This window comes from Alkalimonas cellulosilytica (genome assembly GCF_036325985.1).
GTDB lineage: Bacteria > Pseudomonadota > Gammaproteobacteria > Enterobacterales > Alteromonadaceae > Alkalimonas > Alkalimonas cellulosilytica.
The window spans coordinates 1-115343 of sequence record NZ_JAUHLI010000009.1 but is presented as its reverse complement, the minus strand read 5'-3'; the positions used below and the strand labels follow the sequence as shown (position 1 = coordinate 115343).

Genomic DNA, 115343 nt, shown 5'->3' with positions numbered 1-115343 from the left:
ACTGGTTTTTTAGAGCAATTGAGGACGATGCGATGAACTATTTACCAGCAAGCTTTCTAGTAGCCAGCATGCTATTGCTCGGTTGTGCCGAGCCCGATGTGTCTTTAAGTGCTGACAATGGTGCCACAGCTGCGGTGGCTGACGCGGCCCACAATAGCCGCAATGCACTGGACTGGGATGGTCGCTATGAGGGCGTATTGCCCTGCGCCGATTGCGAAGGCATCAAAACCAAATTAACCTTGCAACAAGATGGCCGTTATCAACTGGAAAGCCAGTATCTGGGCAAATCCAATCAAGTATTTCGTGAGCAAGGCACTTTTGAATGGGATAGCAGCGGTCAAATCATCCAGCTGCAACGGCCACAGCCGGGAGGCGATCAATTCTTTGTCGGTGAAAACAGACTGTGGCAACTGGATATGGCGGGTCAACGCATCACCGGTGAACTGGCTGAGCAGTACCAGTTGCACAAAGCGCCTCCGGCAGAGCTTGCCTCTGCTCCATTGGCAGGGACACGCTGGCAACTGACCGAGTTGATGGGTCAGCCACTGTCAGCCAATAACCCGGCCTACATCGTTTTTAGCAGCACAGAGCCACGGGTTTATGGCAATGCCGGCTGCAACCGCTTTTTTGGCAGCTATGAGCTAAATACCGGGCAAATGCGGCTTCGTTTATCCGGTATTGGCATGACTCAGATGGCTTGTATGCAGGATACCATCGAGCCGGAGTTTTCCGAAGTCCTGCAAAGCTTTGATAACTTTAACCTGACCGACGATAGTCTGACGTTAAACCGGGCTCGCATGGCTCCGCTGGCTCGTTTTACCGCAGCAGGTCCTGCCGAGAAATAAACGCTTCTGCCTCGGAAAGGCCATATGACAACGTTGTCATATGGCCTGGTTTCTGCTATGTTAGCCGCATAAAAATCAGCCAGTGGTTAACAGCTGGCTTTGCTGCCAACCACACAGGAAGCCGTTATGCAGATTGTGATCCAGCCCAATGCCGATGCCGTTGCTGAGTACGGTGCCGATCAGTTCAGTCGGTTGCTGAATAAAAAGCCCGACGCTGTATTGGGCCTGGCCACTGGCTCAACTCCGGTTGCGCTCTATCAAAAGCTGATTGCCCGCTACCAGGCGGGCGAGCTGAGCTTTGCCAAAGCAACCAGTTTTAATCTGGACGAATACCTGGGCCTGTCGCCCGAGCATCCGCAAAGCTACCGCTATTTTATGCAGCAGCAATTGTTTGGTTTAATTGATATTGCTCCGGAGCGCACTCATGTACCGCCGGGCGATGCCCCCGACCCCATCGCTGCCTGCCACGACTACGAGGCAGCTATTGAAGCCGCCGGTGGTATTGATTTGCAATTGCTTGGCATTGGCCGCAATGGTCATATTGGCTTTAATGAACCCTCATCTGGCCTGCGCTCGCGCACCAGGGTCAAAACCCTGACCCAGGCCACCATCGACGACAATGCCCGCTTTTTTACCGAAGGTGAGTACCAACCGCACTTATCCATTACCATGGGGATCGGCACCATCTTAGATGCCCGCAAAGTACTGCTACTGGCAACCGGTGAAACCAAAGCCGATGCAGTCAAAGCTATGGTGGAAGGGCCGCTAAGCGCCGCCTGCCCGGCCTCGGCCCTGCAGCTGCATCAGCATGCGGTGGTGGTGCTGGATGAAGCGGCTGCCAGCAAGCTGGCTGATCTGGCCTTTTACCGCCATATCGAGCGGGAAAATCAGTTATTGCTGGAGCGTTTGGGGAAAAGCTAAGCCGCTAATCGGCGGCTTTAGTGCCCTGCCTGGTGCTCTCTTGCCGCATCCCTTCCAGGTAGGCATACAACTGCTCAGTGAAAAAGCCATGCATTAAAAAGCGCTGGCTTAAATTCCAGGGCCCTACCAGATAATGCGGGTGTTTGTTGTAGGCCATCTCGGCCAGCTTGGAATTGCCCACCAGATCACCAATGCGTAAAGCAATGGACTGATCCAGATTGAAGCCATTGATGGCGTCCCGGTATTCTTCCCGCGTTAGCAACAGGCAAAACAAACACATAAAAAGCGCGTGGGCACTTTCAAAGTCCAGCCATTGGGTGCGCTTTTCGACAAAGTGAAAATCTGCCATCTTTACTGGCTGCCAGTGCTGCCAGCTCAACTCATCGACCGGCAGGGGCTTGGCCGGATGGTGCCAGGCGCCAAGCTCCCCGAACAAACGAAACAACTGCTGGTCATGCTCAACAAAGCTGGCGTCCAGCATGTCATCAATGCTTTTGGGGTACAGCTGCACCGGCTGATAATGGTCCACCGCACTATTGGCAGCCAGAAAATTCAGTACATTGGATTCGGTGGCATAATGACGCAGGATCAACAGATTGGCTTCTTTACTGACAAAGTGGCGGCAAAACCAACAAATCAGCCGTTGCAAGCTCTGATGCGCACTGAACTGAGGCAGCGGTAAGCGCTTAAAAAACCAAATAAAGTGCAGCAGGATGGCAAAGACAAACTGCAGCAAGGGCCGGATGCCCCAGCGCAGCGGATTTTGCAAATCCTTCAACCATAAATCCAGCGCACTTTGCTCTATGGGCAGTGAGTTGTCACGCGCAATGGCTTGCAAATAGGCGCTGGGTTTACTGGCCATGTTCCACCTCCTCCAATTGCAGACAGTACAACCTGGCAACAACTTTGGCAGTCCGGACAATGGCGGCCAATTGCTCTGGCGTGCTGCATACCCTGTCCAGCAACTGATACAGTTCCTGCATATGGTGTTCATCCTGCGAGCCATGGTAACGCATAAAGCGGGTGCAGTTGCTGTCACAGCCAGTGGCCTGTTCGATTTGCCCGGCCCAACTTGAGGCCATTTTCTGCCCCAAGCCTTCGATAATCCACATGGCACCGACTAAATCGACCGGGTTGGGCTGACTGGCCCGATACATAATAAAGCCATGCAGGGCTTCCGAGCCAATGTTATCCGCTCTGGCGGCTGCATGAATGGCCGCCAGTTTCCCACCGGCGGCGACAAAGTCCTGCTCCAGCATTTCATAATCCCGATGCTCGTCACGGGCATGGCCAATAATGGCAGAGCGCACATCGCTGTAATTGCGATCAAAGCTCGAGGCGCAGCGGCTGATCCAACGCGAGCCTTCAATCACCTGCTGACGCCAATGTAGCAGCAGTGTTTGGTAATCGTCCAGCGAAAACTGGCCGCGCTGCAGGCGCTGCAACAAAGGGATACGTCCAAGCTGACGCTCGAAATCAAACCAAACCCGCATCAGGGCCTGCAAACCTTGTTGGGCAACCTCACTCTTGATGACTTCCGACATCCGGCTCTCCTTGTTCAATCCATCACGGTTAACTGCATATAGACCGTATTAAAGCGACCGCTTTCCGGTACCATGCATAAGATGGTGTCGCCCGGCCGATAGCGCTGGGTCCGTCTGAATTCATCCAGCATAATAAAGATCGAAGCACAGCCAGTATTGCCGCGTTGATACAGGTTGCTGTACCACTTGTGCTCAGCCAGTCCGACACCAGCCCGCTGCATCATGTCGAAAATCTTGCCTTTGAAGTAGTGCGATGAATAGTGGCACAGCACATGATCAATGGCCGCTGGTTGGATCAGGCCCTGTGCGATTAAGCGCAAATAGCCATCGACCCCCAGTTTGACAATGGCATCCAGTACTCGCACATCTTGCCTCAGTAACAAAGCCCCGGCGGCTTCTGCTTCGGCATAACTCGGATAGTCTTGCCAGCTTCGGCTCTCATTCGGTGCCTGGCCGACACTCATGCACACCGGATAGGCATCGGCATGGGAAAAGCCGCGGATCCAATCGATCCGAAAACTTCCTGCCCTGGGGCTACTTTCCAGCAACAAAGCTCCGGCACCATCGGACAGCATCCAACGCAGAAACTCGGCATTAAAATCCAGCTCGGCTGCGGCCATTTCGTAACGGCGCGCTTTAAAGAGCCGCGATGTCAACTCACTCGCCACCACCATAGCCGTGCGATGCTCTCCCGCCAGAATACCGGTATAGGCCGCTTTGAGCGCCATCATGCTGCTGGAGCAAATACCATGGCAACTATGCAGCTCCACATCAGCCAGTTGCAACTCGGCCTGCACCATGGAGCCAAAACCAGGCAGCACCAGATCGCCCTGACTTGTGGCGGCGCTCAGCATAGTCAATTGTGGTTTGCCGATAAAGCTGTTTGCTAAGCAGTCCTCTACCGCTTTCGCAGCCATTTCACTGTTGGAAAACAAGGTGCGATGCTGTGCATCGATCGCATAGTGGCGTTTCAGAATGCCATTGGATTGCAAAATACGTCGCCGTAACCGGCTGGGTTTGCCATGCACCAAACCAAGGATCGGCTCCATCTCCTCATTGCTAATGGCCGGGCCTGGCAGGAAGTGTCCTGTACTGGTGATAAATACACTCATGCCGCCGCCCTTTGTTGCAGATAAACCCGCAAGCATCGCAGGTTCTCTTCCAGATAGGGCAGTACGCACACCAGCAGCATAAATCCAAGGTAATACAGCAAGTAACTATCACCACCATGAGCATATGGCATACGTTGAAACTGAAACTGTCCTTGCCAGTCCAGAGTGACCAGTTGGACAAATACCGGGAAGTTAATCACGATAATCAGCAGCAGCATAAACAGCGGTAAGGTAGCCAGATAGTTGTGGGCATGCATTTCCCAGATACTGATGTGTCGTCTGGGCGCAGCATAATGCACATCGTAATGTGCCACCAGCTCATGTGCCAGCCAGGCCAGCAGACAAATCAACATAATCAGCACATTCACCTGAAACAACAGGCACAGCAAAATAGGAATCGCCATTTGGATCCCCATCAATGAGTGCACCAGAGACTCCTTCAAGCCGGAGGTGTGTTCAATGCGGGTGGCCCGGTGGCAGCACCAATCAACAAAGCCGGCAATCCCCCAAAGAGGCAGGAACACATAAAGCATCAATTGAATTAATAAATCACTGGTTTGCAAAGCGGCTTCATCCTTTGAATACCTTTTTCTTTATACTAAATGAAAGGTGACAGCTTGCCCAGCACCGCTTGTCAGTCCGGCTTAGGCACGGCTATCCGACCACCGCCAGATTGATGCAGCCAATAGGCTGTTCCAGCCATAAAAAAACGGCCAATGAGTGGCCGTTTTGGTGAAGGCAGTAACGCAGCTTAGCTCCAGTTCAGGATCACTTTGCCGGATTGGCCTGAACACATAATGTCAAAGCCTTCCTGGTAATTATCGACCGGCATTTCATGGGTAATCATCGGACTGAGATCCAAGCCAGATTGAATGAGGCTGGCCATTTTGTACCAGGTTTCAAACATCTCCCGGCCATAGATGCCTTTAATGATCAAGCCTTTGAAGATCACCTGATTCCAGTCCACCGCCATATCCGATGGTGGAATACCCAGCATGGCAATCTTGCCGCCGTGGTTCATGGTGCTGAGCATGCTGTTAAAGGCGGAAGGTACGCCAGACATTTCCAGGCCGACATCAAAGCCCTCGGTCATGCCGAGCTCTTTCATCACATCGGTCAGCTTTTCTTTGCTGACATCCACCGCCCGGGTCGCGCCCATATCAAGCGCCAGCTGCAAGCGGTACGGGTTCACATCAGTAATCACCACATGACGGGCACCGACATGGCGCGCTACCGCTGCTGCCATAATGCCAATCGGGCCAGCGCCGGTGATCAGCACATCTTCACCAACCAAATCAAACGACAGCGCGGTATGGACGGCATTACCAAAGGGGTCGAAAATCGAGGCGATGTTGTCCGGGATATTGTCCGGAATTTTAAAGGCGTTAAAGGCCGGGATCACCAGGTACTCAGCAAAAGCACCCGGGCGGTTCACCCCTACCCCAGTAGTGTTGCGACACAGATGCACCCTACCAGCACGGCAGTTGCGGCAATGGCCACAGGTGATATGACCTTCGCCGGAGACACGGTCACCTATCTGGAAGCCACGAACTTCCGAGCCCATGCCTTCCACCACACCGACGTACTCATGACCGACCACCATACCATGCGGGATGGTGTTCTGCGCCCACTCGTCCCATTTGTAAATATGCACATCGGTGCCACAAATGGCGGTTTTTTTGATGCGAATCAGCACATCGTTCGGGCCGACTTCCGGCTTCTCGGTTTCGGTTAACCAGATGCCAGGTTCAGCTTTTAATTTGGCTAAGGCTTTCATTGGATCACTCCCATGTCTTTACCAATGCGGATAAAGGCGTCAATGGCCTGGTCCAGTTGCTCACGGCTGTGGGCCGCGGAGATCTGGGTACGGATACGGGCCTGACCCTTTGGCACCACCGGGAAGGAAAAACCAACCACATAGATGCCTTCGGCCAGCATGCGCTGCGCCATTTCGGCCGCGACTTTGGCATCCCCCAGCATCACCGGAATAATGGCGTGATCTTTGCCGGCCAGAGTAAAGCCCGCAGCTTGCATCCGCTCGCGGAAATAGCTGGCGTTTTGCCATAGTTTGGCCCGGAGGGCATCGCCTTCGGCCAGCAAATCCAGCACCCGGATCGATGCCGTGACAATGGCCGGTGCGACTGAATTGGAGAACAAATACGGCCGTGAGCGCTGCCGCAACCACTCAACGATTTCTTTGCGAGCCGAGGTGTAGCCACCGGAAGCACCGCCCAGCGCTTTCCCCAGCGTGCCGGTAATAATATCGACTCTGTCCATCACGTCGCAGTATTCATGGGTACCGCGGCCCTTGGCACCGACAAAACCCACGGCATGGCTGTCGTCCACCATCACCATGGCATCGTACTTGTCGGCCAGATCGCAGATGGATTTCAGATCAGCAATCACGCCATCCATCGAGAACACCCCGTCGGTGGCGATCAGTTTAAAACGGGCGCCATCGGCCACCGCCTGCTGCAGTTGCTGTTCCAGTTCGGCCATGTTGTTGTTGGCATAGCGGTAGCGCTTGGCTTTGCACAGCCGCACGCCATCGATGATGGAAGCATGGTTCAGCGCATCCGAGATAATGGCATCATCCGGACCAAGCAGGGTTTCAAACAAACCGGCATTGGCATCAAAACAAGAGGAGTACAAAATGGTATCTTCCATGCCAAGGAAGTGGCTGATTTTCTGCTCCAGCTGCTTGTGAATGTCCTGAGTACCGCAGATAAAGCGCACCGAAGCCACCCCAAAACCATGGCTGTTCAGCCCCTGCTGCGCCGCTTTGATCAGTTCCGGATGATTGGCCAGCCCCAGGTAATTGTTAGCGCAAAAGTTCAGCACCTCGCGCTCACCTACCTGAATGGCAGCACTTTGCTGCGAACTGATCAGGCGCTCAGCCTTGTACAGGCCTTCGCTTTTAACGTCATCGATTTGCTGTTGTAAATGCTGCAAAAACGCAGTGGCTGGCATAGAGGTCTCCTGAGAAAAACGGCATGACTAGTCATCAATAGTGCATATTGTACTGACTCGGCCGAACTTCTGCAGTGTTTTTCACAGCAGACCTGTTGGCAAAACGAGAAGATGTAAAGCTGGCTATACGATGGCGCTGGCGGACTGCCCGGCCAGTCGCTGGTAATGCTGCTGCAGCTGCAAAATACGCGGCATGGCAGCCTGGCTGGCGTAAGGCTTGAACAGCAACAAGACTTTCAACACGCCCTGATAGACGCTGGCCTGATCTATGGTCTGCTCCGGCGCCTGGGTTTTCAGGTAGCTGATCCAAAAGGTCACCACCAGTTTGATGGTATGGGCAAACTCAGCAGTTTCCTGCTCCGGCATCTCGACCACACCAGCCTGACGCAAGGCATTCAATACCCGCACCACCCTGGCCAACACCTGCTCCTGCACCGCCTGATACTCTTTATGCAGCGCCGGATCTCGCGCCAGAATGTCCGGCAGGTTGGCGTAGAAAAAATGAAAACGCCACATCAATTCAAACACCACATCCAGATAATTGGCCAGTGCATCCAGTGCCTCGGCATTATCGCCCGGCGGCTGAATTCGACTTTCCAGCAAGCGGGTATATTCTTTAAAAATATGCCGCAAAATGTCTTCTTTATTACGGAAATGGTAGTACAGATTGCCCGGGCTAATACCCAGATGGGCAGCAATGTGATTGGTGGTGACCTGACGCTCACCCTGTGCATTGAACAGCTCGATGCTGGCCTGCACGATTTTGTCTTTGGTGCGAAGTTTCTTTTCCATCCCGGCCTGTCTTTGTTGTTTTTGTTTGGACTGTTTTTTTATAGTTGGATATAGGTACTTCTTTTCCAGCTATAGTAACGCTAAACTGACTAAAAACTCTAGTCGCTATTTTTCCAGCTCAGGATACCCGTTCGCTGATGAATATTACCGCCATTTACCCCGGAACTTTCGACCCGCTGACCAATGGCCACGCCGATCTGGTACTGCGCGCTGCCCGCTTGTTTAGCACCGTACTGGTGGCCGTGGCAGCCAACCCCAGTAAGAAGCCGCTGTTTACGCTGGGTGAGCGGGTAGAGCTGGCCCGCGAGCTGTTCGCCGGCCACAGCAATGTGCGGGTGATAGGTTTTTCCGGTTTGCTGGCAGATTTAGCCCGCGAGCAGGACGCTCAGGTGCTGATCCGCGGTGTGCGGGCCGTGGCCGACTTCGAATACGAATTTCAACTGGCCAGTATGAACCGCACGCTGAATCCAAAACTCGACAGTATTTTTATGACCCCTTCAGAGAAGAACACCTTTATCTCCTCTACCCTGGTCAAAGAAGTGTGCCGCCATGGCGGCGATGTCAGCGGCTTTGTCTCACCTGCAGTTGAAAAAGCTTTAAAAGCCAAGTTTGGCAAATAGTCTTACGGATGATGAAGGGCTATTCAGCTTCCGCAGCACTATCATTAGGTCGTAATTGCCGCTGCAGCCCCATGAGAAAGTTACGCAAAATCTGATTTTGGCACTCGCGATAGTTCTTGTGATCTGGCTTGCGGAAAAAGGCGCTGAGCTCATGCTTGCTAAGCCGAAAATCAACCAGCTGCATAATCACCAGAATATCCTCCGCCTGCAGGTTCAACGCAATGCGCAGCTTTTGAAACACCATATTGTTGGTGAGTTTGCTTTCCGCTTTCGGCTGCTCGCCCTCACGCTTGCCGCGCTTTAACGCAATGAAGCCATTTAAAAAGGCAGCCAGCTCGTGATCGGCCAGCGTTACAAAGCCTGACTCATCTTCTTTTTTTAGCCAGGCGGTGACCTGCTGCTGACTCACGCTGACTTCAGCTAAAGCGAATACCTCAATCAGGGCGCTGTTTTTTAAATCAAATACATAGCGGATACGGCGTAAAATATCGTTGTTGGTCAAAATAGATCCTAGTCTTAGGTAGGCCAGCAGCATCACCACGATGGCTGGCAAACCGGGATTTTAGCAGACATAGTGCCGAAGCCCTATCATTGGCTTGCTATTAAGGTCGGATCTCAACCGCTTAAAGCTTGATAAAAATCCGCCGCTGATACAGCCAGTAGGATAGCCCCCAGAACAGCAGCACATGCAGCAGGGCAAAGGTCAGTGAAGCCAGCTTGGCTGGCAGCAGCGCATTCAGGCTATCAAAACCAAACTGATAGAGACTGATGGGCTGTCCGTTGAAGGAAAAACGAATCAACTGGCTAGCGGCACTGGCCCAGAGCCAGGACAGCATGTAAATAAACAATGGGTTACTGCCATACACCACTAAGGGTTGCAGCGTCTTCTTTTGCCGCACATCCATTAACCAGACCATGGCGGCCAATAACAGCAAAATCAAACCGCTGGAAAATGCCACATAGCTGCCGCTCCACAGCGGCTTGTTGATGGGCCACAGCAGATGCCACAGCAAGCCCACTACCGTAAATGCCAGGCCCCACAACGCCAACAGATAAACACTGCTGGCTTTGTCTGTACGCTTTAACTCACCGGCAGCCAGGTAACCAATCAATACAGAGCTAATGGCAGGCAGGGTACTAAGCAGCCCTTCCGGATCAAAGGCCGCGCCAAAGCCCTGATACAGATGAGCGCTGCCAAGCAGCCAGAGATCGAAACGCTGCACCGCATTGCCGCTAAGCTCATACGGGTGCTGCAGCGAAAACTGCCACAGCAGCGCCCAATACAGCAGCGGCAGCAACACGGTCACCACCAGCAAAAGCCGGGGTTTCAGGTAAAGCAGCAACAAAGCCGCCAGGCCATAGCAAAGCGCGATGCGTTGCAGCACGCCAGGAATGCGCAGCTCCGTCAGGCTTTGAGAAAAAGGAAACCAATGCAGAAATAAGCCGCAGCCAAACAGCAATAAGGTGCGTTTGGCTATTTTGCCAAACACAGCCGCGGTTGGGGTGGCCCTGGCCATGGAAAAGGCCATCGCGGCCCCTACCGCAAATAAGAACATCGGAAAAACAAGATCGGCAAAGGTAAAACCATGCCATGGCGCATGCAACAAAGGAGCATAGACATGGCTCCAGGAGCCTGGCGTATTGACCAGAATCATCAGGGCAATGGCCAGGCCTCGCAGCGCATCCAGAGCAATAAAACGCCCGGATGCCGTATCCGGGCGGGGTACCGCAGGGGTGTTCATGCTATTTCCAGCTTTTCAGCTTATGGCCTTTAACGGCATAGAACAAAATAAAGGCGTAGCATGGCAGCATCACAAAGTAAGCCCCCTGCTGGCCTAAACCGGTGTCACTGAACAAGCCCCACAGCAGCGGACCAAAAGCACCACCGGCGATGCCCATAATCAATAATGCCGAACCAATGCTGGTCAGATGGCCAAGGCCAGACAGTGCCAACGGCCAAACCGCCGGCCAGACGATGGCATTGGCCAGCCCCAGCAGCGCAATAAACATCAGGGTATCCGGTAGTGCTACACCCCCAAAAGGCACCAGCAGCGTATTGGCGATGGCGTACGACTCGTTATTGCCAAAAACCACCGCCAAAGTCAGTACCACCCCAAGCACCGCTGAGATCGCCAGCGCGGTTTGTTGCGACAGTACCCGTGGGATCAGCGCAATACCCAAACAATAACCGACCACCATACACACCATGGTGTAGGAGGTCATCACACTGTAGCGCTCGACACCAAGCGACAACGCATACATGCCGATGGTATCGCCGGCAATCACTTCCACCGCCACATAGACAAAGAGTGCCACCACCCCCAACACCAAGGCTGGCTTAGCCAACACCGCTTTTAGCTGGCTTTGACTGGCACTGGCTGCATCAGGCTGCGCCTCTTCTACCAGTTCCGGCAAAGGCGAAAAACGAACCGCCAGTGCCAGTAAGCCAAGAAAAATGGCTAAGCCAAGATAAGGCAATACCATGCGATCGGCCATGGTATCGATTTGGCCCTGGGTCAGCTCAGTGCCAGCCGGGGCGCTCAAGCTACCAATCACCAGGGCGGTAAACACCAGAGGAGCGACCACACCGGCGCCTTTGTTTAAAATACCCATAATGCTGACCCGCACTGCCGCCGTTTCTTCCGGCCCAAGCCGCACCACATAGGGGTTGACTGCGGTTTGCAACAAGGTTTGGCCGGCACCAATCACCAGTTGAGCAAACAAAAACACCGCAAAAATCTGGGTTTTCGCCGCTGGTATGTACAGCAAGCCCGCCAGCATCATCACAGCAATACCCAGTGCCATGCCATTTTTATAACCGACTTTACGGATCAGCCAGGCCGATGGCAGCGCGGTGAAGGTCACCGCGATGTAGAAAGAGAACAGAATAAGCGCGGCCTGCGTGGTATTCAGTTGCAGCATCTGGGTCAGATACGGCATTAAAGAACCATTCAGCCAGGTGGCAAAACCCAGCACAAAAAATAAGATGGCGACTATCACCATCGGCATCAGTTGTGTGCGCCTGACGTTTTGCGTTGCTGCAGCTTCCATAGTTACCCCTTGTTGATGTATGTCCGGTTGCAACCGGATCTGACTTAAGCTGCTGTTTGCAGCCTGAATGTTTTAATGTCCCTGCCAAAGCGGCTGGCCTTGCCACCAGCTTTGCTGGCACTGCCAATCATCTGTCAGCAGCACCATATCGGCCAGGTAACCCGGCTGTAACTTGCCGCGTTCACCGGCACAACCTATTGCTTCTGCCGGATACAAAGCCGCCATCCGCAAGGCTTCACCAGGCTCCACGCCAAGCACCTGCACCGCATACTGTACCGCAGCTGCCATATCCAGCACCGAGCCTGCCAGTGAGCCGGCTTCATTGGTCAGTTTATTGCCCTGCCGTATCACCTTGCCATCAAAAAAGGCAAACTCAGTATCGCTGGTACCCACCGGCGACATTGCATCGGTCACTAACAGCAGTTTGCCACTTGGCTTGGCTGCTAAGGCAACTTTCGCCGCAATAGGATCCATATGGTACCCATCCAGAATGATGCCACACCAGCTTTCACGGTCGGCCAGAGCCACCCCGACCATGCCCGGCTCACGCGACGTTAGTGGCGACATGGCATTGTATAAATGGGTAAAGCCAGTCGCTCCGGCAGCAAGTGCCATCTGCACAGTCGCCGCATCAGCATTGGAGTGACCTAAAAAGACAATGACACCGGCATCAGCCAACTGACGGATTTGCTCAGGGGGTATGGTTTCCGGTGCCACAGTGACCATACGGATGCCTAAGTCCTGGCGCTGATAGATCGCCAGCTCCTTTGCAGACAATGGCCGGATCTGACTTGCCGGATGCACTCCCCGTTTGGGTACCGACAAATGCGGCCCCTCAAAGTGAATACCAATAATACCGGGTTGGCCGGCAGCAATGGCAGCAGCAACCGCATCTGCAGCCTGCTGCATGGTAGCCAGGCTATCGGTAATGACTGTTGGCAACATAGCCGTGGTGCCGAAACGGGCATGTGCCTGCAGCATGGTGTGCAAAGTGGCAGTGCCAGGCTCAGCATTCAACAAAGCGCCACCACCCCCATTGACCTGAATATCAATAAAGCCAGGGACCAAAGTGCCCATCATGACAGCGCTGGCATCGCACGGTTCAATGGTCGTGATCCGATCCTGTGCAATCGAGACAGCCACATTGCTGTGCCAGTGCTCACCATCAAAAAGGCGGGCGACCCTGAGTTCAAAGCTGTTCATAACGCGGTTTGCTCCTGCTGTTGTGCCAGTTGTTGAGCATACCACACAGCGCCCCACTCCGGGCTCGCATCCGCTGCGACAAGACGGTCACGCACCGTCGCATCCAGGTAAGGTTCAACCTTGTAAGCCAAACCGCCTATCAGCGCCAATTTTGGTGGAGCAATGCTCAACAAACGATGCGCAATGGCATTAATATGGGCCGCTCCCTGCCGCACAATAGCCAGTGCAGCAGTATCTCCCTGCTCAGCGCAGGCAAAGACCAGAGGCGCATAGCTGGCATACAGGGTTGGACTGGCGTGCATAAAGTGCTGCACCAGTCCCAGCTGATCATGGCAATGAGTTGCTTTGAGCAAGGCTGCTGTCATGGCTGTAGGAGCCGTCAGCCCATCCAGACAGAGCAATACCTGATGCACCATTTGCAGCCCAAACCAGGCTCCGCTGCCATTATCCCCGTAAGGGAAACCGTGGCCTCCAACCTCCAGTACCTGCTGGCCAGCCTGTGCCAGACCGCAGGAGCCGGTACCAATAATAATCACAGCCCCATCCTGGCCATGATGCGCCCCCATGCAGGCAATGTGCAAATCACTGGTCAGATGAAAAGCGGCAAAAGGATGCTGCCAATCGCGAAACAGAGCATGGTATTGCGGCACATTGACCCCAGCCAGGCCAGCACCGACGGTTAGAGCAGCCATGGCCCGCTCCGGCAAGCCTGCACAGAGCAGCGCCTGCCGGGTCGCATCCATAATAGAAGCGGTAGCAATTTCCATCCCCCGCAGCGGATTGCCTGGCCCTGAGATCCCTTCTCCTAGGATCTCAGAGTCCTGCGATACCAGGATAGCGCGGCATTTGCTGCCGCCACCATCAATGCCCAGGTACAGCTGCTGTGGCTCTGCTGTTGTGCTCATTCCCCTACCTCGATACAAGCGGTTACTTAGCGCTGTCGATAAATTGTGCAAAAAACCCGATTGACAGCGTTGTCATTTTTATCAAACAGCATATAATAAATCTGAAAAATGACAAGAGCCATGACGATTATTTGAGCTTATTATTTTCAGCAGTATGGTATAAGCTTATGAAAATACGGGGAATAGCAGATGATAAAAAAGGTACTTTTACTCAGTCTTGGCTGGCTGAGCTGGCTGGCACTGGCTGGACCATTTCATAATCAGCAGCAATTGGATGAGTTTACTGCCGGGACTGAGTGGTTTTTTGCTGTCGAAAGCAATCTGCTGCCTGAGGCCGGGCGCTTTCGTGGCAGCATTGAGCTGCATAATGCCTCTGGTACCGTCCTGCCTGCTGGTATGTCGGATTGGGGCTGGTACTTTCATTCCATCCGCAAAATCGAAACAACCCAAAGTCAGGGATTGCAACTGGAACATATCCAAGGCGATCTGCACCGGATAACGCCCACTGAGGAGTTTGCTGGTTTATCTGTTGGACAGTCGCTGCAGCTTAGTTTCACGTCTGCCCCTTGGGTAATCAGCTACTCCGACTGGATGCCCCGGGCCTTTATGGTTGCCGGTTCACTGCAACCTGCTGTTTTTGGCAATACCGATACCGAAGATTTCAGCCGCTTCGTACGACCCATGACCCGGCCAGAGCAACGACTACGCAACATCGGTGATGGTGATAAATTTGCGACGGTCACCGCCGAAAGGCGTTTTGCCAATAATGCCCAAGCCGTCCATGCCAGCTTAAATTCGGTCCAGCTGCAACAACGCATTATTCCGCAACCAGTCCAGTTGCACCATCGCAGAGGCCAGACGGTACTTAGTACGAACTGGCAGTTGCAGGCACAAGGTGCTTTGGCCAATGAAGCGGCTTACCTTGCAGAGCAATTAAACCGCCACTTTGGCCAGCCGTTGAGTGGCCAGGCGAACAGCCCAACCATCGAGCTGCAGTTGGATGCAAGCCAGCCCGGTTTAAAGCCTGAAGGCTATCAGCTGACTATAGAGCGCCAGCGTATTGGTGTCACCGGTTTTGACGAAGCGGGTGTTTTTTATGGTATTCAAAGCTTACTGGCGTTACTGCCGGTGCAGGGGAGCACCGAAGTTCAGCTGCCGCAACTGACCATACTGGATTACCCACGCTTTTCCTGGCGTGGCATGCACTACGATATGGCGCGTAACTTTCATGGCTTGGATGTTACCCTGCGTTTAATTGAGCAGATGGGCCGCTACAAACTCAATAAGCTGCATTTGCACCTGACCGAAGATGAAGGCTGGCGGCTGGAAATTCCCGGCTTGCCGGAGCTGACCGACATCGGTGCCAATCGTTGCTTTGATCTGACCGAACAACAGTGCTTACTGACCCAGCTTGGCACAGGCCCCCACAGCTCAGGCTCTGGCAACGGTTATTACAGCCGGGCCGATTTTATCAAGCTGCTGCGCCATGCCAAAGCACACCATATTGAAGTGATCCCGGAAATTGATATGCCGGGCCATGCCCGCGCAGCCATTAAGGCCATGGAAGCACGTTACCAGCGCCTGCAGGCAGCCGGTGAGCCGGAGCTGGCCCGACGTTATTTGCTGTCGGAAGCAAACGATACCTCCAGCTACCTGACGGTGCAAAACTACAACGATAACTCCATCAATGTCTGTCTCGACTCCACCTACGCTTTTGTTGATAAAGTAATGTATGAGTTGCAACAAATGTATCGTGAAGCAGGTTTGCAACTGCGGGTGTTTCATATGGGGGGTGATGAAGTCGGTGCTGGCTCCTGGCAGGGAGCTCCAGCCTGTGAACAGCTGTTTGCCGAACCGCTCAATGGCGTAGCCGGTGTGGCGGATTTAAAGCCCTACTTTATTAACCGGGTAGCTCAGCTCGCTAATCAACGCGGCCTGGCGATGGCCGCCTGGGAAGATGGCCTGATGGCCGACAGCACAAGACCATTCCGGCGTGAGCAATTCGACAACAATGACGTCATTGTCAACGCCTGGGACAATATCTGGGAATGGGGTTACGGCGACAGGGCCTATCGCTTTGCCAATGCCGGTTATCAGGTGGTGCAATCGGCTGGGACGAACCTGTATTTTGATCATCCGCAGGAAGCCCACCCCAAAGAGCGTGGCTATTACTGGGCAGCGCGCTACACCGACACCGAAAAAGTATTTTTCTACCGGCCGGATCATCTGTACAGCAATGCCGAATTCACCAGAGATGGCACGCCAATCACTGATCTGGAGGCCCTGCTTGGCCGTGCTCTGCCGAAACTTGAACAGCCCGACAATATGCTGGGCATCCAGGGACAGGTGTGGGGAGAAACCATTCGCACGGCGGATCAGTTGGAACACATGATCTATCCACGGCTCATTGCCCTGGCAGAACGCGCCTGGCACAGAGCCGATTGGGAACCCAATAAAGACTCCGCCAAAGCCAGGCAAAGCTGGCAGCAGTTTATCCAGCGGCTTACCAGCATTGAATTCCCGCGCCTGACAGAGGCCGGAGCACAGCATTATCTGCCGCCGCCGGGCGCAATCAGGCAACAAGGCCTGGTCACCGCCAATCATGCCTGGCCTGCTGTCAGCATTGAATACAGTTTGGATCAGGGACAAAACTGGCAAGGCTATCAGCAGCCACTGCAACAGCAAGGTGAGGTGTGGCTGCGAAGCCGCAGCCTATCCGGGCAGCGAAGCCGCATCATCCGGCTCCAGTAACGCGCTCTGAAGACAGCCCCGCAGCAGCGGGGCTTTTTTACGGACAAAAAAAGCCAGCAAAGCTAGCTTTGCTGGCAAGGTACCCTTGGATAAAGGATAGATAATCCACTCAACATCCATGTCTGCCGTTGATGCCCATCACCAACTACCAATAACGAACATCTGGGACTTCCCCCTGATCCGGCACCATCAGGGCCCTGGGAGCGGGTGCGGTGAGACACCCCAACGCTGCCAACCAGGTGATGACAGCGCTGTCAATTTGACTATATGCTGTTTTTTCAAGCAATGCAAGCCAGGGATCAAAAAAAGGGCCTGCCGGCCCTTTTTTAAAAGTACAGCGTGTTAGTTATTGGCCGCAGGCGCTTCCCGCTCGCTCTGCCAGCGCGTCAAACGCTGCACCTGCTGGACCGACAACATATGTGCATAGATCGGCGCCAGATAGCCTTGCTTACGCAGTTCCATAAACTGTTCATCGCTCAGCTCATTCAGCTTTTTCTCATCAACCAAAAACAGGCCGTTGATTTCCCGCTTCTGGCCATTGACCTGCACTGTTAAGGTTTTAGCTTCCAGCAGGTTCAACTCGGTCAGTTTCTCTACGAAAGTACGGGTCACCCGGCTGGTATCAAAGAAATCGGCCAGCTGCTGCTTGGCACGCTGCAGCATTTCTGTTTCCTCGCCCTGCTCCGTGTACAAAGCTTCGCCATCGTCTTTGCTGACACGCGGGCTGTTCTCATCGATGCCGATGGTCAGCTGCTTATCATTTTCCGGATCCGGCGTCAGGAAAAACGGGTAGTTGCGGGCAGAAACCGGAACATAGCTAGCCTGCATTTGCTCATCCTGCAGATACAGGTTCTTACCTGGCTCAAGACCCAACAGCACGACTGGTTGAAAACCACCTGAATCATTATTTTTCACAAATACAATCGGGTATACGGCCGCGGCCGGGCCAAACTCATGCACGACCACCGGCAATAAGTGCTCTTCGGCAATATGGGCAAAAGGTTGTTTGAAATGCACACGCAGCGCCTGGTGCTGCTCTTTGGAAAGTGGAACAATCTTAGCTGTCATAGTAAATCCATACGTCATGTTATGTACAAAAAAATCGCCCGCCTACCTTACTGCAGTTTGCCTTATTCAGCCAGCCCCAGATGCGGAAAACTTTAGCGCTTAGATTTGAGCGCCTCACACCTTTGCTGCAATTGTTGCATCAGCCAGCGGTTGATAGCCTGCTCGCTCGGGCAATCATCGCTGCCCAACACGCCTAATTTATCCGCCGGCAGATAGTTAAAATCATTCATTTCTGCAGACAGATAATGGCTAAAGACTGATTGCCAGGCTGTTCTTTGAGCCGCCGGTAACTGGCGCAGCTGCAGCATCGTAAACAGCAATGCCTCAAAGGGGCTCGCCCGTGAGTCCGCCGTACCGATAGAGCCATTCCACCAGTAGTTACAAAGCACACTAAGATCAGCGCAGGACTCCACTTGATGCCACCACATTGCAGGAATAAAAAGCACATCCCCGGGGTCTAATTCAGCAACCTGCGCGACTTCCCAGGCGGCTTCTGCTTTTGGAAAGCGCTGCCAATCAGGATTGGTGAAATCCACTAAACTAATTGGCGTTCCAGTCGGAGCATAGTCCAGAGGGCCTATGTATAAGTTACCGACTTGTTCTGGTGGAAATAACGTGAAACGGCGCTTACCAGCCACCACACAGGCCAGGTTATCGGCATCATCAAAATGTGCCGGAACCGTCACCTGATTACCAAGCCAGATACGGGCTTGCACACTTGCAGGAAGCAGTGGGTTGCCATTCTCACTGGCAAATCCAGGCAAACAATCATCCACCAAAGCACTCTGTGCAGCGATACGAACTGCACTCTCCTGACCAGCACTTCGCATGAGTTGCGCGAGGATAGCCGACACCGGATACTGCCGCCGCTCATAATTAAAACCATTGAACTGTGGCTGATAAAAGATACGGCCATTGGTTTGCGCTGCCAGCAACAGCGTGGTAACCAGCTGCCCATTGTCGAAAGCTTGCAGGTAGTGGGCAAACTCACCAGTTGAATGCTTTGCTGCCTGCACTGCAGGCCAGTCCCCCACTAAACCTTTCAGCACCGCAGGCTGATTCAGAGGCTGAATGTCAGCAAAAAACTGCTGCGGTGTTATCTGTTCCCAATAAGGGATAGTTACAGGCATCAAAACTCCTGAAAGCAAAAGGGGCTAAACCCTAGGATAGCCCCTTACACTATTGCAACCAAGTGGACGTTAGAAAGCCACCCGGATACCCGCCACATAACGACGGCCATTTTCATAAATGGAGAAAGTACGTGCTTTGTTGGTGTTGTACTCCACTACCTGCTCATTGGTCAGGTTGATGGCTTCAAACGCCAGACTGATGTTGTCCGATACATTGTAAGTGAAGCTGGCATCCAGTTGGCCATAACTATCATTCCACAGCTCAGAGCCATTAAAGTGCAAGCCTTTGTACCACTCGGTCCGGTAGTTATACATGAGTCGGGCGCTGAACAGATCGGTTTCATAGTAAGCCGTCAGGTTGACCATATGATCCGAGGTGCCTTCCACTAGCCCAGAACCCGGCAAGCTCACGTTACGTGCTTCGCTGCGCTTGGCATCGGTGTAAGTGTAGTTGGCAATAACACCAAAGTGTTCCCCGAAAGCCTGCTGATAGCTTAGCTCCAAGCCTTTGGTGGAGCCACCAGGGCCATTTTCAGGACGAGTGAAGGTGACATCAACCATCTGGTCACCTTCTTCCCAGTAACGCTGATCGACAAAGGTACTGAAGCTGCGGTAGCTTTTTATACGCTTGTAGAATAGTGTCGCGGCCAATACCGACTGTGGGTTAAAGTACCACTCATAGGCCAGATCGAATTGGTCGGCAATCATTGGCTTTAAATTCGGGTTGCTGGCGTTACCAGTCGGCTGAGCTACATTCAAGGAGCCATAGGTGATGGATGTTGAAATATCATTCCAGTTTTGCCGTGCCATTACACGAGCAGCACCAAAACGCAAGATGGTATCATCGGCTAAATCATAGGCCAGGTTAAAACTAGGCAGGATTTCCTGATAGTTATTTTTTTGCTCCACCCAAGCCAGCTCGGCTGGTGTCAGCCAATCTCGGTCAATGGTCAGAAAACCCCAGCTATCACCGGAAAACTCATAACCACCGGAGGTTTGGCGGGTATCGACATAACGCAACCCAATATTACCGCGATAATTCTCGCCATCAAAATCACCCTGAATATACAAAGCGGTAATATCCTCTTCCACTGCCCAGTTTTCATCCAGAATCAGCGAGCGAGCATAATCCGCCGGTACACCATTGAGCCCTACAAAGGCAATCTCTTCCATCCGGGCACGGTTATGGGCGATTTGCTGGGTCATATTGCCACTGACCACGGCGTCAATACTATGGGTGCCCTGTGTCAAACCGCAAGCTGCCATGGTAGGACAGGTATCAAAAATATACTGCAGATAGACTGGCCAATCAGGCGCCAAACTCTCATCGCTCAATGTATTCGGACCATGCCAACTATAAGCGATCCGATCCTGAGTTCGCTTTGCAGACCGGTATTTCACACCGGTATGGATTTCAGTAAAGGCACCTGCTTGCACTGGGAAAGTGAGATCAAACTGAGCATAATTTTCACGATCGGTAGTGGGCTTCTCACCACCCCAAATCCAACCCGCATTAAACTGGCTGGCATCAGTCGCATCCACATTGGTGCTGGCCGATGGTGTTGAGCCGCGCAAATCAAAGTCGTAACCGGTCGATGCACCGTATTCCCAGGAAGTTTCCCGCAAAGTCCCCCCCTTGGCGCGGGTACTGCCAACCTGAGCATGGACTTCAAAATTTTCACCACTGTAATTGATGTCCAGATCCAACGAGCGGGTTTCAGTAGAAGCCACCCGATTAATAAAGTTAAATGCAGAGGTGCCCCCATCAACAACAGAGCCCGCGACAATACTATTGTCAATGCTGGTTATACCACCTAAGCTGGCAGCGTCATTATTGACAAAGATGAGCCAGTTCGAGTTTTGGTTATCGGCATCCACTTTCGAGTTCAATGCATTAAAGGTGATATCCCACTCGTGACTTGGAGCAAACTGAATGGAAGCAAACACAGTTTCACGCTCACGCTTTTGTTGAAAGCGCGCTACACCAATGTGACTGGGTACTTTTTGTTGCAAGTCCGGGTTATCCGGCCAGCCCAGCACTTCAAAGCCCTGACGCACAAAATCGCGATCCTGCCGCATGGCGGAAATCAATACACCAAAGGTTTCATCGTCGTTTTTCCAGGAGTAAAGACCTGACAATTGCGGATCCCAGTTCTTGGACGTTTCGGTATACTGCATTTCTACGCCCAGATTCAGGGTATTAGCCTCCAGATTAAGCGGTCGGCGGGTACGTAGAATGACAGTGCCACCAATGGAACCTTCATCGATTCGCGCCATGGGCGACTTATACACTTCCAAATCAGAAACCAGAGCCGATGGCAGCATGGTGTAGTTAAAACTACGGCCCGGTGCATCCAGAATAAACCAGTCAGCCGTAGCAATGGTTTGGCCATTGAGTAAAGTACGGTTAGTCGCTGAACTAGCACCACGAATGGTAATTTTTTCACCCTCGCCAAATTCACGGCTGACACCCACCCCAGTAATACGGGATAACGACTCTGCCACGTTCTTATCCGGAAATTTGCCAACATCCTCGGCCGTTACTACATCGACCACCGCATTGGCAAATCGCTTTGCATTCAGGTTCGCTTCTTGCGATGCACGAATACCCCGCACCTGAATCACTTCGACATTGTCTTCTGTGGCGCCATCATTGGCCATAGCTGGCATGCTGAGGCCAAAGGCCCCTACCATCAATCCCAGTTTTACTGCCAGGGCGCATTTATTTAGTTTATTGCTGGACATAAGCCTCTCCCGTTCCTCTTATTGGTCTTGTGCTGTCTTTTTTTTCTGATCCTGAATGACAACGCTGTCATTGAAATTAAACTTACACAAAAAAAATCGCTATTGCAAACCAAAATCGATGAAAATTTCAACTATTTTGCCAGAGTCTGCGTCATCCAAAGCGTTGAAGCATGACAGCGAAGGCTGTCCATCAGGCTTTTAGCTGACCCAGGCGACTTTTTTAAAGCCCCGTTTTCAGCACAAAAATAACGGTTGGATGGCCAGATTGCTTGCGATTTTGCCAGAAAAAGCGTATCACTATCACATGAATGCTAATATTTTGACCAGCGCTGTCATCTTGTAATGCCCGCAGCCGTTCAAACTGCCAGGCACCGATACTGCGAGCCGTCAACGCAACCAAATCAAGGAAGCTGCATGAAAGTCACTATCAATGATGTGGCCAAGCACGCTGGGGTGTCGATCAAAACGGTCTCCCGGGTGATGAACAATGAACCTTCAGTACGCAAAGACACCTTTGATAAGGTAATGGCCGCCATCAATGAGCTGCATTACCAGCCGAATGCTGCCGCCCGTAACCTGGCCAGTACCCGCTCTTACAGCATTGGCTACATCTACGACAACCCTAATGCCTATTACATTATTGATATGCAAAAAGGTTTGCTGGACAGCTGTAAGAAGCATGGTTATGAGCTGCTGATCCATCCAACCAATGCCAAGTCTCCTGGCATTGTTGATGAGGTCAAGGAGCTGGTCAGTAAATCGCGGCTGGCTGGGTTGATCTTAACGCCACCTTTTTCTGAAATGCCACACATTGCCGAGGCACTGGAAGCCATGAAGGTGGATTTTGTGCGGATTGTTTCAGGCTCCACTCCTTCGCCGGGCGTGCACAACTGCGTCCTGATTGATGACTTTACCGCTGCCTTTAAAATCACCAACCATTTGCTGGAACTGGGTCATACCGACATTGCCTTTTTGTGTGGTGATGAAGAACACAGCTCCAGTGGCGAGCGCTTGGCTGGCTTTAAAGCCGCTCTGACCAAACGCGGTTTAACGGTGAACCCCAAGTACATCGTACCTGGCCATTACTCCTTTGAATCCGGTGTGGAAGGAGCCAAAAAACTGATGGCATTGCCGAAGAAGCCAAGCGCGATTTTTGCCTGTAACGATGAAATTGCCGCCGGTGCCCTGTTCAGTGCCCGCCTGATGAATATCCGTATTCCGGAAGATTTATCCATCGCCGGTTTTGAGAACAGTCCATTTTCCCGCCAGACCTGGCCACCGCTGACCACCGCCCACCAGCCGAACAGTACCATCGCTGCTCAGGCTGCGGAATTGCTGTTTAAACACACCAGGCCCAATGCCAACAAAGCGCAGATCAACGCTCAACCGGTGTTTATTCCGGAATTGCTGGTGCGGGATTCGACCTGCCCGGCCAACAGCAAGCAAGGGTAAACTAGCCGTAATAACAAGGGCAGCCTAAGCTGCCCCTGGTGTTAACCTTCGAAGCTGTAATAGGTCGGCGAGCCCGGACCAACCGGCAAGCCCAGCACAAAGACCCACAGACAAAACAGCGTAACCCAGCCAATAAAAAACACCATGGTGTAAGGCAGCATGGTAGCAATCAAGGTACCAATGCCCATGTCTTTTTTGTAGCGTGCTGCCACCGCCAGAATCAAACCAAAATAGCTCATCATCGGGGTAATCAGGTTGGTCACCGAGTCGCCAATGCGGTAGGCCGCCTGCACCACCTCTGGTGAATAGCCAATAATCATCAGCATCGGCACAAAGATAGGCGCGGTAATAGCCCACTGCGCCGACGCCGATCCCAGCATTAAATTGACGAAGCCGCACATGGCAATAAACAGAATAAACAGCAAGGGCCCGGTCAAGCCCATCTCCTGCAGGAAAGTCGCCCCCTTCACCGCAAAGATAGTGCCCAGATTGGTCCAGCCAAAGAAAGCAACAAATTGGGCGGCAAAGAATACCAGCACAATATAAAGCCCCATCGAGCCGATACTCTTTGACATGGCATTGATGACGTCTTTGTCATTTTTCATGGTGCCGGCAATTTTGCCGTAGACAAAACCAGGGATAGCAAAGGTGATGAAAATATAGACCACAATGCCGCGCAGGAATGGTGAGCCCAATACCCCACCAGTCTCCGGATTACGCAACACACCACTTTCCGGCACCACGGTTAATGCCAGCAAACCCAGCAAGCTGGCCAGCGCCAGGCCAGCGCCGATCAGGCCACGCTTTTCTTCCGGACGCAGTGGCTCCAGCCCCTGGCTCTCCAGATCAATGGATGCTTCCGAACGATCGTATTTGCCCAGCTTTGGCTCAACAATTTTTTCAGTAACAATGGCACCTAAAATGGCGATGACAAAGGTGCTGACCACCATAAAGAAGTAATTGGCTTCCGGGCCCACCGTGTACTCAGGATCAATCAAATGAGCCGCAGCTTCGGTAAAACCAGCCAACAAGGGATCAATGGTACCAATCAACAGGTTAGCACTGTAACCGCCGGATACGCCGGCAAAGGCCGCCGCCAGGCCAGCCAATGGATGACGCCCTAACGAGTAAAAAATGGCAGCCGCCATCGGGATCAGCACCACATAGCCAAGCTCAGACGCTGTATTGGAGACAATGCCGGCGAAAACGATGGTCACCGTTACCATGCGCGGCGATGCATTCATCACCATGCCCCGCATCGCGGCTGAAATAAGACCGGAGTGCTCTGCCACGCTCACACCCAGCAACGCCACCAGCACCACACCAAGCGGCGGGAAGTTGGTAAAATTAGTCACCAGGTTGGAGACGATGCGCTGCAAGCCATCGACACTGAGTAAACTGACAACGTGAATAACGCCATCCGGCGCACGACCGGCAGCGCCTTCCGGCCTCGGATCGATAGCACTTAACTCAAAAAATGCCGCCACACCACTGCCCAGAATGACCGCCAGGGCAAACAGGGCGAATAAAGTGACCGGGTGGGGCAAAAGATTACCAAGCCACTCAACCGTATCTAAAAAGCGGGTAAACCAGCCACGCTTTTCGGTAGGGGTATAAGATTGCTGAGAACCAGCCATAAAAGCCTCTTCTTTTCTTTATTGGTCGCCCGGATGCAGCCTTGCGAAAGCCTGAACAAGTAAAAGCGGTACTTTTAACACCTTATCGCTAAAAACAGGTAAAACAGCGCAAATTCAGTATTAAAATCAGCAAGAAGCAAGCAGAAACGACACTTTAATCGTGATAAACCGACAGACTGTACCATAAATTACCTAAGCCAGAAAAGCCAACCAGCTGAATTCGGCCAAAACAGAGCTCCAGACGGCCGCCAGGCCCTGAATGATACATTCAACTAGCTCTCAACTAGCACTAAAGTACCGTTGTCGAACCGGACTATTCTGCCTAGCATGGGTGGTGAGAAACGATCAGAGGAGCCGCCGCTATGCGCGTTGTGATTACCGGAGCCACCGGTGGGATTGGTTTTGCCGTTGCCGAGCATTTTGCCCGTCAGTCCCATCAAGTCGTCCTGGCCGATTTGTTACCAGAACGCATTGAGCAATGCGTAGCGCAGCTACGCCAGCAAGGCCTGGCTGCCGAAGGTTTTGTGCTGGATGTCACCGATGCCGATGCCATTGCCCGCTGCGCCGCCGACTTTCCCGCTGATGTGCTGGTGAATAATGCCGGCATTCAGCATGTGGCCCGCTTAGAGGATTTCCCGGCCGACAAATGGCGTCTGCTATTGGAAGTGATGCTGACCGGTCCGGCGATGCTGAGCAAAGCCATGCTACCCGGCATGCAGCAGCGTAATTTTGGCCGCATTATCAATATCGGCTCCATTCATGCGTTAGTCGCCTCACCTTTCAAGTCGGCTTATGTCGCTGCTAAGCATGGTTTGATTGGCTTTAGCAAGGTGGTGGCACTGGAAAACGCCAGCCACAACATTACCATCAACACCATTTGCCCGGCTTATGTCAAAACCCCTTTGGTGGAGCAGCAAATTGCCGCCCAGGCCAAAGAGCATGGCATCAGCGAACAACAGGTGATCGATACCATTATGCTGGCGCCAATGCCACAAAAGGCTTTTATTGATGTGGAGGAAATCGCCGCCAGCGCGGCCTTTCTGTGCTCGGATGCAGCCCGCCATATCACCGCCCAAACCCTGGTACTGGACGGTGGCTGGACCGCAAGGTAAGCTCAATAGCATCAGAAACTTGCATCTCACTGCGTCGCCGATGGAGCCTGCATGAAAGAACCTGCCGAATTGATTGCGGAGCAAGGCCATATTGGTCTTGGTACCATCGCCGCAATTTCGGTGCTCTATCTGGTGGTGTTGTTCAGCGTCGGCTACTTTGGCCGGCGCATTGATGGCAAGCACCCGCTGGCACCCTGGGTGTTCAGCTTTGCCTTATCGATTTACTGCACCTCCTGGGCTTTCTATGGCGTCACGGCCCAGGCGGCCGTGAATGGCTGGTGGATCCCCCCCACTTACATCGGCTCCTTTATTTTGTTCTGGTTTGGCTTTCAGTTGATGGCGCGCATTGCCATTGCCTGCCGCCGTTACCGCATTACGTCCATTGCCGACTTTATAGCTACCCGCTTTGGTCATTCCCGTTTACTCGCCGTTAGTATCACCCTGATTTTATTTATGGCGGTGATCCCCTACATCGCGCTGCAGCTGCATGCAGTATCCACCAGCATCAATGTGCTGGTGGCCTCGGAACAAGCCAGCGACTGGTTTCGTGATACCGGCCTCTATGTCAGCTTGTGGATGGCGGTGTTTGCACTGCTGTTTGTCAGCAAAAGCGCCAAGGCGCACCAGCCTAACCCCGGCCTGATGACCGCCATCGCCTTTGAGTCGCTGGTCAAGCTTTTGGCCTTACTGGCTATCGGCGCCTTTGTCTGCTTTGGTATTTACGATGGCATTCAGTCCATTTTTGCAGCAGCCCGCGAGCACTCTGGCCTTATCGAGCTGCAGCGTCAGGCGCTGCCGACCCACAGCTACTGGGTGCATGTGCTGCTGGGTTTTACAGCCACCCTGTGTTTGCCGCGTATGTTTCATGTTTCTTTTGTCGAAAATCAGCGCCTGGGGCATCTACGAAGCGCCCGCTGGATTTTCCCGCTTTATTTGCTGCTGATGAGCATCTTTACCCTGCCACTGGCACTGGCCGGCGTGATGCTGCTTGGGCATGAGGTAAATATTGATCTGGTGGTGTTGCAACTGCCGCTGGCGGCCAATCGCACCGATATTGCCTTGCTGGCGTATTTGGGCGGCTTCTCTGCCGCTACCAGTATGGTGGTGGTAGCCACAGTGGTTTTGGGCATTATGATCACCAACGAACTACTAACCCCATTACTATTTCGCGCCCGCCAGACCGAGCTAAGCCCGCCCAGTTTACTGAAGATTGCCAATTTGCGCCGGGGCTCCATGCTGCTGGTGCTGATGCTGGGTTTTGTCTATTACCGCTGGATTGGTACCGACACCGGCCTGGCTCAACTTGGATTGATGGCGTTCACGCTGGTGGCACAGCTGGCTCCTGCCTTGATCCTTGGGCTGCTGTCACGCCGGGTTAACCAGCAAGGCGCGCTGGCTGGTTTGCTGAGCGGCGCTTTGGTCTGGGCCTACATCTTGCTGTTGCCAGAGCTGAGCCGGGCCGGCTGGCTCGGAACCCAATGGCTGACAGAGGGGCCATTTGGCATTGGCTGGCTGGCACCACACCAGCTGTTTGGCTGGCAAGTCGATGCAATTACTATGGGCGTGTTGCTCAGCCTGAGCTGCAACTTGCTGATGGTGCTGCTGGTCAGCCAGCTGACCCAGACCCGGGTGGGCGAATGGCTGGAAAGTGGTCGCTTTTTGCAAAAGCAGCAAAGCAACCCCGCCCCCAATCGTCAGGCCCGTCTGTCGGTTCAGGACTGTTATCTGCTGCTACGCCGCTTTGCTGGTGAATCCGAAGCCAAACGGGTGCTGCAACGCACCGTGCGCAGCACCCAGCTGGAACAATATGCCCCGGCACCGGCCAATCTGGTGCAAGCGTCCGAGCGGGCCTTATCGGCGGTGATCGGCGGCGCTTCAATGCGACTGGTGATGGATGCCGCCAGCCGGCACAGTCAATTGCCTCTGGAAACCGTGGCTCGCTTTGTTGATGAAGCCAGCCAGGTGTTTCAATTTAATCAGGCACTGTTGCAGGCCACCATTGATAACATCAGCCAGGGCATCAGTGTGGTGGATGCTGATTTACGGCTAATTGCCTGGAACCAGCGCTATCTGAATATGTTCGATTATCCACCGGGACTGGTGGAGGTGGGCCGGCCGGTGGCCGATTTAATTCGCTTTAATGCTGAGCGAGGCCTTATTCACAGTGCTGATGTCGATAGCGAGGTCGAAAAGCGCCTAAGCTACCTGCGCCAGGGCAGCAGCTATAAGTTCCAGCGTTCACAAAAAGATGGCCGGGTGTTTGAAATGCAGGGTAACCCGCTGCCAGGCGGCGGTTTTGTCACCACCTTTACCGATGTCAGCTCCTTTATTGAAGTGCAGCAGGCGCTGGAGCAGAGCAATCTGACCCTGGAGCAACGGGTGGCGGATCGCACCCGCAAGCTGGAGGCTTTGAACCAGCAACTGCAGCAGGCACAGCAAAAAATTGAAGCCAGCACCCAGGCCAAAACCCGCTTTTTTGCCGCCGCCGGCCATGATTTGATGCAACCCTTTAATGCGGCCGCTCTCTTTGCCGGTCTGCTACGGGAAAAAGCTGATTCGGTGGAACAAAAACAACTGAGCGAACATCTGATCAGCTCGCTGGACTCGGCCGAGGAGCTGCTCACCTCCATTTTAGAGCTGACCAAGCTGGATGCCGGCGTGATCAAAGCCCATCACCAGCCGGTTGCACTTGGTGAGTTGCTGGATGACAGTGCCCGCGATGCCGCAGTGCTGGCCGCCGAGAAGGGGCTGGAGTTTCATTACCTGCCGAGCAAGCTGGCGGTCTTCACCGATCGTAAATTGCTCAAGCGGGTGATACAAAACCTGCTGGCCAATGCCATCCGTTACACCGATCATGGCCGCATCGTGCTCGGCTGCAAGCGCTATGGTAAAACGCTGGAAATTCGGGTGATCGACACCGGTATCGGCATCGCACCGGAGGATCAACAACGGATCTTTGAAGAATTCCAGCAAGGGGAAAGCCAGCATCACAAAGGTCTGGGTCTTGGGCTGGCGATAGCGCACCGCATCACCGGCATGTTGCAGCATCCACTGACCGTGCGCTCCGCCCCTGAGCGAGGCAGCTGCTTTAGTATCCGTTTACCGCTGTGCCAGTTGCCGGTAGCAGCCATCAAACCGGCCAGCAGCCCTGATATTAAAGCCAACTTTGCCGGCAAAATCGTATTGCTGCTCGATAACGATGAGCAATTATTACAAGCCGTAACCGAATTGCTGCGCAGCTGGGACTGCACGGTGCATCCGATTAGCCGGCCAGAGCAGGCGCTGCAGGCTATCCGCGATGGTGTAAAACCCGATGTGCTGCTGTTTGATTACCATCTGGACAATGGCGCCACCGGGGTGATGGTGGCAGAACAACTGAGCAATCATTTCTCACTGCAATTACCGGTCATTATTCACTCGGCCGATCACAACGAGCAAATCCGCGAGCATGCGCTAAACGCCGGCTTTCACTTTTTGCTCAAACCACTGAAGCCCATGGCGCTGAAGCGTTTGTTCCAGCGGCTGTTGCGTTAACACAACCAAGACCACACGTCCCCCGCTAAGACCCCACAAAAGTAATATTTTCATTGCTTAGTTTTTACTTTTTAAGATAATGACTGCTTTGATGACAGTATTTAGCCACTTTCAACCACGAAGAAAGTATCGTTCACACCAAGGAAGGGATCCTATGTTTACTGCTATTCTGCAATCAACCCTGAGTAAAATTGCACATAACAAAAATCAATTAATCCGGGCTTTGGCCATTCCCATGCTTCTGCTCATTCTGATTGAATACTTCTGGGAACTGGGATATGGCACAGTGTTTGACATCGCTTTGCACATCGGTTGGTTTTTAATGTACAGCATCATCGCCATCCTGACCCACCGGAGCATGTTGCTTGGTCAGGGTACTGCGTCCATGATGGCTTTACCCAGCTGGGGTAAACGTGAAACTGCTTATCTCCTGCGCCTGATTGGTTACGCTTTGATTATTGCCTGCGCAGCCATACTGATGCTGATCCCTATGTTGGGTGGCCTGTTGTTTGTGGTGGCGCTGTTAATACTATTAGGCCGCTTTGCTCTGGTGTTCCCGGCTATTGCCGTTGATTACCCCATCAGTTTCCGTGACTCCTGGCACATCACCTCTGGCCACACCCTACTGATGGTATTGATTGTTGCTATTTTGCCGGTAGGTTTAGCACTACCGATGTTGGTGATCGAGTACCTACCCTATGGCTTTTTGCTGTTGCCCATCGTGTCCGTCGCCATGACTGTCCTCACCATAGCAGCTCTTTCTGAAACCTTCAGATACCTGGTACCGGATTTTCAACATCAACCAGCAGACGATAAATACTCGTTTTCGTAAAAAGTTCGCAGCCAGTGCGGCCGGTACAGCGCCATCAGGGTCACCGCCATGCCATTGAGCAACGCTTCGGGAAAGCTGATCAGCAGCGCCAGCACTAAGTAGTTATCCTGAATAATGTGCCAGGGGTAGCGACCGTCCAGGTAAAACCAGGCAGAGGTCAGCCCCATATGCAGCAGCATGGTCAGGGCACTGGCGAAAAACGCCGCCACAAAGATGTAAATAAACAAATGGCGCGGTAAAAAGTAGTAACTAAACCAGAACATGCCAGCACTAAACAATGCTGGCAGCACAAAAGTGCACAGGGCATAGAGGCCACCATCGACCGGTGACACCTGACCCAGCGCCAGCATCACCAGCAGCGGCAATAAACAGATCCAAACCGCAATGCGCCAGCCATGACAAAGCGTGACCAGGGTAATACCGAGAAAATGCACCGCCAGCCCATCGTAAATTCGGGCCTGCAATAACCAAAGCAGCAGCAACACTGCCGCCGAGCCAAACACCAGATGCTGGTACTCTGGCTCTGCTTTGAGTTTTGGCCAGAATTCACGTGGAAAGCTTAGCCAAAGCACCGCCAACAAAGCTCCCCAGCCTAACCCGCTTAGTATCATGACCGCCACCTCTTCACATCGCTCTGCCCTGCTATGGTAGCATCTTGTTCAGCAACTTGCTGTGAGCATGCCAGCGATCTGGCAAATGCGCTGAACATCTGCTGCGATAAACAGCAAGATTCAGCCCATGCAATCACTGGCATCCGGTTAGCCGCTGGATTATGCTGCTGTTTTAACCACCGAAAGAGAGCTGTATGAAGTCCTTCCTTGCCCTCATGTTAAGCTGTGGCCTGCCTTTACATGCAGCCATCAACCCTGCCTGGCTGGATGCCAAAAGCGCCCAACAGGCCTTGCAGGATGGCAGCCTGAGTAGTGAACAATTGGTGCTGCATTACCTGCATCAAATAGCGCTGCATAATACCCAGGGCCATCAGCTGGCGGCAATCACCGATATCAACCCCGATGCGCTGACCATTGCGCGCGAACGCGACGCACAGCGAGCACGGGGGGAGCTGTTGTCTCCGTTGCATGGCCTGCCGGTGGTGTTAAAAGCCAATATTGCCACCGCCGATAGCATGCCCACCACAGCGGGCGCACTGGCACTAAAAGGCTTTGTCACAGCGCAGGATGCCGAGCTGGTCGCGCAATTGCGGGCGGCCGGGGCGGTAATTCTGGCCAAAACCAATTTATCGGAATGGGCCAATTTTCGCGGTACCGGTTCGGCCAGCGGCTGGTCGGCGCTGGGCGGTCAAACCCGTAACCCGCATGTGCTCAGTCATACCCCCTGTGGTTCCAGTTCAGGTTCCGGGGTGGCGGTAGCCGCCGACTTTGCCTTGCTGGCGGTAGGCACTGAAACCGATGGCTCTATCATCTGCCCTGCCGCCATCAATGGTGTGGTGGGCATCAAGCCCACCCGAGGCAGCGTATCCGGCCATGGCATTATTCCGATTGCCAGTGCGCAGGATATTGCCGGGCCCATGGCCAGGAAAGTCTACGATGCGGCCTTGCTGCTCGATGCGATGCTGACTGCTGAAGCCAGGCAGCAATTTGCCACCCCGTTGAGCGAGGCCAGCCAGCAGGCAGTGACAACACAGCAGGTGGTGGTGATCCGGGCTTATGACGAGTACGACGACGCCATTGGCACTATGCTGGATCAGTTGGTAGAGCAACTGTTAGCCGCTGGTATCGCTGTGCAGCAAGTCGATACCTGGCCAGTGCCCGCGGAATTGTATCAGAGCGAGCTGGAAGTGCTGGTGTATGAATATAAACGCGATTTAGAGCAATGGCTGCGCGATTTCAAGGTGCCGGCGCCGGTGAACAGCCTGCAGGGCATTGTCGATTTTAACCATGCCAAAGGGGAAGAGGCGCTGGCGTTTTTTGGTCAGGAATACCTGCAGCAGGCTGCGGCAGTGAACCTGACAGACCAGGCTCCTTATTACCAGCAGGCTCTGGCACAAAGCCGCCAACTGGCAGAAGCACTGCTCGATGAGCATCTGCTAAGCGCCAGTGCCATAATTCTGCCGTCCTATGGCCCAGCCTGGCCAATCGATCATAAGCAAGGCGATCAATTCAACTTTGGCACCTCGACCGCCGCTGCTGTGGCGGGTTACCCCTCCATCAACCTGCCAGCTGGCTTTAGTGGCCCTTTCCCGCTGGGAGTGAGCATCGTCGGTAGCCCCTGGAGCGAACCTGAGTTATTGGCGCTGGCGCAACTGCTGGAGCAAAAGCTGGCAGCTTATCGCCAGCCCACGTTCCTGGTTGCGCCACCGGATACCAAGCCAGAATCACCTGCCAGCGAATAAGACCGCAACAAAAAAGGGCAGCCCGAAAGCTGCCCAATCAAGCCCCAACCAAGGCCTAGAACTGGTTCATGGTGTTGTCTTTACCAGAGGCTTTTAGCGCTGCATCACCAGAGAAGTACTCTTTGTGATCGTCGCCCATATCCGAGCCAGCCATGTTCTGGTGCTTGACACAGGCAATGCCCTGACGGATTTCTTTGCGCTGCACGCCGGCTACATAACCCAGCATCCCAGCTTCGCCAAAGTATTCTTTCGCCAGGTTGTCGGTCGAAAGCGCTGCCGTGTGGTAGGTTGGCAAAGTGATCAGGTGGTGGAAAATACCAGCTTCACGTGCAGCATCGGCTTGGAAGGTCTGGATGCGACGGTCGGCTTCCACTGCCAGCTCGCTGCTGTCGTACTCGGCACTCATCAGCTTGGCACGATCATAGGCAGATACATCTTTGCCTTCTTGCTGCCAGCCATCGAATACCTGCTGACGGAAGTTCAGCGTCCAGTTAAAGGATGGGCTGTTGTTGTACACCAGCTTGGCATTAGGCACCGCTTCACGGATGCGGTTGACCATGGCAGCAATCTGGCCTACATGCGGCTTCTCGGTTTCAATCCACAGCAAGTCGGCACCGTGCTGCAAGGAAGTAATGCAATCCAGTACCACCCGATCTTCACCACTGCCAGGGCGGAACTGGAACAAACCGCTGGCCAGACGCTTTGGCTTTAACAGCTTGCCGTTGGCTTTGACCACCACATCGCCGTTGGCAATGTCGTCAGCGCTTTGCACGTAGTCACCGTCCAGGAAGCTGTTGTACAAGTCGCCCAGATCGCCCGGCTCTTTGGTGACAGCAATTTGCTTGGTCAGGCCTGCACCCAGCGAGTCGGTGCGGGCCACAATGACGCCATCCGGTACACCCAGTTCTAAGAAGGCATAGCGCACGGCGCGAATTTTGGCCAGGAAGTCGGCGTGCGGTACCGTCACCTTACCATCCTGGTGACCGCATTGTTTTTCGTCCGACACTTGGTTTTCAATCTGAATGCAGCAGGCACCGGCTTCAATCATTTTCTTCGCCAGCAAATAAGTGGCTTCCTCGTTGCCAAAACCGGCATCGATATCGGCAATAATCGGCACAATATGGGTTTGGTGGTTGTCGATCTGCTGCTGCAGTTCAGCCGCTTTGGCCACATCACCCGCTTCTTTCGCTGCATCCAGCTGGCGGAACAAACCACCCAGCTCGCGCGCATCGGCCTGGCGTAAAAAGGTGTACAGCTCTGCGATCAAGCTGGGCACCGAGGTCTTTTCATGCATCGACTGATCCGGCAATGGGCCAAACTCAGAGCGCAGCGCTGCGATCATCCAGCCCGACAGATACAGGTACTTTTTGTCGGTGCTGCCGAAGTGCTTTTTGATGGCAATCAGCTTTTGCTGGCCGATAAAACCATGCCAGCAGCCCAGTGACTGGGTGTACTTGCTGCTGTCGGCATCGTAGTCGGCCATATCGCGGCGCATAATGCCGGCGGTGTAACGGGCAATATCCAGCCCGGTCTGAAAACGGTTTTGCAGCGCCATACGAGCGGCGTATTCAGGGCTGATTTCCTGCCAGCTGCTGTCTTTGCTGCCGATCAGGGTGGCGAATTGGTCCAGGGTGCTTTGGTACGTCATGGGATCTTCCTCAGGGCTTTTGGCTGTTGTGATTTTAATCTAGCCCTGATCGCTTTATAATTGAAATCAATAAATACCATCCTTGACATTCATTGAATGTATGGCAAAAACACCTGACTGGCACTCTCGACTTCAAACAGAGAATGGGATTTAAAATATTGATATTAATAATAAATAGTTATTTCCAGCACCATAAACGCAGGGCTGATTACTCAGCTCAACCGCATCCACAAAAGCTTAGTGGTCGTGAAAACGAAGATTTCAGTGTGAAATGCCGTGATAACCATCACGGATATGAATGCATAGCATCACCGGCATTGATTGAGGGAATATCAGGAATGGCTGTCAGGCAGCTTCAGCTTTTCGAATAAAATACCGGCCTGAGTACGGTTATTCACGTTAAGCTTGCGCAAAATCGCCGATACATGCTGTTTGATGGTGGTTTCCTGCACATTCATTTCGTAGGCGATTTGCTTGTTCAGCAAGCCATCGGCGATCATCTTCAGCACCCGAAATTGCTGCGGCGTGAGTTGCTCTAACCGGTTGGCAAAATCATCGTCGATCAGGCTGGTGGCATCAGCGACCTCCTGGCTTAATTCAGCAGGTAACCAGCTATCGCCTTGCTGCACAGCGTCAATGGCTGCCGACATCAGTTCAAGCGGAGCTGACTTAGGCACGTAGGCAGCCGCGCCCAGTTGCAGAGCTTGCTTAATCACCGAGGGCTCTTCCACCGCCGAGACCATCAATACCGTCACATCCGGGTACTCGGTACGCAACGCCGTTAAACCGGCAAAACCATCGGCACCGGGCATTTTTAAATCGAGGAAGATCAAGCTGGTATCCGGATGCTGGCGCAATAACGCCCAGACCTTATCCATATTCTCGGCCTGCAATAGCAAGGCTTTATCACCTAAAATAGTCTGAGCGGCCTGCGACAGGGCAACTCGAAATAGCGGGTGGTCATCGGCAATGATGGCAATCATGGCAGCTCTTAGTTACGGCTTATCGGAAGGTACAGCTATCATAGCCGGAACTGCCCTTAGCAGTACAGTTCCGGCCATAAATCCAGCCTTAGAAGCGGTAACCCACGGTCAGACTAATGGTGCGAGGCGCATCGTAATAACCAATCAGGGTGTTATCACCACCCAGGCCCGGTACAAAGCTGCCATCATCGGCTACCGAAATAAAGGCATAGTTGCCAACCAGGTACTGCTTATCAGTCAGGTTTTTACCGTGTAAACCAACGGTCCAGTGGCCATCGGCACTTAACCAGTTAACCGACAGATTCAACAAGCCATAGCTGCTTTGCTCCAGCAGGTTGTTGAGTTCGGTCAGCGCATACTTGCTGCGGTAATGGTAGTTACCGTTGAAAATCAGATCGCCACCGGATGCCAGCTGCATTTCATAGCTAAAACCAAGGTTAGCCGTGGTTTTCGGCGTATTGGTGATCACAAAGCTATCCGTAATGTCTACCTGACCGCCCGTAACAGGGTCAAAACTAAATACATTTTTAAACTTGGCGTCGATCAAACCCAAACTGCCATAGACTTGCAGATTGCGATTGGCCATCCAGGTAAACTCAAACTCAGCACCGGTCGCATCCGATTGACCAACATTACCCAGTCGCTGATTCAGTACCGACGCATCGTTTGGATCCGGGATCACCGAGATGTATTGGCGATCTTTGTGATCCAGCATAAACAAAGTGGCGTTCAGGCGGAACGTATTGGTTAAATCGCTTTTCATCCCAATTTCGTACGACAGCACATCTTCCGGGTTGGCAGCAGGCTCGGCGGTTTCCGCTCGAGGATTGAAGGTACCGGATTTAAAGCCCTGGCTGAAACTGGCAAAGAACATGGTGTCCTGGCTGTATTGGAATTCAACACCCAGTTTCGGCGTCCACTTGCTCCAGCTGGCGCTGTCATCCAGCACGATCGGAGTTTGCAGGCCATCCGGACGGACATAGCCAGGTACCCAGCCAGACTCAGGATACACGGTATCAAAAATCAGGCCGTTGCGGACCAAGGCATCTTTCTTGTCTTTGGTATAACGCAGGCCAGCCGTCAGTGACCATTGATCATTCAGGCGGTAGGAGCCTTGTGCATAGGCAGCGGTGCTATCGCTGTCGCTGCAACCGGCCACTTCCCGGGTCAAGCCCGGCGTGCCAAAAGCAGCTTGCCCCAATACTTCCAGAATGGCATCAAACACACCACAGGACTCGGAGGTGTAATAATACAAACCAGACACCAGGCTCAGGTTATCACTGCGGTAATTCAGCTGCAGTTCCTGGGTAAACCATTTATCTTCGTAAATCGCCGGCACATCAAAAATACGTAGCGGTGTGTTGTCAAAGTCGATATTGACCGGTGAGTAGTTCTCACGCCGTGAAGTAATGGATTTTACACTGATGCTGTCGCTGACTGTCCAGTCCATCAATAGACTGACGCCTTCGGTTTCTACCCGGGTCCAGGTCGGCAAACTGGTGTAGGAGTCGTACACACTGTCTGGTACCGGCGCATCGGTCAGCAAACTTGGCAGTAAACGGAAGCCACCCTTGGAGTTCGACTTATCATCGGTCTTATCGTAACTAAGCCGCATAAAGAAGTTATCGACCGGACGGTATTCCAACGTGGCGCGGAAGGCCTGAATATCTTTGTTGTAGTTTTCTTTGTCCTGATTGGCCAAATCAGAAATCAAAAACTCACCATAACCATCACGTTGCAGATTGGCATAGCCAAGTCCCAAATAGAGGCGATCCTGGATCAGCGGCAGCTGGCCGGTGAGCTTTAGATCACGCTGGTTAAAGCTTCCTACCGTACCACTGATAGCAAACTCGGTATCACCGGTCATTTGCTTGGTGACGTATTTCACCGCACCGCCTATGGTGTTCTTACCATACAGGGTACCTTGCGGGCCACGCAGTACCTCAACCCGCTCAATATTCAGAATATCCAGTACCGCACCTTGCGGCCGTGCGACATAAACATCATCAATGTAAATGCCCACCCCAGGTTCATACCCCCAGAGTGGATCTTCCTGGCCTACACCACGGATAAAAGCGGTGAGTGTTGAGTTGGTACCCCGGCTTTGCTGCAAGGTGGTATTGGGGGAAAACTGTTGCACTTCGATGATGGTAGACAAACCCCGCTGCAGAATATCGTCTTCACCAATCGAGGTTACCGCGACCGGTACCCGCTGCAAATTCTCTACCGTACGACGGGCTGTGACTTCAATTCGCTCTAACCGTAATTCAGTTTCAGCGGTATTTTCGTCATCACCAGCCACAGCAGCTGTGGCGATAAGGCCAGTGCTCACCGCCAAAGCCAAAGCACTCAAAGTAAATCCCCGTGTGGTTGCCCTGCTGTTTTTTTGTTTTTCGTTCGTTGCCATCATGGCTCTCCTGCTGAGTCGTTAACAATACGCTTCTACTGTAGGCCTAAATGAAGAATTTTTAACCTGTACCTTAGTACTATGGCTTGCCGGGGGTTGTTGTATCACACTGAATCAAAATTGAACGAGGAATTTTGCATGCTGGGGTTATTCGGCTTGATCCTGGGGTTGTTGCTGCTGATCGTCTTGACCATGCGCGGTTTCAACCTCTTTATTACCGCACCGCTGTGCGCTTTATTGGTGGCTGCCACCAATGGCATTCCATTTTGGGATATTGCCGACAAAGTGGATTTTGTCCATGGCTACATGACCGGCTTTTCCGGCTTTGTTGCGGCCTGGTTTCTGATGTTTTTACTGGGTTCATTGTTTGGCAAGTTGATGGAGCACACCGGTGCCGCCGATGCGGTGGCCCTGGCGATTGTAAAACGCATCGGTCATACCAGGGCGGTGCTGGCCGTGGTGATGGCCTGTGCCGTGCTCACCTATGGCGGCGTTAGCGTCTTTGTAGTGGCTTTTTCTGCCTACCCGATGGCGGTGAGTTTATTTAAGGGGGCCAACCTGCCCCGTCGCTTTATACCGGCAGCGCTGGCGCTTGGCTCAGTGACCTTTACCATGACCTCGGCCGGCTCACCGGAAATCCAGAATTGGATTCCCATTCCTTACCTTGGTACCACGCCCTATGCCGGCTGGGAAGTGAGCCTGGTGGTGGCGGTGATTATGGCCATCAGCGGTTACATGAGTCTGATGTGGATGATCCGTAAAGCAGTAGCCAAAGGCGAGCACTTTATTCAACGCGCCAGCGATCCGGTGGTGGAAGATCGCAATCTGCCCAATCCGATCTTTGGCATTATCCCGTTGCTGGTGGTGCTGACGCTGTCGTTCTTTTTGCATGAATCCTTGCAGCAAGCAGCACTGATTGTTGCGCTGGCCGGTGGGGTGAGTAGTTTGTACCTGCTCAATATGAAGTTTTTACGCAACCCAGCCGCGGCAACCAATGAAGGTGTACTGGGCGCTTTGCTGGCGATCGGCAATACCGCTGCTGTGGTGGGTTTTGGCAGCGTCGCCCGGCTGACACCCGCTTTTGCCGGCGTGGTCGACTACATGACCCACCTGCCCGGCCCTGAGCTGCTGGGGGCCGCTGTGGCTGTTAGTGCCATTGCAGGTTTGACTGGCTCCGCTTCCGGTGGTCAGGCTATTGCACTGCCGGAAATCGCCCCGACCTATCTGGATCGTGGTGTTGACCCAGAGCAACTGCATCGGGTGGTCGCCATTTCATCCGGTGCCCTTGATTCATTGCCGCATAATGGTTATGTGGTAACCACCATCCGTGCTATTTGTGGCGAAACGCACCAGAATGCGTACTGGCCGGTCGCTGTGGTCAGCGTGCTGGTGCCTTTGGCTGGTGTCTTTATTGCCATTGGCCTGTTTCAGTTATTTTAAGGAGAAAACCCATGCTGTTACGGATTCTGTTCCTCAGCGCTTTGTTGTGCAGTGGCCTGGCACAGGCCATGTTGGTGGAAAAGCAACGCTTTGAAATTGCGGAGTTCACCACCGAAAATGGCCAGGTGATAGCGCCGGTTCAGGTCGGCTGGGAGGCCTATGGCACCCTGAATGAAGCCAGAGACAATGTGATTCTCATTACGCATTTTTTCTCCGGTAGCTCGCATGCCGCCGGCAAGTACAGTGAAGAGGATGCCTTGCCCGGCTACTGGGACAACATTATTGGGCCAGGTAAAGCTATTGATACCGACCAATTTTATGTCATTAGTGTCGATACCCTGGTCAATGCCAATGTGTTTGATCCCAATGTAATCACCACAGGGCCAGCGACTATCAATCCAGCGACCGGCAAGCCTTGGGGGCTGGATTTTCCGGTGGTGACCATCGGCGATTTTGTGGAGGTACAAAAAGCTCTGCTTGATAGCTTGGACATTGAACGTTTGCATGCAGTCATTGGCCCATCGATGGGCTCTTTTCAGGCCATTGAGTGGGCTACCCGCTACCCGGAGCGGGTCGAGCGACTGGTACCGGTGATTGGCAGTGCTTTTATCGATGCCTGGGCTGCAGTGCGCCTTGAACGCTGGGCTTACCCAATCAAAGCAGACCCGGCCTGGAACAACGGCGATTATTATGCCAACGGCCAGCCAACCGAGGGCTTGATCACCGCTTTATCCTACATTATTCAGGATGCAGTCTACCCGACGGGCTTTAACCTGCGCTACCCGGCACCTTACACCGACGCAGCACCCCATAATGATATTCGCGCCAGCTTCTCGGCCTGGCAGCAGCTGCGTGAGCATGCGGCGGTCCGGGCGGCCTATCAGGATGCGAATCATATTCTGTATCTGGTGCGCGCTTCCCAACTGTTTCGCGCCGGCATGGGCGACAACTGGCAGGAGGCCCTGAAGGGGATCCAAGCCCGTACCTTGCTACTACCAGCTACCGGTGATCAACTGCTGCTGCCACAAATGAGCCGAACCACCCAGCAAGCGCTGGAAGCGGCTGGTAAAGAAGTTGAGTACCAAGAAATCCCCGGCATTTGGGGTCACCTGGATGGCGTGGTCGGGATGTCTGCCGTCGCGGAGGTACTTAGCGAGTTCCTGCAAAACTAGTTATCTATGGTCGTTTTTCCTTGCTTTGCCCACTTTGACGCCCTTCGGGGCGTCTTTCTTTATCTGCCCCCAGAAACACCTTGGCGAACTTCTGCCATACTTACTGCATGTTCAATTTTGGGTGTTGTTGATGAAATCAATCTGTGCAGGCATATGGCTACTTTTCTCAAGTGGGGGGATCTGGGCTGAGCCCATTCTGCTGGCGAGCTCGGATTACACTCCCCACACCGGTGAACATTTACCTGAGGGTGGTGCTCTTACCGCCATTGTACAGGCTGCGTTTGACCTGATGGGGCAAGAGGTTGAAATTCACTACATGCCCTTTGCCCGAGCGATGCAAGCCAGCCGGCTTGGTCAATACGCTGGTGTGATTGGAGTGAAATATACCCCTGAGCGTGAGCTGGACTTTTATTTCCCGGAACCTGTGTACGATACATCCATTGTGTTTTTCAAACGCATTGATGAGCAGTATCAATTTGACACTTATCTGGATCTGGTACATCAGGGGGTACGTTATGGCTCTGTATTGGGCTATTCGCACCCGGAGGGCTTGCTGGAAACCCGCATTCGGCATTATCAGGTTGCCAGTGAGGAACAGTTATTTCGCTTACTAAGTGCCGGCAGGGTCGACCTGATGGCAGGGGATAAGTTGAATGGTGTTTACCTGTTGCTGCATGACTTTCCCGAGTACAGCGCTCAAATCGACTGGCTGGAACCGCCCATTGAAACACAAGCCTTGTACTTATTATTCTCCCGCCAACACCCGCAGGCAGCTGAACTTAACCACGACTTTAGTAACGCAATTACACAGCTAAAGCATTCCGGCGAGTTGGATCGCATCAAAGAGCGCTTATTACCCAGTCTGCAGCAGTTACAGCAAGGTGAACCCAAAGTACCACCAGCTCAATCGTTCTGAGTTAAGCGTTTGCACTCAAACGCTGCATACCTTAATCTTGGTTGTATACTTTTGCTTTGCCCGGAGTAGTAGTATCTGATGAGTTCAGACTGGCAAGCCAATCCCATGAAAACCCCGGCTGCAGAACCGCACAGAGTGCAATCGCTGCGCATCCGGCGTTTACTGCAAATTTCTGGAGCCACTTTATGCGGCTTGCTACTGGCAATGGCAGTGGCCTCCGGCATGACACAATGGATGCTGCTGTTTGGCAGCAGTTGTCTTGCCATTGCCTTTCTGGCGGCATGGTGGCAACGCCCATTGCTGGCCGCTTATATCCTGCTGTGGTCGATGGCGTTGATGCTAACCGGTCTGGCGCTGGTATCCGGAGGGATCCGTGATTTGGCGGTAGTAGGTTATCCCGGAGTGCTGGTCTTTGCCGCTATTTTAGGCAGTCGTAATCTGTTTCTGTCTTTATTGGGTTTTATCCTGCTGGCTGCTGTCAGTATGGGGTATGCCAGTCTGCAAGGCTGGTTCACGCCGTACTTACCGGATGACAGCTGGCGTCAGATGCTCTACGTGAGCCTGATTCTCAGCATCACCGGCTTTAGTGTGCTATTGATGGCGCAGGACCTGCACCGTTCACTCAGAGCGCTGCAAACAGAAAACAAACGGGTACGCGAAACCCAGCAACAACTGCAGCGCCTGGCGATGCACGACAAACTGACCGATTTACCCAACCGCACACTCTGCGAAGAGTTATTCCGCACCCTGCAAGCACAATGCCTCCAGCATGAACAACGCCTTGTGTTGTTGTTTTTGGATTTGGATAACTTTAAGCCGGTCAACGATGCGCTTGGCCATGCTGCTGGCGATTTGTTGTTGCAACAGCTGGCTGAGCGTTTGCAATCAGAACTCAGTGAGCAAGCGGTATTATGCCGCTTTGGCGGCGATGAGTTCATGGTGCTGTACCCGGCAGCAGCGGATGATACTGCGGTGGCCGATTTGGCCGCCCGTCTGCTGAAACAAACCACCGAACCCTTTACCCTGATGCAAACCAAAGTGGAAGTTTCAGGCTCCATCGGCATTGTCAGCGCACCAGCCGATGGTATCGAATTTCATGTGTTGTGCCGCAAAGTCGATCTGGCCATGTACAGCGCCAAAGAGCAAGGCCGCAATACCTGGCGTTTTTATAGTGATGCCATGGATCAGGCCAATACCGACAAATTCAACTTGTTACAGCGGATCCGTGATGCACTGAAGAACAACGAGTTTAAGCTTTACTACCAACCTAAAATCGACTTGCAACACCAAAGTGTGCAGGGGGCTGAAGCCTTACTGCGTTGGCCGCAGGCCGATGGCAGCTTTATTAACCCGGCAGAGGTGATTGAGCTGGCAGAGCGCAGCGGCTTAATTCTGGAGCTTGGTGCCTGGGTCTTGCAACAAGCCTGCACCGACTGCCAGCAATGGCGACAAGGTGGATTTCCCGAGGTGAAAGTAGCAGTCAATTTATCACCGATTCAGTTTCGTGACGGCAGGCTAGAGCATACGGTGCTCGATGCCTTGCGGCAAAGTGGTTTACCGCCCACAGCGCTGGAGCTGGAGCTCACCGAATCGCTGCTGATTGATAACAGTGACTTTGTGCAGCAACAACTGGCCAGCCTTGGTGCTTTGGGCATTAGCTTCGCCATCGATGACTTTGGTACCGGCTACTCCAATCTGGGCTACTTGCGTCAGTTCAATGCCTCCAGTTTAAAAGTGGACAAATCCTTTATCAGTTCCCTATCGATCTCCCTTCGGGATGAACCGCTGGTGCGCGCTATTATCCAACTGGCCAAAAGCCTGGAGCTCAGCACAGTGGCAGAAGGGGTGGAAGATGAGGCGACTTTTCAACTGTTAAAGCAACTGGGCTGCGATGCCGCTCAAGGGTATTTGTGGTCTGCCGCTTTGCCAGCGGAACAATTTAACCGTTATCTGCAACAACAGCATTAAAATCTGTTGTCGGTTGCAGCCGGATATTTTAAGGTAAGGCAAAATCCAATGTTTGAGAAAACCATGCGCTTAGTTGCTGTGCTTTTTACCGGCCTGTTGTTGTCTGGCTGCGCCACCTTAAGCAAAGATGAATGCTTGCAAGCCGACTGGCAGACACTGGGCTATGCCGATGGGGTGCAAGGCCGCTCACCAGCGCGGATTGATACCTACCGCCAGGACTGCGCCAAACATCAGGTCGTGCCAGATCTGGCTTTGTACCAGCGCGGCCACCGGCAGGGATTGCAACTGTTTTGCCGTACCAGCAATGGCTATGAATATGGCCGCAAAGGCCAAAGCTATCAGGGTGTTTGCCAGGGCGATGCCGAAGCCGATTTTTTGCTGGGATTTGATGCCGGCAGGCGGATTTATCTGCTGGAGCAGCAAGTCCAGCAAACCGAGCGCAGCCTGGCGCAGAATGAGCGTGAGCATCAACAGTTAGCACAAACGATTACAGAAAAAGAAGCGCTGATGTTTGGTGATGAGCAAAGCCCGGAAGGACGGCAGCAACTGTACCGGGAAATCAGCCAGCACCGCCAGCAACAAGCCGAATTACTGCGCGCACGCACTCAGCTGGAGTATCAGCTGGCTGGCCTGCACCACCAAATCCAAGAGCTGGAGCAGGCCTTTAGTTTTTATTGAGCCAGCGCCTGGCTGGCAGAGGCCAGCCTTGGGTACACCACCATGTGATCCAGATCGAGCCGGATACCAATCATCTCGCCAACCGCATGGTTGTGGTGGCTCAAAGCCAAGCAGTACACCTGATCGCCACTTTGTAGCTCCAGACTGTACAGGATATGCGAACCACGGAAAGATTTCTCCAGCACCTTCGCGGTCACGCCACTGTCATCATCATGCACAATATCATCCGGCCGGATCAGCACATCAACCAAATCGCCCTGCTGTAAGCCTGGTTGATAACTTTGACGAAAGATGCCAAACGAGGTTTTGACCTGCTGCGCATCCAGCATCTGGCCTGCCAGCAGCACACCCCGGCCAATAAAGTCGGCAACAAAGCGATTGACCGGCTTGTGGTACAGCTCGTAGGGCGTCGCCCACTGTTGCATACGACCATGCTCCATCACACCAATCAAGTCCGCCATGGTAAAGGCTTCAAATTGATCGTGCGTCACCATGACGGCGGTCATCTGCTCGTGCTTTAAAATCTGACGGATATCCCGCGCCAAAGACTCACGCAGTTCCGCATCCAGACTGGAGAACGGCTCATCCAGCAACAAGACTTCCGGCTTAGGCGCGATAGCCCGGGCCAGTGCAATGCGCTGCTGCTGACCACCCGACAGTTGGTGGATGTAACGTCCGGCCAAATCGGGCAAGCCGACCAGCTGCAACAACTCATGAATACGTGCCTGGCAGGCACTGCGGCTTAAATGCCGCAATCCAAAGCCAATATTCTGCGCTACCGTTAAATGGGGAAATAAAGCAAAATCCTGAAACACCATGCCCAGTTGGCGTTGTTCTGGCGGGCACTGCACACCGGGGGCACTGACTACGCCCTGCGACAGGCTGATTTTGCCACTGGCGACCGGCTCAAAACCGGCAATGGCCCGCAACAAGGTGGTTTTCCCACAGCCGGATGGGCCAACCAGACAACCGATTTGGCCTTTCGATAACGACAGGTTGATGTCTTTCACTACGGTATGGGGGCCATAAGCCACCGCAAGTTGTTCCAGTACCAGCATCTTTGGTCCGCTTTAGTGTGCCCGCTCCATCGAGCGAGCCAAAATAATCACAGGCAATAACCCAACCAGCACAATAGCCAGTGCCGACAAGGAGGCATCAGCCAGCCGTTCATCGGACGCCAGCTCAAAGGTACGTACTGCCAGGGTGTTGAAATTAAAAGGCCGCAGGATCAAAGTCGCTGGCAGCTCTTTTAATACATCGACAAACACCAGCAACAAGGCCGTTACTACACTACCACGCAGCAAAGGCACATGCACCCGCCACAGCACCTGACGCGGCGAACACCCGAGTGAACGAGCTGCCTGATCCATATTGGGGCGGATACGTTGCAAACCAGCCTCAACACTGTGCAGCGACACCGCTAAAAACCGCACACTGTAAGCCAGCAGCAGCGCAAACAAGGTACCGGAAAACAGTAAACCGGTCCGGATACCAAACCACTGCTCGGCCAACAAATCAATGTGACGATCCAAAAAAGCCAGTGGCAGCATCACACCAATGGCAATCACAGTGCCAGGAATTGCATAGCCCAAAGCAGCCAGTCGTACGGGGATCAGCACCAGCCAGTCCCGGCGCAGACGCCTGGCATACGCAAAAATCACCGCCAGCAGCACAGCCAACAGTGCTGCCAAAGCGGCCAGCGAAAAGCTGTTCCACACCAACTGCACAAAGCGTTCATCCAGGGTATCTTGCCAGGTCGCCCAGGCCCACCAGCTTAATTGCGCCGCTGGAACCACAAAGCCAAACAGCAGTGGCAGCAAACAAAGCCCCAACACCATCAGCCCGCGCCCACCGCTGAGCACTTTGCGCGGAGCCCGGCTATCTTTTTGCCCCTGGTGGTAATAGCGGATTTTACGGCGGGACCATTGCTCCAGCACCAGCAAAAACAGCACGAAACTGGTTAACATGGCTGCCAACTGAGCGGCAGCCAGGCTGTTATTCAGGCCAAACCAGGTACGAAAGATGCCGGTGGTAAAGGTATCCACACCAAAGTACTGCACAGTACCGTAGTCGGCGAATGCTTCCATCATGGCCAGGGCCGTACCGGTTAAAATAGCCGGCCGGGCCAAAGGCAAAGCAACCTGCCAGAAATGCTGGCGGGTGGTGAGCCCTAAGGTACGGCTGGCTTCCTGCAAAGAAGCGGCCTGCTCGCGAAAGCCATTGCGTGCCAGCATATAGACGTAGGGATACAGCACCAACGACAGCATCAGGATGGCGCCACCCAAAGAACGAATTTCCGGAAACCAGTAGTCGCCATAGCGCCAGCCAAACCACTCACGTAAATTGGTTTGCACCGGCCCGGCAAAATCCAGCAAGCCGGTGTAAGTATAGGCAATGATGTAAGCAGGGATCGCCAACGGCAATAGCAACATCCATTCGAGCAAACGCCGGCCGGGAAACTCATACTGTGAGACCAGCCAGGCACTGCCGGTACCTAACAGAAGAGCGCCAAAGCCGACGCCAAAAGCCAGCAGCAACGAATTACTGATATAGAGCCACAGCACGGTCTGGCGTAAATGGGTCCAGACCTCCCACTGCGGTTGCAGCAAACTGAGTAAAATTACCAGCACCGGGATCGCCAAAACGCTGGCCGGTAGTAACACCAGCCAGCGCCAGGGATCAGGTCGCCACCTCAGTAGTTTCAGCACCGGGCGCCTTTTAGCAGCATCGCCTGTTGCCTTAACGCCAACGGGCGCGATCCATTAAGCGTAATGCTTCTGCATTTAGCTCGCCTAACCGCTCCAGCGGTAAGGTATCGGCTTTAAAGTCGCCATACGACTGCAAAGTTTCGCTGTAGGCAACACCAGGGCGAACCGGGTATTCATGATTGGCTTCGGCATACCATTGCTGCGCGCTCTCTCCGAGCATAAACTCCAGCAGTTGCAGTGCTGCCGTCGGGTTAGGGGCATGCACAGCGATACCTGCCCCTGAAATATTGATATGCGCGCCCTTGCCTTGCTGCTCAGGCCAAAATACAGCAACACCTGCTGCAGCTTCTTGATCGCGTGGATCATTCATCATGCCGGCAAGATAGTAGGTGTTGGCGATTGCCAGATCACAGACCCCGGCAGCCAGAGCACGGATCTGGTCGCGGTCTCCCCCCCGCGGTGGCCGGGCCAGGTTTTGCACCAAGCCACGCACCCATTGCTCAGTCGCAGCGGTGCCATCGTGTGCCAGCTTAGCGGCAACCATCGACTGATTGTAAATATGACCTGAGCTGCGCACACAAATACGACCACGCCAACGCGCTGCGGTCAGATCCGACAGCTCGGCTTTATCCGCCTCACTCAGGCGATCTTTGGCATACAGCACTGGCCGGGCCCGAACGGTTAAGCCAAACCAGTAACCGGCTTCATCGCGCAAATGAGCAGGGATCACTTGCTGCAACAACTCCGAGCGTTGCGGCTGCAGCAATTGCTGTTGTTTGGCACGGTACAAGCGACCGACATCGGTGGTGATCAGCAAATCGGCCGGGCTGTTCCGTCCCTCGCTGGCAATACGGGTGATCAATTCATCAGCATTGCCGGTAATCAGATTTACCCGGATCCCGGTGTTGGCGGTAAATTCATCCAACACCGGTTTGATCAGCTCTTCCTGGCGCGCTGAATAGACATTGACTTCAGCACTGAACACTGCCGCATCCCCCACAGCACTGGGACTGGCAAGCGACACCAAGGCACTGCAACACAACAACATCGAAACAAGACGCATAGGAAGCTCCATAGGTATTCAACAGACTGACCATACAAACAATGGCGACAAGTATAAACCTAATGAGAACTATTCTCAATATTGTTATGGCACTATATTGATGCTATTCAGCGATGCTTTTATTGTATTAACCGCGGCATCTTACGCTCAGTCCAGAAGCTGTGATAGTCTGATATCCGTTGAACATAAATACGAGCTTGCATGAAAATTGTTCATTTAATTCTGACCACCCGCTTTGCCGGTAGTGAACGCTATGCGGTTGAACTGGCCAATGCCCAGGCAGAGCAGCACGAGGTCTATCTGGTTTTACGTAAAGCGGCGGCTGAAAACCGACCAGATGCTATTGCCCATCGGGTTAGCCAAAACGTACAGCTGCTACTAGTGCACGATTTTGTGCTGTTCTCACACTTTCAAGTCCGATCTTTACTCAAAAGCATCCAACCCGATGTGGCCCATGCTCATCTTAGCCGTGGCTGTCGTGCTTTAGCCAGCCTGCCAGCCAGCACCATGTTGCGTACCGCCACTTTGCACATTCATTACAAACCACAGCAGCACGCCAAACTGGATGCTTTGATTGCGATCGCGCCAGCACAATTAGAGACTCTGCCTGCCAACTTAAAAGAGCACAGCTGTCATATTGATAATTGGACCCAGGCCATACCTGCAGACAGGCAAGAAGGTATGGCACTGCGTCAGCGATACCAGATCCCAGAACACCACCTGGTGTTTGGCAGCTTAGGCCGGGTTGAGACCAGCAAAGGCACTGAAACTCTGATTAAGGCCTTTCTGAGTGCCAGACTGGACAATGCTACCCTGGTCATCGTTGGTCATGGCAAGGACTGGAACACTTTACAGCAGCAATATGGCCAACAGCCAAATCTGCGATTAGTTGGCTTTAGTGAACAACCGCAAGCCTGGCTAGCGGGCTTTGACTGCTTTGTTAGCGCGGCACGTACTGAGCCTTTTGGCCTGGTTTTTCTGGAGGCCATGGTAGCCAGTCTGCCAATCATCGCGACCAAAACTCAGGGAGCCAGTCATCTTGCCAGCTACTTCCCTTATCCCTTAGTAGAAGTGGATGATGAAGCAGGTCTCAGCGAGACATTGCAACGCTTTGCGGATAACCCCGAACCTCACCAACGGTACGATATGAAGGCTTTTAATTATGCGTCTCAAGTTGCCAGAGTCGAGCAATTTTACCGACAGCAGCTGGCTCGTCTTGCAAAGGTCCATGGCGTTAAAACGCAACCTGGCTGAGTTCGGCTTAACTAGCACGCTTATAGAAATTAAGCCATAATACAATTCGTTATACACTGTGTGCCTGTTATAAGGAGCGACACATGATGCTGATAGCCGTGCTGTCATGCTTTATTTTAGCTTGTTTTGCCCCCTGGCTGCACCGGCTGGGTGGCCGCCATAGCGGCTGGTTGCTGGCTACTTTACCAGCTGCCCTGTTTGCCTATTTCGCCAGCATGTTGCCGGTGGTCAGTCAGGGACAAAGCCTGCAATTTGCCTATACCTGGTTCCCTGGTATGGGGATCCAGCTCAGCTTTCTGGTCGATGGTTTATCGCTACTCTTTGCCTTACTCATCACCGGCATTGGCTTTTTTATTCTGGCCTACGGCGGCCGCTATTTGGAGAAACACAAGGATCTGGGTCGATTTTTCGTGTTTTTGCTCGGCTTTATGGGCTCCATGCTGGGTGTGGTGCTATCGGATAACTTGATCAGCCTGTTTGTATTCTGGGAGCTGACCACGGTGACCTCCTTTATGCTGATTGGTTTTAACCACGAGCAGGAGGATGCCCGCAAAAAAGCCCATCAGGGTTTGATGATTACTGTGATGGGTGGCCTGGCGTTAATGACCGGCTTTATCATGCTGGGCATGGCGGCGGGCAGTTATGAGCTCAGCACCATTTTAAACAGCAATGGCTTGACCGAGCATGCCCTGTACCTGCCGATGTTGTTGCTGATCCTGCTGGGTGCCTTTACCAAATCGGCTCAGGCTCCCTTTCACTTCTGGCTCCCCAATGCGATGGCCGCACCAACCCCGGTATCCGCTTACCTGCATTCAGCTACCATGGTAAAAGCCGGCATTTACCTGCTGGCCCGGCTTAACCCGGGTCTTGGCGGCACCGAGACCTGGTTGTTGCTGCTCACTTTGTTCGGCGCTTTAACCATGCTGACCGGTATTTTCCTGGCCAGCCGCGCCACCGGTGTAAAAAAAGTACTGGCCTACTCGACCGTGATGGCGCTGGGTACCCTGACCATGCTGTTGGGCCTCGGCACCGAAACGGCCGCACTGGCCGCGGTCACCTTTTTGCTGGCCCATGCGCTCTACAAAGGCGCGCTCTTTATGGTCGCCGGTATTTTGGACCACTCAGCTGGCGTGAAAGATTTCCAGCAAGCGGGCGGCTTGCGCCATAGCATGCCCAAAACCACGGTGGTGGCAGTACTGGCATCCTTGTCACTGGCCGGCATTATTCCGTTGTTTGGTTTTGTCGGCAAAGAGTTGCTGCTGGAGGCTGTGCTGAGCGCTTCCAAATGGCATATAGGCCTGACCATCGCCACGGTAATTGCCAATATTCTGGTGGTGCTGGTAGCCGCCATCGTTGCGCTGAAGCCATGGTTTGGTGAGGTGCAGGAAACCCCAAAAAAACCGCACGATCCGGATATTGCTTTACTGATTGGCCCGGCGATACTGGCCAGCCTGGGGCTGCTATTTGGTCTGATGCCCTTTATTGCCGATAAAGGCTTACTGGCCGCCGCCGCTGGCGCTGTCTATGGTCAGCCGGTTGAGCTTTACCTGGCGCTGTGGCATGGCATTAACCTGCCGCTGATGCTAAGCCTGAGCAGCCTGGTACTGGGGTTGCTGCTGTTTAAAGTCTGGGGCGGCTGGCGTCAGCTGACCGACTTTATGCACAGTGCCGAAAAAGTCGGTCCTGAAGTGGTGTATGAGCGCCTGATGCTCGGTATGACCCAGTTTGCAGCCTGGCAAACCCAAACGTTGCAAAACGGCTACCTACGGAATTACCTGATCACCACTTTAGGTACTGTGATTATCGTGGTGGGCTGGGCCTTACTTCGGGTCAACCAGCTGGAGCTGAACATCAGCTTCCAGGACATGCGGGTGCATGAGGTCGCGGTGGCTGTACTACTAATTTTATCGGCGCTGATTGCGGTATTGGTACGATCTTTCCTGGCGGCCGTAGCTATGCTGGGTGCTCTGGGCTTTGGTGTGGCCCTGCTCTATGTGTTCTTCAGCGCCGTCGATGTTGGTATCACCCAGGTACTGGTTGAAACCATTACCGTGCTGTTGCTGGTATTGGTGCTGTACCGCTTGCCGGAGTTCCGCAGTTTGTCCTCCACCGCCAACCGGATCCGTGATGCCATCATTGCTGGTATGACCGGCTTGCTGATGACCGTGTTGATTCTGGTGATCACCGGCGCCCGTCAGCTGGAGGGGATCTCTGAGTACTTCCTGCAAAACAGTGGGCCATTGGGCCATGGCCGTAATGTGGTCAATGTGATCCTGGTCGACTTCCGGGCACTCGATACTCTGGGTGAAATTTTTGTGCTGGCTTTGGTTGCCATTGGGGTCTACGCCATGATCCACTTACGCACCGGCGCCTTGCCGGTCACCAACTCGGATCGCCGGGCGGCTTTTAATCTGCGCCGCCTGCAAAAGGACAAAGCCAAAGCCGAGGCAAAAGCTCAAGCTGAGGCGCAGGTAAGCGCTCCCGCCAGTAAAGGAGAGGAATGATGAAACCACGTCGCTTTAACATGCGCTCCTTAATTCTGAATACCGGTAGCTCATTGCTGCTGCCACTGCTGGTATTGTTCTCACTGTTTTTACTGCTACGCGGCCATGATGAGCCCGGTGGTGGCTTTATCGGCGGCTTGGTAGCAGCAGCGGCGGTTGCTCTTAAGTTGTTTGCAGAGGATTACAAAGCGGCCCGTGAGATGCTCCGGGTTCACCCTTTGCAGCTGGTAGGCATTGGCCTGGTACTGGCTGCTGTTGCGTCCTTACCACCGCTGTTTGTTGGGGAGTCATTTTTCACCGCACAATGGTGGAGCCTGGACTTGCCGATTTTTGGTGAATTAAAGCTAAGTACGCCCTTGCTGTTCGATATCGGTGTCTTTTTAGGCGTGATAGGCACCGTGCTGACGGTCGTTTTCACTCTGGCGGAGGCAGAACACTCATGACAACCTTAATGGCCATCTTGATTGGCACCTTTTATGCGGCCGCCATCTACATGATGCTGCGACGCTCCGTAGTAAAGTTGGTGATTGGGCTCATCTTACTTTCCAATGCCGCCAACTTGTTGATCTTTACCGTAGCAGGCATGGACAGAGGCATACCGCCATTGATCCCGAAAGGCGAGTTGCTGATTGAAGGCCCGGCAGCGGATCCTTTAGCACAGGCGGTCATTCTGACCTCCATTGTGATTGGCTTTGGGGTACTGGCTTTTGCCGTGGTGCTGATCCACCGGGCATGCGAAGTGGTGCAGACCGATGACATGAACGAAATGAAAGGAACCGATTGATGGATCTGGAAGTATTGGTTGCACTCCCGATTATAATTCCGTTACTGCTCGGTGCCCTTTCGCTGACAGTGCTCAGTAACCACAGTGCTCAGCGCTGGCTGGGCGCTATTGGTACCGCTGTCTTGCTAATTTGCTCGGTATGGCTGTTGCTGCATACTCGTGAGGTTGGCATTCAGGTGCTGGAAGTCGGTTCCTGGCCCGCGCCCTTTGGTATCGTGCTGGTATCCGATATGCTGGGTGCCATTATGGTGGTACTTGCGTCCATTACCGGCTTTGCCACAGCGCTGTACAGCTTGAAAACCGTGCGCAAGCGCTTTGAGCGCTTTGGTTATTACCCGCTGCTGCACTTGCTGCTGGCTGGGGTTAACGGCGCCTTTTTAACCGGTGATATTTTTAACCTCTATGTCTGGTTTGAAGTCTTGCTGGTTGCATCCTTTGCTTTGTTGATTTTAGGCGGTGAGCGGGCGCAGATGGAAGGGGCCATTAAGTACGTTACACTGAACCTGCTCTCCTCGGCTTTATTCCTGACCGCCATCGGCTTAACCTATGGCCTGGTAGGCACCTTGAATATGGCCGATATCGCTGTGAAAATGGCCAGCCTGGAAGATCAAAAGATGGTCACGGTCATAGCCAGTCTGTTCCTTATCGCCTTTGCCATCAAAGCCGCGGCTTTCCCGCTGTTTTTCTGGTTACCCGCGTCTTACCACACCCCGCAGGTGGCGGTATCAGCGATTTTTGCCGGCTTGCTGACCAAGGTGGGTGTTTATGCGCTGTATCGGGTATTTACGCTGATTTTCACCGCCGATACCGGTTTTACCCATGAAATTTTGCTGTGGATTGCTATTTTCACCATGTTAACCGGTGTACTTGGGGCAGCCGCCCAGTTTGAAGTGCGGCGTATTTTAAGCTTTCACATCATCAGCCAGATTGGCTATATGATTTTAGGCCTGGCGCTGTTCACCCCACTGGCATTGATTGGCGGGGTGTTCTACATCATGCATCACATCATTGTGAAGGCTAACCTGTTCCTGGTAGCCGGCTTGATGTACCGCCTTGGCGGCAGTTTCGAGCTGAAAAAACTTGGTGGCCTGTACCGAAATCACCCTGGCTTGGCGGTGCTATTTCTGATCCCAGCCCTTTCGCTGGCAGGTGTGCCGCCATTATCAGGTTTCTTTGCCAAGTTTATTCTGATCAAAGCCGGTGTTGAGGCCAGTGCCTGGTGGGCGGTGGGCATTGCCCTGCTGGTTGGTTTACTGACGCTGTTTTCGATGATTAAAATCTGGAATGAAGCTTTTTGGAAAGCCTCGCCAGAGCCAAATCCAGCAGTGCCGGCACCAACCCGCAATGGACTGCTGTACTGGACCATTGGCTTGCTGGCTGCGATGACCGTTGCTATCGGTCTGTTTGGTCAGCCCATTTACCTGATGGCCGAGATGGCAGCAGAGCAGCTGCTCAACCCGGCTGGTTACATTGAAGCAGTATTGGGAGGCACCGCACCATGAATGTATTGCTTTCGAACCTGGTATTGGCGCTGATCTGGGCAGCTCTGACCGACACCATGAACGCCGGTGGTTTGGTGATTGGTTTCTTTATCGGTTATCTGGTGCTGGTGTTGGTATTTCGGCAACACCCGGATGTGCGTCAGTATCGGCTGCGGGTACCACGCATGTTCAGCTTCGTGGTGTTCTTCACCAAAGAGTTGATCATGGCTAACCTGAAAGTCGCCTACGATGTGTTAACGCCCATCCATCTGATGAAGCCAGGTGTGATTGCTATGCCACTTCGGGCCGAGTCTGATCTGGAAATTACCATGCTGGCCAATGCGATTTCACTGACACCTGGCTCACTGAGCCTGGATGTGTCTTCGGATCGTAAGGTGCTCTATGTGCATGTGATGTACCTGCACAACGAAGACGATGTGATGAATGAGCTGAAACGAATGGAAACTAAAATTTTGCGGGTGATGCGATGAACCCAATCCTCGATTACACACTCTTGCTTTGTTTTGCCGTCCTGAGCGTGGCGATGTTTCTGGCGCTTTGGCGCTTATTTAAAGGCCCTACCCTGCCTGATCGGGTAGTCGCACTGGAGCTGATTGCGTCGATGACCGTTGGCTTGATTGGGCTTTACGCCATTCGAACCGGTCGCGATGCCTTTATTGATGTCGCCATGGTATTGGCGTTGACCGCTTTTCTTGCCGCCATCGGTTTTGCCCGTTACTTAGAAAAAGGGAGTCATCGCGATGATCATTGATATTCTGGCAGCTCTGTTCATCGTCGCTGGCAGTTTCTTTATGCTGGTAGCCTCCCTAGGCGTATTTCGCATGCCGGATTTGCTGACCCGCATGCACGCTACCACCAAGTCGGGCGTACTGGGGGCCGGCTTGATTATGTGCGGCGTAATGCTGTTTTTTGTTGATAGCGGCGTTACCTTAAAAGCACTGGCTGTGATGGCTTTTACCACCCTGACATCGCCGATTGCTGCCCACGCCATTGGCCGGGCCGGTTACTTTATCGGTGTACCGCTGTGGGATAAAACCGTCAAAGATGAGCTGCATGGCCGCTACGACGAAGAAACCCATGTACTGCGCAGCCCTGAACACATGCAGGATAAACAGGACCAGCCTTAAGCTTTTGGCTGCAGACGGTTCTTATACGCCCTGAAATCAGGCACTTCGCGTTGGTAATCCTGCTGCAACAAGCTTGAGTGTACAATAAAATCCGCGGTGGCTCTGTTACAGGCCACCGGGATATTCCACACCACCGCCAGCCGGATCAGTGCTTTTACATCCGGGTCGTGCGGCTGTGAACTCAGCGGGTCCCAGAAGAAAACCAGCCAATCTACTTTTTGTTCAGCAATAAGAGCTCCAATTTGCTGGTCCCCCCCTAGCGGACCACTGGCGAAACAGTGCACACTCTTGCCAAGAACCTCTGCCAATAAAGAGCCGGTGGTACCTGTGGCATACAAGGCTTTATCGGCAAAGAAATCAGCATGGGTTTTTACCCAATCCAGCAGATCCTGCTTCTTACCATCGTGCGCCACCAAGGCAATTGTCTTCATTTTCACCTCTATTTGCATAAATCATCAGCAATCAGTTAACTAAATGACACTTTATTACAGATAGTTACAACGCAATTAGGCAACATTAGATTTTCATTTTTTCCGGTAAAACGTAAATGATGCCTTGGTTAAGTATTTTAATCCCTGCCTACAAAGTCGCCGACTACTTGCACGATTGTCTTGCGTCCATCATGCCGCAATTGGATAGCGGCTGTGAAGTCCTTCTTTTGGACGATGCTTCACCGGATCATGGCTTCGACATCATGCAATGCTGGCAACACCGTTACCCGAACCAGATAAAACTATACCGGCATCTGCAGAACCAGGGCCTGAGTGCCGCCCGCAACACACTTTTGCAGCATGCAAACGGACAGTACCTGTGGTTCCTTGACTCCGACGACGTAATGAATGAAGGCGCCATTTCCCAACTGAAATCCATCATCACGCTGCATGCTCCTGATCTGGTGCTGTGTGATTTTGAATTGCTAAGAAGCAAACGCACACTCAAGCATTACCTGCGCGGTGAACATCATTGCAGCAGTTTTCATGGTCCGAAACAACAGCTCAGTACCGATAAAGAGGCACTAATCGCGGGCCTCTTTGCTGCAAGGCAAATGCATATCTGGTCTAAAATATCGAAACGCAGCCTGTGGCAGCATGGGCTTCAGTTCCCAGTCGGCCGTTATTTCGAAGATATCTATGTCAGCCCGCAATTGGCCCTGGGAGCACGCAGCTATTACTACCAGCCCTGCACCTGGGTGCAGTATCGACAGCGCCCTGGTAGCATACTATCGAATAAGGCTCCCGCCATGCAGCGGAAGAAAGCCGTCGATCTGGCGGAAGCATTGCTGGGTTTTGAAAACTACCTGCAACAAACATTGCCCAATCGGCAAGCCAGTACCAACTTTTACATCAGTTACTTTTGTGGCCGTAACTTTATCGGTGCCTGCAAGGCTACAACCAGCCAAGATTTCGCTGACCAACAGCTGCAACAATACCTGGCAGCACTGAAAGCATCCATCGCCATGCCCTTGCCAGCATTGCTGCTTGCCTGTTGCCGCCAAGGTTGGCTGGTACGCGCGGCAAAGCTTGGTTATTGGCTGCATAAAGCGCAAGGCGCAGCTCGAACTGCAGCCTGGCAGCAGTAAGACAAAAAAAAGCCCCGACAAGCGGGGCAAACAACCAAGGTCCACGTATAACATCGTTATTGGCCCGGTAGTTGCTGCGCTTCTGGCGCTGTGCAACTCACCGTTGACCACATCATTCGTTGGCGGCTCCTCGAAACGGCACGGATGCCGCTTCAGGATAAAAGCTCATTCGTGCTCGGCCGCGACAATCTTCTTCATCGCAGTCATATAACCGCGTAGTGTTTTACCTACCACTTCCACCGGGTGATTGCGGATCGCTTCATTGATGGCAATCAGCTCAAGGTTATCAACACCGGCCTGCGGTGCAGCCAACCCCTTACCTACCAGCTCTGCCGGCAGGCTGTTGACGGTATCACGCAGCAGCGGGATAGCCGCATTGGCAAATAAGTAGTTGCCGTATTCAGCCGTATCCGAAATCACCACGTTCATCTCGTACAAGCGCTTACGGGCGATGGTATTGGCAATCAGTGGTGTTTCATGAAGCGATTCGTAGTAGGCGGATTCTGCAATGATGCCAGCATCCACCATGGTCTCAAACGCCAGTTCTACCCCAGCTTTTACCATGGCGACCAGCAGAAGCCCCCGGTCAAAGTAGCTCTGCTCTGCAATGTGTTCATGCGACACCGGTGCTTGCTCAAAACCGGACTTGCGGGTTTCTTCACGCCAGCGCAGTAAGTTGGCATCATCATTGGCCCAATCCGTCATCATGGTACTGGAAAACTCACCACTGATGATGTCATCCATATGCTGCTCAAACAGCGGGCGTAATTGTTGCTTTAACTGCTCAGCCAAACGATAGGCTTTCACTTTAGCTGGGTTCGACAACCGATCCATCATATGGCTGATGCCACCATGCTTCAGTGCTTCGGTAATCACTTCCCAGCCCTGCTGGATCAGTTTACCGGCGTAGCCTGGCTCCATACCATCCGCCACCATACGATCAAAGGCAAGGATAGAGCCTGTTTGCAGCATGCCGCACAAGATGGTTTGCTCACCCATCAGATCCGACTTTACCTCGGCAATAAAGGATGAATGCAACACGCCAGCACGATCACCGCCAGTAGCCGCGGCATAAGCTTTGGCGATAGTCAGGCCCTGGCCTTTTGGATCATTCTCCGGATGCACCGCAATCAGGGTAGGTACACCAAAACCACGCTTGTATTCTTCACGAACTTCGGTACCCGGACATTTAGGAGCCACCATGATGACGGTTAAATCCTGGCGAATCTGTTTGCCTTCTTCCACGATATTAAAGCCGTGGGAGTAAGCCAAAGTCGCACCTTGTTTCATCAGTGGCATCACTGCATCCACCACCGCACTGTGCTGTTTATCCGGCGTCAGGTTTAGCACCAGATCGGCCGTCGGGATCAGTTCCTGATAAGTACCGACTTTAAAACCATTGCTGGTTGCTTTTTGATAAGAGGCACGTTGTTCACGAATTGCCTCTTCGCGCAAAGCATAGCTGATGTTTAAGCCAGAATCGCGCATGTTCAAGCCCTGGTTCAGGCCCTGAGCACCGCAACCAACAATTACAATGTTCCAATCTTTAATGGCATTGCAGCCATCGGCAAATTCGCTGCGATCCATAAAGCGGCACTGTTTCAGCTGTTTCAGCTGTTGCCGCAAATTCAGGCTGTTAAAATAATTACTCATAGCATGTCTCTAAATTCTGGTACGCTGGCCAGCCACTCTGGCTCTGGCAGACAAAGCTGCTGCGTTGATGAGGTCATTCTAGGCTGGCATAACAGTTGCGTGAAGTGATATATTTACAATTCTGTATTGCAAAAAATGAAACGGTATGGACATCAAACAAGCCCAACTCTTTATGCATCTGGCTGCCAGCCTGAACTTTGCCCGCACCAGTGAGCAGATGTTTGTCAGCCCATCCACGCTAAGCCGTGCTATTCAGCGACTGGAGCAGGAGCTGGATGTTCAGTTGTTTGTCCGGGACACCCGAACGGTGGCGCTTACCAAGGAAGGCAAAACAGTGCTTACTTTTGTGCGCCAGTACCTGGATGCCTGGCATCAACTGCAAGGCGATTTATCAAGCGGCCAGGGCGAACTACAAGGCAGCATCCGGCTGTTTTGCACTGTGACCGCCAGTTACAGCCATCTACCAGCGATTTTAGATAAATTCCGGGTGCTTTGCCCAAAAGCCGATATTCAGCTCACCACCGGCGATGCCGCCTCAGCCCTGGAGCGCTTGAAGCACGATGAAGTGGATATTGCCCTGGCAGCAAAGCCGGCTCATCTTCCTGCCAACATGCTGTTTCACAGCATCGCCAAGCTGCCGGTCTCGCTGGCGGCACCGACCATCCCTTGCAAAGTAAATGATCTGCTTAGTAAAAATCCTATACCCTGGCCGGACATCCCGTTGATAGCCCCGGCACATGGCCCGGCAGCAGAGCGCTTCGAGAAATGGCTGCAGGCTGAAGGCTTTCAACCACATATTGTCGCCATGGTGGACGGTCATGAGGCGATGGCTAGCATGGTAGCTCTTGGCTCTGGTATTGCAGTGCTGGCTGATGTGGTGGTGCAGCACAGCCCGGTCGCTGATCGGGTCCGTCTGCTGGACAGTCACTACCGGTTTGAACCTTTCGACCTGGGGATTTGTTATCTGGCCAAGCGGAGCAAGGATCCACTGTTACAGGCGTTCTGTCAGTTGGCCAGCCCGCCGACCGGGCGATAAAAAATGCAGCCTTGGCTGCATTTTTGGGGATATTATTTAATCACCTTAAGGTGACTGCCTTTAGCAGGCTTCTTAGTGGTAACCGGAGAAGCCTCTGGCGCGGGTTCAGTATCCTGCTCATCCGGAAATTCTTCGTCTTCATCCAGAGTAAAGACAGTTCCAGCACCATTTTCTTTGGCATAAATCGCCAGCACTGCTTTGACCGGGATATAAAGCGCAAAAGGATGACCACCAAAGCGGGCGCTGCAGCTAATCACCTCATTGCCCATCTGCATTTGCGCAACAGCAGAAGGCGCCAGATTTAATACAATCTGGCCATTCTGTACAAACTGCTGCGGTACCTTGGTCTGGGGAAAGGTCGCATCAACCACTAAGTAGGGCGTGCAATCGTTATCGACTATCCACTCGTAAAAAGCACGCAGCAGGTAGGGACGATTCGGCGTCATCTCAGGCTCCCTTGACACGCCGGTATTCACGCTCAGCATCCGTTAATGATGCCAGGAACGAGTCGCGGTCAAACAAGCGCCCCATATAGTTCATCAGCGTCTTGCTACCAGGGCCAGACAACTCAATGCCAAGTTTCGGTAAACGCCAGAGCAGCGCCGCCATGTAACAGTCGACCAGGCCAAACTCTTCACTCATAAAGAAAGGCGCTTCATCAAACAAAGGAGCAACGGCCAGCAACCCCTCCGTCAGATCCTGCCGGGCCTGCTCTGCATCCTCGTCATGGCGCAGAATTTTCTCGGCCAGGGCGTACCAGTCTTTTTCAATCCGGTACATCATTAACCTGGCTTGGCCTCGGGCCACCGGATACACCGGCATCAAAGGTGGATGCGGAAAGCGCTCGTCCAGATACTCAATGATGATTTGCGCCTGATACAACGACAGTTCCCGATCCAACAAGGTTGGCAAACTGCCATAAGGGTTCACTTCATACAGCTCCTCAGGCAAATTATCCTGAGTGACCTGGAGAATATCAACACTGACGCCTTTTTCTGCCAGTACAATACGTACCTGATGACTGTACATGTCATCGGCCGCAGAAAACAATGTCATCACAGGGCGTTTATTGGCTGAAATCGCCATGCATTCCTCCGGTTTACAATAAACAGCAAAGGGGCCATCAGGCCCCTGTAATCAAATGCTTTTCAGAATCAGATGCTTAATCAACATCTTTCCAGTATTCTTTCTTCAGCAAGTAAGCTAGCACAAAGAAGATAGCGAGGAAGATCAGCACTTTGATCCCAAGCCGCTCCGACTCCAGCCGATAGGGCTCGCCAGTATACACCAGATAGTTGACTAAGTCCGCAACCGCACGGTCGTACTCTTCTTCGCTCATTTCACCAGAGCCATCGGTACGAATACCAACATAGACCTGTGTTTCCTGACCATCGACCAGGCGTGTTTCGTAGGCCTTGTATGGCACGCCCTGCAACTCTTGCAGCACATGCGGCATACCAACCATCGGAAACACATCGTTGTCGACGCCAAAAGGACGGCTTTCGTCTTTGTAGAACGATTTCAGGTAGGTATAGATCCAGTTAGGTCCACGCACCCGTGCCACGTTGGTCAGATCCGGGATGGCATCACCAAACCACTCAGCGGCATCCGCCGGATCCATGGTGTTGGTGATGTGATCACCCACCCGCTCACCGGTAAACATCAAATACTCCATCCCCAGTTCTTCCGGAATGTTCAGATCGCGGAAACTACGGGCATAGCGCTGGTATTGCATCTGATGGCAAGCCAGACAGTAGTTCTGATACAGCATAAAACCACGCTGTAACGACTCGGTGTCACGGATATCCACTGGCGCTTTTTCCAGTGGAATATTCGGGCCGGCAGCCAGGGCAATGGATGATACCAGCAAGGCCGCTGCAGAAATAATATGCTTCAACATCAGGTCAACCTCTCTGGCAATGGCTTGGTGTTTTCATTCTTACTGTAGAACCACAACAGAATAAAGAAACCGAAGTAGGTGAATGAGAACAGCTGCGACAAAAGAGTGTACAACGGCGTCGCAGGCAGCACACCCAGGATACCCAATGCCACAAAACTGATGCAGAAGTTGACCAGATTCAGCTTGTGCAGGCCACAACGGTAGCGTACGGAGCGAACTTTGCCGCGGTCAATCCATGGTAACAACGCCAGCGCCAGAATAGCAGCAAACATGGCAACAGCACCAAACAGCGGGTTAGGAACGGCACGCAAAATGGCGTAGAACGGGGTGAAGTACCAGACCGGCGCAATATGCTCAGGGGTCTTCATTGGGTTCGCCAGTTCAAAGTTTGGCGCTTCCAGGAAGTAACCACCCCCTTCCGGCATAAAGAAGATCACATAGGCAAACAAGAACAGGAAACCCGCCAAACCGACCAGATCTTTTACGGTGTAGTAAGGGTGGAATGGGATCGAATCAATAATGACTTTCTTGCCACCCTTGGTGAAGTTGTCATGGAACTCGAACTTACTAACAGCTTCAGCTGGTACAGTACCATCGTTATCGCGCTTGGTTTCAATACCATCCGGGTTGTTCGAGCCAACTTCATGCAGCGCCATAATGTGCAGGAATACCAGAATCACCAGCACCAATGGCAGTGCAATGACATGCAATGCAAAGAAGCGGTTTAAGGTTGCACCGGAGATAACGTAGTCACCGCGGATCCACAGCGTCAGATCATCTCCAATAAACGGAATTACCCCGAAGATGGAGATAATCACCTGGGCACCCCAGAACGACATCTGGCCCCAAGGCAGCATGTAGCCCATAAAGGCTTCAGCCATCAGCACCAGGTAAATCAGCATGCCGAAAATCCACAGCAGTTCCCGTGGTTTTTGGTAAGAGCCATACATCATGCCACGCAGCATGTGCAGATACACCACCACGAAGAATGCAGAAGCTCCGGTGGAGTGCATGTAACGCAGCAACCAGCCGTATTCAACATCCCGCATGATGTATTCAATCGAGCGGAAAGCACCTTCAGCAGAAGGCTCATAATTCATGGTCAGCCAAATACCAGTCAGGATTTGGTTTACCAGCACCACGATGGCCAAAGAGCCAAAGAAGTACCAGAAGTTAAAGTTTTTGGGTGCCGGATACTGCGTCATGTGGATTTTCATTTTTTCCACAACAGGCAGACGGTACTCAATCCAGTTGATCAGGTTTTTCATCAGGCCGTCTCCTCGTCTTCACCGATCATCATGGTGAACTCACTGGTATACATGTACGGAGGAACTTCCAGATTGGTTGGCGCAGGAACGTTCTGGAACACCCGGCCAGCAATGTCAAAACGCGAACCATGGCAAGGGCAGAAGAAACCAGAGCGAACCCCTTCGGCTTGTGCTGCGAACTCATTCGGCATGTAGGTTGGCGAGCAACCAAAGTGGGTACAGATCCCTACGGCCACAAAGAACTCAGGACGCACCGAGCGGTGACGGTTTTGGGCGTAATGCGGCTGTTGTGGCTCCTTTGACTCTGGATCACGCAGGCGATTTTCATGATCCGGCAGTGAATCAATCATTTCCTGGGTACGTTTTACGATCCAAACCGGTTTTCCACGCCACTCTACCCGTATCAGCTGTCCTTCTTCCATTTTGCTGACATCTACACTTACTGCAGCGCCAGCCTGGCGAGCCCGCTCACTGGGGCTCCAGGACGCAATAAAGGGAACAGCGGCTCCAATGGCTCCTACTCCGCCCACGACCGATGTTGCAATGGTCAGGAAGCGGCGTCGGCCATGATCTACAGGCGCGTTGCTCATCCACTCATCTCCACATTAACGCTTAAGCACAACTTGGTTTAAGCGGCTGTTTACCAGCAAATTATTATAAATGAATAAATATCGACGATCATAATGAAAAGCCACGCTTTACACAAGGATTAACCGCCGCTGAATCGCAATAAAAAACCCGACACAAGGTCGGGTTTGGAGGTGTAAATACAGCTTAACGCTTGGAGTACTGTGGACGCTTACGTGCTTTACGCAGACCCACTTTCTTCCGTTCAACCTGACGAGCGTCACGGGTCACGAAGCCAGCTTTACGCAGCTCCGGACGCAGTGTCTCATCAAATTCCATCAGGGCACGGGTAATGCCGTGACGGATAGCGCCGGCCTGACCGCTGATACCACCACCTTTAACGGTGATGTGCATGTCAAATTTGCCAACCATATCAACCAGCTCCAGTGGCTGCATCACCACCATGCGGGCAGTTTCACGACCAAAGTACTCAGTGATAGAGCGCTTGTTGATCACGATGTTGCCTGAGCCGGCTTTTAAAAATACACGGGCCGTTGAGCTTTTACGACGACCAGTTCCATAGTATTGATTCTGTGCCATGTGATGCTCCGATTAGATGTCTAAAACTTGCGGTTGCTGAGCAGCATGCTGATGCTCGGCGCCGGCATACACTTTTAACTTACGGAACATAGCACGACCCAATGGGCCTTTTGGCAACATGCCCTTGATGGCTTTTTCCAGCACCATCTCAGGTTTTTTCGCCAGCAGCTTTTCAAAGTTAATTTCTTTGATGCCACCTGGGAAACCACTGTGCGAGTAGTACATCTTGTCTTTGGCTTTGTTGCCAGTGACAACCACTTTGTCCGCATTAACCACGATGATGTAATCACCGGTATCTACGTGTGGTGTAAACTCAGGCTTGTGTTTACCGCGCAAGCGCGCAGCGATTTCAGTTGAGATACGTCCCAGCGTCTTACCAGCCGCATCAACAACGTACCAGTCGCGTTGAACGCTTTCTGGTTTAGCAGTAAAAGTTTTCATTTAAAATAGTCCAAAACTTACATAGTTACACCTGATATTCGCAGGGCTATTGCGAAATATCGTGACCGTACCCCTTCGAGTACAATTACTGCCTGGCTAAAGGGCAGTAGAGGCTGTAACGTAGGCCGGGCGCGGATTATAATGTATCTGCAAGAAAAGATCAGCCCTTCTGGTTAAAAAATATCAATTTTTTTCTGGCTAGCCGTTTGGCTTAAGGTAAATGAGCCCGGGCAAGGTACTCATGCGACTGCATTTCCTGCAGACGGCTGATACAGCGCTTAAACTCAAAGCTCAGTAAACCGCCCTGATACAAGGCTTCCAGCTCCGTTTCTGCCGACAGGATCAAGGTGACATTACGCTCATAAAATTCATCTACCAGTGCAATAAAACGCCGTGCCACATCGTCGTTGTGCTGGCCCATCACCTTTACTCCGGATACCAATACGGTGTGGTAACAACGGCTCAGCTCCATGTAGTCGTATTGACTGCGGGCACTTTCACACAGGGCGTTAAAGCCAAACCAAACCACACCATCAGCTTCATGCCGGGCCTGGATTTTCCGGTTCGCCACTTCAATGGCGACATCCCGCTGCCTTGGTTCATCGGATAAGGCATGGAAGTACTGAGCCAGGTTAAGCTCAGCCTGTTGATCGAGCGGCGCATGGTAAATTTCGGCTTGCTCCAACGTACGCAGCCGATAGTCGATGCCACTGTCGACATTGACCACCACGGTATGCTGTTTAATTAATTCGATGGCCGGCAAAAAACGCGCCCGCTGTAAACCGTTGCGATACAAACCATCCGGTTCTATGTTCGAGGTAGCCACCAGGGTAATGCCCCGGCTGAATAAAGCTTGCATCAAGGTTCCCAGTAACATGGCATCGGTGATATCGGAGACAAAAAACTCATCAAAACAAATAATATCTGCCTGCTTTTTGAAGCGATCAGCCACGATTTCAAGTGGATTGGCCTGGTTGTGCAGGCTTTTTAGCTCTTCATGCACCCGATGCATAAAGCGATGAAAGTGGACCCGCATTTTTCGTTCAAGCGGCAGGCATTCAAAAAAAGTATCCACCAGATAGGTTTTACCACGGCCAACCCCGCCCCAGAAATACAAACCAATCACCGGCGGAGCTGGTTTTTTTCCAAGCAAACGCTGCCATAAACCGGCTGGACGGCGCTGCTGTTGCAGCAGATCATCATACAACCGCTGTAAATGACGGACGGCTTCGGCCTGAGCGGCATCTGATTGAAAGTCTGGCCGCTGTAAATCCTGCTGATACTTTTCCTGTGGTGAAGGCATAATGGCTCTACTTGAAATAAGGCTGTTCAGCCACAATTAAACCAAAGCTGATATCTTAACATGCCTTACCACTCTGATTGAAAATATCGGTTACACTTAAGAAGCAACCATTTGATGTTATTGCAGGAGCAAATATGACACTACCTATGACTTTAGTATGGCTGGCAGTTGGCTTTGTGTGTGGAGGTTTGGTGGCATGGTTTCTTGCCCTGCGGCAACACAACCAGAGTCAATTGCAACAAGAACTGACCGATACCCGTGAACAATTGAAAAAATACCGGGCGGATGTTTCAAGCCACCTGGAAACCACCAATCAATTGATTACTCAGTTGCATCAGAACTATGGCAAAATTGCCAGTCACCTGCAGCAAAGTAAAATGGAGCTGGTGGAAAAGCCGTTGCTGGAGAAGAAAGCGGAGCCTATATCCTATCTGTCGTCTGATACCGCCAACCAAATCCGCGAGTCGTTTCATCAACTTGATGAGCGAAAACCAACATTTTCTGAGTCTTTTGAACAACCCAAAGATTATGCCGGTGGAGCAAGTGGCCTGTTAAAAGAAAGCACCAAAAAGCCAGCTCCGGCTCAAAGCTAGCTTCTTGACATCCGGAAGCAACCGCTTCCGGATGGTTGCTCATCTGATCACGATGAACTTTTTTTAACGCTGAGCGTCTTTAGCAACATTCTGAACCATAAATTTATGCTCAGCGTGTTAGATGGAGATCTGCGTGTATGAAAAAAAACATCCTTACCGTTAGTGGCCTGCTTGCCAGCCTGTTTTTAACTGTTGGGCTGGCACAGGCAAACCTTCCTTTAGCTCAACTTAGTCAGGGTGAAACACCTACCCTGGCACCCATGCTGGAGCAAGCTACACCAGCCGTGGTAAATATCTCGGTGCAAGGTAGCCGTGAAGTGCGTCAACGCATGCCGGATGCTTTTCGTCATTTTTTTGGGCCAAGAGCTCCCGGTGAGTTTCGTGAAGAACGGCCTTTTCGTGGTTTAGGCTCCGGTGTCATTATTGATGCTGACCAGGGCTACATTGTCACCAACGCCCATGTCATTCGCGATGCTTCCGATATCATCATTAACCTGCAGGACGGACGGACTTTTGCTGCGAGAAAAATTGGCGAAGATCCGGAGAGCGATATTGCCTTGTTGCAAATCGAAGCCGACAATCTGGTCGCATTACCCATTGCCGACTCGGATCGCCTGAGAGTCGGTGATTTTGCCATTGCCATCGGCAATCCATTTGGGCTTGGTCAAACGGTTACTTCCGGTATTGTCAGTGCCCTCGGCCGTGGTAATCTGGGCATGGAAGGTTACGAAGACTTTATTCAAACCGATGCTGCGATCAACAGCGGCAACTCTGGCGGTGCTCTGGTAAACCTGCGTGGCGAACTGATTGGTATTAACACCGCTATTTTAGGGCCTCATGGCGGCAACGTTGGCATTGGTTTTGCCATCCCATCTAATATGATGAAAAACCTGGTCGATCAAATGATCGAGTTTGGTGAAATCCGCCGGGGCAGTCTCGGCATCCGTGGCATCGATGTCACCTCTGAACTGACTGAAGCCATGAACTTATCCGTCACCCAGGGCGCTTTCGTCAATGAAGTCTTACCTGAGTCTGCTGCAGCAGAAGCAGGATTGCGCTCCGGTGATGTGATTGTAGGTATGAATGGCAACCGGATTATTAATTTCCGTGAGCTCAGAGCGAAAATCGCCACCTTAGGTGCCGGCCGTGAAGTTCGTTTATCCGTTTTGCGCGATGGCCGAACCATGGATATCGCAGTCACCCTGCGCCGGGCAGAGCAAGCTCAGGTGGCTGCCAATGTCATTCATCCTATGCTTGAAGGAGCCACCCTGCTCAACGATCAAACCCAGGATGGTAAAGCAGGAGTCCTGATCAGTGAACTGGAACGAAGCGCTCCAGCTGCACGGCTTGGTCTGGAAAAGGGCGACGTCATTATTGGTGTCAACCGCCAACGCATCCATAACCTGGCTGAACTGCGAAAAGTTTTGCAAGAGCAGCGTGGAGTCGTGGCACTGAACATTCAACGTGGCAATCAAACCCTTTATGTGCTGATCCGTTAACAAAGCAAACACTTTATCGGTGGTCTACCAAGCAGTAGCGTTACTCCGCTACTGCTTTTCTTTAAACAATGGTATCCTTAGCAGATTCTATCGCTGGTTAAACCGATGTCAGTGCTCAAGACTCTATTATTTTTACTGCGAAGTATTGCTTACGGCCTGGCGCTGGCGCTTATTCTATTGCTGCTGTTCCCGGAGCAGCTACGCTTTTTCTGGCCTAGCCATACAACAACCGATGCGGTGCAAAAGGCGGCACCGGTCTCTTATGCTCGTGCCGTTCGACTGGCCGCCCCATCGGTCGTCAATGTCTATACCCGAACGACCATTAGCCATCCCCGATCATTGCGTGCCCGCACCATTGAGCGGCAGGAGCTTGGCTCTGGCGTGATCATGAGCTCTCAAGGCTACATCTTAACCAACCATCATGTAGTGTATGGCGCGGATCACATTGAAGTAGCCTTACAAGACGGCCGCTGGCTGGAAGCCTTACTGATTGGCCATGATGAAATTACTGATTTAGCACTGTTGTATGTCGAAGCCGATAACCTGCCAGCCATTCCACAAGATCCCGAATTACAACCTCAGGTCGGTGATGTGGTGCTGGCTATTGGCAACCCACTGAATCTTGGGCAGACCATTACCCAAGGCATTATCAGTGCCAATGGCAACGATGGCTTGAGCTCACGTGGTTACATTGATTTTATGCGGATGGATGCGGCCATTAATGCCGGCAACTCAGGTGGTGCTCTGGTGAATAGCAACGGCACCCTGGTCGGTATCAATGCGGGTACTTTCCAGCGCCAAAGCCAGGATGTACAAGGGATTTTCTTTGCCGTACCATATCAATTGGCTTACCGGGTCATGGAAAAGCTGATCCAGCATGGCCGGGTGATCCGCGGTCACCTGGGTGTCAATGGTGAACCGGTAATCAATGCGGCTGGCGATCGACTCATCTCGACCGGCCAAACGCTGTATGGGGTGCAACTCACGTCGATTAGCCCACACAGCCCTGCGGCTGAAGCCGGGCTTCAGGTCAACGACATTTTATTGGAAATTGATGGCAAGCCACTGCGCAGTACCCAGCATGCGCTGAATGTGATTGCAGAAACACCACCCGATACCGTGGTGCAATTAACCATCAAGCGTAATAATGAGCGATTGGTGGTGCCTACCCTGATCCGCGAGTTTCGTTAAGTCCCTTTAAACAGCACCCCATCTGCTTGCAGTAGGCTGGGTTTAACCAGCCCGCTCAATATGGGCACCTAAGCCAGCCAGTTTGTGCTCTATCTGCTCATAACCACGATCAATGTGGTAAATCCGATCCACCACGGTAGTGCCTTTCGCGACCAAACCGGCAATCACCAAACTGGCAGATGCTCGGAGATCGGTCGCCATCACCTGTGCCGCAGTCAACTGCTCTGTATGCTGACAGACCGCTGTATTGCCTTCCAGTTGGATGCGCGCACCCATCCGTTGCAACTCAGGCACATGCATAAAGCGGTTTTCAAAAATGGTTTCAGTGACCGTCCCTACACCCTGGGCTACTACATTGAGCACGGTGAACTGGGCCTGCATATCCGTTGGAAAACCAGGGTGGGGTACTGTCTTCACCTGAACGGCTTTTAAGGTACGGCCAGCCATATTGAGTCGGATCCAATCATCACCTGTGCTGATCTCAGCACCAGCTTCCCGCAACTTATCCAGCACCACTTCCAGCTCACCGGGCTGAGTATTGCGGCAGGTAACATCACCGCCGGTAACCGCAGCTGCAACCAGAAAGGTTCCGGTTTCAATCCGATCCGGCAGTACCCGGTACTGACCACCGCCAAGCCGCTCGATACCATCAATACGGATGGTATCAGTACCCGCACCTTCAATGCGCGCACCCAGTGCAATTAAGAAGTTGGCTAAATCGGTGACTTCTGGCTCCCGTGCTGCGTTCTCAATAATGGTGGTACCACTGGCAAGCACAGCTGCAGCCATCAGGTTCTCAGTGCCGGTGACACTGACCATATCCATCACAATGTGGGCACCTTTCAACCGGCTGGAGCGAGCTTTGATGTAGCCATTCTCCACCGTGATCTCGGCTCCCATTTTACGCAGACCGTCGATGTGCAAGTTCACCGGGCGCGCACCAATGGCACAGCCACCTGGTAAAGAGACTTCAGCTTCACCAAAGCGGCTGAGCAAAGGCCCCAGTGCCAGAATGGAAGCCCGCATAGTTTTTACCAGGTCGTAAGAAGCCTTGAAGCTGTTAATGGCACCGGCATGGATTCGTACCTGATGACCATCACGTTCGACCGTGGCGCCGAACTGGCGGAGTAACTTGAAGGTAGTATCAATGTCTTTCAGGACTGGCACATTATCAATAATGACCTGTTCATGGGACAAGATACTGGCAAAGAGTATAGGCAGCGCTGCATTCTTGGCACCGGAAATGGTTACCTCGCCACGCAGTTCAGCACCACCGGTCACAAAAAATTGCTGCATAAGTGATTACATCGATGAGTTAAGTAATTTTTCTCTACGCCATTGTGTTGGAGTAAAGGTACGAATGGACACCGCATGAATACTACCATCCTGGATGGCTGCCATCAGCGGGCCATAAATCATTTGCTGTTGGCGCACTCTGCTGATATCGGCAAAACAGTCACCAACCGCCAGCACTGAGTAGTGTGAACCATCAGCGCTGACTTTGACTTCAGTCAGCTGCAATTGTTCCTGCAGAATTTGTTCTATTTGTTGAATATCCATGAAATCCTAGCTTTGATCACTGATAGGCAAGAGCTCCAGCACATCGCTGACTTTCGCCAGGGAACGCATTTGCTCCGGGACATGCTGCAATTGAACCACCAAGCCAGCCTGCCTGGCAAGCGCTAATTGCTTTAACAGCCAGGCAAGCCCTGCCGTATCGATTGTCTGCAACTGGCTTAAATCGAATACCACCTCACCGGACAAACGGTTCAGCTGGCGAAAGGGCCAAAATGCCAGCAGCGTATTTCGGTCCAACACGCCGCTAAATAGCAAACGTTGTTGCTGCTGCTCAATATTCAGCACGCTTTACTCCTCAGGTTCAGCCAGTTCAATGGGCTGCTTTGCGCGCTCTTGCAGCAGCTCGGTGACCCGGGCCAGACCTTGCTGGCGAATCATGCCGCCGAGCTCTGCCCGTTTGCTGTCCAGCAATGAAATGCCTTCAGCCACCATATCGAACACTTGCCAGTACTCGCTATCCCGGTGACGAATCAATTTAAATTCGATGGTGATATCCGGTTTGCCAGGATCAATCACCCGGGTCCGTACCGTCGCCACCCGACGATTGCCAACATCCTGCCCAGGCTCGACGATGACCCGCTGATCCCGGTACAAGGTAAAGGTGCCGGCATAGGTTGAAATCATGTATTCCTGAAAAGCGGCCACAAAGGCATCACGCTCTTCTTCCGTGGTACTTCGAATATGATTACCAATCACCCGAAACGCGGCATAACGGACATCGATGTATGGCAAGAGCTCTTCATGCACCATGGTGCGTAAGAGTTCCGGGTTTGCTTTAATATTCTCTTTTTCTTGTGCCAGCCGGCTAAAGGCGTGATCTGCCACCACAGAAATCATTTGATAGGGATCGGTGAAACGCTCGACCTCTGCCTGCACAGCGGCACTCATCACCAAGCTTGCGGCCAAAACCAGTTGGCCCATTTTTTTCACTATATTCATGATTAATTCCGGTTAAAAAGAAACTGACCAATTAACTCTTCCAGCACCATGGCTGAACGCGTATCTTCAATCACATCCCCATCCTGCAAGATGTGCACGGTTTCATCGATAAACCCTGGTTGGATGCCTAAATATTGCTCGCCCAACAGCCCTGAGGTCAGGATCACCACAGAACTTGTTTCCGGAAAATTATCGTACTGCCTGGAAATTTCCAGCCGTACCCGAGGGGTATAATAAGTTTTGTCGAGCTCAATAGAAGCGACCCTACCTACGACAACTCCACCCACCTTGATCGGTGAGCGGGCTTTTAAACCGCCAATGTTTTCAAAGTCGGCGTACAAGGTATAGGTATCGCCTGAGCCGGCAAAACCTGTGTTGGCCACTTTCAGCGCCAGGATCAGGAAGGCGCCTATAGCGATAGCAACAAAACAGCCAACAGCAATTTCAATTTTCCGTGTGTTCATCTTATCCACCAAACCTTATCCACCAAACATTAACGCGGTTAATACAAAATCGAATGCCAGCACAGCCAGCGATGCTGTGACCACGGTTTCCGTCGTCGCTTTGGCAATGCCTTCGGAAGTTGGCACAGCATCAAAGCCTTTGTGCAAGGCGATAGCCATCACCACAAAAGCAAACACAATGCTTTTGATGATGCCATTAAAAACATCCTGATGCAGATCCACATTGGCCTGCATCGCAGACCAATAGCTGCCTGCATCTACACCCAGCCAATCGACACCAACCAGATGCCCACCCAAAATACCAACAGCGGTAAACACAATCGCTAATAAAGGCATACTGATCACCCCGGCCCAGAAACGGGGCGCGATAATACGTCGCAATGGATCCACCGCCATCATTTCCATGCTGGAAATTTGCTCAGTGGCTTTCATCAGGCCGATTTCAGCCGTCAAAGCACTGCCAGCGCGGCCCGCAAATAGCAAGGCCGTCACCACGGGCCCAAGCTCACGCAACAAGCTAAGCGCCACCAGGGGGCCCAACATGCCCTCAGCGCCAAACTTCACCAGCACGGTGTAGCCTTGCAAACCAAGCACCATACCAATAAAGAGACCTGACACCAGAATAATAAGCAGCGACAAAACCCCAACCACATACAGCTGCTTAATCAGTAGCGGAAAGCCCTTGCGCACATCCGGCTTGCCAAAAATAGCACCGAATAACATCAGGGCAGCTCGGCCCAGACCCGCTACAGTTTGGATAGTGTCGGCGCCGAGACGTTGTAATCGACTCACGAACATTACAACAGCTCCATTAATTCATCGGCATAAGGCGCCGCTTTGTAGTGAAATGGCACAGCGCCATCGGCTTCGCCTTTTAAAAATTGCTGCACTAAAGGAGAAGCGTGCTGTCTTAATTGCTCCGGCGTCCCTTCACCAATGACATGTTTCTCCGCCACCACATAGACATAATCAGCGATGCTCATCACTTCAGGCACATCGTGCGATACCACAATCGAAGTCAGGCCCAGCGCATTATTCAGCTCGCGAATCAGTTTCACGACGATGCCCATCGAAATCGGATCCTGACCAGCAAAGGGCTCATCGTACATAATCAACTGCGGATCGAGCGCAATGGCTCTGGCCAAAGCCGCACGACGCGCCATGCCGCCGGATAACTCGGAGGGCATCAGATCCCTGGCACCACGCAAACCGACAGCTTCCAGCTTCATCAACACCATGGTTCGGATCAGGGTTTCCGGTAACTTGGTATGCTCACGAATGGGGAAAGCGACATTGTCGAACACCGTCATCTCACTGAACAGAGCCCCACTTTGAAACAGCATGCTCATGGACTTACGTGTTTGGTACAACTCGGCCCGGCTCATGTTAGGAATGGATTTGCCCTGGTACAGAATATCGCCCTGTTCGGGTTTTAACTGGCCACCAATCAATTTCAATAAGGTGGTTTTGCCGATACCGCTCGGCCCCATGATCGCCGTCACCTGACCACGCTTGACCTGCATGCTCATGTTGTCGTATATCAACCGTTCTCCACGGCTGAATGTCAAATTCTGTATATCCACCATCAAGTCGGACAAAATTCTCTCCACCCATTGCTCACATGCCTGCACTGATGCAGCCGCGCACTATACCGGTGCTGATACGCCATTTCAATCCGTGAACGTTTCATTCAGGATGTTGCTCATCCATCTCAGCCTGCGATTGTAACAAAATTACCACAACAACACCTTCCTATTATTCGTAACAAGTCATTGCAAAAAGTCGAACATCGGCTGGCCACAGTAAGTTTTGCTTTTCCTGTCAATAAACGGGAAAATGTATTAACCGGATCCACTGCTTACAAGGAATCACAGGTGTCTCCTTTGCTTGTTGCCGCTATTTTTGTCTTAGTTGGCCTGGTGCTGCTGATCTGGAGTGCCGATCGTTTTGTCTATGGTGCCTCTTCAATTGCACGCAATTTGAACGTATCTCCAATGATCATTGGCCTCACCATCGTTGCCATGGGCTCGTCCGCTCCGGAAATCATGGTATCAGCCACAGCTGCCTGGCAAGGCCGGCTTGATACAGCGGTCGGCAATGCTCTGGGATCCAACATCACCAATATTTTACTGGTTATTGGTGCCACCGCCTTACTCAAACCGATCGCGGTAGCCTCCATGACCATCAAGCGCGAATTTCCATTACTGATTCTGGTCACCCTGTTAGGCTACCTGTTTCTAGCCGATCAAAGCTTAACCAGGGCTGAAGGAGCTTTGTTTTTAGGTGGCTTTGCGTTGTTTTTACTGCTGATGGTGTACTGGGGCAAACATGCACCACCGGATGATCCACTCTTAACAGAATACCAGGCTGAGCTGCCTCCACCCACGCCTACCTGGCAAGCAATCGTCTGGCTCGTGCTTGGCCTGGCGTTATTGCTGGCAAGCTCACAACTTTTGGTGCATGGGGCCGTGACCATTGCCAACCACTTTGGCATGAGTGATTTGCTGATTGGTTTAACCATTATTGCCATTGGTACCAGCCTGCCTGAGCTGGCTGCCAGCCTGATCGGTATATTAAAAGGCGAGGATGATTTAGCACTTGGTAACATCATCGGGTCGAATATTTTCAACATCCTGGCTGTACTGGGGGTTGGCACCATCATTGCCCCCGGCATCATCGATGCGTCGGCAGCCGGTCGTGACAGCTATGTCATGATGGCAGCAACCTTAGGTTTATTGCTGATGAGTTTACGATTGGGCAAACTTCGGCGCATTAATCGGGTCGAAGGCTGCATACTGTTGATGGCTTTTATCGGTTATCAGTACTTGTTATTTTCCAGCATGAGTTAATGGATACCGCATGACCACAGATTTTACCCAACAGGCGCTGCAGGTGCTGCAAATAGAAGCAACCGCAATTTCGCAACTGGCGCGTTTTGTTAATGATGACTTTAATAAAGCCTGCCAATTGATTATGGACAGCCCAGGCCGGGTGATTGTATCGGGCATGGGCAAGTCCGGCCATATTGCCAACAAAATAGCAGCCACCTTTGCCTCTACAGGAACCCCGGCGTTCTTTGTTCACCCGGGGGAAGCCAGTCATGGTGATTTGGGGATGATTACCAAAGACGATGTGGTGATTGCCATTTCCAACTCAGGGGAAACCGGCGAAGTACTCACCATTATCCCGGTATTAAAGCGCATTGGCGCCCATTTAATTGGTATGAGCGGCAACCCTGCCTCTACCCTGGCCCGGTTAGCGGATGTGCATGTCTGCGTGCAAGTGGAGCAGGAGGCCTGCCCGCTCGGTTTGGCACCCACCGCCAGTACCACTGCCACTCTGGCGATGGGGGATGCCATGGCTGTAGCCTTGCTCAATGCCAGAGGTTTCTCCGCCGATGATTTTGCCTTGTCGCATCCTGGAGGCAGCCTGGGTCGGCGGCTGCTGCTGCGTCTGGAAGATGTGATGCATACCGGCACGGCCATTCCAAAGGTTCTCACCACGGCCACCATTAAAACGGCATTGCTGGAAATGTCCGCCAAAGGGTTGGGCATGACTACCATTGTTGATCAGAGCGGTATTTTGCAAGGTATTTTTACCGATGGTGATTTGCGTCGGATTCTCGATCAGCGCTACGATATTCATGAAACCGCCATTACTGAAGTGATGGTGACTAACTGCATTACGGCTCAGCCACAGATGCTGGCAGCAGAGGCACTGAAACTGATGGAGCAACGCAAAATTAATGGTCTGGTGATAGTAGACCAACAGCACCATCCGATTGGAGCGATGAATATGCACGATTTACTCAAAGCCGGAGTGCTATGATATGCAGCCGTTATTTCAGCAATGCTACCAGGAAGTCTCTGCCACAGTGTGGCAGCGTGCACAACAGATCCGACTGCTTATTTGCGATGTCGATGGCGTGTTTTCAGATGGCCGTATCTACCTGGGCAACAGTGGTGAAGAGTTAAAAGCTTTCCATACCCGGGATGGCTATGGCATTAAAGCACTTCGTAAAGCCGGCATAGAAGTGGCGGTGATTACCGGCCGACATTCCGAGATTGTCAAATACCGCATGCAATCACTGACAGTCCCTTACATTTACCAGGGACAAGAGCACAAACAGCCTGCCTTCGCTGAAGTACTGCAAAAAGAGCAGCTTAAGCCCGAGCAAGTGGCCTATATCGGCGATGATCTCAGTGATTGGGACGTGATGCAACAGATTGGACTGAGTATCGCTGTGCGCGATGCGCATCCTTACCTGCGCTTACACAGTCACTATATCACCACCTGTCCGGGCGGCTTTGGTGCTGTGCGTGAAGCGGCCGATCTCTTGCTGATGAGCCGGAATGCTTTTCATCAATTCAAGGGCAGCAGCACATGAACGCCTGGCGCAGCTTGTTGCTTTTACTTGGCTTAGTGGCTGTGGTCTGGTACTGGTATGATCGTAGTGAGGACACCAGTACTTCATTAACTGATCGCGAGTTGATCCCGGACTTTGTGGCTGAGCAATTAACACGCATTGTCTACAATGAGCAAGGGCAACTTAGTGAGCTAATGCAAGCCAAGCGCATGGAACACTACGACTTGCTTGGCTTCACCCAGCTGGAAAAGCCGGTGTTTACCTTGCAAGATCGAGCTCACAACCTCAGCTGGCAGGCATCCAGCAATACCGCTGTGCTGTATCCGGACGACAAGCTGATTCTGGATGGCGCCGTGTTGCTGCAAAACCTAATCAAGGATGATTTAATTGATCGAGTGCAAACCAGCTATCTTGAAATGCTGTTACCTTCTGAGCAATTCGTGACCGACGAGGAGGTGCAGATTATCGGCGATGGCTTTACCATTTCTGGCCGCGGCTTGCGTGCGAGCATTCTGCAGCAAACCATTGAAATTGAAAATCATATACGAACGGACTACCACCATGAACCTTAAGATTGCCCTCGCCGCTTTGCTGTTGCTGACACCCGCGCTGGCTTCCACCTTGCCGGACTTCCAGCAACCGCTGAGTATTGACTCGGAAGCTTTTTTCACCGACTTACAAAGCTCGAACGTGGTGTATGAACGCAATGTTCTGGTCCAACAAGGCAGTCTCACCATCCGCGCAGACCGACTGGAAGTGGATGGCTCTGCTGGCAAGGGACAGGAAATCTTTATTGCCAGCGGCTCACCGGCCACTTACAGTCAGCGCATGGAAGATAACTCTTTGGTGGAAGCAGAAGCCATGGAGATCCGCTATGACCGGGCCAATCGGATTTTGATTATGGCCGGTGCCGCTGAGTTGAAGCAAAGCGGTAGCCTGGTGCAGGCTGCAAGAATTGAGTACAACATCGAAAATCAGCAGCTGCAAGCAGAGCGTGGTGAGAATGGCCGGGTCCGCACCATTTTTGCGCCAGAAGCCCTACCCCAGCCAGAGAAAAAGCAAGAGAACCAGCAACCATGAAACTAACCGCAGCGCATCTGGCCAAAAGCTATAAAGGCCGTCAGGTAGTCAAAGATGTCAGCCTGGAAGTCCATGCGGGTCAGATCGTCGGCTTACTGGGCCCGAATGGCGCCGGTAAAACCACCACCTTTTACATGATTGTTGGCCTGGTACCAAGCGATCGCGGCAAAATTCAACTGGGTGAGCAGGATTTAACAGACCAGCCTATCCACCAGCGTGCCCGTCTTGGTATTGGCTATCTGCCGCAGGAGAGTTCGATTTTCCGTAAATTGACCGTACGGGATAATCTGATGGCAATTTTGCAGACCCGCAAGGATCTGACTGCAGCGCAGCAAGAAGAAACTGCCGATGACTTGCTGGAAGAGTTTCATATCGGCCATATTAGCCAAAGTCTCGGTATGAGTTTGTCGGGTGGAGAACGTCGTCGTGTTGAAATTGCCCGGGCGCTGGCAGCCGATCCACGCTTTATCTTACTGGATGAACCCTTTGCCGGCGTTGATCCCATTTCCGTGCTGGATATCAAAAAAATTATTCAGCACTTAAGTCAGCGGGGTATTGGTGTGCTGATCACCGACCACAATGTGCGCGAAACCCTTGATGTCTGTGAAACAGCTTACATTGTCAGTCATGGTGAGCTGATCGCCAAAGGAGCACCAGCTGATGTTCTTGCCAATCAGCAGGTCAGGGATGTATACCTTGGGGAACAATTCAGGCTATAGTTATAACGACAGGCTTTCACTTTCTAAGCAGGAGCACAGTACACACCGATGAAGCCATCTTTGCAACTTCGTCTTGGCCAACAACTTACGATGACCCCACAGCTGCAGCAGGCTATCCGTCTGCTTCAACTGTCGACCATTGAGTTGCAACAGGAAATCCAGGAAGCCCTGGATGCCAACCCATTGCTGGAAGCCGAAGAGGATTACGAGCAATTGAACGGCAGTGATGAACATGGCTTAGGCGAGTTAAGCTCAGAACGTGGCAATGGTGCATCCGACGAGGGCGCTGATGACAGTGGATCGGAGGAGCCCTACGAACCGGATACCGGTGAAGCCATGACCAGCCAGGACATCAGCGACGATTTACCACTGGATAACCATTGGGATGATCTGGTGAGCGCCGCCCCGGTCACCTCCGGCAGCTACAATGGGGATGAAGACACCATCTACCAGGGCGAAACCAGCGAAACATTGCAAAGCTATCTGCGCTGGCAGATGGAGCTAACACCGTTTTCCGATACCGATCGCGCCATCGCTGAAATCATCATCGAAGCCATTGATGAAAGCGGCTTCTTAACCATTGGGTGCGAGGATATCCTTGAATCACTTGGCATGGATGAGGTTGAAGAGGATGAAGTAGAAGCGGTATTAAAGCGCATTCAGCTGTTTGATCCCATTGGTGTTGGGGCTCGCAGCGTACAGGAGTCTCTGCTGGTGCAACTACGCCAGTTCGACCCTGCCACGCCGATGCTGGCAGAAGCCAGACAGTTAATTAGTCAGCATGCCGACCTGTTGGCCAACCGTGACTTTCGCACCCTGATGAAGCTGACCCGGCTAAAAGAGGATGAGCTGCGCGATGCAATGAAGCTGATCCACAGCCTGAACCCACGGCCAGGCACCACTGTGATCCGGGAAGAGCAAAGCTACGTGATCCCGGATGTAACGGTCAAAAAAGTAAAAGGCCGCTGGTTGGTGGAACTTAATCCGGATTCAATGCCCAAAATACGTATCAATCAACACTATGCAGCCATGAGCAGAACCGCCAAAAACAGTGCCGACAGCCAGTTTATTCGCTCACATCTGCAAGAAGCCAAATGGTTTTTAAAAAGTATTGAGAGTAGAAATGACACCTTGCTGAAAGTCGCCAATTGCATTGTGCAACAGCAGCAAGGCTTTTTTGAACACGGGGAAGAGGCCATGAAACCCATGGTGCTGAATGATGTTGCCGAAATGGTTGGCATGCATGAGTCCACCATTTCCAGGGTGACCACGCAGAAATTCATGCACACACCCAGGGGTATTTTTGAACTGAAGTTCTTCTTCTCCAGCCATGTCAGCACCGAGAATGGTGGCGAGTGTTCGTCCACTGCGATTCGTGCGCTGATTAAGAAGTTAGTGGCGGCGGAAAACCCGGCAAAACCACTGAGTGACAGTAAAATGGTGGAAATTTTGTCGGATCAGGGCATCAATGTTGCCCGCAGAACCATTGCCAAGTACCGAGAGGCCTTGCTGATCCCGCCGTCAAATCAGCGCAAGACCTTGCTTTGAGTACTTAACCAGAAGGAAACAGGCTATGCAAATCAATCTTACCGGTCGTCATGTTGAAATCACTGAAGCCCTGAAAGACTACGTGGACAACAAGTTTGCCAAACTCGAGCGCCACTTCGAGCACATTAACAATGTACATGTGGTGCTAAACGTGGAAAAATTACAGCAGATTGCAGAAGCCAAGCTCAACCTGAACGGTGGGGAAGTTTTTGCCGTTTCAGAAAGTGAAAATATGTATGCCGCTATTGACCAGTTGATCGATAAATTGGATCGACAAGTCATTAAGCACAAAGAGAAATTAGCCCGACACTAAACAGCATGACTACATTGAGCACTATGTTATCGCAGGACTGCACCAAAAGTGCAGTCCTTTTTAACAGCAAAAAACGCATTCTTGAATACATCGCCGAACTGGCTCACCAGCAGTTGCCAGATACGTCTGAGTACGTGATCCTGGAGTCTTTAATGACCCGGGAACGGCTTGGCTCAACCGGTATTGGTGGTGGCATTGCCATCCCTCATGGCAAACTGAAAGATGTTGAGCAGCCGGTCTTGATCTTCGTCGTCAGCAAGGATCCTATCCAATTTGATGCTATTGATAATCAGGCGGTGGATATTTTTTGTGCCATCCTGATCCCGGAAAACCAGTGCCAGATGCACCTCAACACGCTGGCATCCATTGCCAGATTGTTGTCGAAAAAAGAGCTGACCCGTAAAATCCGCCACGCTACATCCGACGGCGATTTATACCAGATTTTACTGGCAGCACAGCAAGAGGCGGAAAATTAGATGAAGCTTCTGGTCGTCAGTGGTCGTTCAGGCTCCGGCAAATCGGTCGCTCTGCGGGTACTGGAAGACCTGGGGTATTATTGCGTCGACAATATTCCTGTCAATTTACTGCCTACCCTCGCCAATGCCGTCATGGGCAAGTACGAGCGGGTGGCCATCAGCATCGATGTGCGTAACCTGCCGGAAGAGCCGGATGAGCTGGCAGAAATCCTGACTTACTTGCCACGCAAGCTGGAGCTGACCATCCTGTATCTGGATGCGGATCACAACAGCCTGATCAAACGCTTCAGCGAAACCCGCCGCATGCATCCCTTGTCGCACCAGGCCATGTCGCTGGACGATGCCATTTTACGCGAGCAACAGCTGCTGGATCCGATTGCCAGCCGGGCCGATCTGTACATCGATACCACGGAGCTCAATGTCTATCAACTGGCCGATCAAATTCGTGAGCGTTTACTGGGCCAACAGTCCGGCCGGCTGGTGATTTTGTTCGAGTCTTTTGGCTTTAAATACGGCATCCCCAAAGATGCTGACTTTGTATTCGATGCCCGCTTTTTACCGAATCCGCATTGGGAACCGGAGCTTAAGCCACAAACCGGGCTTGATCAGCCGGTGCAACAGTACCTGGCAGCCAAACCAGTGGTACAGGATTACATTCAGCAAATTCATCAGTTTGTGGTCCATTGGTTGCCGCAACTGGAGAAAAACAACCGCAGTTACCTGACCATTGCCATTGGTTGCACCGGAGGCCAACACCGCTCAGTGTTTATCGCCGAACAATTGGCCGACTTGCTGCGTGAACAGCGCAGCGACATTCAAATCCGCCATCGCGAACTGGTACGACACCATGGCCATAAAATGTAGCACCAAAGTCACTATCGTCAATCCACTTGGTCTGCATGCCCGCCCGGCCGCTAAGCTGGCACAACTGTGCCAGCAGTTTCAAAGCAAGATCGCCTTAATTCAGGACGGCAAATCTGCTGATGCCAGCAGTGTGCTGGCCTTATTGATGCTGGCAAGCAGCAAAGGAAAATTGTTGGAGATTGTCGCCGAAGGAGAGGATGCCGAACAGGCATTGCAGGCAGTGGAGCAGCTTATTCGAAGCGGTTTCGAGGAAACCTAACCAGAAACTGAAAACCTTGCCGGGGCTTGTTGCTAGCCCCGGCAAGTCACTGAGTTAATCGCGGGCTGACTGAGCCTGCTGCACTAAGTCCAGTACAAAACCATACTCTTCAGCCACCTGGCCCAGGCGGGCAAACCGACCTGAACGACCACCATGTCCGGCTTCCATTGTGGTACGAAACAGAATGGGTTGATTCGAGGTATTGACGGTACGTAACCTGGCTACCCACTTGGCCGGTTCAAAATACTGCACCTGGGAGTCATGAAAGCCGGTGGTGACAAACAAAGCCGGATAGGCCTGCTCCCGCACCTGATCATAAGGCGAATAGGACAGCATGTAGTCGTAATAGGCTTTATCATTTGGGTTGCCCCACTCATCGTACTCATTGGTGGTCAGAGGCAGGCTTTCATCCAGCATGGTAGTGACCACGTCGACGAAAGGCACATGCGCTACCAACCCAAGGTACTTTTCCGGAGCCATATTAGCCACGGCGCCCATCAACAAGCCACCTGCACTGCCCCCCATGCCAATCACGGTATCCGGCGCTGCGTACTTATGCTCGACCAGGTAGTCCGTCACAGCGATGAAATCTGTAAAGGTATTCACTTTATTAAGCAACTTGCCGTCTTCGTACCAATGGCGGCCCATCTCCTGCCCACCACGGATATGGGCAATCGCATAGACAAAGCCACGGTCGACTAACGATAAAATACCGGAGCGAAAGAAAGGATCCATCGAAATTCCGTAGGAGCCATAGGCATACTGGTATAAAGGTGCGGAACCATCACGTTCAAACCCTTTGCGATACAGTAAACTGACCGGTACTTTCACCCCATCGCCCACCGGTACCCAGACCCGCTCAGTGACGTAATTGGCCTGCTCGAAACCACCCAACACTTCATCCTGCTTCAACAGTCGCCGCTCACCAGTTTGCATATGCACTTCATAGACACTGGCTGGGGTGGTCAAAGAGGTGTAGGTATAACGCAGCCACTGCTGATTTTGCTCCGGGTTCACCGAAAAGCCCATCACATAACTGGGCTCATCCGATGCCAGAAACTGTTGCTGATTCATGTCTTCCCAATTCACCAGACGGATGCGACGCAAACCGTCACTGCGCTCATTAATGGCCAAATACTTTTCAAAGGCGATAAAGCTTTGCAAAAAAACCTGCTCATCATGCGCAATCAGCTCTTGCCAGTGCTCACGATTGCCAATCTTGTCGTGCGCAACCGTCATCAGACGGTAATTGGGTGCATTCCAGTCGGTGTTGATAATCCAACGGCCATTCAGGTGGTCAACCGAGTATTTAAAATCGCGCTGACGCGGAGCAATCAACTGAAAGTCGCCATCCGGTTTGCTGGCATCCAGTACCCGTACTTCATTCGAAACCGTGCTGCTGACGCCAATGACCACAAAGTGACGATCCCGGGTGTTACCAACCCCCATAAAAAAGCTGTTGTCATGTTCCTGATACACCAGGGCACGCTCACTGACCGGGCTTCCCAATTTATGCCGATACACCTTAGTGCTTAGCAGCGTCACAGGATCATTTTCCACCACAAACAGCTGCTGGCTATCGGCACTCCAGGCCAGGGATGAAGAAAGCCCTGTCATGGTGTCATCCAGCAGAGCGCCGGTAGTCAAGTCTTTTACCCGCAGCTGATACTGACGGCGTCCGGTAGTGTCCTCGAGGTAAGCCAGCTTCTGCTGATCGGGACTGACCGACCAGTTGGCGACTTGAAAATAATCCTGTCCCTCGGCCAGCACATTCACATCCAACAAAATTTGCTCTTCGCCACCGGCAACAGGGGTCCGTACATAAATCGGATATTCTTTGCCCGTTTCAAAGCGGGTGCTGTACTGATAATCCCCCATCACAAAAGGCACTGAGCTGTCATCCTGCTGCAGGCGGCCAATCAATTCTTCAGTCAATTGCTCCACCAAGCCAGCATAGGACGCCTGGTGTGCCAGAGCATACGCATTTTCAGCTTCCAGATAGGCGATCACTTCCGGGCTGCTGCGCGAGTCATCCCGCAGCCAGTAGTAAGGGTCGACCCGATCACCGTGAGGGGAACTGACGGTAAAAGGTCGCTGCTCCGCGACCGGTGCCGGCTTGCTCTCGGCCATCACGGCCATACTCAGACTCAGTGGAACACAAAGTAAGGTGGTTAATAGTTTCATTGCTGCTGTCCTTATGCTGTACCAGCAAAAAATTATCATGCCTGCTGCCAATACGCCATCCCTACGCCTGTTTCAGGTGTAAGCAGTTGTTACAGCCGTCAGTAAAAATTTAATTCACAAATAGGTCGTTTTAGGCTTTACTAAGCACAAACGACACTAAAATAAGCAAGGATAACAACATGAGCCTGATGAGTGTGGATGAAGTCGCCGAATTTCTGGGAGTGCAAAGCATCCGGGTGGAGCGGCTGGCACGAGAAAATCTACTGGTCACCAGCGAGAAAGATGAGCAAGGCAAACCTTTGTTCAAAAAAGAAGACGTTGAGCGTTATAAAGTGTTGGCCGAGCGCTTAGGTGGCCTTTAGCTTAGCCGGGGCCGATCGCAGTCTGCCCCTGTTGAAGTAACCACTGCAAGCGCTGTTGGTGCTGTATCGCCTGAGGAGCCCCTTGCGGTAAGGCAAGGTACCACAGCCAGCAAAATCCCTGATACAGTACTCTGGCCGCCGCTACTTTTTCCTGCCAGCAGGTCGCTGTTAAACCCGCATTCCGTTGCTGGTAGTACAGCTGCATCAGCTGACCGCTTTGCATGTCATCCAGCGAGAAACTTTCCAGTACCGACGCCATATCAAGACTACTGTCCGCCAACTGAGCATATTCAAAGTCCAGCAACCAGATCCGCTGCTGTTGCCACAGCAGGTTGCCGGCATGCAAGTCCAGATGACACAACACGATATCCTGCGGCATCTTTTCAAATGCTGCGACCACCTGTCTGCAAGCACTAAACAATGCTTCATCAGTCGCGCTCCAACAGGCTTTGACATGGGTTCTCAGTTCGAGCAGATAGCGACCAGGTTGCAACACCGGGGTTTGGACTTGCAACCGATGCAGGTGCACCAGCTGCTGCGCCATCGCCGGCAATAACGATGCCGATAACGCCAAAGGCTGGCCATTGGGCAAGTATTCCGAAATCAACACCTGTTGATGGTTGTTCAGGCATAGTGGTGGCGGAGCAAGATCCGCAACCGCAGCGGCATGCTGGCAACGCAGCTCTTGCTGACGACAAACGCCGGTTACATCAGGCGCATAATGGCGAACCACGTATTCACCACGCTTGGTTTTGACCCAATAACTTAAGTTGGTACTGCCTTGCGACAGCGGCTTCATCGCAATCGGTGGATGACTGGCAAAAAACTCCAGATGCAAACAAAGCTGCCGGATGCGCTGCGCTGCCTCATCATCGGTCAGGCCGGCTGCAGCACCTGCCCGCTGGTATGTTGTTGTTGCCGGTAATGGCTGCGCCATGCCAGGTATCCTATCACTGCCAAGAAGGTGTAGAGTACAAAGAGGCCAGTGGTGAAGTACAGGCCTTTCTGGAAATAAACATAGATGCAAACCGCATCGATCACCACCCAATACAACCAATTCGACAACACTTTGCGCACCACCAGCACCGTGGTCATGATGCTAAAAGTGGTGGTTTGCGCATCCAGCCAGGCAAAATCCGCCTGGGTATAGTTGGCCATGTAATAGCCCAGTGCCAAACCGCTGCCGATGGCGATACTGATCCAGCCCAGATGCTGACGCAAGCCCCACTCAATCACGGGTTTGACGGTTTCTGGCTGCTGCAATTGTTGCTGCAGCTGCTGCCAGTGCACCAGCCCATACACTGCCATAGCGGCATAATACAGCTGCAACAGCGTTTCGGAGTACAGCTGATGCTGCCACATCACGTAGGTGTAGATCAAAGTACTCACCAGCGCTGCCGGCCAGCACCACAAACTATGACGCATCGCCAGCAGCAGATAGGCCAGAGCCAGTAGCATGGCGACCAGCTCCAGGCTGGTCAACAATTGCCACTCTTGCCAGAACTGCTGCAAAGCCGCCATCATGGTCGCAGATCACCCGGGATAAACTTGCAGACAAACACCAGCTTGCCATAGCGCTCAAACGACCATTTCATGCAGCGCTGCAATGCCGCCATTACCGCATCGTACTCACCAAAAATTTGCGTGCTCATGGTGTTGGTAATGATGTGCAGCTCTGGTTCTTGTTGCAGCTCGGTAATAAACGCCTTGATAGGGCCAATGTAGTCATCGGCCAGTGGGTACTTGCTGATTTCAACCGACAGTTGCATCATTGCCTCCTGAGTATCCGGTTTAGAATTGGTAACTGGCGGTCACGCCAAAGCGGCGTGGCTCACCCCATTGCTCATAAGTGTGGGGCGCGTATTCATCGCGTGGATCATTGCCAAAGTAAAATCCTCGCACGGCCCGGTCTTTATCCAGTGCATTGCGCGACCAAATCGCAAAGTGCCACTGCTCCAACTGATAGCTTAGACGAAGATTAACCAGCTCTGAGCTGGTTGAGCGGGCGTTGTGACCATCGGAGTAATAGAAGCCGCTCTTGCCTTGCACACTGGCCTGCAGTGTCAGCTGCTCGGTCAGGAACCAGTCACCTGCCAGCTGATAAGTAAAGCGCGGCGCATGCGCCTGATCCCGCCCGGTCATATCCAGGCCGCTTTGGGTGACATAGGGGCCCAGCTTGGATTTAAGCACCCCGGCATTGACATGCAACGTAAAGCTTGGGTGCAGCACCACACGGTTTTCCATCTCAATACCGTAATTGCGGCCACGGCCGGCATTGTCGATAAAGCCGGCAAACTCCGGGCCCAGATCCGGGTTCAACCAACCCTTCACCTGCATGTCGTCCCGCCACATATGAAACACTGCCACTCTGGTCACCAGGCTGCCATCAATGGCCGCGCCTTTGACACCAAACTCGGCATTCACCAGTGTTTCTGGCTTAAATGTCGCCTGTTTCAGCAAGGCTTCCAGGCCATCATCGCCAGCTCTGGATAACGCTTCACCATTCACGCCGCCCACCTTGTAACCACGGGACAACAAAGTATAAATCATCGCCTGCTCACTGGCCTGGAAGTTCAGGCTGAGCTTACCGCCCCACATGGTGTGCCGCTGATTGATTGCAAGATTGCCACTGTCGCGGTAGTCATCTTGGTAGCGCTCTACCCGGCCACCCACCACCAGGGTGGTTTGCTCGGAAAGTGACGTGCTGGTGTCTGCGTACACAGCGACATTATCGCGTTGTAGCGTATTGTCAAAGGCACGAAACCTTGTTCCCGAGCGGCGTACCCGCTGCAAATCCAGCTCCCGGCCACTGACGTAAAAGCCGAGCACCCAGTCGGTGTTGTTGGCGATGCGCCCCTGCTCATCCGATACCAGGCGATAATCCATGGTCCACTGCTCGCGGGAGCGCTGATAACGGTCAAAAGCAGAATATTCCCAGCCTGGCCGGATACCCACAAAAGCCCAGTCTTCATCAAAACTGTAGTCCGAGTCAGCCGACAGCCAGCTGAGCTGCCACATCAGATCAACACCGGCAAAACCACTGTAATCCGAGCGCAGTGCCAGCGCCTTGCTGCTGAGCTTATCTTTACCAGGTTCATCCGATAAGGTAGTACGGTTTCTATCGAGCGAAAAGGCATCGTAACCATTGTTCTGCTCAATGGCATGTGCAATCAGTTGCCACTGCAATTGGTCACTGTGACGATACAGCAGCCGGCCACGGACAGTCAGCTCATCGATGTCGTTGGTGTCTTTGCGGTTCAGGTGCGCATTTTCGATAAAGCCATCAGAGACTTGTTTGTCCGCTGTTAGACTAAAAGCGACTTGGTCACTGACAGCGTCGCTTACCATACCGCTCAGCTGCCAGCTGTGGTAATTCGCCACCGTGGCACTAAAAGCACCATCGCGGCGAAAATCCGGCTGTTTCGAGGTCAGGTTCAGCATGCCAGCCATGGCATTGGTGCCAAAGCGGGTCGCCTCCGGGCCACGAAACACTTCCAGTTGCTCGGCATGGGCGATGCTGCTGATGCCAAGACCGGAGTAATCAATGCCATCAATCAGCACACCAACCGACGGGTTGATCACATCAATAAACTCGCTGCGCTCACCAATACCGCGCATTTGCACAAAGCGGCCGCGCGATGCACCGGCGGCAAAGTTAATATTGGCCAGTTGGCTTAGTACATCGTCCAGATGCTGCGCTGAGCTACGTTGCATGTCCTGCTCGGATACCACGGCAATGCTGCCAGCAATGTTCTGCACCGACAAACGACGAAAATCACCCTGTACTTCCAGGCGTTCAATGGACTCTTCGGCAACAGTGGCAAAGGAGGCAAGAATACAAGCGGCAACAACGGAATAACGACAGCGCATGATGGTCTCCGGTAAAGGGATCACCCGCGCAAAAGGAGTTAGTAACACCATCCCTCCGCCGGCATGATCCGGATCAGGTTCTTGGGGTTCGCCATTTAGCATCTCAGCACTCTTTCGAGCACACCCCCTGGTAGGCCGGCAGTGTAACGATTTTCGCACCAGCTGGCAATCCTGTAACAGCAGCGGCTAAACGCATTTGTCTTACAACTTTCATCCAAGCCGACTAAAATCAATCCAACTGAATTTTTTGCCAGGGTGAATCCTGGCGCATCCATTGGATATTGTTTTGAAAAACTACTTGCTATCACTGTTCGTACTGCTCTTTGTAAGCGCCTGTAGCAACATTCCTTCAGCCAGCCCGGCTGGTGCACTCCCGCCTACCATCATTTTGATCTCGATTGATGGGGGCCACCCCAGCTATCTGGAGCGTTACCCCAGCCCGCATCTGAATGCGCTGGCCCAGGCTGGCCTGGTGGCCGATGCGCTGCAGCCGGTATTTCCCAGCAAGACGTTTCCGAATCACTACTCGCTGGTGACCGGCCTGCACCCCGAGAATCATGGCGTGATTGATAATGGCATGTACGATCCGGAGTTTGATGCCCGCTTTACCATGAGCAACAGCGAAGAAGTGGGCAATGCCCGCTGGTGGGGCGGCGAGCCGATTTGGGTCACGGCAGAAACCCAGGGCCAGGTAGCCGCTACTTATTTTTTCCCGGGCTCTGAAGCTGCCATTAAAGGCGTACGCCCAAGCTACTGGTTTCCCTACGATGGCGATACGCCAAACCGCCAACGGGTAGAAACCGTACTGAACTGGCTTCAATTGCCTGAAGCCGAGCGTCCGCGCATCATTACCCTGTATTTTAGCGATGTCGACTCGATGGGCCATATGCATGGCCCCAACTCCCATCAGGTGCGTCAGGCTATGCAGGACATTGATGCGGAGATTGGCTATCTGGTGGCGGGACTGACCGAACTGGGTCTGCTCGATCAGGTCGATTTAATCATCACCTCAGATCACGGCATGGCGGAAGTGAATCAAGAGCAGCATATTGTGATCGATCAGGCCTTTGACCCGGACTTAGCAGTCTATGTGCGCTACTCCCGCGAACTGGTGAGTATTTTCCCGAAAGACGGCCAAAAAGAAGTGATTTACCAGCAACTGAAAGCAAACCTGCCACCGCAGGCCCGCTTGCTGCGTAAATCCGAGATGCCGGAGCGTTTTCACTTCCAGAATCACCGCCGCATTGCACCCTTGCATGTGCTGGCTGAAATTGACTGGATTTTGGTGCGGCGCAGCTGGCTGCCCGGCATGATCAATGCCCCAACCTACCGTGAGCCACGTGGCAGCCATGGTTACGACAACGAAGAGCCGGCGATGCAAGGCATGCTCATTGCTCATGGTCCGAGTTTTAAAAATCAGACCCGGGTAGAGCAGGTGCGGATGGTGGACTTGTACCAGGTGATGACAGAGATTTTAGGGCTTGAGCCGGCGCCGCACGATGGCGATCCGGCCGTGATCCCTTTGCTGCTCCGAAGCGAATAAGCTAGAGCAAGCGCGCTACAGCCCCAGATACCAGGTAGCGATGGAGAAATAAATCATCACACCAGCGACATCGGCAATTGAGGTAATCAATGGGCCGCTGGCAGTAGCCGGGTCCATGTGAAAGCGGCTGAGCAAAAACGGCAGCGACATGCCAATCAGGCTGCCAGCGATGACCACTAGCGTCATGGTAGCCGCTACCACCAACGCTATGTCGTAGCCACCTCGCCAGAAGCCGATGGATGCCACCGCCAGCGCCATGGTGACCCCTAGCAAGGTGGAAATTACTACTTCACGCCCCAACATCCGGCCCCAGTCTTTCAGCGCCACATCACCGGTCGCCAGCGCCCGCACCATCAGGGTACCGGCCTGGGCACCGGCATTACCGCTGCTGGCAATCAGCAGTGGTAAGAAAAACAGCAATACCAGATAACTGGAGATGGTGCCCTCGTAGTACGCAATGCCAGCCCCGGAAAACAAATTGCCAAATACCAGCAACACCAGCCAACCGACCCGCTTACGATACAACAAGTTAATGGCCGCATCTTTTACGCTGCTATCCAGCTTACCGATGGTGGCGGTTTTGTGGAAATCCTCGGTGGCTTCTTCGGCCGCCACGTCCATCGCATCATCGTAGGTGACGATACCAACCAATTGCATGTCGTGATTCACGATGGGCAGAGCCAATAAGTCGTACTTTGAAATCAGCACTGAGACTTCTTCCTGCGGCATATCGACCTGGCCAAAGATTGGCTCATAGGTCATCAGCTCATGGATCTGCATCGACACTGGCGCCAGAATCAGCTCTTTTAACGAAATTACGCCAATCAAGCGGCGCTCTTTATCCACCACATAAGACTGATAAATGGTTTCTTTGTCCGGTGCCTCTTTACGCAACACTTCAATGGCTTCACGCACGGTTAAATCGGGTGCAAGCGAGGCATAATCGGACGTCATTACCGCTCCGGCCGTGCCTTCCTCATAGGAGGACAACAAGCGCAGATCCTCGCGCTCGGCCTGTGCCAGCGCAGGCAACAAAGTTTCCTGCTGCTCGTCGGTTAAACGATTGAATAAATCGGCCCGTTCATCCGATGACATCTGCCGGATGATGGGTGAAAGTTTGCGTCGGCTGATGGAAATCGCCAAGGTGACCTGAGTTTCTGGTGGCAAATAGCCGAAGACTTCTGCCTGCTCTGCGCGAGGTAAGGTGGATAGTAGCTCCCAAACCGACTGCGGCTCAAACTCACTGAAAGCGGCGGCTAAATCGGCCGGGTGAATGTCTTCAAACTGCTCGCGCAGCTCATATAGGCTGTCTGACTCCAGCGCCAGACGAATGGTGTTGATCAGAACCGGCAGTTCCATAATGCCCCCTTACAGCGTCATTGGTATGATCTGGTAAGGGGTTGCCAGTGGGCAGGATCAGCTTACCAGAAAGGTGCGATGAAAATTTGGATATGTCATCAGGCTACGCCTGCAACTGGGTACGTCCATAGCTGGAATGAGCTCCGCACAAGGTTTATTCACACCCGTGTATTTTAGTGCCTATCCGGCACCAGCACAACCACCTGATTGCTGAAGTTGTTGAGCACCCTATTCTTTTTCTGGCAGCAGCTTGCTAAGATAGTGTAAATCACTCAGGAGAATCTAGATGGCACTCAGCGAGCTTCAAGCAACCGATGCCCTGCCACTGGCAGACTGGTGGCAACCAAGGCGGCTGAGCGAGCAAGGCTGCTGGCACATCGCCATTGGCCCTTTTTCACTGTACCTGGAACGCACCGCTGGTGAGTGGCTGGTCAGTCATCAACGTCATAATGATGAAGAGTTACTGCATCGCGTGCTGCAGGAGCAACTTGATGACCGCCCTGATAGCCTGACCTTCCAACGCTATGTGTTTCGTAAAGCCCCGTTGGATTTTCGGCTACAGCCCTGCCTGATGGACAGACCCGTGGTGGTAAAAACCCGCCAGCCAGTCTTGATCCCGCCAGGTGAAAGCATCAATTTTTACATCAGTACACCGCTTTGTGTACGCTTGTTGCTCGGCAACGACACCCAATTGCAGGAATGGCCTATTTTGCGGTTATCGGACACCTGGTTTGGCCCTTCTACCCGGGTTGGGGAGCTCTGTTATGCCGCCAAAACCCATGCCCGTCATAGTTTAGATGAAGTCCCGCTGCGACCGCATCGTGCAGTGACCCCGCTTACCATCAGCAATCAATGCAAAACCATCCTGAGTATCGATAAAGTCAGTTTACCAGTGCCCTTGCTGTCGGTGTTTGAGCGCAGCGATCATACCCTCTGGACTGAGGCCGTAACCCTGGTGCATGAAGCCACGCAGCCACTGGCTAAACTTAAAATTGAACGAAAGTTACCGACTGGTATTAAAGCAGCTCAGCGCATTACCGAACCACGCCAGCAAGCTGAGAAAAATGCCTTTGTACGAGCCTTTACCGGTATCTTCAGCGATTAAGCGGAGCTTTTCATGGACACTATGTTGCAATTGCTGGAACACCATCATGTCGTTACTTTTCTGCGGGCGGCCCTGCTATTCTTCACTGGCTTACTGGCAGCGCACCTGCTGGCCAGAGTCACCGTACGCTTAAGCAAGGGCATGACTTCCCATCACCAGGTACTGTTAAAGCGTCTGGTGTACTGGCTGGTATTGTCACTGTTTCTGGCCTCGGTCCTTAAAGAGCTGGGCTTTAGCTTAGGGGTCTTGCTTGGCGCCGCTGGCGTACTGACCGTGGCCATTGGTTTTGCCTCACAAACGTCGGCATCGAACCTGATTAGTGGCTTATTCCTGATCGGCGAAAAGCCTTTTCAGTTAGGCGACGTCATTAAGGTGGGCGAAACCACGGGTGAGGTGCTGTCCATCGACTTGCTCTCGGTCAAACTGCGTACCTTTGATAATCTGTTTGTTCGTATTCCGAATGAAAGCCTGATCAAATCACAAATGACCAACCTGACCCGCTTTCCCATCCGACGCTTTGATTTACAGATTGGGGTCGCCTATAAAGAAAGTATCAAACAGGTGCGGGAGTTGCTGATAGCTGTGGCCGATGCCAATCCGCTTTGTCTGGATGAGCCTTCACCTTTGTTTGTGTTTAATGGCTTTGGCGACTCCAGCCTGAACATTCAGTTCTCGGTTTGGACCAAGCGGGAAAACTTCCGTGATTTACGCAACAGCCTGCAGGAAGAGGTAAAAAATGCATTTGACGCCGCCGGAATTGAAATTCCGTTCCCACACCGCTCCTTGTATGCCGGCAGTGAAAGCGCACCTTTTCCCATTACCATTGTTCCGGCCAAAGCAGACAAAGCAGGTGATGATGCCGATATCAGCCCCTGAGCCTGACAAGGGGCTAATATGCGAGGGCTGACACTGCTGAGTGCGGCTTGCCTGCTCGCCAGTGCGGTGCAGGCCAGTGACTGCCAGCTGCTGGAAAGTACCGATGCTCTGCCTGAGCGGGGCGATATTCGTATCCGCTCCATTGATTTTGATGCCAGCAATGTGTTCGACTTGGATGAACCGGGCACCTTCTGGCTGCATCGCTTTGCCAACTACAGCCACATCATCACCCGGGACGAAACACTGCGGCAGGACTTGTTGTTTGCTGAGGGTGACCGGCTCAGCCTGGCTGAGCTGGAAGAAACTGAGCGCTTGCTCAGAAGCCGGCGCTATCTGCGCGAAGCCAAAGTCAGTATCAGCCACTACTGCAGCGAAACGCATCAGGTGGATGTATTGGTAGAAAGCTGGGACAACTGGTCTTTGTTGCCAAAAATTGATTTCAAACACGAAGGCGGTGTCTCTCAATACTCCATCGGCATCGCCGAAGACAACCTGCTGGGTACTGGTAATCAGTTGCAGCTGGATTACGCCAAAGACAGTGAACGAACCGGTTATTTGCTGAGCTTTGCCTCCCCCAATATGTTTGGCAGTCACTGGAGCAGCGCGCTGCAGTACGCGGATAACTCCGATGGGGAAAGTTATCTGTTCGCGGTTGAGCGCCCCTTTTATCGCATTAGCTCGCCCTGGGCTATGGGCTTTGAGGTGCAGAAAAATAAAGAGGAGCTCAGAGAGTATCAGCGCGGCGAAGAAAGCAATCGTTACGACAGCAAACGACACTGGCTGCAAAGTTATCTTGGTTTTAGCTTGTATGCCAGTACCTACAGCGCGCAACGGCTGCTGCTGGGCTTTCGGCTGCATGACCAGCAATTTGCCAACAATGCGGATACCCAAAATGGCTTACCGCCTGATCGGGATTTATCCGCACTCTGGCTGGAGTATCAATGGCTGCAGTCCGATTACCAGAAGCTGTATCAAATCAATCAGTTCAACCGGACCGAAGACATTAATTTTGGCTGGCAATGGACGCTGCAACTGGCCCGCCTGACCGATTGGCTGGGTGCTGATGCCAATGGCTGGCAACTAAGCAGCCGACTGGAGAAAAACTGGACCATCAAACCAGGCAGCTGGCTGCTGACAGAGCATCACATAAAACAGCAATGGCAGAGCGATGAGCCTTCCCGCAGCGAGCTCAGCAGTCACTGGTTATTGGTGCACCACCTGACTGAGCAAAGCAGCCTGGCGGCCCGCTTTCACCTGGAGCTTGGCCGGGACATGTATCGGGATCAGCTGCGTCAATTGGGCGGTGATAATGGCATGCGGGCCTACCCACTTTACTTTCAACGGGGCCAGAAACTTTGGGTCGCCAGCGGCGAATACCGTTACTACACGCCCTGGTCCATATTACGGTTGTTTGATGTTGGTTTTGCCGGCTTTGTCGATGCAGGCCGGGCTTGGGATGATCCCTGGCAAAGCAGTGAGGCCAGCGATAAGGTGCTGTTTGGTGTAGGGGGTGGGGTACGGCTACTGTCCAAATACTCCAGCCGCGGTACCATGGTGCACCTGGACTTGGCCAAACCGCTGCGCAGCGAGCCAGGGCTGGATAGCTGGCAGTTCCGCGCTATGGCCAAGCGGCGTTTTTAACTCAGCTCTGACAACTCTGGCAAAACACCGTGCTGCGCTGGCCTAAGTGTATTTCCTGCAACAGCTCGCCACACCGCAAACACGCCTGATTGCCCCGGCCATACACCAGCAGCTCTTGCTTAAAATAGCCTGGCTTGCCATCGGACTGGCTAAAATCGCGCAAGGTAGTGCCCCCCTGAGCAATGGCTTGCGCCAGAGTTTGCTTCACCTCCTGCACCAAACACTCGCATTCAGCTACAGACAAAGACTTAGCCGGACGGCTTGGCAAAATACCCGCTTTGAACAAGGCTTCATTGGCGTAGATATTCCCCACCCCAACCACCACCTTGTTGTCCATCAGCACCAGCTTGATGGCACTGCTGCGCTTTTGTGCCTGCTGCCACAACAGTTCAGCATCAAACGCTTCCGTTAAGGGCTCTGGGCCAAGTGCCTGCAGCATCGGGTGTGCTTCCTCCTTTGTTTGCCAGAGCACAGCACCAAAACGCCGGGTATCATTGAGCCGCAGCAGTTGACCACTGCTGAGCACAAAGTCGACATGATCATGTTTACCGGCCGGTGTGCTTTGCGGCAGGACTTTCAAGTGCCCGGACATGCCAAGATGCAGCAGGATGCTGCCTTGTGGCAGTTCAATCAGCAAATACTTGGCGCGGCGTGTGACGCCCAGGATGGGTTCATCCTTTAGTGCCAATACATCATCCGGTATCGGCCAGCGCAGCTGGCGCTGCCGTACCACCACCTTCTGCAGCACTTGCCCTGCCAGATGGGGGCGAATGCCAAGACAGGAAACTTCTACTTCAGGCAATTCAGGCATCAACGAAACTCCGCAGGAAACAACAACTCGGCTTCAGCCGCGCTGATGGGATAATACAGACGACGATGGGAAGGGCTCAAATAAAACTGCTGTTCGGACAAAGACAGTTCCCAGATTATCGGCTCCCCCTGTCCAGCCAGCACCAGTTGCGCCTGAGTTAACGGCTCCGGTAAGGGTGACACGCTTCGCTCCCCTCCGGCCAGCAATTGCTGCTGCCAGATGGCCAGGGTGCGGTCCACCAAAGGCTGCAGATCCGGCCGGGCCGGCGCCAGCTGCCAACCTTGCGGTGAACGGCTGATACGCACACTGGCAAACTCAATGCTCAGCAGTTGTTGCTCGCCCAGTAAGCTGGTATTGCGGTGCTTTAAATCCGCCAACCGCTGTGGTGTGCCATAGAGCAAAAACATCAGCAACAGCACAGCAAAAATCAGTACATTGTTCCAGGCGCGACGGGAGAGTTTTGGCAGCATGAGAAAAACCTGCGTCATGGTGAATGACGAAAAGTCTACCACAGCAGTCCATACTTCAGCCAACAGCACCAAATTACAGACAGAAAAAAACCCGGCCAGGCCGGGTTCTTTCAGAACGTTTGATTACTTGATTTTCGCTTCTTTGAAAATCACGTGCTTACGCACTTTAGGATCAAACTTTTTGATTTCCATCTTCTCAGGCATGGTACGCTTGTTCTTCGTGGTGGTGTAGAAGAAACCAGTGCCAGCAGATGATACTAAACGAATTTTATCGCGCATCGTCGTAATCCTTAAACTTTCAGACCTTTGGCACGCAGATCAGCCAAAACTGAATCGATGCCATTCTTATCAATAATACGCATGCCTTTGGTAGACAGGCGCAGTTTGACGAAACGATTTTCACTTTCAACCCAGAAACGGTGCGTTTGCAGGTTCGGCAGGAAACGGCGCTTGGTTGCGTTGTTGGCATGAGACCTGTTATTACCAGTAATAGGTCGTTTGCCGGTCACTTGGCATACTTTAGACATGTCGTATCTCTCCAAAAAATAACTGCTTGCTCGAGCGTTTTATCTGCCTTCTGGCCAAGGAAGGCGGCTCTGAAAACGTAAGAGGGCGCAATTTATACACGAAAGGTGGTCCGAATTCAAGCAAATTCATCCGCAAACCGCTCGTTTGCAGCAATTTAATACGATCGCAGATCCTGGTGAGGATCCGGCTAGATCCAACCCCGCTCGGCAAAGGACACCACCTCGCCATCGCCGACCACCAGATGATCGAGCACCCGGATATCCACCAGCTGCAGCGCCTGCTGGATCCGGCTGGTAATGCTGCGATCCGCCCGGCTCGGTTCTGCCACACCGGATGGGTGATTGTGCGCCAGGATCAGCGCAGCAGCATTGTACTTCAATGCCTGCTGCACCACCACCCGCGGATAGACCGGTGACGCATCAATAGTACCGTAAAATAGCGGCTCGGATTTAAGCAAACGGTGCTGGTTATCCAGGTACAGCACCTGAAAGACTTCTCTGCTCTCGCGCTGCAGCTGCTGGCTTAAATAGCGTTTCACCAACGAAGGCTCGGTAAAGACGGCTTCGTGCTGCAGGCTTTGCTGCAAACAGCGCTGGCTTAGCTCCATCACGGCCTGCAGCTGCACATACTTGGCCATCCCCAGCCCCTTACCTTCACAAAAGCGTGGCAGCGGTGCCTGCATCAGCGCTTTCAGCGAGCCAAAATCGGCCAGTAAGCTGCGCGCCAGCTCCACCGCCGACATCCCCGGCAAGCCGGTGCGTAAAAAGATCGCCAGTAATTCGGCATCCGACAAGGCGGTAGCGCCGCGTTGCAACAACTTTTCTCTGGGCCGCTCTTCAGCTGGCCAGTCCCTGATTGCCATGCTTCCTCCATGTATGAAATGCATCTTTAGCAGCTGAAGTAAGTAACCATTTCATGCTATCTTTAGCCCAGTTTCAGTCAACGGACTTCACAGCATGCAAACTACTCTTATTGGCCAAACAACTAGCGGTCAAACAACGCTAAGCGGCCAGCGGATCTTACTGGGCATCAGCGGCGGCATCGCCGCCTACAAAAGTGCCGATCTGATCCGGCGTTTAAAAGAGCGCGGTGCCGAAGTACGGGTGATCCTGACCGAAGGCGGCAGCCACTTTATTACCCCGCTTACTTTGCAAGCCCTGTCTGGCAACCCGGTCAGCTCCAGCCTGCTGGATCCAGCGGCAGAAGCCGCCATGGGCCATATTGAGCTGGCAAAATGGGCCAGTTGCATTCTGATAGCGCCGGCCAGCGCCGATCTGATTGCCCGGCTGGCCCATGGCCTCGCCAATGACTTACTGACCACCTGTGTACTCGCAGGCAGTGCTCCAGTCATGGTTGCGCCAGCCATGAATCAGCAGATGTATAAAAATAGCGCAACACAGCACAACATAGCAACACTGAAAGAACGAAAATTTCACATTGCAGGCCCAGCAGCTGGCGAACAGGCCTGTGGCGATGTCGGCCCGGGCCGGATGTTGGAACCCTTGGAGCTGGTTGCGGCCTTAGAACAGCTGCAAGCGCCAGCACTACCCGCCTTGCAGGGTAAAACGCTATTGATTACTGCAGGCCCCACCCGCGAGGCCATCGATCCGGTGCGTTTTCTCAGCAACCACAGCTCCGGCAAGATGGGCTTTGCACTGGCCGAAGCGGCCGCCAAAGCCGGCGCCAAAGTGCAATTGGTTACAGGGCCGGTCAATCTGCTAACCCCCGCTGGCGTCGAGCGCATTGACGTGCAATCGGCGCAGCAGATGCACACAGCGGTGATGCAGCGCGCCAGCACGGCCGACATCTTTATTGGCTGCGCCGCCGTTGCCGATTACCGGGTGGCCGAGGTCGCCGGGCAGAAAATGAAAAAGACCAGCAGCAACGACGAGCTGACCCTGACGCTGGTGAAAAACCCGGATATTATCGCCGATGTAGCGGCCCTGACCTATCAGCGCCCTTTCACCGTTGGCTTTGCTGCAGAAACCGAAAATCTGGCCAGTTATGCCAAAGACAAACTGCAGCGCAAAAAGCTGGATCTGATTTGTGCCAACGATGTGTCTTCAAAAGAGCAAGGGTTTCACAGCGAACACAATGCCATCACCGCCTACTGGCAAGGTGGCGAACTCGCGCTGGAGCGCCAGGCTAAAACCGCACTGGCGGCAGCCATTTTGCAGCTGATTGCTCAACGTATTCAGCAACAGCAGCCTTTACCTTAACGGAACTACACATGAAAAAAGCCATTGATTTGAAAATTCTCGACCCGCGCATTGGCAGCGAGTTTCCACTACCCGCTTACGCCACCCCGGGCTCTGCCGGCCTGGATCTGCGTGCTTTGCTTGATAGCGCCCTCACCCTGGAACCAGGCCAGACCGAGCTTATCCCAACCGGCCTTTCCATCCATATTGGCGACCCTAACCTCTGTGCCACCATTTTGCCACGCTCTGGCCTTGGCCATAAGCATGGCATTGTGCTGGGTAATCTGGTGGGCTTGATTGACTCGGATTATCAGGGCCAGTTGATGGTGTCGGTATGGAACCGCGGCCACAGCAGCTTTACCATTGAGCCCGGTGAGCGCATGGCGCAACTGGTCTTTGTGCCGGTGGTGCAGGCCGAGTTTAATCTGGTGGAAAGTTTTGACGAAAGCGCACGTGGCGAAGGTGGTTTTGGTCACTCAGGGCGTAGCTAGTCAGGGCGTAGCGAGTAAATAGAACGAACACGAAGGCCGGCTTTGGGTCTTCGTGTCAGCCCCAAAACCGGCTGTAGAGCGCACTACCCCACACCAAAGCAACCAATACCAGGCTTAAAAACACCGCCGCCGAGCCCATATCCTTGGCCCGGCCCGATAGCTCGTGCCGCTCCAGGCTGACCCGATCGGTCAGGGTTTCAATCGCCGAGTTTAGTAGTTCGACAATCAGCACCAGACACCAGACGCCTATCAGCAGTACAAACTGCAAAAAGCTCTGCGCCAGCCAGGCTGCCAGGGGTACCGACAGGATCGCCAGCACGGCTTCCTGGCGAAACGCCGCCTCATGGCGCCAGGTGGCGGCAAAGCCCTGCATCGAGCATTTGGCCGCTTTGATCACCCGGCCCAGTCCCTGACCATTTGGTTTTTCCATGGCTTTCCCTTGAAAAAGTCTGCTCTGACGCAGTGCTGTAAGCCTTAATCGGACTCAGCTTACAGCGCCCAGATGAACACCGAATGACAGTGCAAACAACCGCTTACACCACGCCGTATTCAGCGCGATAGGCCTGCACCGCTGCCAGATGCTCTGCCATTTGCGGTTGATCGGCCAGGTAACTGATTAAATCCGTCAAGTTAATGATGGAAATCACCTGGGTGCTAAAGTCGCGCTCTACTTCCTGAATCGCCGACAGCTCAGCCTTGCCACGCTCTTGCCGGTCGAGCGCAATCAGCACGCCCGTTAAGGTCGCGCCAGCGGAGGCGATGATCTGCATCGACTCGCGAATGGCGGTACCGGCGGTGATCACATCGTCTACCAGCATCACCCGGCCCTGCAAGGGTGCGCCAACCAGACTGCCGCCTTCGCCATGGGTTTTGGCTTCTTTGCGGTTAAAGCAGTACGGCAGGTCGCGCTGGTAATGATCGGCCAGCGCCACCGCTGTGGTGGTGGCAATCGGAATGCCTTTGTAAGCCGGGCCAAACAGCAGATCGAATTCAATGCCACTGTCCTGCAGTGCCGCGGCGTAAAAACGGCCCAGCTTGGCCAGATCGCCGCCGGTATTAAACAAACCGGCATTGAAAAAGTACGGGCTGATGCGGCCGGACTTTAAGGTAAACTGGCCAAACTTCAGCACCTGACGCGACAGGGCAAATTCAATAAACTCACGCTGAAAGTCTTTCATCCCAAACTCCTTACGCCAGCACCCGCTTTTGCTCATCAACGATATCGCGAATGGCGTGACGCGCCAGCTCCATCATTTCCTGCATTTCATCAAAACTAAATGGCTCGGTTTCAGCCGTGCCCTGCACTTCAATAATTTTGCCGGTTTCGGTCATCACCACGTTCATATCGGTTTCGGCGTTGGAGTCTTCGTCGTAATCCAGGTCGGCTACAGCAGTGCCTTTAAAAACCCCCACCGAGACCGCAGCCACCATGTACTTCAGTGGGTTGGTTTTAATGATGCCTTTAGCCCGCATAAAGTTCAGCGCATCCACCAGAGCGACACAAGCACCGGTAATTGAAGCCGTGCGGGTACCGCCATCGGCCTGGATCACATCGCAGTCGATGGTAATGGTATTCTCACCCAGCAGCTTTAAATCGACCGCTGTGCGCAGGGCCCGGCCAATCAGCCGCTGAATTTCCATAGTGCGGCCGCCTTGCTTACCCCGTGCTGCCTCGCGATCATTACGGGTATGGGTTGCACGTGGCAACATGCCATACTCAGCCGTCACCCACCCTTTGCCCTGGCCTTTCATAAAGCGCGGCACTCCTTCCACCACACTGGCGGTGCAAATCACCTTGGTGTGGCCAAACTCCACCAGCACCGAGCCTTCGGCATGGGCGGTAAACTGGCGGGTAAAGGTTAAAGGGCGGATCTGACTGGCGGTTCGGCCGCTGGGACGCATGGCATCTCTCCTGATGGATGTAATCGTCGATAAGTTGTGGTGTCATTATACCGAATGCCAGTCAAGTTGCACCTAAGGCAGCACCTTTGGCAGCAAATGCCCGGCAATTGTTCAGCTGCGCTGCATTCGGGTATACTGGGTTTTTCACCGTATTTGGGAAGCCACCCGATGATCCACAGCATGACCGCCTTTGCCCGTCACGACATTCAGGCCGACTGGGGCAATGCCCAGTGGGAGATCCGCTCCGTTAATCAGCGCTATCTGGAAACATTTTTCCGCTTACCAGAGCAGTTCCGCAGCCTGGAAACCAAATTGCGCGAAACCCTGCGCCAGCAGCTGCAGCGCGGCAAAATTGAAGTCAGTTTGCGCTACAGCATCAACGAAGCCGTCACCGAGCTGCAAATCAACCAGCAACTGGCCAGCCAGTTGATTAACCATGCCAATACGCTGCAAAGCCAGGCCAACGGCGCCCAGCTCAATATTATGGACGTACTGCGCTGGCCGGGCGTGATGGATACCCCTCAGGCGGATCTGGATGCGGTGCAAAGCGACTTGCTGGAAGGCTTCCAACTGGCATTGAATGACTTCATCGCCAGCCGGGCGCGTGAAGGCAAAGCCATGGCCGATTTAATCGAAAGCCGCCTGAGCCAAATCACCGAACACGTCGCCACCGTGCGTGCCCATTTACCCGTTGCCATGCAGTGGCAGCGCGATCGCATCACCAACCGGTTAAAAGAGATTCAGAGCGAGCTGGATCAAAGCCGGCTGGAGCAGGAAATGGCCTTTTTAGCACAAAAATCCGATGTGGCCGAAGAGCTGGACAGGCTGGATGCCCACATCAAAGAAAGCCGCCATACCTTAAAAAAAGGCGGCGCCTGCGGCCGGCGTTTGGATTTTATGATGCAGGAGTTCAACCGCGAGGCCAACACTCTGTCGTCCAAATCCATCAGCACCGAGATCACCAATGCAGCGGTGGAGCTTAAGGTATTGATTGAGCAGATGCGGGAACAGATCCAGAATATTGAATAGTACCTTTAATTAGCAGCTTGTACTTCAATGAGGTGTATCCCCCTCTATTCTGCTCACACCATGAGGCGAATATCCTTACTATTCGCCTCATAACACAAAATCAAGCTGCTCTCGGGCTGACTTTTGCGATCAGCCCACCATCAAGGATAAAGCCTTGCGGCCTGGTCACCCGCAACACCCTTGCCTTCATGGTCTGACCAGTATAAGCTGGCCCGATACATTTTATGGAGTTGCAAGATGGCCATTTCCCTTCGTAAAGCCAACTGGGGCTTGAAATTCTTTGCCTGGCGATACATTCCGCTGATTGGTTTTTGCTCGCCGAAAATTGTGCGGATGAACAGCAAAACGCTGGAAGTCACCATGCCGCACACCTGGCGCACCAAAAACCATTTGGGCAGCATTTACTTCGGGGCCCTGGCCATTGGCGCGGATTTGGCGGGGGCTTTTTTGGTCTTTAGCAAAGCCAAAGCCCGCGGCGTGAATGCCAATTTTGCTTTTAAAGATGTGCAGGGCAGCTTTTTAAAGCGCCCTGAAGCCAAAGTGCATTTTACCAGCCACGATGGCGATGTGATTGACCAGATGATTGATGAATCCCTGGCCAGCGGTGAGCGCATCAACCGCCCTGTGTCGGTGATCGTGACTTGCCCCAGCCTGCATGGGGATGAGCCGATGGCCACTTTTACCCTGACGCTATCGGTCAAAGCCAAACCAGCCAAAAAGTAGCGGCTCTTATTCGCGGTATTTGTCGCGGTATTTGCAGCCAGCGCTTTGGCAACGTAAAATTACGCTTTTATGGCCTCAGGACAACATGATGGCACAAGTTTCCGGAAACTTATTCATTGTATCGGCCCCGAGCGGGGCTGGTAAATCCAGCCTGATCCAGGCGCTGTTGGCGCAGCATGCCGATATGCAGGTCAGCGTTTCGCACACCACCCGTGCACCACGCCCTGGTGAGCAAAACGGTGTGCATTATCACTTCGTCAAAGTAGATGATTTTAAAGCCCGTATTGAAGCTGGTGAGTTTCTGGAGTGGGCCGAGGTATTTGGCAATTACTACGGTACCTCCCGCACCACGCTGGAACACACCCTGCAGCAGGGTATCGATGTATTTCTGGATATTGACTGGCAGGGAGCCCGCCAAATTCGTCAGCAACTACCTGATGCCATTGGCATCTTTATTTTGCCCCCCAGCCTGGATGTGCTCCAGCAGCGACTGCAAAGTCGTGGCCAGGACAGTGCCGACATTATTGCCGGACGGATGAGCAAGGCGCAGGATGAAATGAGCCATGCCGATGAATACGACTATCTGATTGTGAATGATGATTTTCAGCAAGCTTTGCTGGAGCTGCGCTCCATCGTGCTGTGTCAGCGCAACCGCCTCATCCGCCAACAACAGCGGCAACAGGATCTGCTGGATCAACTGTTGGCGAAGTCAGCGGATTAGCGTATACTAGCGGGTCTTGCACAACTTGTTGACTTGGAGTAGCGAATGGCTCGCGTAACCGTTGAAGATGCAGTGGATAAAATTGGCAACCGCTTTGACCTGATCCTGGTCGCAGCCCGCCGTGCCCGTCAAATCTCTGTCGAAGGCAAAGATCCACTGGTAGAGTGGGAAAATGACAAAGCCACTGTCATTGCCCTGCGTGAAATTGAACAAGGCCTGATCACAGAGTCCATCCTGGACCAGCAACAGCGCCAGGACCAAATGCAGCAAGAAGCGACTGAAATGGCCGCAGTTGCAGCCATCATCGGCGGCGACGAATAAAACCCTCTTTTCTTGCCCGCCAGCGGCGTTTTTGCTGCTGGCAACCTACTCAACACCGCCCGATTCTGATATAAATACGAAGACAAGCATCATTTTAGTCTGTCGCTGATGCCGTTTGGGAGGTCAGGTGTATCTGTTTGAAGGTTTAAAGCAGCAAATTCAAGCGTACTTGCCCGCCGACCAGGTGGCGCAGATCCAGCAAGCTTACTTGCTGGCCAGAGAGGCGCATGCCCCGCAAATGCGCTCCAGCGGCGAACCTTACATTACGCATCCGGTAGCCGTTACCAGTATCCTCGCTGATATGCGGATGGATCATGAAACCCTGATGGCCGCCTTGCTGCATGATGTGATTGAAGACACCCCCTTCAGTAAAGAGGATCTGGCCGAGCGCTTTGGTAATACCGTGGCCGAGCTGGTGCAGGGTGTCAGTAAGCTGGATAAGGTGAAGTTCAAAGACTATCAGGAATTTGAAGTTACCAACCTGCAAAAAATGTTTATGGCCATGACGCAGGATATCCGGGTGATCCTGATTAAGCTGGCCGACCGCACCCACAATATGCGCACCATCGGTGCCCTGCGCCCGGAAAAGCGTCGTCGCATCGCCCGCGAAACGCTGGAACTCTATGCCCCCATTGCCAACCGTTTGGGCATTCACAACATCAAAAATGAACTGGAAGACTCCGGGTTCAAGGCCTTATACCCAATGCGCTACCGCGCGCTGCAATCGGCAGTGCAGCAGGCCCGAGGCCACCGCCGTGAATTGCTGGAAAAGGTCAAAGGCGAAATCAGCAGCCGTATTGCCGATGCCGGCATTGAAGCCGAAGTCTCAGGCCGTGAAAAGCATCTGTACAGCATCTACCAAAAGATGAAAAACAAAGAGCGGATGTTCAACGATGTAATGGACATTTATGCCTTTAGGGTGATCGTACAGAGCATCGACAACTGCTACCGCACCTTGGGCGTGGTGCACAATCTGTATAAGCCGATTGAAATTCGTTTTAAAGACTACATCGCCATTCCAAAGCAAAATGGCTATCAATCACTGCATACCTCGTTAATTGGCCCGCACGGCATTCCGGTCGAAATCCAGATCCGCACCTCCGAGATGGATGAAATGGCCGATAAGGGCATAGCAGCCCACTGGATGTACAAAGCCGGCAGTGAGCACAGCGGCACCACCGCACAAATCCGGGCCCGGCGCTGGATGCAAAGCCTGTTGGAGCTGCAGCAAAGTGCGGGCTCCACCCATGAATTTGTTGAAAACGTCAAATCCGAGCTGTACCCGGACGAACTCTATGTGTTTACCCCCAAAGGACGTATTATCGAGCTGCCGATTGATGCCACTGCGGTCGACTTTGCCTATGCCGTGCATACCGATGTCGGCAATCGCTGTGTCGGTGCCCGAATCGATCGCAAGCCTTACCCCTTAAGCCGGCCGCTGGAAACCGGCCAGACGGTGGAAATCATCACCAGCCCGGGCGGTAAACCCAATGCCAACTGGCTCAACTATGTGGTGACCAGCCGCGCCATCTTGGGAATCAGAAACTACCTGAAGAAACAACAGCTTAGCGAAGCAACCGGTCTGGGCTATCGCTTACTGAACTCAGCTCTGGGTGATGTCAAGCTGGCAGATATCGCGCCCGATCGTGTAGAACAGGTACTGCAAAGTGCCCGGCAAAAATCAATGGACGAACTGGCGGTAGAAATTGGCCTTGGCAACCAGCTGCCCATCGCCATTGCCCGGCGTTTGCTGGGTGACTTCGATACGCCAGATGATGCAGTTCCAACGCAGGAGCAAAGCCACAGTAAAGCTGTGATTGTCGGCTCAGAAGGCATGCTGCTAACCTTTGCCAAATGCTGTCGCCCCATTCCAGGCGATCCCATCGTTGCCAATGCTTCACCCGGTAAAGGCCTGAATGTGCATCGCAGCGATTGCCGGAATATCAAAGGGTGGGAAAAAGATCCAGCCAAGTACTTCCCGGTGCGCTGGGATCAAACCCAGGATAAGCACTTCCTTTGCGATATCCGGGTTTACATTATCAATCGTCAGGGCGTCCTGGCGAAACTGACCGCCCTGATCGCCTCGCAGGACTCCAATATTCAGGACTTGGCGACCGATGATCGAGATACCGGTGAGTACATCATTAACATTACCCTGTCGGTACGCGACCGGGTGCATCTGGCCAATGTAATGCGGAAAATCCGCGTGATGCCAGATGTGCAGAAAATTTACAGAAGGAAGTAAGATGTCCAAAGTTATTATCCGTACCGATGCCGCTCCGGCAGCCATTGGTACTTACAGCCAGGCCGTGAAAATTGGTACCACCGTCTATTTATCAGGTCAGATCCCATTGGTTCCAACCAGCATGGAGATGGTCTCTGAAGGTTTCAGCGAGCAAACCCATCAGGTATTTAAAAACCTGCAAGCTGTCTGCGATGCCGCCGGAGGCTGCCTGAATGATATGGTGAAGGTGAATATATTTCTGATCGATTTAAGTCAATTTGCGACCGTGAACACCATTATGAGCCAGTATTTTAATGAGCCCTACCCGGCCAGAGCCGCCGTTCAGGTCAGTGCCCTGCCGCGTGGTGCCCAAATTGAAATTGATGGCGTGATGGAAGTACCTTCCACCTACTAAGCAGCAAACAGCTCTGATGCTAAAGTCAGCAAAGGTACGCCCAGGATGCCTCTAACTCGCACCACTTTCGCTTTATTGCTCGGCTGTTTGCTGCCAATTCAGCCACAGGCAGCAGAACCCATAGAGCTGGAGTGGTGCCTGGATGACTTCCCCAATCGTCATCACTACCCGGAGCAAGGAGCTCCCTATGGTCCAACTGTTGACTTTATGCAGGAATTAGCCAGGCGCGCCGGTGTGCAGCTGCGCTTTAGTCCCAATACACCCTTCGCCCGTTGTCTGCGTATGATGGAGCAGGGCAAAACTGATGTCATGACCAGCCTGAACGCCAGCCCGGAGCGCGAGCAGTACATGCATCTGCTCCCTTATGATCATGCCCGGCCTGAAGTGGTGCTCCTGCGTCAGGACAGCACAGATATCTGGTCAGTCGCCGAGTTAAGTCATCTGAATCTGATGGTGATCCGCGGCTACACCTATAATGCCGATGTCCTGAATAGCGTGGCTCGTCACCAACCAACGATTGAAGTGGACTCACTGGAGGCTGGGCTCAATATGCTGCTGCTCAACCGGGCTGATGCCTTATTAGCCCCGGTGCAAAGTTCACGCAATCGTATTCAGAGTAATCCGCGGTACCATGGGCAATTCAAAACAGCCAGCTTCTCCTTCCAGTTGAGTGAGCCGCGCTTTGTGCATCTGGGGTTATCCAAGGCCAGCCCCAATGCTGATGCCAAAGCACGTCTGACTGAAGCAATAGAGACCATGGTGGCCGATGATCTGGTGCATCGCTATTTCCATGCATTACCAGCGAGCCCATCCACACCATAAATAGGCCGCACTGCTGGCCTTTTCCTGGCTAGCCAAGGTACACTGATTACAATTGAGCAACAACAAGGGCTTCCTGCGTGGCAGCAACACAACTGGATAATCTGGTCATCACTCAGCTCAAAGGCGTCGGCAGCAAAATGGCCGAACGCCTGCACAAGCTGGGGATCAACAGTGTGCAGGATATCCTGTTTCATTTGCCACTGCGCTATGAAGACCGTACCCGCGTCTGCACCATTGCCGACTTATTGCCGGGCATGTATACCACAATTCTTGGCACGGTACAGAGCAGTGAAGTTCAGTTTGGCAAGCGTCGCTCCTGGCTGGTCAAACTACGTGATCACAGCGGCAGTATCACGTTACGCTTTTTCCATTTTAGTGCAGCACAAAAAGAGGCCGTCACCCCCGGGGTGCAACTACGCTGCTTTGGTGAGGCAAGGCGCGGTTTGCGGGGCCTGGAAATGATGCATCCTGAATACAAAATCGTTCAGGAAACAGACAACATCATGGTGGCAGAAAGTCTGACGCCGATTTATCCCAGCACGGAAGGCCTGAAACAAGCCAGTTGGCGAAACCTGACCGAGCTGGCGCTTGGTTACCTGCAACGCTTCAGCCCACAGGAATACCTGCCCACCAATGGCCAGCAAGGCTGGACACTGACCGATGCACTCTGTTACTTACACCGCCCACCACCAGATGCCAGCCTCGAGCAGTTAGAGCAAGGTCAGCATCCGGCGCAGCAGCGACTGATCTTAGAAGAGCTAACCACCCAGCAAATCAGCATGTTCCAGCTACGACAACAATGTCAGGCGCAACAAGGCATTGCTGTAACAGAGCCTGATGGCAAACTGATTAGCCACTTTTTACAACAACTGCCCTTTGCACCTACGAACGCCCAGCAGCGGGTAGTCACAGAGATCCATACCGATCTTGCCAAAGCGATACCGATGCTACGACTGGTACAAGGCGATGTCGGCTCGGGCAAAACCCTGGTGGCAGCTTTGGCTGCCCTGCAGGTGATCGCTGCTGGCTATCAGGTGGCTTTAATGGCGCCAACTGAACTGCTTGCAGAGCAACATGCAGAGAACTTCCGTCAATGGTTCGAGCCGCTGGGGCTGACCGTGGCCTGGCTGGGAGGCAAGAGCAAGGGAAAAGTCAGGCAGCACCAGTTGCATTTGATCCAAAGTGGCGAAGCCGCCATGGTGATAGGTACCCATGCGCTGTTTCAACAGGATGTGCACTTCCATCAACTGGCACTGGTGATTATTGATGAGCAGCACCGCTTTGGGGTGCATCAACGTCTGGCCTTGCGTGAAAAAGGGGGTATCAACAGCCGCGCACCGCACCAGTTGATTATGACAGCCACCCCAATCCCCCGCACACTGGCTATGACAGCCTATGCCGATCTGGATACCTCGATTATTGATGAGCTGCCGCCGGGAAGAACACCAGTCACTACGGTGGCGATACCGGACACGCGGCGACAACAGGTGATTGACCGTGTGCAGGCATCGGTAACAGAAGAACAGCGACAGGTGTATTGGGTCTGCACCCTGATTGAAGAGTCGGATGTGCTGCAATGCCAGGCCGCAGAGCAGAGCTGTGCCGCCTTGCAGGAGGCCTTACCGGATGTGCGTGTTGGCCTGGTGCATGGCCGCTTAAAACCTGCGGAAAAGCAGCAGGTGATGCAAGCTTTTAGTCAGGGTGAGCTAGATGTACTGGTCGCCACCACAGTGATTGAGGTTGGCGTCAATGTCCCCAATGCCAGCCTGATGATTATTGAAAACCCCGAGCGGCTTGGCCTGGCGCAACTGCATCAATTGCGTGGCAGGGTTGGTCGTGGCAGTACTGCTTCACATTGTGTACTGCTGTATCACGCTCCCCTGTCGCAAACCGCTCAGGCCAGACTGGCCGTGCTTCGGGACAGCAACGATGGCTTTGTGATTGCGCAGCGGGATCTGGAAATCCGCGGCCCGGGTGAGTTGCTGGGTACCCGCCAGACCGGACTGGCACAGCTTAAAATCGCCGATTTAGAGCGGGATGAGTACCTGTTGCCGGTAGCCCGTGCGCTGGCGACTGAGCTGTGGCAGCACCATCAACCAGCCTGCCAGCAATTACTAAGGCGCTGGCTGCCCAATCGCGAACAATTTGCTAACGCTTAAACTAAGCGTTTGGGGCGAGCTTTTCGGTTGGCATGCAAGGCATCCAGGCTGTAGATCAGCAAGGCAGTCCAGATCACTGCAAAAGTGATCAAGCGCTCTTGAGCCAAAGGCTCCTGATACAGCCAGACACCAAACACAAACATCAGACTCGGACCAATGTACTGAAAGAACCCCATGGTCGATAGCTGCAAACGCCGGGCGCCGGCTATAAAACACAGTAACGGCACCGTTGTTACCAAGGCGGCCGCCATTAGCCACAGATTCAGCGTCCAACTGTTGTGCAACAGGTTGACGGCATAACTATCTGCCACAAACCACCAATACCAGACGGCCAGTGGCAGCAGCAGTAAGGACTCGAGCAACAAACCAATGATGGCATTTACCGCCAGTTTTTTTCGAAGCAAACCATAGACGGCAAAAGAGCCTGCCAGCGCCAGAGCTATCCAGGGGAAGGCACCATAACTGAGTACCTGATAGAGCACAGCACAAGCGGCCAGCCCCAGGGCAAACCACTGCATGCGCCGCAAGCGCTCTCCCAGAAACACCATGCCCAATAACACATTCAGCAATGGGTTGATGTAATAGCCAAGGCTGGCGTCCAGCATATGATTCTGATTCACAGCCCAGATAAACAACCACCAATTAAAGCCCAAGAGCACTGAGGTAAGCAGCAATAAGCTCATCAATTTAGGTTGCTTTAGCACCGCCTGTACCTGGGTCCACTGCCTGATGGCTAGTACCACAACCAACAACAGCAGGCAGGACCACACAATGCGATGCACCAGAATTTCCAGCGATGGGATGTCAGCAATCTGCTTAAAATAAAGTGGGGCTATTCCCCAAAGGGTGTAGGCGCTGATGGCCGCCAGACCACCCAGCTTTTGTTCGCGCGTCAGTGACATGACTAAGCCTGTTAGAAATCAGGCCTGAATTCTAACCAAAAGGATCTGCAAGTACGACTGTATTTAGCCAACTAAATAGGTCCCCGTTCCAAGCGCAATATGCACCCCACTGTCATTGTGCAACTCCATCCTGCACACAGCCACTTTATTGCCACTACGAATAACCCGCGCCGTAGCAGTAAAGTGCTGGCCCCGGCCGGGGCGCAGGTAGTCAGTACGGATGTCAATGGTACTCATTTTGCCAAGACGATTCAGTAGCTCATCCTGTTGAATAGCCTGCATCCGGCTAAGCGCACTGGATACCGCCATAATGCCGCCTACCACATCCAGCACCGATGCAATCACCCCTCCATGCATAATTTTTTGCAACGGGTTACCGATCAATTGATCAGACCAATCAAAACAAACCTCTGCCTGCTCCAAATCAAAGCGGGTGACTTTCAACCCAAGCAACTGATTGAACGGCATTTGCTCAAAGGTTGTGGCAATTAATGGCAATAAATCCGCATGCTTCATGGTCTGAACTCTTCTGGTTGGACCTGCTAAGACTAACTGGCTTTGCCCTGCCAGGCAAGGGCACGGATGCAGACAGCAGCAGCTGATTTGATTACAATGCCGCTTTATCCGGCAAATTGCGAAACCCTGTGCACGATACCCTACTCCAGCATCTGAAAACTTACTTTGGCTACAGCAGCTTTCGCCCTGGGCAGTTGGAAGTGATAGATGCTGCCCTGGCTGGCAGGGATAGCTTTGTCCTGATGCCAACCGGAGGTGGTAAGTCCCTGTGTTACCAGCTACCGGCCTTGCTGCTATCGCATGTTACTGTCGTGGTATCCCCTTTAATGTCACTGATGAAAGATCAGGTGGATGCACTGAAAGCCAACGGCGTTGCCGCCGAGTTTATCAACAGCAGCCTTAGCCGCGAAGAAGTACTGGCCATATACGGTAAGCTGCGTCAGCAACAACTCAAACTGCTGTATGTTGCCCCTGAACGCTTATTGCAGCCTCAATTTCTGGAGCGCCTGAGTGAGCTTGGTGTGAGTTTGTTTGCCATTGATGAAGCTCATTGCATCTCACAATGGGGCCATGATTTCCGGCCGGATTACATGGCGCTGGCGCTGCTCAAAGAACGATTTCCTTCGGTACCGCTGATGGCACTGACCGCTACTGCTGATGCCGCAACCCGCCAGGATATCGTGCAACAACTTGGTTTGCAGCAGCACCAGGAGTACGTTGGCAGCTTTGATCGGCCCAACATCCGTTATACTATTCAGGAAAAGTTTCGTCCGTTGGAGCAGCTGGTTAGTTACCTGAAACAACAGGATGGCCAAAGTGGTGTGGTGTACTGCAATTCCCGACGCAAAGTGGATGAGCTGGCCAGCCAATTGCAGGAACGTGGCTTTGTCAGCGCGGCCTATCATGCCGGCATGGACTCTGAGAGCCGCAGCCGGGTGCAGGATGCCTTTCAACGCGATGATATTCAGGTGATCGTTGCCACAGTCGCCTTTGGCATGGGCATCAATAAATCCAATATCCGTTTCGTAGTCCACTATGAGCTATCCCGTACCATCGAATCCTATTATCAGGAAACCGGCCGCGCAGGGCGTGATGGCGTAGCGGCAGAGGCATTAACGCTGTTCGATCCCGCTGATGTTGCCCGCATTTATCATTGGATCGATCAAGAAGAGAACGAACAGCGCGCCCGGGTAGCCCGTCAGCGTTTCTCTGCGATGGCTTCCTTTGCCGAAGCACAGACCTGCCGCCGCTTGGTGCTGCTGAACTACTTTGGCGAAGCGCGTCAAACGCCTTGCGGCAACTGCGATATTTGCCTATCCCCCCCTAAGCAATTTGATGGCACCGAATTGGCACAAAAAGCCTTGTCGTGCGTGTACCGGGTCGGTCAACGGTTTGGTATGGGTCATGTCATCGAGGTATTACGCGGTAGCAACAGCCAAAAAGTGCAGCAATACGGCCATCATCAATTATCTACCTGGGGTTTAGGCCAGGATTACAGCCATGATTTCTGGCTCAGTATTTTACGCCAACTCGTGCATTTCGGCTTCTTGCAGCAAGACATCACACAACATGCTGCTTTAAAGTTACAACCTGCTGCCAGGCCGGTACTTCGGGGAGAACAACCTTTGCAGTTGGCAGTACCTCGTCTGCATGCCAGCAGTAGTAAAGACAAGCGTAAACCACAAAACTACGATAAAGCGCTGTTCGCACGCTTAAAACGACTGCGCAAGCAATTGGCGGAGCAGGAGGATATTGCCCCCTTTATGGTGTTCAGCGACGCCACCTTAATTGATATGTGTCAACGCTTACCTGAGAATGAACACGCCATGCTGCAAGTGAGCGGTGTTGGTCTCACCAAACTTAGCCGCTACGGTGCCACTTTCTTAACAGAAATCACGGATTATCTGCTAAATGAGCCAAGCCCTGGCAAACTCTGGTCATGATAAAAACGTGATAACAAAGCGCAAAGATAGACCTGAAGCTCAGATAACTTTAAGATACGCTTGCTCAGGATTTACTCAGAGAGGGATGCTTTGATTGCACGAATTCCAGTGATTCTTTTTTGCATGCTATTTTCTTGCATCACTCAGGCCCATTATGCCAAAAGCCGTGTAATTGATCAGCAGCTTGAGCAGCTGTCCTTACGTGATACCTTGTATTTTCAAATCACGGATGACAGTGTTGAAGTAGAGGATTTTCTGTTAAACCCAGCAATGCACCATGCTTTTCAATTGGTTGGTGAGCAAAAAAAAGCTCAAATTGAGCCGGGGCAAGTGGTTTGGTTATTTGTTCGATTGCAGTACTCAGGCAATACCCCGCTGAACAGCATCATCCATTATGATTTTCCATTGGCCGATCAAGTCACCAAAGTACTGTTTGACCGTCAGCAACAGCGGTTATTACAACATTACCATACGGGCAGTGATTACCCCTTTGCGGAACGATTGTTACCTACCCCTAGTTTTGCTTTTCCATTGACACTGGAGCCCACTCAGGAAGTGGATATCTTCCTTAAGATCCAGGATGCGGGGCTGGTACCACTGCAACTCAACTTGTGGCAGCAAGAACATTTCAATGCAGCTCAAACTCAGCTCAGCCTGATTGAAGGCATCATTCAGGGCTTGCTGTTCGCGCTGGTGCTCTACAATTGCTATTTGCTGCTTCGAAGGCAACGCTCGTTGTATCTGTACCAAGCTGGCTGTTATCTGAGCCTTTCGCTGGTCATTGCCACCTTAAGTGGCCAGGCTTTTGCTCACATTTGGCCTAATCAGCCAGAGATCAACTCGGCCATTCTTTATGTGTTGTCCGGCCTCACATTACTTTGCCTGAATCAATTTACCTACCTGGCGCTGTCGTCATTCCAACGACTACCATGGCGTTGGTTATTTTTGCTGAATCAGTTCCTGAGCCTTAGCCTGCTTTTCAGTCCATTGTTCGCCGATGGCCAGCTCCGCGTCCAGCTTTTGCTGGCTTGTTCTCTAACAGTACTTATCAGCAACTCTTTTGTTTCATTTACACACTTTTTGCAGGGCCATGTCACTGCCCGTTTCTTTGCACTTGCCTGGCTGTGTTTATTATTGTGTGGCGGGCTGCTTATGGTGTCCGAGTTTGGCTTATTGCAACTTCCATTATTGTGGAATCAAGGATTGCTGGCAGCACTTATCATTAGCATGACATTAATCAGCTATCATTACGCGCACCATCAAGATACAAGCGATACCACCAGCCATGCAGGAGCTCCATCGCTAAGCCAGCAGAGCTTTGGGCAATTATTCTTTCAACAATCAAACGATGCTATCTTTGTCACATCAGAAACCGGTCAGCTGTTACAAGCGAACAGTCGCTTTTATGATCTTACCGGGCTTACAGCTGCAACAACATCAGAGCAAGCTACGCGTTCAACTACAACGCTGTTGGAAAAAATATTACCCGATTGGGCCTTATTGTTTCCTCAAGTAATACAAGAAGATGCCCCAGTTATTATGCAGCTCAACCCAGACCAGGCTGCCGATAATTTTGTTGCTGTTACCGCTGAGTTTATATCCATGCCAGGCAAGGAAGCAGAGAAGGTCATTTGTGCCAAACTGGCGCCTCTTAGCGAAGAAGCATACTCCAAGTTACGCCAACAACAGCTGAATGAAACTGACAACCTAACAGGGTTATTAAATCTATCGTCATTCATTGCGTTGCTGCAACAAGCTTTGTCAGCTAATCAGGCTGGTGCCCTGCTACAAATAGACCTGATTGATTTCAAGCGCATCAATGATCAATGCGAACAAGCAGCCGGCGATGCCCTGCTGCGCCAAGTAGCTGCGAAACTGCAACAAGAGCTTGCCAATCAACCTTTGGCACGCGTCTCCGCGGATACTTTCGTTGCCTACTTACCAGATAAAGGATCGCAGGAGGCCTTTATTCAATCCTATCGGCTACTTGATGAATTACGAGGATTTCGTTTTATCTGGCAAGAGCATATCTTCCGCTTTCATATCAGTATTGGTGTTCTCAACCTTACACCAGCAGACAGTGATGCCAGTCTGGCGTTAGGAAGGGTTGCTCAAGCCTGTCAGCAAGCTAAGAGGAAGGGATACAATCGAATCCACATGCATCAACCGGACGACGATGAGCAACCTATAAAACAGTCAGAGCAAGTGGAGTGGGAAACTAAGGTTCGTGATGCACTTAACAATAATAAATTTGTACTTAACTTGCAGTATTTAAAACCACTGAAGCCGGAAGAAAAATCACGGTATGAGGTTTTATTACGCTACAGAGCCGATGCTGGTCACTTGATTTCTGCTGCTAACTTTATGCCAGCAGCACGTAAAGCTCATTTGGCCCAACGCATCGACCGTTGGGTGATTGAGCATTACTTCGCCTGGCTGTATCAGCATCAAGTACAGTTAAACCAGACCGCTTGCAGCCACCTTAATATTTCAGCAGCTTCCATTATTGATCCCGACTTTATTCACTTTGTGGCGGATAGGCTGCACCATTACCAGCTCGATGCAAACACCATTTGTTTTGAAGTCGACGAATACATTGCTGTAGAATTTCTATCCAGCACAGTGACTTTTATTCAACAAGCCCGTGATCTGGGCTGCCTTATTTGCCTGGACAACTTTGGTAGCGGGCTATCTACCTTTAATTTGTTAAAACAATTACCGCTAGATTACCTCAAAATAGACGCCAATATTATGCGTAAGCTGACCAACGAGCCGTTAAATATGGCAGTGATCCGCTGCATCATTGATATGGCTAAAAGCATGGGCATTGAGCCAATAGCGCCTTTTATCGAAACAGAAGAAACCTATCAGCTTATGAAGGACTATAGTGTTACCCTTTTTCAGGGTTACCACTTAAGTAAGCCATGCCTATTAACTGAGGCATTTGAGCCATAAACTTTATTTGATTGCCTAACACTCTAGAGCGGTTTTGGCTCCATGCTGCTGCCTCTTTAAGGGACACCACAACAATTACTTCAGGCATCCTGCCCCACGATCCTCGGGCTAATTTAAGCTGTTCAAATGTACTCCTGCTAAATAAAGTCTGCTCGAGCTCCAGGCTGAAACCTCCTTCAGGCTCGCCACAACAACTACTCCGGGCATCCTGCCCTACGCCCTTCGGGCCAGCTAAAGCTGTTCAAATGTGCTCCCGGCACATTTGTCGCTATCGCTCAAACATGTTGATGTCGATCTGAACGAGGC

111 protein-coding genes and 1 riboswitch are annotated in these 115343 nt (G+C 52.6%); of the genes, 55 read left to right on the top strand and 56 right to left on the bottom strand.

Annotated features, from left to right (window positions below):
- Positions 1 to 32: 32 nt before the first annotated feature.
- Both QWY20_RS10525 and nagB read left to right on the top strand, forming a co-directional pair.
- Complete coding sequence (locus QWY20_RS10525; RefSeq protein ID WP_330128972.1) at positions 33 to 845, top strand: copper resistance protein NlpE N-terminal domain-containing protein; 813 nt, start codon at positions 33 to 35, stop codon at positions 843 to 845.
- A 126-nt stretch (positions 846 to 971) separates the two neighbouring features.
- Positions 972 to 1766 (top strand): glucosamine-6-phosphate deaminase, encoded by a 795-nt coding sequence (nagB, locus tag QWY20_RS10520; protein ID WP_330128971.1) that lies wholly within the window; start codon positions 972 to 974, stop codon positions 1764 to 1766.
- Between the two features lie 4 nt (positions 1767 to 1770).
- Here nagB and QWY20_RS10515 read toward each other — a convergent pair whose 3' ends face one another.
- The 7 genes from QWY20_RS10515 to QWY20_RS10485 form a co-directional block, all read right to left on the bottom strand.
- Positions 1771 to 2628 (bottom strand): DUF6999 family protein, encoded by an 858-nt coding sequence (locus tag QWY20_RS10515; RefSeq protein ID WP_330128970.1) that lies wholly within the window; start codon positions 2626 to 2628, stop codon positions 1771 to 1773.
- Positions 2618 to 3310, bottom strand: a complete 693-nt coding sequence (locus tag QWY20_RS10510; protein ID WP_330128969.1) for an iron-containing redox enzyme family protein — start codon at positions 3308 to 3310, stop codon at positions 2618 to 2620. The genes QWY20_RS10515 and QWY20_RS10510 overlap by 11 nt, the downstream gene beginning before the upstream one ends.
- A 14-nt stretch (positions 3311 to 3324) precedes the next feature.
- Positions 3325 to 4422, bottom strand: a complete 1098-nt coding sequence (locus tag QWY20_RS10505) for a beta-ketoacyl-ACP synthase III (RefSeq protein ID WP_330128968.1) — start codon at positions 4420 to 4422, stop codon at positions 3325 to 3327.
- Positions 4419 to 4985 (bottom strand): diguanylate cyclase, encoded by a 567-nt coding sequence (locus tag QWY20_RS10500; protein ID WP_330128967.1) that lies wholly within the window; start codon positions 4983 to 4985, stop codon positions 4419 to 4421. The genes QWY20_RS10505 and QWY20_RS10500 overlap by 4 nt, the downstream gene beginning before the upstream one ends.
- Before the next feature lie 188 nt (positions 4986 to 5173).
- Positions 5174 to 6199, bottom strand: a complete 1026-nt coding sequence (gene tdh / locus QWY20_RS10495) for an L-threonine 3-dehydrogenase (RefSeq protein WP_330128966.1) — start codon at positions 6197 to 6199, stop codon at positions 5174 to 5176.
- A complete protein-coding gene (locus QWY20_RS10490) occupies positions 6196 to 7392 on the bottom strand; it encodes a glycine C-acetyltransferase (protein ID WP_330128965.1) in 1197 nt (398 codons plus the stop codon). The genes tdh and QWY20_RS10490 overlap by 4 nt, the downstream gene beginning before the upstream one ends.
- Positions 7393 to 7515: 123 nt before the next feature.
- Positions 7516 to 8184 carry a TetR/AcrR family transcriptional regulator gene (locus QWY20_RS10485; RefSeq protein ID WP_330128964.1) on the bottom strand — a complete coding sequence of 223 codons (669 nt, stop codon included), beginning with the start codon at positions 8182 to 8184 and terminating at the stop codon, positions 7516 to 7518.
- Between the two features lie 137 nt (positions 8185 to 8321).
- Between QWY20_RS10485 and coaD the strand changes: the two genes are divergently transcribed.
- A complete protein-coding gene (gene coaD, locus QWY20_RS10480; RefSeq protein WP_330128963.1) occupies positions 8322 to 8804 on the top strand; it encodes a pantetheine-phosphate adenylyltransferase in 483 nt (160 codons plus the stop codon).
- 19 nt (positions 8805 to 8823) lie between these two features.
- On the opposite strand, the gene QWY20_RS10475 is transcribed toward coaD, so the two are convergent.
- The 5 genes from QWY20_RS10475 to nagK all read right to left on the bottom strand — a co-directional run bounded on the left by QWY20_RS10475 (position 8824) and on the right by nagK (position 13963).
- Positions 8824 to 9306 (bottom strand): YehS family protein, encoded by a 483-nt coding sequence (locus QWY20_RS10475; protein WP_330128962.1) that lies wholly within the window; start codon positions 9304 to 9306, stop codon positions 8824 to 8826.
- 121 nt (positions 9307 to 9427) lie between these two features.
- Positions 9428 to 10546 (bottom strand): acyltransferase family protein, encoded by a 1119-nt coding sequence (locus QWY20_RS10470; protein ID WP_330128961.1) that lies wholly within the window; start codon positions 10544 to 10546, stop codon positions 9428 to 9430.
- Between the two features lies 1 nt (position 10547).
- On the bottom strand, positions 10548 to 11855 hold the full coding sequence (gene nagP, locus QWY20_RS10465; RefSeq protein WP_330128960.1) for an N-acetylglucosamine MFS transporter NagP: 1308 nt from the start codon (positions 11853 to 11855) through the stop codon (positions 10548 to 10550).
- 72 nt (positions 11856 to 11927) lie between these two features.
- Positions 11928 to 13058, bottom strand: coding sequence for an N-acetylglucosamine-6-phosphate deacetylase (nagA, locus tag QWY20_RS10460; RefSeq protein ID WP_330128959.1), 1131 nt, complete (start codon positions 13056 to 13058; stop codon positions 11928 to 11930).
- On the bottom strand, positions 13055 to 13963 hold the full coding sequence (gene nagK / locus QWY20_RS10455; RefSeq protein WP_330128958.1) for an N-acetylglucosamine kinase: 909 nt from the start codon (positions 13961 to 13963) through the stop codon (positions 13055 to 13057). The genes nagA and nagK overlap by 4 nt, the downstream gene beginning before the upstream one ends.
- A gap of 189 nt (positions 13964 to 14152) precedes the next feature.
- Between nagK and QWY20_RS10450 the strand changes: the two genes are divergently transcribed.
- Positions 14153 to 16714: a family 20 glycosylhydrolase gene (locus QWY20_RS10450; RefSeq protein WP_330128957.1), complete on the top strand. Its 2562-nt coding sequence runs from the start codon at positions 14153 to 14155 to the stop codon at positions 16712 to 16714.
- Between the two features lie 342 nt (positions 16715 to 17056).
- Here QWY20_RS10450 and QWY20_RS10445 read toward each other — a convergent pair whose 3' ends face one another.
- The 3 genes from QWY20_RS10445 to QWY20_RS10435 form a co-directional block, all read right to left on the bottom strand.
- Entirely contained in the window at positions 17057 to 17782 is a 726-nt protein-coding gene (locus QWY20_RS10445; RefSeq protein ID WP_330128956.1) for a SapC family protein, read from the bottom strand.
- 92 nt (positions 17783 to 17874) lie between these two features.
- Positions 17875 to 18912, bottom strand: coding sequence for a cupin-like domain-containing protein (locus QWY20_RS10440; RefSeq protein WP_330128955.1), 1038 nt, complete (start codon positions 18910 to 18912; stop codon positions 17875 to 17877).
- 69 nt (positions 18913 to 18981) lie between these two features.
- Positions 18982 to 21657 carry a TonB-dependent receptor gene (locus QWY20_RS10435; RefSeq protein WP_330128954.1) on the bottom strand — a complete coding sequence of 892 codons (2676 nt, stop codon included), beginning with the start codon at positions 21655 to 21657 and terminating at the stop codon, positions 18982 to 18984.
- Between the two features lie 414 nt (positions 21658 to 22071).
- On the opposite strand from QWY20_RS10435, the gene QWY20_RS10430 reads away from it, so the two are divergent.
- Positions 22072 to 23109 (top strand): LacI family DNA-binding transcriptional regulator, encoded by a 1038-nt coding sequence (locus QWY20_RS10430; RefSeq protein WP_330128953.1) that lies wholly within the window; start codon positions 22072 to 22074, stop codon positions 23107 to 23109.
- Between the two features lie 41 nt (positions 23110 to 23150).
- On the opposite strand, the gene QWY20_RS10425 is transcribed toward QWY20_RS10430, so the two are convergent.
- Positions 23151 to 24746: an AbgT family transporter gene (locus tag QWY20_RS10425; protein ID WP_330128952.1), complete on the bottom strand. Its 1596-nt coding sequence runs from the start codon at positions 24744 to 24746 to the stop codon at positions 23151 to 23153.
- A gap of 362 nt (positions 24747 to 25108) precedes the next feature.
- On the opposite strand from QWY20_RS10425, the gene QWY20_RS10420 reads away from it, so the two are divergent.
- The 3 genes from QWY20_RS10420 to QWY20_RS10410 all read left to right on the top strand — a co-directional run bounded on the left by QWY20_RS10420 (position 25109) and on the right by QWY20_RS10410 (position 30224).
- A complete protein-coding gene (locus QWY20_RS10420) occupies positions 25109 to 25858 on the top strand; it encodes a 3-hydroxybutyrate dehydrogenase (RefSeq protein WP_330128951.1) in 750 nt (249 codons plus the stop codon).
- 51 nt (positions 25859 to 25909) lie between these two features.
- Positions 25910 to 29392: a PAS-domain containing protein gene (locus QWY20_RS10415; RefSeq protein WP_330128950.1), complete on the top strand. Its 3483-nt coding sequence runs from the start codon at positions 25910 to 25912 to the stop codon at positions 29390 to 29392.
- Positions 29393 to 29546: 154 nt separating this feature from the next.
- Positions 29547 to 30224 carry a hypothetical protein gene (locus QWY20_RS10410; RefSeq protein ID WP_330128949.1) on the top strand — a complete coding sequence of 226 codons (678 nt, stop codon included), beginning with the start codon at positions 29547 to 29549 and terminating at the stop codon, positions 30222 to 30224.
- Here QWY20_RS10410 and QWY20_RS10405 read toward each other — a convergent pair.
- Positions 30191 to 30835 carry an energy-coupling factor ABC transporter permease gene (locus tag QWY20_RS10405; protein WP_330128948.1) on the bottom strand — a complete coding sequence of 215 codons (645 nt, stop codon included), beginning with the start codon at positions 30833 to 30835 and terminating at the stop codon, positions 30191 to 30193. The two genes, QWY20_RS10410 and QWY20_RS10405, sit on opposite strands and share 34 nt — an antisense overlap.
- Positions 30836 to 31029: 194 nt before the next feature.
- Here QWY20_RS10405 and QWY20_RS10400 point away from each other — a divergent pair, with 194 nt between their 5' ends.
- Complete coding sequence (locus QWY20_RS10400; RefSeq protein WP_330128947.1) at positions 31030 to 32577, top strand: amidase; 1548 nt, start codon at positions 31030 to 31032, stop codon at positions 32575 to 32577.
- Between the two features lie 55 nt (positions 32578 to 32632).
- On the opposite strand, the gene QWY20_RS10395 is transcribed toward QWY20_RS10400, so the two are convergent.
- The 3 genes from QWY20_RS10395 to QWY20_RS10385 form a co-directional block, all read right to left on the bottom strand.
- Positions 32633 to 34225: an isocitrate lyase gene (locus QWY20_RS10395; protein ID WP_330128946.1), complete on the bottom strand. Its 1593-nt coding sequence runs from the start codon at positions 34223 to 34225 to the stop codon at positions 32633 to 32635.
- Between the two features lie 332 nt (positions 34226 to 34557).
- Positions 34558 to 35208: a response regulator transcription factor gene (locus tag QWY20_RS10390; protein ID WP_330128945.1), complete on the bottom strand. Its 651-nt coding sequence runs from the start codon at positions 35206 to 35208 to the stop codon at positions 34558 to 34560.
- Between the two features lie 88 nt (positions 35209 to 35296).
- Complete coding sequence (locus QWY20_RS10385) at positions 35297 to 37618, bottom strand: TonB-dependent receptor (RefSeq protein WP_407935423.1); 2322 nt, start codon at positions 37616 to 37618, stop codon at positions 35297 to 35299.
- A 135-nt stretch (positions 37619 to 37753) separates the two neighbouring features.
- On the opposite strand from QWY20_RS10385, the gene QWY20_RS10380 reads away from it, so the two are divergent.
- The 5 genes from QWY20_RS10380 (at position 37754) to QWY20_RS10360 (ending at position 43789) form a co-directional block, all read left to right on the top strand.
- Positions 37754 to 39055: a GntP family permease gene (locus QWY20_RS10380; protein ID WP_330128943.1), complete on the top strand. Its 1302-nt coding sequence runs from the start codon at positions 37754 to 37756 to the stop codon at positions 39053 to 39055.
- An 11-nt stretch (positions 39056 to 39066) separates the two neighbouring features.
- Positions 39067 to 40227 (top strand): E22 family MetX-like putative esterase, encoded by a 1161-nt coding sequence (locus QWY20_RS10375; protein WP_330128942.1) that lies wholly within the window; start codon positions 39067 to 39069, stop codon positions 40225 to 40227.
- A gap of 130 nt (positions 40228 to 40357) precedes the next feature.
- A complete protein-coding gene (locus QWY20_RS10370; protein ID WP_330128941.1) occupies positions 40358 to 41143 on the top strand; it encodes a substrate-binding periplasmic protein in 786 nt (261 codons plus the stop codon).
- Between the two features lie 78 nt (positions 41144 to 41221).
- A complete protein-coding gene (locus QWY20_RS10365; protein WP_330128940.1) occupies positions 41222 to 43111 on the top strand; it encodes a putative bifunctional diguanylate cyclase/phosphodiesterase in 1890 nt (629 codons plus the stop codon).
- A 48-nt stretch (positions 43112 to 43159) separates the two neighbouring features.
- Positions 43160 to 43789 (top strand): DUF2799 domain-containing protein, encoded by a 630-nt coding sequence (locus tag QWY20_RS10360; RefSeq protein WP_330128939.1) that lies wholly within the window; start codon positions 43160 to 43162, stop codon positions 43787 to 43789.
- On the opposite strand, the gene QWY20_RS10355 is transcribed toward QWY20_RS10360, so the two are convergent.
- The 3 genes from QWY20_RS10355 to QWY20_RS10345 are packed head-to-tail and all read right to left on the bottom strand — an operon-like array spanning position 43783 to position 47560.
- Positions 43783 to 44847 carry an ABC transporter ATP-binding protein gene (locus tag QWY20_RS10355; protein ID WP_330128938.1) on the bottom strand — a complete coding sequence of 355 codons (1065 nt, stop codon included), beginning with the start codon at positions 44845 to 44847 and terminating at the stop codon, positions 43783 to 43785. The two genes, QWY20_RS10360 and QWY20_RS10355, sit on opposite strands and share 7 nt — an antisense overlap.
- A 12-nt stretch (positions 44848 to 44859) precedes the next feature.
- Positions 44860 to 46494, bottom strand: a complete 1635-nt coding sequence (locus QWY20_RS10350) for an ABC transporter permease (protein ID WP_407935425.1) — start codon at positions 46492 to 46494, stop codon at positions 44860 to 44862.
- A 34-nt stretch (positions 46495 to 46528) separates the two neighbouring features.
- Entirely contained in the window at positions 46529 to 47560 is a 1032-nt protein-coding gene (locus QWY20_RS10345; RefSeq protein WP_330128936.1) for a Fe(3+) ABC transporter substrate-binding protein, read from the bottom strand.
- A gap of 201 nt (positions 47561 to 47761) precedes the next feature.
- On the opposite strand from QWY20_RS10345, the gene QWY20_RS10340 reads away from it, so the two are divergent.
- The 8 genes from QWY20_RS10340 (at position 47762) to mnhG (ending at position 54731) form a co-directional block, all read left to right on the top strand.
- Positions 47762 to 48814, top strand: coding sequence for a glycosyltransferase (locus QWY20_RS10340; protein WP_330128935.1), 1053 nt, complete (start codon positions 47762 to 47764; stop codon positions 48812 to 48814).
- An 86-nt stretch (positions 48815 to 48900) separates the two neighbouring features.
- Positions 48901 to 51318 carry a putative monovalent cation/H+ antiporter subunit A gene (locus tag QWY20_RS10335; protein ID WP_456237682.1) on the top strand — a complete coding sequence of 806 codons (2418 nt, stop codon included), beginning with the start codon at positions 48901 to 48903 and terminating at the stop codon, positions 51316 to 51318.
- The gene (locus QWY20_RS10330) at positions 51318 to 51761 is read left to right on the top strand and encodes a Na+/H+ antiporter subunit B (RefSeq protein ID WP_330087264.1); all 444 of its coding nucleotides are present in this window, start codon (positions 51318 to 51320) and stop codon (positions 51759 to 51761) included. Before QWY20_RS10335 ends, QWY20_RS10330 begins: the two co-directional genes overlap by 1 nt.
- A complete protein-coding gene (locus tag QWY20_RS10325; protein WP_091339192.1) occupies positions 51758 to 52102 on the top strand; it encodes a Na+/H+ antiporter subunit C in 345 nt (114 codons plus the stop codon). Before QWY20_RS10330 ends, QWY20_RS10325 begins: the two co-directional genes overlap by 4 nt.
- 5 nt (positions 52103 to 52107) lie before the next feature.
- Positions 52108 to 53604, top strand: a complete 1497-nt coding sequence (locus QWY20_RS10320) for a Na+/H+ antiporter subunit D (RefSeq protein WP_330129052.1) — start codon at positions 52108 to 52110, stop codon at positions 53602 to 53604.
- Entirely contained in the window at positions 53601 to 54074 is a 474-nt protein-coding gene (locus QWY20_RS10315; protein WP_330128934.1) for a Na+/H+ antiporter subunit E, read from the top strand. The genes QWY20_RS10320 and QWY20_RS10315 overlap by 4 nt, the downstream gene beginning before the upstream one ends.
- Positions 54071 to 54355, top strand: coding sequence for a cation:proton antiporter (locus tag QWY20_RS10310; protein WP_330128933.1), 285 nt, complete (start codon positions 54071 to 54073; stop codon positions 54353 to 54355). The genes QWY20_RS10315 and QWY20_RS10310 overlap by 4 nt, the downstream gene beginning before the upstream one ends.
- Entirely contained in the window at positions 54348 to 54731 is a 384-nt protein-coding gene (mnhG, locus tag QWY20_RS10305) for a monovalent cation/H(+) antiporter subunit G (RefSeq protein WP_407935424.1), read from the top strand. The genes QWY20_RS10310 and mnhG overlap by 8 nt, the downstream gene beginning before the upstream one ends.
- On the opposite strand, the gene QWY20_RS10300 is transcribed toward mnhG, so the two are convergent.
- Positions 54728 to 55162, bottom strand: coding sequence for a methylglyoxal synthase (locus QWY20_RS10300; protein ID WP_330128931.1), 435 nt, complete (start codon positions 55160 to 55162; stop codon positions 54728 to 54730). The genes mnhG and QWY20_RS10300 overlap by 4 nt on opposite strands.
- A 116-nt stretch (positions 55163 to 55278) precedes the next feature.
- On the opposite strand from QWY20_RS10300, the gene QWY20_RS10295 reads away from it, so the two are divergent.
- Positions 55279 to 56310, top strand: coding sequence for a glycosyltransferase family 2 protein (locus tag QWY20_RS10295; RefSeq protein ID WP_330128930.1), 1032 nt, complete (start codon positions 55279 to 55281; stop codon positions 56308 to 56310).
- Between the two features lie 165 nt (positions 56311 to 56475).
- On the opposite strand, the gene ilvC is transcribed toward QWY20_RS10295, so the two are convergent.
- Positions 56476 to 57963: a ketol-acid reductoisomerase gene (gene ilvC / locus QWY20_RS10290; protein WP_330128929.1), complete on the bottom strand. Its 1488-nt coding sequence runs from the start codon at positions 57961 to 57963 to the stop codon at positions 56476 to 56478.
- A gap of 145 nt (positions 57964 to 58108) precedes the next feature.
- On the opposite strand from ilvC, the gene ilvY reads away from it, so the two are divergent.
- Positions 58109 to 58999 carry an HTH-type transcriptional activator IlvY gene (gene ilvY, locus QWY20_RS10285; protein WP_330128928.1) on the top strand — a complete coding sequence of 297 codons (891 nt, stop codon included), beginning with the start codon at positions 58109 to 58111 and terminating at the stop codon, positions 58997 to 58999.
- A gap of 32 nt (positions 59000 to 59031) precedes the next feature.
- Here the strand turns inward: ilvY and QWY20_RS10280 are convergent, their stop codons facing one another.
- The 8 genes from QWY20_RS10280 to zapE all read right to left on the bottom strand — a co-directional run bounded on the left by QWY20_RS10280 (position 59032) and on the right by zapE (position 65078).
- Complete coding sequence (locus tag QWY20_RS10280) at positions 59032 to 59445, bottom strand: ClpXP protease specificity-enhancing factor (protein WP_330128927.1); 414 nt, start codon at positions 59443 to 59445, stop codon at positions 59032 to 59034.
- 1 nt (position 59446) lies between these two features.
- Entirely contained in the window at positions 59447 to 60085 is a 639-nt protein-coding gene (gene sspA / locus QWY20_RS10275) for a stringent starvation protein SspA (protein WP_330128926.1), read from the bottom strand.
- A gap of 76 nt (positions 60086 to 60161) precedes the next feature.
- Positions 60162 to 60899, bottom strand: a complete 738-nt coding sequence (locus QWY20_RS10270) for a cytochrome c1 (RefSeq protein WP_330128925.1) — start codon at positions 60897 to 60899, stop codon at positions 60162 to 60164.
- Positions 60899 to 62167 (bottom strand): cytochrome b, encoded by a 1269-nt coding sequence (locus QWY20_RS10265; RefSeq protein WP_330128924.1) that lies wholly within the window; start codon positions 62165 to 62167, stop codon positions 60899 to 60901. Before QWY20_RS10265 ends, QWY20_RS10270 begins: the two co-directional genes overlap by 1 nt.
- Positions 62167 to 62757, bottom strand: coding sequence for a ubiquinol-cytochrome c reductase iron-sulfur subunit (petA, locus tag QWY20_RS10260; RefSeq protein ID WP_330128923.1), 591 nt, complete (start codon positions 62755 to 62757; stop codon positions 62167 to 62169). Before petA ends, QWY20_RS10265 begins: the two co-directional genes overlap by 1 nt.
- A gap of 184 nt (positions 62758 to 62941) precedes the next feature.
- Positions 62942 to 63334: a 30S ribosomal protein S9 gene (gene rpsI, locus QWY20_RS10255; protein ID WP_091339226.1), complete on the bottom strand. Its 393-nt coding sequence runs from the start codon at positions 63332 to 63334 to the stop codon at positions 62942 to 62944.
- Positions 63335 to 63346: 12 nt separating this feature from the next.
- Positions 63347 to 63775 carry a 50S ribosomal protein L13 gene (gene rplM, locus QWY20_RS10250; protein WP_228612410.1) on the bottom strand — a complete coding sequence of 143 codons (429 nt, stop codon included), beginning with the start codon at positions 63773 to 63775 and terminating at the stop codon, positions 63347 to 63349.
- Between the two features lie 211 nt (positions 63776 to 63986).
- A complete protein-coding gene (zapE, locus tag QWY20_RS10245) occupies positions 63987 to 65078 on the bottom strand; it encodes a cell division protein ZapE (protein WP_330128922.1) in 1092 nt (363 codons plus the stop codon).
- A gap of 134 nt (positions 65079 to 65212) precedes the next feature.
- On the opposite strand from zapE, the gene QWY20_RS10240 reads away from it, so the two are divergent.
- The 3 genes from QWY20_RS10240 (at position 65213) to QWY20_RS10230 (ending at position 68361) form a co-directional block, all read left to right on the top strand.
- Positions 65213 to 65671, top strand: a complete 459-nt coding sequence (locus QWY20_RS10240; RefSeq protein ID WP_330128921.1) for a YhcB family protein — start codon at positions 65213 to 65215, stop codon at positions 65669 to 65671.
- Positions 65672 to 65808: 137 nt separating this feature from the next.
- Complete coding sequence (locus QWY20_RS10235) at positions 65809 to 67170, top strand: Do family serine endopeptidase (RefSeq protein WP_330128920.1); 1362 nt, start codon at positions 65809 to 65811, stop codon at positions 67168 to 67170.
- Between the two features lie 111 nt (positions 67171 to 67281).
- Positions 67282 to 68361, top strand: a complete 1080-nt coding sequence (locus QWY20_RS10230; RefSeq protein WP_330129051.1) for a trypsin-like peptidase domain-containing protein — start codon at positions 67282 to 67284, stop codon at positions 68359 to 68361.
- Between the two features lie 42 nt (positions 68362 to 68403).
- Here QWY20_RS10230 and murA read toward each other — a convergent pair whose 3' ends face one another.
- Genes murA through mlaF form a run of 7 tightly spaced genes read right to left on the bottom strand, consistent with a single transcriptional unit; the run spans position 68404 to position 72928 of the window.
- Positions 68404 to 69657 carry a UDP-N-acetylglucosamine 1-carboxyvinyltransferase gene (gene murA, locus QWY20_RS10225; protein WP_330128919.1) on the bottom strand — a complete coding sequence of 418 codons (1254 nt, stop codon included), beginning with the start codon at positions 69655 to 69657 and terminating at the stop codon, positions 68404 to 68406.
- A 6-nt stretch (positions 69658 to 69663) separates the two neighbouring features.
- The gene (locus QWY20_RS10220) at positions 69664 to 69921 is read right to left on the bottom strand and encodes a BolA family protein (RefSeq protein ID WP_330128918.1); all 258 of its coding nucleotides are present in this window, start codon (positions 69919 to 69921) and stop codon (positions 69664 to 69666) included.
- 6 nt (positions 69922 to 69927) lie between these two features.
- On the bottom strand, positions 69928 to 70224 hold the full coding sequence (locus QWY20_RS10215; protein WP_330128917.1) for an STAS domain-containing protein: 297 nt from the start codon (positions 70222 to 70224) through the stop codon (positions 69928 to 69930).
- A gap of 3 nt (positions 70225 to 70227) precedes the next feature.
- Positions 70228 to 70878 (bottom strand): MlaC/ttg2D family ABC transporter substrate-binding protein, encoded by a 651-nt coding sequence (locus tag QWY20_RS10210; RefSeq protein WP_330128916.1) that lies wholly within the window; start codon positions 70876 to 70878, stop codon positions 70228 to 70230.
- A gap of 2 nt (positions 70879 to 70880) precedes the next feature.
- Positions 70881 to 71342: an outer membrane lipid asymmetry maintenance protein MlaD gene (gene mlaD / locus QWY20_RS10205; protein ID WP_330128915.1), complete on the bottom strand. Its 462-nt coding sequence runs from the start codon at positions 71340 to 71342 to the stop codon at positions 70881 to 70883.
- A gap of 15 nt (positions 71343 to 71357) precedes the next feature.
- Positions 71358 to 72140 (bottom strand): lipid asymmetry maintenance ABC transporter permease subunit MlaE, encoded by a 783-nt coding sequence (gene mlaE / locus QWY20_RS10200; protein WP_330128914.1) that lies wholly within the window; start codon positions 72138 to 72140, stop codon positions 71358 to 71360.
- A complete protein-coding gene (gene mlaF, locus QWY20_RS10195) occupies positions 72140 to 72928 on the bottom strand; it encodes a phospholipid ABC transporter ATP-binding protein MlaF (protein ID WP_330129050.1) in 789 nt (262 codons plus the stop codon). The genes mlaE and mlaF overlap by 1 nt, the downstream gene beginning before the upstream one ends.
- Positions 72929 to 73225: 297 nt before the next feature.
- On the opposite strand from mlaF, the gene QWY20_RS10190 reads away from it, so the two are divergent.
- From QWY20_RS10190 to QWY20_RS10140, 11 genes are read left to right on the top strand one after another with little or no spacing between them, the layout of a single operon-like run.
- Complete coding sequence (locus QWY20_RS10190; RefSeq protein ID WP_330129049.1) at positions 73226 to 74191, top strand: calcium/sodium antiporter; 966 nt, start codon at positions 73226 to 73228, stop codon at positions 74189 to 74191.
- Positions 74192 to 74201: 10 nt separating this feature from the next.
- The gene (locus tag QWY20_RS10185; protein ID WP_330128913.1) at positions 74202 to 75170 is read left to right on the top strand and encodes a KpsF/GutQ family sugar-phosphate isomerase; all 969 of its coding nucleotides are present in this window, start codon (positions 74202 to 74204) and stop codon (positions 75168 to 75170) included.
- A 1-nt stretch (position 75171) separates the two neighbouring features.
- Positions 75172 to 75729, top strand: coding sequence for a 3-deoxy-manno-octulosonate-8-phosphatase KdsC (gene kdsC, locus QWY20_RS10180; RefSeq protein ID WP_330128912.1), 558 nt, complete (start codon positions 75172 to 75174; stop codon positions 75727 to 75729).
- Positions 75726 to 76280: an LPS export ABC transporter periplasmic protein LptC gene (gene lptC / locus QWY20_RS10175; RefSeq protein WP_330128911.1), complete on the top strand. Its 555-nt coding sequence runs from the start codon at positions 75726 to 75728 to the stop codon at positions 76278 to 76280. The genes kdsC and lptC overlap by 4 nt, the downstream gene beginning before the upstream one ends.
- Positions 76270 to 76788, top strand: a complete 519-nt coding sequence (lptA, locus tag QWY20_RS10170) for a lipopolysaccharide transport periplasmic protein LptA (RefSeq protein ID WP_330128910.1) — start codon at positions 76270 to 76272, stop codon at positions 76786 to 76788. Before lptC ends, lptA begins: the two co-directional genes overlap by 11 nt.
- Positions 76785 to 77507 (top strand): LPS export ABC transporter ATP-binding protein, encoded by a 723-nt coding sequence (lptB, locus tag QWY20_RS10165; RefSeq protein ID WP_330128909.1) that lies wholly within the window; start codon positions 76785 to 76787, stop codon positions 77505 to 77507. Before lptA ends, lptB begins: the two co-directional genes overlap by 4 nt.
- 48 nt (positions 77508 to 77555) lie before the next feature.
- Positions 77556 to 79055, top strand: coding sequence for an RNA polymerase factor sigma-54 (locus QWY20_RS10160; protein ID WP_330128908.1), 1500 nt, complete (start codon positions 77556 to 77558; stop codon positions 79053 to 79055).
- A 25-nt stretch (positions 79056 to 79080) separates the two neighbouring features.
- On the top strand, positions 79081 to 79368 hold the full coding sequence (hpf, locus tag QWY20_RS10155) for a ribosome hibernation promoting factor (protein WP_091339274.1): 288 nt from the start codon (positions 79081 to 79083) through the stop codon (positions 79366 to 79368).
- A 5-nt stretch (positions 79369 to 79373) separates the two neighbouring features.
- Complete coding sequence (gene ptsN / locus QWY20_RS10150) at positions 79374 to 79844, top strand: PTS IIA-like nitrogen regulatory protein PtsN (protein WP_330128907.1); 471 nt, start codon at positions 79374 to 79376, stop codon at positions 79842 to 79844.
- A complete protein-coding gene (rapZ, locus tag QWY20_RS10145; protein ID WP_330128906.1) occupies positions 79845 to 80708 on the top strand; it encodes an RNase adapter RapZ in 864 nt (287 codons plus the stop codon).
- The gene (locus tag QWY20_RS10140) at positions 80692 to 80967 is read left to right on the top strand and encodes an HPr family phosphocarrier protein (RefSeq protein ID WP_330128905.1); all 276 of its coding nucleotides are present in this window, start codon (positions 80692 to 80694) and stop codon (positions 80965 to 80967) included. Before rapZ ends, QWY20_RS10140 begins: the two co-directional genes overlap by 17 nt.
- 54 nt (positions 80968 to 81021) lie before the next feature.
- Here QWY20_RS10140 and QWY20_RS10135 read toward each other — a convergent pair whose 3' ends face one another.
- A complete protein-coding gene (locus QWY20_RS10135; protein ID WP_330128904.1) occupies positions 81022 to 83151 on the bottom strand; it encodes a S9 family peptidase in 2130 nt (709 codons plus the stop codon).
- A gap of 179 nt (positions 83152 to 83330) precedes the next feature.
- On the opposite strand from QWY20_RS10135, the gene QWY20_RS10130 reads away from it, so the two are divergent.
- The gene (locus QWY20_RS10130) at positions 83331 to 83513 is read left to right on the top strand and encodes a helix-turn-helix domain-containing protein (protein ID WP_330128903.1); all 183 of its coding nucleotides are present in this window, start codon (positions 83331 to 83333) and stop codon (positions 83511 to 83513) included.
- Position 83514: 1 nt separating this feature from the next.
- Here QWY20_RS10130 and QWY20_RS10125 read toward each other — a convergent pair whose 3' ends face one another.
- From QWY20_RS10125 to QWY20_RS10110, 4 genes are all read right to left on the bottom strand, one after another.
- Complete coding sequence (locus QWY20_RS10125) at positions 83515 to 84450, bottom strand: phosphotransferase (RefSeq protein WP_330128902.1); 936 nt, start codon at positions 84448 to 84450, stop codon at positions 83515 to 83517.
- Positions 84390 to 85037, bottom strand: a complete 648-nt coding sequence (pnuC, locus tag QWY20_RS10120; protein WP_330128901.1) for a nicotinamide riboside transporter PnuC — start codon at positions 85035 to 85037, stop codon at positions 84390 to 84392. The genes QWY20_RS10125 and pnuC overlap by 61 nt, the downstream gene beginning before the upstream one ends.
- On the bottom strand, positions 85034 to 85282 hold the full coding sequence (locus QWY20_RS10115; RefSeq protein WP_330128900.1) for a hypothetical protein: 249 nt from the start codon (positions 85280 to 85282) through the stop codon (positions 85034 to 85036). The genes pnuC and QWY20_RS10115 overlap by 4 nt, the downstream gene beginning before the upstream one ends.
- Before the next feature lie 22 nt (positions 85283 to 85304).
- Positions 85305 to 87434 (bottom strand): TonB-dependent receptor, encoded by a 2130-nt coding sequence (locus QWY20_RS10110; protein ID WP_330128899.1) that lies wholly within the window; start codon positions 87432 to 87434, stop codon positions 85305 to 85307.
- Positions 87417 to 87521: riboswitch (TPP riboswitch) on the bottom strand. It overlaps the preceding gene by 18 nt.
- A gap of 148 nt (positions 87522 to 87669) precedes the next feature.
- On the opposite strand from QWY20_RS10110, the gene QWY20_RS10105 reads away from it, so the two are divergent.
- Positions 87670 to 88926, top strand: a complete 1257-nt coding sequence (locus QWY20_RS10105; protein WP_330128898.1) for an alkaline phosphatase family protein — start codon at positions 87670 to 87672, stop codon at positions 88924 to 88926.
- Positions 88927 to 88941: 15 nt separating this feature from the next.
- On the opposite strand, the gene mgtE is transcribed toward QWY20_RS10105, so the two are convergent.
- Positions 88942 to 90285 carry a magnesium transporter gene (gene mgtE, locus QWY20_RS10100; RefSeq protein WP_330128897.1) on the bottom strand — a complete coding sequence of 448 codons (1344 nt, stop codon included), beginning with the start codon at positions 90283 to 90285 and terminating at the stop codon, positions 88942 to 88944.
- Positions 90286 to 90571: 286 nt separating this feature from the next.
- Here mgtE and QWY20_RS10095 point away from each other — a divergent pair, with 286 nt between their 5' ends.
- The 3 genes from QWY20_RS10095 to QWY20_RS10085 are packed head-to-tail and all read left to right on the top strand — an operon-like array spanning position 90572 to position 93907.
- Positions 90572 to 91390 (top strand): hypothetical protein, encoded by an 819-nt coding sequence (locus QWY20_RS10095; RefSeq protein ID WP_330128896.1) that lies wholly within the window; start codon positions 90572 to 90574, stop codon positions 91388 to 91390.
- A 12-nt stretch (positions 91391 to 91402) separates the two neighbouring features.
- On the top strand, positions 91403 to 92266 hold the full coding sequence (locus QWY20_RS10090) for a mechanosensitive ion channel family protein (RefSeq protein ID WP_330128895.1): 864 nt from the start codon (positions 91403 to 91405) through the stop codon (positions 92264 to 92266).
- Positions 92267 to 92284: 18 nt separating this feature from the next.
- Positions 92285 to 93907: a BamA/TamA family outer membrane protein gene (locus tag QWY20_RS10085; RefSeq protein WP_330128894.1), complete on the top strand. Its 1623-nt coding sequence runs from the start codon at positions 92285 to 92287 to the stop codon at positions 93905 to 93907.
- 1 nt (position 93908) lies between these two features.
- On the opposite strand, the gene mutM is transcribed toward QWY20_RS10085, so the two are convergent.
- The 5 genes from mutM to radC form a co-directional block, all read right to left on the bottom strand.
- Positions 93909 to 94718: a bifunctional DNA-formamidopyrimidine glycosylase/DNA-(apurinic or apyrimidinic site) lyase gene (mutM, locus tag QWY20_RS10080; RefSeq protein WP_330128893.1), complete on the bottom strand. Its 810-nt coding sequence runs from the start codon at positions 94716 to 94718 to the stop codon at positions 93909 to 93911.
- Positions 94718 to 95188: a hypothetical protein gene (locus tag QWY20_RS10075; protein ID WP_330128892.1), complete on the bottom strand. Its 471-nt coding sequence runs from the start codon at positions 95186 to 95188 to the stop codon at positions 94718 to 94720. The genes mutM and QWY20_RS10075 overlap by 1 nt, the downstream gene beginning before the upstream one ends.
- A gap of 123 nt (positions 95189 to 95311) precedes the next feature.
- A complete protein-coding gene (rpmG, locus tag QWY20_RS10070) occupies positions 95312 to 95467 on the bottom strand; it encodes a 50S ribosomal protein L33 (protein ID WP_008219722.1) in 156 nt (51 codons plus the stop codon).
- An 11-nt stretch (positions 95468 to 95478) separates the two neighbouring features.
- Positions 95479 to 95715, bottom strand: coding sequence for a 50S ribosomal protein L28 (rpmB, locus tag QWY20_RS10065; protein WP_091339331.1), 237 nt, complete (start codon positions 95713 to 95715; stop codon positions 95479 to 95481).
- A gap of 188 nt (positions 95716 to 95903) precedes the next feature.
- Complete coding sequence (gene radC, locus QWY20_RS10060) at positions 95904 to 96578, bottom strand: RadC family protein (protein ID WP_330128891.1); 675 nt, start codon at positions 96576 to 96578, stop codon at positions 95904 to 95906.
- A gap of 94 nt (positions 96579 to 96672) precedes the next feature.
- Between radC and coaBC the strand changes: the two genes are divergently transcribed.
- Together coaBC and dut are read left to right on the top strand one after the other, a co-directional pair.
- Positions 96673 to 97935 carry a bifunctional phosphopantothenoylcysteine decarboxylase/phosphopantothenate--cysteine ligase CoaBC gene (gene coaBC / locus QWY20_RS10055; RefSeq protein ID WP_330128890.1) on the top strand — a complete coding sequence of 421 codons (1263 nt, stop codon included), beginning with the start codon at positions 96673 to 96675 and terminating at the stop codon, positions 97933 to 97935.
- Positions 97936 to 97946: 11 nt separating this feature from the next.
- Entirely contained in the window at positions 97947 to 98405 is a 459-nt protein-coding gene (gene dut / locus QWY20_RS10050; protein ID WP_330128889.1) for a dUTP diphosphatase, read from the top strand.
- Between the two features lie 55 nt (positions 98406 to 98460).
- Here the strand turns inward: dut and QWY20_RS10045 are convergent, their stop codons facing one another.
- The 3 genes from QWY20_RS10045 to rph form a co-directional block, all read right to left on the bottom strand.
- The gene (locus QWY20_RS10045; protein WP_330128888.1) at positions 98461 to 98835 is read right to left on the bottom strand and encodes a diacylglycerol kinase; all 375 of its coding nucleotides are present in this window, start codon (positions 98833 to 98835) and stop codon (positions 98461 to 98463) included.
- Positions 98836 to 98938: 103 nt separating this feature from the next.
- Positions 98939 to 99583, bottom strand: coding sequence for an orotate phosphoribosyltransferase (pyrE, locus tag QWY20_RS10040; protein ID WP_330128887.1), 645 nt, complete (start codon positions 99581 to 99583; stop codon positions 98939 to 98941).
- A 10-nt stretch (positions 99584 to 99593) separates the two neighbouring features.
- On the bottom strand, positions 99594 to 100307 hold the full coding sequence (gene rph / locus QWY20_RS10035; protein ID WP_330128886.1) for a ribonuclease PH: 714 nt from the start codon (positions 100305 to 100307) through the stop codon (positions 99594 to 99596).
- Between the two features lie 168 nt (positions 100308 to 100475).
- Between rph and QWY20_RS10030 the strand changes: the two genes are divergently transcribed.
- The 8 genes from QWY20_RS10030 to recG all read left to right on the top strand — a co-directional run bounded on the left by QWY20_RS10030 (position 100476) and on the right by recG (position 108721).
- Positions 100476 to 101336, top strand: coding sequence for a YicC/YloC family endoribonuclease (locus tag QWY20_RS10030; protein ID WP_330128885.1), 861 nt, complete (start codon positions 100476 to 100478; stop codon positions 101334 to 101336).
- Positions 101337 to 101573: 237 nt separating this feature from the next.
- The gene (locus tag QWY20_RS10025) at positions 101574 to 102059 is read left to right on the top strand and encodes a DUF4442 domain-containing protein (RefSeq protein WP_330128884.1); all 486 of its coding nucleotides are present in this window, start codon (positions 101574 to 101576) and stop codon (positions 102057 to 102059) included.
- A gap of 88 nt (positions 102060 to 102147) precedes the next feature.
- Entirely contained in the window at positions 102148 to 102780 is a 633-nt protein-coding gene (gene gmk, locus QWY20_RS10020; protein ID WP_330128883.1) for a guanylate kinase, read from the top strand.
- Between the two features lie 45 nt (positions 102781 to 102825).
- Positions 102826 to 103101: a DNA-directed RNA polymerase subunit omega gene (rpoZ, locus tag QWY20_RS10015; RefSeq protein WP_228614427.1), complete on the top strand. Its 276-nt coding sequence runs from the start codon at positions 102826 to 102828 to the stop codon at positions 103099 to 103101.
- Positions 103102 to 103228: 127 nt separating this feature from the next.
- The gene (gene spoT, locus QWY20_RS10010; protein ID WP_330128882.1) at positions 103229 to 105346 is read left to right on the top strand and encodes a bifunctional GTP diphosphokinase/guanosine-3',5'-bis pyrophosphate 3'-pyrophosphohydrolase; all 2118 of its coding nucleotides are present in this window, start codon (positions 103229 to 103231) and stop codon (positions 105344 to 105346) included.
- Between the two features lies 1 nt (position 105347).
- The gene (locus QWY20_RS10005) at positions 105348 to 105740 is read left to right on the top strand and encodes a RidA family protein (RefSeq protein ID WP_330128881.1); all 393 of its coding nucleotides are present in this window, start codon (positions 105348 to 105350) and stop codon (positions 105738 to 105740) included.
- A gap of 45 nt (positions 105741 to 105785) precedes the next feature.
- Positions 105786 to 106562: a substrate-binding periplasmic protein gene (locus QWY20_RS10000; RefSeq protein WP_330128880.1), complete on the top strand. Its 777-nt coding sequence runs from the start codon at positions 105786 to 105788 to the stop codon at positions 106560 to 106562.
- Between the two features lie 77 nt (positions 106563 to 106639).
- The gene (gene recG / locus QWY20_RS09995) at positions 106640 to 108721 is read left to right on the top strand and encodes an ATP-dependent DNA helicase RecG (protein ID WP_330128879.1); all 2082 of its coding nucleotides are present in this window, start codon (positions 106640 to 106642) and stop codon (positions 108719 to 108721) included.
- Here recG and rarD read toward each other — a convergent pair.
- Together rarD and QWY20_RS09985 are read right to left on the bottom strand one after the other, a co-directional pair.
- Positions 108718 to 109623: an EamA family transporter RarD gene (rarD, locus tag QWY20_RS09990; RefSeq protein WP_330128878.1), complete on the bottom strand. Its 906-nt coding sequence runs from the start codon at positions 109621 to 109623 to the stop codon at positions 108718 to 108720. The genes recG and rarD overlap by 4 nt on opposite strands.
- A 63-nt stretch (positions 109624 to 109686) precedes the next feature.
- Complete coding sequence (locus QWY20_RS09985) at positions 109687 to 110139, bottom strand: thioesterase family protein (protein ID WP_330128877.1); 453 nt, start codon at positions 110137 to 110139, stop codon at positions 109687 to 109689.
- 128 nt (positions 110140 to 110267) lie between these two features.
- Between QWY20_RS09985 and recQ the strand changes: the two genes are divergently transcribed.
- Positions 110268 to 112082, top strand: a complete 1815-nt coding sequence (recQ, locus tag QWY20_RS09980; protein WP_330128876.1) for a DNA helicase RecQ — start codon at positions 110268 to 110270, stop codon at positions 112080 to 112082.
- Positions 112083 to 112205: 123 nt separating this feature from the next.
- Positions 112206 to 115037 carry an EAL domain-containing protein gene (locus QWY20_RS09975; RefSeq protein ID WP_330128875.1) on the top strand — a complete coding sequence of 944 codons (2832 nt, stop codon included), beginning with the start codon at positions 112206 to 112208 and terminating at the stop codon, positions 115035 to 115037.
- Positions 115038 to 115343: the final 306 nt, after the last annotated feature.

Excerpts from the sequence above, each read along its gene's own strand:
- QWY20_RS10525 (WP_330128972.1), top strand. The coding sequence starts at position 33 with ATGAACTATTTACCAGCAAGCTTTCTAGTAGCCAGCATGCTATTGCTC.
- nagB (WP_330128971.1), top strand. The coding sequence starts at position 972 with ATGCAGATTGTGATCCAGCCCAATGCCGATGCCGTTGCTGAGTACGGT.
- QWY20_RS10515 (WP_330128970.1), bottom strand. The coding sequence starts at position 2,628 with ATGGCCAGTAAACCCAGCGCCTATTTGCAAGCCATTGCGCGTGACAAC.
- QWY20_RS10510 (WP_330128969.1), bottom strand. The coding sequence starts at position 3,310 with ATGTCGGAAGTCATCAAGAGTGAGGTTGCCCAACAAGGTTTGCAGGCC.
- QWY20_RS10505 (WP_330128968.1), bottom strand. The coding sequence starts at position 4,422 with ATGAGTGTATTTATCACCAGTACAGGACACTTCCTGCCAGGCCCGGCC.
- tdh (WP_330128966.1), bottom strand. The coding sequence starts at position 6,199 with ATGAAAGCCTTAGCCAAATTAAAAGCTGAACCTGGCATCTGGTTAACC.
- QWY20_RS10490 (WP_330128965.1), bottom strand. The coding sequence starts at position 7,392 with ATGCCAGCCACTGCGTTTTTGCAGCATTTACAACAGCAAATCGATGAC.
- QWY20_RS10485 (WP_330128964.1), bottom strand. The coding sequence starts at position 8,184 with ATGGAAAAGAAACTTCGCACCAAAGACAAAATCGTGCAGGCCAGCATC.
- coaD (WP_330128963.1), top strand. The coding sequence starts at position 8,322 with ATGAATATTACCGCCATTTACCCCGGAACTTTCGACCCGCTGACCAAT.
- QWY20_RS10470 (WP_330128961.1), bottom strand. The coding sequence starts at position 10,546 with ATGAACACCCCTGCGGTACCCCGCCCGGATACGGCATCCGGGCGTTTT.
- nagP (WP_330128960.1), bottom strand. The coding sequence starts at position 11,855 with ATGGAAGCTGCAGCAACGCAAAACGTCAGGCGCACACAACTGATGCCG.
- nagA (WP_330128959.1), bottom strand. The coding sequence starts at position 13,058 with ATGAACAGCTTTGAACTCAGGGTCGCCCGCCTTTTTGATGGTGAGCAC.
- nagK (WP_330128958.1), bottom strand. The coding sequence starts at position 13,963 with ATGAGCACAACAGCAGAGCCACAGCAGCTGTACCTGGGCATTGATGGT.
- QWY20_RS10450 (WP_330128957.1), top strand. The coding sequence starts at position 14,153 with ATGATAAAAAAGGTACTTTTACTCAGTCTTGGCTGGCTGAGCTGGCTG.
- QWY20_RS10445 (WP_330128956.1), bottom strand. The coding sequence starts at position 17,782 with ATGACAGCTAAGATTGTTCCACTTTCCAAAGAGCAGCACCAGGCGCTG.
- QWY20_RS10440 (WP_330128955.1), bottom strand. The coding sequence starts at position 18,912 with ATGCCTGTAACTATCCCTTATTGGGAACAGATAACACCGCAGCAGTTT.
- QWY20_RS10435 (WP_330128954.1), bottom strand. The coding sequence starts at position 21,657 with ATGTCCAGCAATAAACTAAATAAATGCGCCCTGGCAGTAAAACTGGGA.
- QWY20_RS10430 (WP_330128953.1), top strand. The coding sequence starts at position 22,072 with ATGAAAGTCACTATCAATGATGTGGCCAAGCACGCTGGGGTGTCGATC.
- QWY20_RS10425 (WP_330128952.1), bottom strand. The coding sequence starts at position 24,746 with ATGGCTGGTTCTCAGCAATCTTATACCCCTACCGAAAAGCGTGGCTGG.
- QWY20_RS10420 (WP_330128951.1), top strand. The coding sequence starts at position 25,109 with ATGCGCGTTGTGATTACCGGAGCCACCGGTGGGATTGGTTTTGCCGTT.
- QWY20_RS10415 (WP_330128950.1), top strand. The coding sequence starts at position 25,910 with ATGAAAGAACCTGCCGAATTGATTGCGGAGCAAGGCCATATTGGTCTT.
- QWY20_RS10410 (WP_330128949.1), top strand. The coding sequence starts at position 29,547 with ATGTTTACTGCTATTCTGCAATCAACCCTGAGTAAAATTGCACATAAC.
- QWY20_RS10405 (WP_330128948.1), bottom strand. The coding sequence starts at position 30,835 with ATGATACTAAGCGGGTTAGGCTGGGGAGCTTTGTTGGCGGTGCTTTGG.
- QWY20_RS10400 (WP_330128947.1), top strand. The coding sequence starts at position 31,030 with ATGAAGTCCTTCCTTGCCCTCATGTTAAGCTGTGGCCTGCCTTTACAT.
- QWY20_RS10395 (WP_330128946.1), bottom strand. The coding sequence starts at position 34,225 with ATGACGTACCAAAGCACCCTGGACCAATTCGCCACCCTGATCGGCAGC.
- QWY20_RS10390 (WP_330128945.1), bottom strand. The coding sequence starts at position 35,208 with ATGATTGCCATCATTGCCGATGACCACCCGCTATTTCGAGTTGCCCTG.
- QWY20_RS10385 (WP_407935423.1), bottom strand. The coding sequence starts at position 37,618 with ATGATGGCAACGAACGAAAAACAAAAAAACAGCAGGGCAACCACACGG.
- QWY20_RS10380 (WP_330128943.1), top strand. The coding sequence starts at position 37,754 with ATGCTGGGGTTATTCGGCTTGATCCTGGGGTTGTTGCTGCTGATCGTC.
- QWY20_RS10375 (WP_330128942.1), top strand. The coding sequence starts at position 39,067 with ATGCTGTTACGGATTCTGTTCCTCAGCGCTTTGTTGTGCAGTGGCCTG.
- QWY20_RS10370 (WP_330128941.1), top strand. The coding sequence starts at position 40,358 with ATGAAATCAATCTGTGCAGGCATATGGCTACTTTTCTCAAGTGGGGGG.
- QWY20_RS10365 (WP_330128940.1), top strand. The coding sequence starts at position 41,222 with ATGAGTTCAGACTGGCAAGCCAATCCCATGAAAACCCCGGCTGCAGAA.
- QWY20_RS10360 (WP_330128939.1), top strand. The coding sequence starts at position 43,160 with ATGTTTGAGAAAACCATGCGCTTAGTTGCTGTGCTTTTTACCGGCCTG.
- QWY20_RS10355 (WP_330128938.1), bottom strand. The coding sequence starts at position 44,847 with ATGCTGGTACTGGAACAACTTGCGGTGGCTTATGGCCCCCATACCGTA.
- QWY20_RS10345 (WP_330128936.1), bottom strand. The coding sequence starts at position 47,560 with ATGCGTCTTGTTTCGATGTTGTTGTGTTGCAGTGCCTTGGTGTCGCTT.
- QWY20_RS10340 (WP_330128935.1), top strand. The coding sequence starts at position 47,762 with ATGAAAATTGTTCATTTAATTCTGACCACCCGCTTTGCCGGTAGTGAA.
- QWY20_RS10335 (WP_456237682.1), top strand. The coding sequence starts at position 48,901 with ATGCTGATAGCCGTGCTGTCATGCTTTATTTTAGCTTGTTTTGCCCCC.
- QWY20_RS10330 (WP_330087264.1), top strand. The coding sequence starts at position 51,318 with ATGAAACCACGTCGCTTTAACATGCGCTCCTTAATTCTGAATACCGGT.
- QWY20_RS10325 (WP_091339192.1), top strand. The coding sequence starts at position 51,758 with ATGACAACCTTAATGGCCATCTTGATTGGCACCTTTTATGCGGCCGCC.
- QWY20_RS10315 (WP_330128934.1), top strand. The coding sequence starts at position 53,601 with ATGAATGTATTGCTTTCGAACCTGGTATTGGCGCTGATCTGGGCAGCT.
- QWY20_RS10310 (WP_330128933.1), top strand. The coding sequence starts at position 54,071 with ATGAACCCAATCCTCGATTACACACTCTTGCTTTGTTTTGCCGTCCTG.
- QWY20_RS10300 (WP_330128931.1), bottom strand. The coding sequence starts at position 55,162 with ATGAAGACAATTGCCTTGGTGGCGCACGATGGTAAGAAGCAGGATCTG.
- QWY20_RS10295 (WP_330128930.1), top strand. The coding sequence starts at position 55,279 with ATGATGCCTTGGTTAAGTATTTTAATCCCTGCCTACAAAGTCGCCGAC.
- ilvC (WP_330128929.1), bottom strand. The coding sequence starts at position 57,963 with ATGAGTAATTATTTTAACAGCCTGAATTTGCGGCAACAGCTGAAACAG.
- ilvY (WP_330128928.1), top strand. The coding sequence starts at position 58,109 with ATGGACATCAAACAAGCCCAACTCTTTATGCATCTGGCTGCCAGCCTG.
- QWY20_RS10280 (WP_330128927.1), bottom strand. The coding sequence starts at position 59,445 with ATGACGCCGAATCGTCCCTACCTGCTGCGTGCTTTTTACGAGTGGATA.
- sspA (WP_330128926.1), bottom strand. The coding sequence starts at position 60,085 with ATGGCGATTTCAGCCAATAAACGCCCTGTGATGACATTGTTTTCTGCG.
- QWY20_RS10270 (WP_330128925.1), bottom strand. The coding sequence starts at position 60,899 with ATGTTGAAGCATATTATTTCTGCAGCGGCCTTGCTGGTATCATCCATT.
- QWY20_RS10265 (WP_330128924.1), bottom strand. The coding sequence starts at position 62,167 with ATGAAAAACCTGATCAACTGGATTGAGTACCGTCTGCCTGTTGTGGAA.
- petA (WP_330128923.1), bottom strand. The coding sequence starts at position 62,757 with ATGAGCAACGCGCCTGTAGATCATGGCCGACGCCGCTTCCTGACCATT.
- rpsI (WP_091339226.1), bottom strand. The coding sequence starts at position 63,334 with ATGGCACAGAATCAATACTATGGAACTGGTCGTCGTAAAAGCTCAACG.
- rplM (WP_228612410.1), bottom strand. The coding sequence starts at position 63,775 with ATGAAAACTTTTACTGCTAAACCAGAAAGCGTTCAACGCGACTGGTAC.
- zapE (WP_330128922.1), bottom strand. The coding sequence starts at position 65,078 with ATGCCTTCACCACAGGAAAAGTATCAGCAGGATTTACAGCGGCCAGAC.
- QWY20_RS10240 (WP_330128921.1), top strand. The coding sequence starts at position 65,213 with ATGACACTACCTATGACTTTAGTATGGCTGGCAGTTGGCTTTGTGTGT.
- QWY20_RS10235 (WP_330128920.1), top strand. The coding sequence starts at position 65,809 with ATGAAAAAAAACATCCTTACCGTTAGTGGCCTGCTTGCCAGCCTGTTT.
- murA (WP_330128919.1), bottom strand. The coding sequence starts at position 69,657 with ATGCAGCAATTTTTTGTGACCGGTGGTGCTGAACTGCGTGGCGAGGTA.
- QWY20_RS10220 (WP_330128918.1), bottom strand. The coding sequence starts at position 69,921 with ATGGATATTCAACAAATAGAACAAATTCTGCAGGAACAATTGCAGCTG.
- QWY20_RS10210 (WP_330128916.1), bottom strand. The coding sequence starts at position 70,878 with ATGAATATAGTGAAAAAAATGGGCCAACTGGTTTTGGCCGCAAGCTTG.
- mlaD (WP_330128915.1), bottom strand. The coding sequence starts at position 71,342 with ATGAACACACGGAAAATTGAAATTGCTGTTGGCTGTTTTGTTGCTATC.
- mlaE (WP_330128914.1), bottom strand. The coding sequence starts at position 72,140 with ATGTTCGTGAGTCGATTACAACGTCTCGGCGCCGACACTATCCAAACT.
- mlaF (WP_330129050.1), bottom strand. The coding sequence starts at position 72,928 with ATGGTGGATATACAGAATTTGACATTCAGCCGTGGAGAACGGTTGATA.
- QWY20_RS10185 (WP_330128913.1), top strand. The coding sequence starts at position 74,202 with ATGACCACAGATTTTACCCAACAGGCGCTGCAGGTGCTGCAAATAGAA.
- kdsC (WP_330128912.1), top strand. The coding sequence starts at position 75,172 with ATGCAGCCGTTATTTCAGCAATGCTACCAGGAAGTCTCTGCCACAGTG.
- lptC (WP_330128911.1), top strand. The coding sequence starts at position 75,726 with ATGAACGCCTGGCGCAGCTTGTTGCTTTTACTTGGCTTAGTGGCTGTG.
- lptA (WP_330128910.1), top strand. The coding sequence starts at position 76,270 with ATGAACCTTAAGATTGCCCTCGCCGCTTTGCTGTTGCTGACACCCGCG.
- lptB (WP_330128909.1), top strand. The coding sequence starts at position 76,785 with ATGAAACTAACCGCAGCGCATCTGGCCAAAAGCTATAAAGGCCGTCAG.
- QWY20_RS10160 (WP_330128908.1), top strand. The coding sequence starts at position 77,556 with ATGAAGCCATCTTTGCAACTTCGTCTTGGCCAACAACTTACGATGACC.
- hpf (WP_091339274.1), top strand. The coding sequence starts at position 79,081 with ATGCAAATCAATCTTACCGGTCGTCATGTTGAAATCACTGAAGCCCTG.
- ptsN (WP_330128907.1), top strand. The coding sequence starts at position 79,374 with ATGACTACATTGAGCACTATGTTATCGCAGGACTGCACCAAAAGTGCA.
- rapZ (WP_330128906.1), top strand. The coding sequence starts at position 79,845 with ATGAAGCTTCTGGTCGTCAGTGGTCGTTCAGGCTCCGGCAAATCGGTC.
- QWY20_RS10140 (WP_330128905.1), top strand. The coding sequence starts at position 80,692 with ATGGCCATAAAATGTAGCACCAAAGTCACTATCGTCAATCCACTTGGT.
- QWY20_RS10135 (WP_330128904.1), bottom strand. The coding sequence starts at position 83,151 with ATGAAACTATTAACCACCTTACTTTGTGTTCCACTGAGTCTGAGTATG.
- QWY20_RS10130 (WP_330128903.1), top strand. The coding sequence starts at position 83,331 with ATGAGCCTGATGAGTGTGGATGAAGTCGCCGAATTTCTGGGAGTGCAA.
- QWY20_RS10125 (WP_330128902.1), bottom strand. The coding sequence starts at position 84,450 with ATGGCGCAGCCATTACCGGCAACAACAACATACCAGCGGGCAGGTGCT.
- pnuC (WP_330128901.1), bottom strand. The coding sequence starts at position 85,037 with ATGATGGCGGCTTTGCAGCAGTTCTGGCAAGAGTGGCAATTGTTGACC.
- QWY20_RS10115 (WP_330128900.1), bottom strand. The coding sequence starts at position 85,282 with ATGCAACTGTCGGTTGAAATCAGCAAGTACCCACTGGCCGATGACTAC.
- QWY20_RS10110 (WP_330128899.1), bottom strand. The coding sequence starts at position 87,434 with ATGGTGTTACTAACTCCTTTTGCGCGGGTGATCCCTTTACCGGAGACC.
- mgtE (WP_330128897.1), bottom strand. The coding sequence starts at position 90,285 with ATGGAACTGCCGGTTCTGATCAACACCATTCGTCTGGCGCTGGAGTCA.
- QWY20_RS10095 (WP_330128896.1), top strand. The coding sequence starts at position 90,572 with ATGGCACTCAGCGAGCTTCAAGCAACCGATGCCCTGCCACTGGCAGAC.
- QWY20_RS10090 (WP_330128895.1), top strand. The coding sequence starts at position 91,403 with ATGGACACTATGTTGCAATTGCTGGAACACCATCATGTCGTTACTTTT.
- QWY20_RS10085 (WP_330128894.1), top strand. The coding sequence starts at position 92,285 with ATGCGAGGGCTGACACTGCTGAGTGCGGCTTGCCTGCTCGCCAGTGCG.
- mutM (WP_330128893.1), bottom strand. The coding sequence starts at position 94,718 with ATGCCTGAATTGCCTGAAGTAGAAGTTTCCTGTCTTGGCATTCGCCCC.
- QWY20_RS10075 (WP_330128892.1), bottom strand. The coding sequence starts at position 95,188 with ATGCTGCCAAAACTCTCCCGTCGCGCCTGGAACAATGTACTGATTTTT.
- rpmG (WP_008219722.1), bottom strand. The coding sequence starts at position 95,467 with ATGCGCGATAAAATTCGTTTAGTATCATCTGCTGGCACTGGTTTCTTC.
- rpmB (WP_091339331.1), bottom strand. The coding sequence starts at position 95,715 with ATGTCTAAAGTATGCCAAGTGACCGGCAAACGACCTATTACTGGTAAT.
- radC (WP_330128891.1), bottom strand. The coding sequence starts at position 96,578 with ATGGCAATCAGGGACTGGCCAGCTGAAGAGCGGCCCAGAGAAAAGTTG.
- coaBC (WP_330128890.1), top strand. The coding sequence starts at position 96,673 with ATGCAAACTACTCTTATTGGCCAAACAACTAGCGGTCAAACAACGCTA.
- dut (WP_330128889.1), top strand. The coding sequence starts at position 97,947 with ATGAAAAAAGCCATTGATTTGAAAATTCTCGACCCGCGCATTGGCAGC.
- QWY20_RS10045 (WP_330128888.1), bottom strand. The coding sequence starts at position 98,835 with ATGGAAAAACCAAATGGTCAGGGACTGGGCCGGGTGATCAAAGCGGCC.
- pyrE (WP_330128887.1), bottom strand. The coding sequence starts at position 99,583 with ATGAAAGACTTTCAGCGTGAGTTTATTGAATTTGCCCTGTCGCGTCAG.
- rph (WP_330128886.1), bottom strand. The coding sequence starts at position 100,307 with ATGCGTCCCAGCGGCCGAACCGCCAGTCAGATCCGCCCTTTAACCTTT.
- QWY20_RS10030 (WP_330128885.1), top strand. The coding sequence starts at position 100,476 with ATGATCCACAGCATGACCGCCTTTGCCCGTCACGACATTCAGGCCGAC.
- QWY20_RS10025 (WP_330128884.1), top strand. The coding sequence starts at position 101,574 with ATGGCCATTTCCCTTCGTAAAGCCAACTGGGGCTTGAAATTCTTTGCC.
- gmk (WP_330128883.1), top strand. The coding sequence starts at position 102,148 with ATGGCACAAGTTTCCGGAAACTTATTCATTGTATCGGCCCCGAGCGGG.
- rpoZ (WP_228614427.1), top strand. The coding sequence starts at position 102,826 with ATGGCTCGCGTAACCGTTGAAGATGCAGTGGATAAAATTGGCAACCGC.
- QWY20_RS10005 (WP_330128881.1), top strand. The coding sequence starts at position 105,348 with ATGTCCAAAGTTATTATCCGTACCGATGCCGCTCCGGCAGCCATTGGT.
- QWY20_RS10000 (WP_330128880.1), top strand. The coding sequence starts at position 105,786 with ATGCCTCTAACTCGCACCACTTTCGCTTTATTGCTCGGCTGTTTGCTG.
- rarD (WP_330128878.1), bottom strand. The coding sequence starts at position 109,623 with ATGTCACTGACGCGCGAACAAAAGCTGGGTGGTCTGGCGGCCATCAGC.
- QWY20_RS09985 (WP_330128877.1), bottom strand. The coding sequence starts at position 110,139 with ATGAAGCATGCGGATTTATTGCCATTAATTGCCACAACCTTTGAGCAA.
- QWY20_RS09975 (WP_330128875.1), top strand. The coding sequence starts at position 112,206 with ATGCTATTTTCTTGCATCACTCAGGCCCATTATGCCAAAAGCCGTGTA.